69 protein-coding genes and 2 pseudogenes are annotated in these 99,247 nt (G+C 58.1%); 38 read left to right on the top strand and 33 right to left on the bottom strand.

All coding sequences use genetic code 11. The features are described 5' to 3' along the window. The coding region (locus OS189_RS17155; RefSeq protein WP_267168567.1) for a hypothetical protein at nt 1–217 on the top strand (217 nt) is incomplete at its 5' end. Between the two features lie 29 nt (nt 218–246). On the opposite strand, the gene OS189_RS17150 is transcribed toward OS189_RS17155, so the two are convergent. Next, nucleotides 247–951 (bottom strand): hypothetical protein, encoded by a 705-nt coding sequence (locus OS189_RS17150; protein ID WP_267168566.1) that lies wholly within the window; start codon nt 949–951, stop codon nt 247–249. Between the two features lie 511 nt (nt 952–1,462). Between OS189_RS17150 and OS189_RS17145 the strand changes: the two genes are divergently transcribed. The 4 genes from OS189_RS17145 (at nt 1,463) to OS189_RS17130 (ending at nt 3,814) form a co-directional block, all read left to right on the top strand. Beyond that, nucleotides 1,463–1,849, top strand: coding sequence for a hypothetical protein (locus OS189_RS17145; protein WP_267168565.1), 387 nt, complete (start codon nt 1,463–1,465; stop codon nt 1,847–1,849). 487 nt (nt 1,850–2,336) lie between these two features. Next, nucleotides 2,337–2,750 carry a hypothetical protein gene (locus OS189_RS17140; RefSeq protein WP_267168564.1) on the top strand — a complete coding sequence of 138 codons (414 nt, stop codon included), beginning with the start codon at nt 2,337–2,339 and terminating at the stop codon, nt 2,748–2,750. Nucleotides 2,751–2,968: 218 nt separating this feature from the next. Then, the gene (locus tag OS189_RS17135) at nt 2,969–3,292 is read left to right on the top strand and encodes a metallophosphoesterase (RefSeq protein WP_267168563.1); all 324 of its coding nucleotides are present in this window, start codon (nt 2,969–2,971) and stop codon (nt 3,290–3,292) included. A 15-nt stretch (nt 3,293–3,307) separates the two neighbouring features. Then, nucleotides 3,308–3,814, top strand: a complete 507-nt coding sequence (locus OS189_RS17130; RefSeq protein ID WP_267168562.1) for a metallophosphoesterase family protein — start codon at nt 3,308–3,310, stop codon at nt 3,812–3,814. A gap of 144 nt (nt 3,815–3,958) precedes the next feature. Here the strand turns inward: OS189_RS17130 and OS189_RS17125 are convergent, their stop codons facing one another. The 6 genes from OS189_RS17125 to OS189_RS17095 form a co-directional block, all read right to left on the bottom strand. Then, entirely contained in the window at nt 3,959–5,326 is a 1,368-nt protein-coding gene (locus OS189_RS17125) for a DNA methyltransferase (RefSeq protein WP_267168561.1), read from the bottom strand. Nucleotides 5,327–6,122: 796 nt separating this feature from the next. Continuing rightward, nucleotides 6,123–6,770: a hypothetical protein gene (locus tag OS189_RS17120; protein ID WP_267168560.1), complete on the bottom strand. Its 648-nt coding sequence runs from the start codon at nt 6,768–6,770 to the stop codon at nt 6,123–6,125. Between the two features lie 17 nt (nt 6,771–6,787). Continuing rightward, nucleotides 6,788–8,902 (bottom strand): AAA family ATPase, encoded by a 2,115-nt coding sequence (locus OS189_RS17115; RefSeq protein ID WP_267168559.1) that lies wholly within the window; start codon nt 8,900–8,902, stop codon nt 6,788–6,790. An 80-nt stretch (nt 8,903–8,982) separates the two neighbouring features. Continuing rightward, nucleotides 8,983–9,933, bottom strand: coding sequence for a GIY-YIG nuclease family protein (locus OS189_RS17110; protein WP_267168558.1), 951 nt, complete (start codon nt 9,931–9,933; stop codon nt 8,983–8,985). Nucleotides 9,934–10,061: 128 nt separating this feature from the next. Then, nucleotides 10,062–10,577 (bottom strand): hypothetical protein, encoded by a 516-nt coding sequence (locus OS189_RS17105; protein WP_267168557.1) that lies wholly within the window; start codon nt 10,575–10,577, stop codon nt 10,062–10,064. A gap of 293 nt (nt 10,578–10,870) precedes the next feature. Then, on the bottom strand, nt 10,871–11,311 hold the full coding sequence (locus tag OS189_RS17095) for a helix-turn-helix domain-containing protein (RefSeq protein WP_267168555.1): 441 nt from the start codon (nt 11,309–11,311) through the stop codon (nt 10,871–10,873). 315 nt (nt 11,312–11,626) lie between these two features. Here OS189_RS17095 and OS189_RS17090 point away from each other — a divergent pair, with 315 nt between their 5' ends. The 3 genes from OS189_RS17090 to OS189_RS17080 all read left to right on the top strand — a co-directional run bounded on the left by OS189_RS17090 (nt 11,627) and on the right by OS189_RS17080 (nt 14,128). Next, nucleotides 11,627–11,968, top strand: a complete 342-nt coding sequence (locus tag OS189_RS17090; protein WP_267168554.1) for a hypothetical protein — start codon at nt 11,627–11,629, stop codon at nt 11,966–11,968. Nucleotides 11,969–12,101: 133 nt separating this feature from the next. Beyond that, complete coding sequence (locus tag OS189_RS17085; protein WP_267168553.1) at nt 12,102–12,695, top strand: hypothetical protein; 594 nt, start codon at nt 12,102–12,104, stop codon at nt 12,693–12,695. 218 nt (nt 12,696–12,913) lie between these two features. Next, the gene (locus tag OS189_RS17080) at nt 12,914–14,128 is read left to right on the top strand and encodes a hypothetical protein (RefSeq protein ID WP_267168552.1); all 1,215 of its coding nucleotides are present in this window, start codon (nt 12,914–12,916) and stop codon (nt 14,126–14,128) included. An 85-nt stretch (nt 14,129–14,213) separates the two neighbouring features. Here OS189_RS17080 and OS189_RS17075 read toward each other — a convergent pair whose 3' ends face one another. From OS189_RS17075 to OS189_RS17065, 3 genes are read right to left on the bottom strand one after another with little or no spacing between them, the layout of a single operon-like run. Beyond that, a complete protein-coding gene (locus OS189_RS17075; RefSeq protein WP_267168551.1) occupies nt 14,214–15,032 on the bottom strand; it encodes a hypothetical protein in 819 nt (272 codons plus the stop codon). After that, nucleotides 15,025–15,861, bottom strand: a complete 837-nt coding sequence (locus tag OS189_RS17070; RefSeq protein ID WP_267168550.1) for a nucleotide-binding protein — start codon at nt 15,859–15,861, stop codon at nt 15,025–15,027. Before OS189_RS17070 ends, OS189_RS17075 begins: the two co-directional genes overlap by 8 nt. An 18-nt stretch (nt 15,862–15,879) precedes the next feature. Continuing rightward, nucleotides 15,880–16,335 carry a hypothetical protein gene (locus tag OS189_RS17065; RefSeq protein ID WP_267168549.1) on the bottom strand — a complete coding sequence of 152 codons (456 nt, stop codon included), beginning with the start codon at nt 16,333–16,335 and terminating at the stop codon, nt 15,880–15,882. 303 nt (nt 16,336–16,638) lie between these two features. Between OS189_RS17065 and OS189_RS17060 the strand changes: the two genes are divergently transcribed. The 3 genes from OS189_RS17060 (at nt 16,639) to OS189_RS17050 (ending at nt 18,801) form a co-directional block, all read left to right on the top strand. Next, complete coding sequence (locus tag OS189_RS17060; RefSeq protein ID WP_267168548.1) at nt 16,639–17,031, top strand: plasmid mobilization protein; 393 nt, start codon at nt 16,639–16,641, stop codon at nt 17,029–17,031. A gap of 1,110 nt (nt 17,032–18,141) precedes the next feature. Further along, nucleotides 18,142–18,363, top strand: coding sequence for a hypothetical protein (locus OS189_RS17055; RefSeq protein ID WP_267168547.1), 222 nt, complete (start codon nt 18,142–18,144; stop codon nt 18,361–18,363). Nucleotides 18,364–18,468: 105 nt separating this feature from the next. Next, a complete protein-coding gene (locus OS189_RS17050) occupies nt 18,469–18,801 on the top strand; it encodes a hypothetical protein (protein ID WP_267168546.1) in 333 nt (110 codons plus the stop codon). Nucleotides 18,802–19,374: 573 nt separating this feature from the next. Here the strand turns inward: OS189_RS17050 and OS189_RS17045 are convergent. The 5 genes and pseudogenes from OS189_RS17045 to OS189_RS17025 form a co-directional block, all read right to left on the bottom strand. Beyond that, a pseudogene (locus tag OS189_RS17045) lies at nt 19,375–20,321 on the bottom strand (IS30 family transposase). A 187-nt stretch (nt 20,322–20,508) separates the two neighbouring features. Continuing rightward, complete coding sequence (locus tag OS189_RS17040; protein ID WP_267168545.1) at nt 20,509–21,993, bottom strand: phosphomannomutase/phosphoglucomutase; 1,485 nt, start codon at nt 21,991–21,993, stop codon at nt 20,509–20,511. Between the two features lie 76 nt (nt 21,994–22,069). Continuing rightward, on the bottom strand, nt 22,070–23,092 hold the full coding sequence (locus OS189_RS17035; RefSeq protein ID WP_267168544.1) for a hypothetical protein: 1,023 nt from the start codon (nt 23,090–23,092) through the stop codon (nt 22,070–22,072). Then, entirely contained in the window at nt 23,092–25,338 is a 2,247-nt protein-coding gene (locus tag OS189_RS17030; RefSeq protein ID WP_267168543.1) for a glycoside hydrolase family 99-like domain-containing protein, read from the bottom strand. Before OS189_RS17030 ends, OS189_RS17035 begins: the two co-directional genes overlap by 1 nt. A gap of 69 nt (nt 25,339–25,407) precedes the next feature. After that, complete coding sequence (locus OS189_RS17025; RefSeq protein ID WP_267168542.1) at nt 25,408–26,238, bottom strand: ABC transporter permease; 831 nt, start codon at nt 26,236–26,238, stop codon at nt 25,408–25,410. A 123-nt stretch (nt 26,239–26,361) separates the two neighbouring features. Between OS189_RS17025 and OS189_RS17020 the strand changes: the two genes are divergently transcribed. Together OS189_RS17020 and OS189_RS17015 are read left to right on the top strand one after the other, a co-directional pair. After that, a complete protein-coding gene (locus OS189_RS17020) occupies nt 26,362–27,609 on the top strand; it encodes a KpsE/RkpR family capsule polysaccharide export protein (protein WP_267168541.1) in 1,248 nt (415 codons plus the stop codon). A gap of 3 nt (nt 27,610–27,612) precedes the next feature. Further along, a complete protein-coding gene (locus OS189_RS17015; protein ID WP_267168540.1) occupies nt 27,613–28,290 on the top strand; it encodes an ABC transporter ATP-binding protein in 678 nt (225 codons plus the stop codon). A 6-nt stretch (nt 28,291–28,296) separates the two neighbouring features. Here OS189_RS17015 and OS189_RS17010 read toward each other — a convergent pair whose 3' ends face one another. Both OS189_RS17010 and OS189_RS17005 read right to left on the bottom strand, forming a co-directional pair. Beyond that, complete coding sequence (locus OS189_RS17010) at nt 28,297–29,643, bottom strand: DUF6395 domain-containing protein (RefSeq protein ID WP_267168539.1); 1,347 nt, start codon at nt 29,641–29,643, stop codon at nt 28,297–28,299. A 136-nt stretch (nt 29,644–29,779) separates the two neighbouring features. After that, entirely contained in the window at nt 29,780–32,551 is a 2,772-nt protein-coding gene (locus tag OS189_RS17005; RefSeq protein ID WP_267168538.1) for a glycosyltransferase, read from the bottom strand. A 186-nt stretch (nt 32,552–32,737) separates the two neighbouring features. Between OS189_RS17005 and OS189_RS17000 the strand changes: the two genes are divergently transcribed. Further along, on the top strand, nt 32,738–33,214 hold the full coding sequence (locus tag OS189_RS17000) for a hypothetical protein (protein WP_267168537.1): 477 nt from the start codon (nt 32,738–32,740) through the stop codon (nt 33,212–33,214). Nucleotides 33,215–33,251: 37 nt separating this feature from the next. Here the strand turns inward: OS189_RS17000 and OS189_RS16995 are convergent, their stop codons facing one another. Further along, nucleotides 33,252–34,331 (bottom strand): DUF2793 domain-containing protein, encoded by a 1,080-nt coding sequence (locus OS189_RS16995; protein WP_267168536.1) that lies wholly within the window; start codon nt 34,329–34,331, stop codon nt 33,252–33,254. 117 nt (nt 34,332–34,448) lie between these two features. After that, nucleotides 34,449–36,557, bottom strand: a complete 2,109-nt coding sequence (locus tag OS189_RS16990; RefSeq protein ID WP_267168535.1) for a class I SAM-dependent methyltransferase — start codon at nt 36,555–36,557, stop codon at nt 34,449–34,451. 296 nt (nt 36,558–36,853) lie between these two features. Here OS189_RS16990 and OS189_RS16985 point away from each other — a divergent pair, with 296 nt between their 5' ends. From OS189_RS16985 to OS189_RS16950, 8 genes are all read left to right on the top strand, one after another. Then, complete coding sequence (locus OS189_RS16985; protein WP_267168534.1) at nt 36,854–39,214, top strand: glycosyltransferase; 2,361 nt, start codon at nt 36,854–36,856, stop codon at nt 39,212–39,214. Between the two features lie 130 nt (nt 39,215–39,344). Continuing rightward, on the top strand, nt 39,345–40,646 hold the full coding sequence (locus OS189_RS16980; RefSeq protein ID WP_267168533.1) for a nucleotide sugar dehydrogenase: 1,302 nt from the start codon (nt 39,345–39,347) through the stop codon (nt 40,644–40,646). Between the two features lie 3 nt (nt 40,647–40,649). Beyond that, entirely contained in the window at nt 40,650–42,713 is a 2,064-nt protein-coding gene (locus OS189_RS16975; protein ID WP_267168532.1) for a glycosyltransferase family 2 protein, read from the top strand. A gap of 40 nt (nt 42,714–42,753) precedes the next feature. Beyond that, nucleotides 42,754–43,062, top strand: coding sequence for a hypothetical protein (locus OS189_RS16970; protein ID WP_267168531.1), 309 nt, complete (start codon nt 42,754–42,756; stop codon nt 43,060–43,062). 125 nt (nt 43,063–43,187) lie between these two features. Then, nucleotides 43,188–44,201 carry an NAD-dependent epimerase/dehydratase family protein gene (locus tag OS189_RS16965; protein ID WP_267168530.1) on the top strand — a complete coding sequence of 338 codons (1,014 nt, stop codon included), beginning with the start codon at nt 43,188–43,190 and terminating at the stop codon, nt 44,199–44,201. 22 nt (nt 44,202–44,223) lie between these two features. Continuing rightward, the gene (locus OS189_RS16960) at nt 44,224–46,347 is read left to right on the top strand and encodes a sulfotransferase family protein (protein WP_267168529.1); all 2,124 of its coding nucleotides are present in this window, start codon (nt 44,224–44,226) and stop codon (nt 46,345–46,347) included. A gap of 81 nt (nt 46,348–46,428) precedes the next feature. Further along, complete coding sequence (locus OS189_RS16955) at nt 46,429–48,435, top strand: hypothetical protein (protein WP_267168528.1); 2,007 nt, start codon at nt 46,429–46,431, stop codon at nt 48,433–48,435. A 72-nt stretch (nt 48,436–48,507) separates the two neighbouring features. Then, on the top strand, nt 48,508–49,674 hold the full coding sequence (locus OS189_RS16950) for a nucleotide sugar dehydrogenase (RefSeq protein WP_267168527.1): 1,167 nt from the start codon (nt 48,508–48,510) through the stop codon (nt 49,672–49,674). 43 nt (nt 49,675–49,717) lie between these two features. Here OS189_RS16950 and OS189_RS16945 read toward each other — a convergent pair whose 3' ends face one another. Together OS189_RS16945 and OS189_RS16940 are read right to left on the bottom strand one after the other, a co-directional pair. Then, a complete protein-coding gene (locus tag OS189_RS16945) occupies nt 49,718–50,722 on the bottom strand; it encodes a ParB/RepB/Spo0J family partition protein (RefSeq protein WP_267168526.1) in 1,005 nt (334 codons plus the stop codon). Between the two features lie 116 nt (nt 50,723–50,838). Further along, complete coding sequence (locus OS189_RS16940; protein WP_267168525.1) at nt 50,839–52,215, bottom strand: AAA family ATPase; 1,377 nt, start codon at nt 52,213–52,215, stop codon at nt 50,839–50,841. Between the two features lie 454 nt (nt 52,216–52,669). Here OS189_RS16940 and OS189_RS16935 point away from each other — a divergent pair, with 454 nt between their 5' ends. The 3 genes from OS189_RS16935 to glmM all read left to right on the top strand — a co-directional run bounded on the left by OS189_RS16935 (nt 52,670) and on the right by glmM (nt 57,045). Next, a complete protein-coding gene (locus tag OS189_RS16935) occupies nt 52,670–53,659 on the top strand; it encodes a replication initiator protein A (protein WP_267168524.1) in 990 nt (329 codons plus the stop codon). 173 nt (nt 53,660–53,832) lie between these two features. After that, entirely contained in the window at nt 53,833–55,677 is a 1,845-nt protein-coding gene (gene glmS, locus OS189_RS16930) for a glutamine--fructose-6-phosphate transaminase (isomerizing) (RefSeq protein WP_267168523.1), read from the top strand. 21 nt (nt 55,678–55,698) lie between these two features. Continuing rightward, the gene (glmM, locus tag OS189_RS16925; protein ID WP_267168522.1) at nt 55,699–57,045 is read left to right on the top strand and encodes a phosphoglucosamine mutase; all 1,347 of its coding nucleotides are present in this window, start codon (nt 55,699–55,701) and stop codon (nt 57,043–57,045) included. On the opposite strand, the gene OS189_RS16920 is transcribed toward glmM, so the two are convergent. From OS189_RS16920 to OS189_RS16890, 7 genes are all read right to left on the bottom strand, one after another. Next, nucleotides 57,042–57,590 (bottom strand): hypothetical protein, encoded by a 549-nt coding sequence (locus tag OS189_RS16920; RefSeq protein ID WP_267168521.1) that lies wholly within the window; start codon nt 57,588–57,590, stop codon nt 57,042–57,044. The genes glmM and OS189_RS16920 overlap by 4 nt on opposite strands. Nucleotides 57,591–57,649: 59 nt before the next feature. Then, nucleotides 57,650–58,528 (bottom strand): glucose-1-phosphate thymidylyltransferase RfbA, encoded by an 879-nt coding sequence (gene rfbA, locus OS189_RS16915; protein WP_267168520.1) that lies wholly within the window; start codon nt 58,526–58,528, stop codon nt 57,650–57,652. Next, the gene (gene rfbD, locus OS189_RS16910; RefSeq protein WP_267168518.1) at nt 58,525–59,376 is read right to left on the bottom strand and encodes a dTDP-4-dehydrorhamnose reductase; all 852 of its coding nucleotides are present in this window, start codon (nt 59,374–59,376) and stop codon (nt 58,525–58,527) included. Before rfbD ends, rfbA begins: the two co-directional genes overlap by 4 nt. A 3-nt stretch (nt 59,377–59,379) precedes the next feature. Beyond that, nucleotides 59,380–60,462 carry a dTDP-glucose 4,6-dehydratase gene (gene rfbB / locus OS189_RS16905; RefSeq protein WP_267168517.1) on the bottom strand — a complete coding sequence of 361 codons (1,083 nt, stop codon included), beginning with the start codon at nt 60,460–60,462 and terminating at the stop codon, nt 59,380–59,382. Beyond that, nucleotides 60,459–61,031, bottom strand: coding sequence for a dTDP-4-dehydrorhamnose 3,5-epimerase (gene rfbC / locus OS189_RS16900; RefSeq protein ID WP_267168516.1), 573 nt, complete (start codon nt 61,029–61,031; stop codon nt 60,459–60,461). The genes rfbB and rfbC overlap by 4 nt, the downstream gene beginning before the upstream one ends. A 70-nt stretch (nt 61,032–61,101) precedes the next feature. Then, nucleotides 61,102–62,541 (bottom strand): mannose-1-phosphate guanylyltransferase/mannose-6-phosphate isomerase, encoded by a 1,440-nt coding sequence (locus OS189_RS16895; protein WP_267168515.1) that lies wholly within the window; start codon nt 62,539–62,541, stop codon nt 61,102–61,104. A gap of 92 nt (nt 62,542–62,633) precedes the next feature. Continuing rightward, nucleotides 62,634–63,554, bottom strand: a complete 921-nt coding sequence (locus OS189_RS16890) for a glycosyltransferase family 2 protein (protein WP_267168514.1) — start codon at nt 63,552–63,554, stop codon at nt 62,634–62,636. 89 nt (nt 63,555–63,643) lie between these two features. Here OS189_RS16890 and OS189_RS16885 point away from each other — a divergent pair, with 89 nt between their 5' ends. The 8 genes from OS189_RS16885 to OS189_RS16850 all read left to right on the top strand — a co-directional run bounded on the left by OS189_RS16885 (nt 63,644) and on the right by OS189_RS16850 (nt 79,390). After that, nucleotides 63,644–65,437: a nidogen-like domain-containing protein gene (locus OS189_RS16885; RefSeq protein ID WP_267168513.1), complete on the top strand. Its 1,794-nt coding sequence runs from the start codon at nt 63,644–63,646 to the stop codon at nt 65,435–65,437. Nucleotides 65,438–65,669: 232 nt separating this feature from the next. After that, nucleotides 65,670–68,630, top strand: coding sequence for an ELWxxDGT repeat protein (locus tag OS189_RS16880; protein ID WP_267168512.1), 2,961 nt, complete (start codon nt 65,670–65,672; stop codon nt 68,628–68,630). Between the two features lie 214 nt (nt 68,631–68,844). Further along, nucleotides 68,845–70,482: a calcium-binding protein gene (locus OS189_RS16875; protein WP_267168511.1), complete on the top strand. Its 1,638-nt coding sequence runs from the start codon at nt 68,845–68,847 to the stop codon at nt 70,480–70,482. 100 nt (nt 70,483–70,582) lie between these two features. Then, nucleotides 70,583–71,821: a hypothetical protein gene (locus tag OS189_RS16870; RefSeq protein ID WP_267168510.1), complete on the top strand. Its 1,239-nt coding sequence runs from the start codon at nt 70,583–70,585 to the stop codon at nt 71,819–71,821. Between the two features lie 101 nt (nt 71,822–71,922). Continuing rightward, complete coding sequence (locus OS189_RS16865) at nt 71,923–73,161, top strand: hypothetical protein (RefSeq protein ID WP_267168509.1); 1,239 nt, start codon at nt 71,923–71,925, stop codon at nt 73,159–73,161. 171 nt (nt 73,162–73,332) lie between these two features. Next, complete coding sequence (locus OS189_RS16860; protein ID WP_267168508.1) at nt 73,333–75,297, top strand: matrixin family metalloprotease; 1,965 nt, start codon at nt 73,333–73,335, stop codon at nt 75,295–75,297. A 136-nt stretch (nt 75,298–75,433) separates the two neighbouring features. Continuing rightward, a complete protein-coding gene (locus tag OS189_RS16855) occupies nt 75,434–77,797 on the top strand; it encodes a calcium-binding protein (RefSeq protein ID WP_267168507.1) in 2,364 nt (787 codons plus the stop codon). Between the two features lie 171 nt (nt 77,798–77,968). Next, nucleotides 77,969–79,390, top strand: a complete 1,422-nt coding sequence (locus OS189_RS16850; protein ID WP_267168506.1) for a nidogen-like domain-containing protein — start codon at nt 77,969–77,971, stop codon at nt 79,388–79,390. Between the two features lie 97 nt (nt 79,391–79,487). Here the strand turns inward: OS189_RS16850 and dctP are convergent, their stop codons facing one another. After that, complete coding sequence (gene dctP, locus OS189_RS16845) at nt 79,488–81,134, bottom strand: TRAP transporter substrate-binding protein DctP (RefSeq protein WP_267168505.1); 1,647 nt, start codon at nt 81,132–81,134, stop codon at nt 79,488–79,490. Nucleotides 81,135–81,264: 130 nt separating this feature from the next. Next, the gene (locus OS189_RS16840) at nt 81,265–82,755 is read right to left on the bottom strand and encodes a calcium-binding protein (RefSeq protein WP_267168504.1); all 1,491 of its coding nucleotides are present in this window, start codon (nt 82,753–82,755) and stop codon (nt 81,265–81,267) included. Nucleotides 82,756–83,130: 375 nt separating this feature from the next. Between OS189_RS16840 and OS189_RS16835 the strand changes: the two genes are divergently transcribed. The 4 genes from OS189_RS16835 to OS189_RS16820 all read left to right on the top strand — a co-directional run bounded on the left by OS189_RS16835 (nt 83,131) and on the right by OS189_RS16820 (nt 93,914). After that, nucleotides 83,131–88,227 carry a beta strand repeat-containing protein gene (locus OS189_RS16835; protein WP_267168503.1) on the top strand — a complete coding sequence of 1,699 codons (5,097 nt, stop codon included), beginning with the start codon at nt 83,131–83,133 and terminating at the stop codon, nt 88,225–88,227. 189 nt (nt 88,228–88,416) lie between these two features. Beyond that, nucleotides 88,417–90,990: a hypothetical protein gene (locus OS189_RS16830; protein ID WP_267168502.1), complete on the top strand. Its 2,574-nt coding sequence runs from the start codon at nt 88,417–88,419 to the stop codon at nt 90,988–90,990. Nucleotides 90,991–91,101: 111 nt separating this feature from the next. After that, nucleotides 91,102–93,006 carry a hypothetical protein gene (locus OS189_RS16825; protein WP_267168501.1) on the top strand — a complete coding sequence of 635 codons (1,905 nt, stop codon included), beginning with the start codon at nt 91,102–91,104 and terminating at the stop codon, nt 93,004–93,006. 83 nt (nt 93,007–93,089) lie between these two features. Continuing rightward, entirely contained in the window at nt 93,090–93,914 is an 825-nt protein-coding gene (locus OS189_RS16820; RefSeq protein WP_267168500.1) for a sulfotransferase family protein, read from the top strand. 12 nt (nt 93,915–93,926) lie between these two features. On the opposite strand, the gene galE is transcribed toward OS189_RS16820, so the two are convergent. Then, nucleotides 93,927–94,937, bottom strand: a complete 1,011-nt coding sequence (gene galE, locus OS189_RS16815; protein ID WP_267168499.1) for a UDP-glucose 4-epimerase GalE — start codon at nt 94,935–94,937, stop codon at nt 93,927–93,929. Nucleotides 94,938–95,268: 331 nt separating this feature from the next. Here galE and OS189_RS16810 point away from each other — a divergent pair. After that, nucleotides 95,269–95,442: pseudogene (locus tag OS189_RS16810) on the top strand (DDE-type integrase/transposase/recombinase); the annotation flags it as partial. 61 nt (nt 95,443–95,503) lie between these two features. On the opposite strand, the gene OS189_RS16805 reads toward OS189_RS16810, so the two are convergent. Continuing rightward, nucleotides 95,504–96,633 (bottom strand): IS3 family transposase gene (locus OS189_RS16805; protein ID WP_267168568.1). Its coding sequence is split into 2 segments (ribosomal slippage): nt 95,504–96,384 and nt 96,384–96,633, totalling 1,131 coding nucleotides; the frame shifts between segments, so codons are not numbered across the junction. 152 nt (nt 96,634–96,785) lie between these two features. Continuing rightward, nucleotides 96,786–98,867 carry a class I SAM-dependent methyltransferase gene (locus OS189_RS16800; RefSeq protein ID WP_267168498.1) on the bottom strand — a complete coding sequence of 694 codons (2,082 nt, stop codon included), beginning with the start codon at nt 98,865–98,867 and terminating at the stop codon, nt 96,786–96,788. Between the last annotated feature and the right edge of the window lie 380 nt (nt 98,868–99,247).

Raw genomic sequence — 99,247 nt, 5'->3', positions numbered from 1 at the left:
CATCGACATCTCCTCGCGGATTGCTTCAAGCGCAACCTTGGCTTTGAAATCAGGCGAATGGTTCTTTCGTTTCGTCATTTGGGATAACTTCTTTCACAAGTTGATCCACCTTAACTACCGGTACGAAACCTTGCGACCACCTCTGACGCCCGCCGAGGTGTTCCGTGACAAACTGATGGAGGAAATCGGCCGATCACCCTACCCTCAAAGGCAATAGGAGTCGCGGTTCAAGTATCGCTCACACCTTCATTCCCAAACAATATCGTCGAAATCTTCCGGTTCGAGGGTAGGGACGTCCGTGGGTGAATCGAGCGCATCAAGCGCTTCAGCACGCGGAACTTTGGGTGCTACTGTTTCTTTACCAGTTAGAGCCGTCACGAGCGCGCATTCAAGCGCGATACCAGCCTGTGTTAGGAAAGGTAGCCGAATGCGCTGGTCGTACTCGTTCGTGTGAAACCCGATCAAACCTGTCGAAGGGGATTTGGTAGCGCCAATTTCGAGGACCTTGAGGTGTTTTGGCAGGTTGGATAGCTCAAGTCCGCGCGAGATAATTTTGACCGGCTCCCCGAAGTAGGCGAATTTCTCCTGATGGGTGGCGATGAACAGGTACACACACAGCGACCCAAGGGTGAGCTTTGGGTAGCGTTCAAGCACTGCATCAAGTGCACTCAAAGTTCGTGACAGGATATCGGCGGCTGTGGCTTCGTTGTATGGACTTTGGTCCTGCTGAACAATAAATGGCTGGATATCTGACAGGCCCACGTCGGAACAGGTCACCACACGCGCTCTGGTATGGCGACCCTGCTGTCGCGAGAGCAGGCCAAGACCAGGACTCCGGTCCCGTCCATCCGAGAGAGCAGCTATCTGATGGGCCAGAGTGACATAGGGTTGCCCGACTAAATCGGCCAGCTCTTGATACGTCAGAGGGCCATCAGCTCGTGCAACGGTCAAGATCGTCCGTAGCGCACGTATGGTAAGCGACGGGTATGCTTTGCGCAGATCGTAACAAGCCAGGCAGAACCGGGTGAATTCCGGAGCCCCGAAAGATGGCGATACTGGAAAATTGAAGAAAAAAAAGAAAGCGGATCTCCTTTTAATAATGGGGAATTTCTAGCACCTGGATTGAATGACGTAAATAATCCCTTCGCTTAGCTTGTGAAAATATCCGCAAGTCTTTATAAAGATGTAGTTCGTTCATTTAGGGCTGATAAAAAACGTTGGAAAGGATAAAAATGAGACAGGAAGAGTCCGAAAGCGGCCGGGTTGAGGGCCCGCCCTGTGAAATTTCGAGGTTGTGGATCTCAACATTTCGAGGGGACCAAAATCATGGTTGATGACCGTAATTTTGCAAGGGTCAGCATCTACCTTGCTGCAAATTTGTCCACGCAAAGAACGGCAGTTTCCGGTGTTTGTGACCAAAGCGCGACTAGGAGCAGTCCTCTCGCCATAGTGGAGAAGCAAGATGACTGATTTGTCGACAGATGCACCGTGTAAGGATTTTCCGTTGATGACGCCGAAAGCGTGGTTGGCGGCCCTCTTTTTCGATAGATATCCTGAAGTGCCGCCGCATGATCGTTGTGCTGCGAATATTCTGGGGTCTGATACATTCAACTATGCACTCTCGACAATTTCTTCGGGCAAAACCTTTGCGGGTTTTGGATCAGCGGAAGTTGCGCGCATCCAGCAGCTGAGCAATGCGGAGAGATCCTGCGTAGCCTTGGTAGGAGATCGGTTTTGGACGGGCGGCAGAAATAAAGAGCCCGATTTGCTGCAGATCCTGTGTGACGTCTCAGGGCGCGCGCCGTGCTGTGTGTTTAGCCAAGACCAGATATTAGAACCCTCGAAGTAGCGAAGTTACAGGGTGCTCTTGTGGTGATGAAGCCATGAACACGCTACCCGTTTCGTTGATGCACGCGACTGTCCAGTGATCTGTCAGGATAGGTATAAAGTGCGTGGTTTTGCGCTTCTTCTCACTCAGACCTATGGAAGTCTGGCGAGACCATAAAGCACGCGCTTGTCTGATCCGGGAGAACTAGGTGACAGATAATATCAAAATGTCCGGATAGGCCGGACCCGTCATGGAATTTATCAAGCGCAATTTACCTGCCTCGGATCAGGATGGCGCGTCGATCCATGATCACATATCACATCGCGGCATACCAGATTGCTTGCGAAGCGCTGCGCGCGCTTGGCCAAGCTACAGTTGATATCGAGGAGCTCGACCGCTGGCCGATCCGCACTTACCGCAGATGATGTCCAGGCTGAATGATATCTGCGTCGCCGTTCTCGCCTTGGCAGACCAGCAGGGGCTTATAACTTACCTGCCGCCAGAGGGGGTGGCTGTTCCAGATTTTTCGGTTCGACGTATTCGCGAAGAGGTAGATACGCTGACGTCATTGGTCATAAAGCCAGGCTATGGTCTCGGTTCTGCCGGTGTGGACCAGGACGTTCTACCGGACTTGCAAAGCCTTGGTCTTGTCGAGAACGGTAGATGGAAGGCACTGGCTGAGACATTCCTGTGGTGCGAGCAACCGCGGGAATGGGCATTGGAGATAACAACCGATCCGCACTTCACAGCGGCGGGTGATCGGGCCTGCACGGTAATCCCAGAGGACGTACGTGCCGAGCTCACTAACCTCGCGACCATCACAGAGGAGAATGTGGCGTCACTCCTGAGGTTCAGGCTGTCCAGGCACGATATGCTTGAGGCCCATTCGGATGGGAAGCCTGTCAGGCCGCCAACCCGGTAGGTCATTCGGGAGGGCCTGATCCGCCAGCGGCGGCATGATCTGGATTGGTTGTTCTTCAACCGCTGGAGGCTCAGCGATGGTTGGCTGGCGGCGGATGAACGAGATCGCGCCTTGTCAATTTTTTATGACGCCCTGACCATCCAGATTCGGTGCGCAGTTGTTGCAAATTTACTTCCTCAGGAGCCTGCATTGGCACTGACAATCACTGGAAAGATACCGTGGAAATCCTCGTTCCGGCTGACCTCCATTTTGATGAGATTCTGGATAACGATGTCCTCAGCGGATCTGGCGAAGCGATCAAACAGGTTGGACAGGCAGCAGACACCCTGATCATCGCGGGCGATCTGAGCGAACATGCGGCCACGAAATGGCCACGTGCGATACGCTGGCTCGGCGCACTTTATCCCAAATCGAAGACGGTGATTTTCCCCGGAGACCACGATTACTACGGAGATAATCTGACTCTGCTGGATAAGGAACTCGATGTCGTTTGTTGTGAACTCGGATGCAGTTTCAGACAATGTCGACGTCTGGTGTTGTGAAATGTCAGGGTTCTGATGACCACGTTTTGGACCGATCTGCGTTTTTTTGAGTGGTACGGCGAAGCCGCTGTCGCGGACACGCTCTGGCATACCCGCGCGATGCCGGATTATGGCTACGGTGTAATCACTGTGGGCAATTCCGAAAAGTTAATCCGCCCGGAGGACACTGTTTCCAAGCGCGAGCAGCAGAAGGCCTGGCTGGTCAGGGAGCTTGCACGTCAGTGGGCGGGCAAAACCGTTGTTGTCACCCATCACGCACCCTCGTGTGCGGTCATAGGGGGCGTCAGTGAGCTCTCACCTTTTTTCGCGTCTAATCTGGAAGCTGAAATTGAAAGGTATAAACCGGATGTCTGGCTGTTCGGTCACACTCACAGAGCCGCTGAGCGGCGTATGCCAGGGGGTACTTTGCTTCGAAATGTATCAGTTGGGTATGAAGAGGAACTGCGTGGCGTTGACTTAGAGGAGCGCGTTCGGAGAGGGCTGATTGATCTTGGCCCGCATGAGTCTGGAAGCGCGGGTTGATTTCGGAAGCCTACAAACACTCAGTTTGCGCTGACGGGGTTGCGAAGAACCGGTTTTGCCCGCCGGAATATAAAGAGATGCTTCAGGATTGATATGGTTTCACCGGATGATGACATCCGGTGAAACCATGCTCATGCAACCCGCTCACAGGCGCTGCATGATGACAATCCTGTTGGTATTCGTGCCGCGCTGATTTTTGGTGACGTCGAAAATATGGGATGTTTTGGTGAATTCCGCATCATGGATTATGACGCCGAGACGGCGGCAGGGCAGGCCCTCGGCGGCCTCCCAAACGGCTCGCTCGAGCTTGACGGTCCCCTTCTTGATTTCACCTACTTCTAGGGCGATGTAGCCGCCGGGTTTTACGACGCGCATCATCTCCATCAGCATATTGCGGATCATTGCGGTCCAGGCTTTCAAAGACGCGATATGTGAAAAGGCGATGCTCTTGGGGTCAATCCCAAAGTATTTCAGCCGCAACCAGTGCTCAAAAGCGTAATCCACTTCCGTGCAGAAAGGGGGTGAGGTTACCACGAGGTTGACACTGGCATCCTCGATCCAGGGTGTGTCGGAAGCGTCACCGACCCCGATCCTGTGACGGCAATCATAGGGGATCGAGCCATCCCTGAGCAGGGAGCGCGTCTTGCGGATAATGTTGCGCTTCACGTCCCTCTCCGGCGGGTTCTCGCCCCGTTCTTCGTTGATCCGGCGCTGGCTGGCGCTGGTCGTCGCCTTGTTTGGCGGGAGGGTATAGCCGCTCATGAACCCGCTCGAATGCCCGGTCAGGCGTGACAACACGACCATGCGGATCCAACGGGCGACCGGATCGGCATCTGCGTCATTGAAGGGTGCCCTTCCTTGCGACCAGACCTGCAATGCCGACAATTTCTGCAGGGTCTTCGCGTTGAAAAACTCGCTCGGGAGCCCCAAGGAGTGGCGGTGTCCAGCGGACCAGTCAACCGTTTCAAGCGCATGAATGATCCCTTCCGGCGTGATCTCCGGACCGATACGGGGAGCAATGATTGCCTCGGCCATCGGGTTGATATCAGACCCGCATGCAATCCGGCCAAGACGAGCGGCCTCGATCAGGGTTGTTCCGCTGCCGGCAAACGGATCGTGAACAATGTCACCCGCCGATGACAGCCTTTCGATCAGGAACTCGGGCAGATGAGGATTGAACGATGCGCGGTATGAAAATTCATGCAGCGCGTGAAGCCGGGCCCCGCCACTTTTGAAGAATTTCCCGAGATAGTAGGGAATGTCGTTCTCGATGAAGGTCGTTGTGATCGTCCCGAGACCGCTGAATTCGCGGATGTCAGTCAGAAAATCCAGTGTGCAGATGTGCTTCGCAGGAACAGGCAGGGTCTTTTCTGCTGAAAAGAGCAAATTCGCCAGAGGCGGATATGTATCAGACGTTGAAGTCTGGGGGAAGGGCATGGCGGGTGCTGTCTTCTGTTTGTAGCCGGGAGGCTTATCCAGCGACAGCCGCTGGGGGTATGAATCGTCTTTCATCTTGGATTGCTTTCTAAGGAGGTTGGCAGCACGCCAACGGTCGTGACCCAGGATGGGAACACGCCTTAAATTTACGGGCTGCGCGTGATACCTATCAACGCAGCCAAAGGCTTTTCCTGTGGATAGTGGAAAATAAAAAATAGGTAAAAACAATAATATATAGCATATTTTGCCTTGCTTCCGAGTAGCTCTCTCGAGAGGGAAGCCATGTGCTTGTCAGCAGAAATATCCTTTGGGAAAAGGCAGAAAAGTTCTGCTGAGACCCTTGAACACTCGCTGTGTTTTGCGTCTCCCACAGGTGAAATTTCCCGCAAAAGCCAGGATAAATTTACGGAGTTTTTTGGCTGTTCGGTGCTCAATCAGACCCGTTTCAAGAAAAGGGGTTGATGTATGGACTGCCTGAACGACAAAAATCCGTATAATTTTGCAATCCGGCTGTGAGCGTGCGACCGGCGCGGAGAACGAGGGCAACCCAAAGTAGCCGTTTCAGGGTCATACGGATCGATGCCCGGGACAGGGATCGCCGAGAAACACGCGTATCCGAGGAGGCGCTTACGAAGGCTAGAGCGATCTATTTAAGCATCAAAAGAATAAAAAAGTCGCAAAATCGCTCAAAGCATAACAACGCTAAAACCTTAAAAACAGATCTCTGCCTGTCTTTTGGAAAACCCAAAAAACTCTTCCGCTTCAAAAATCTGAAACCAAAAGATCAAAAAACCTCTGAAACTGTAAAAATACCGGCAAGAAACCATCCCTGAACTCAACAACTCTGCCTGCCACTGCTCCCCTCTTAGCGCTATGTCGTGCTGTGCGTCATTCTCCAGGCAAACTGCCACCAAACCTCGCTGCTGACATACCCATCAGGCAGTTCGAAGGACGGATCATCAGTATCGTTCTGGGGCGGCGGGTCATCAAGATAATGGTCAAGGCGGTCTTTCGTCCGGCGCGATGTGATATCACTGGGGCGGACAACATATCTGCCCGGTTCCAGCGGTGTCTGCACCAATCCTGCGATTTTACTTTGGTCCGTCCGCAATACATGGCGCTCATATGCTTGATCGAACTTTTCGAGGTCAGTCAGAAGGTGACGCTGGAGCCTGTTGCATGCACAAGCAATTCTGTGCGTGACGGTTTTGTCGGCTTTAATCAATCGCCAACCAACGCCTCCGATCATCATCCAGCCCGCGGCTGTGATGCCGATCACCGGATGATGGGTACCGCTGATACGAGCTTCGGCTAAGGACGCATGGGGAAAGCGGGTAGCGGATGATGCAATGGAGTAGCGGTCAGGACTGGCGACCGGCGGCAGGTCGTATACAAACGATATAAGGTCATCGTATTGAGTGTCGGGGCAGTCATTCTTCATAAGCTGGCTTCCGTTCTTTGTGATTGATTGGCAATTTTTATCGATCCTGTCGCACCGTGCCGCCTTTCTCGGCGGCATGGTGCGACGTGTGAAAGTTAGACGGAGTGCTGATAATCGCGCTGGACCAGGTTCTCTGTGGCCTTTGGCGTCATAGAAGTGACGGATGCGGCAACGCTTTGCAGCGCATGCCGGATCTCTTTTGTCCGCATCGACCGCTTCTCGACCAGCGTGCGGGCCAGCGCTTCCAACGCGTCACGATGGTGTCCCAGCAGGATGCTGGCCTGCTGCTCCGCCCGTTGCAGGCGCTGGCGGACGCGGTCCCGGATCGCGGGGGTCTGACGATGAATAATGTCCAGATCGGCATGCCAGACCAGTCCCTCATGTCCCAGACCGTAGGTGGTCTCGATCTGGATCGCCATGTAGGTCGCTAACGCCAGATCGCTGGCCGCAGGGCCACCGGCGCCGGCCGAGACCTCGCCCAGCACCAGCCGCTCCGCAGCTCGACCGGCAAGAGCATATGAGATCTCGGCCTCGATATCCGACAGAAGGCTCTCGGTCGGCTTACTGCGGCGCTGAACATGTCCACCTTCGTTGGTGATGGCGATTGCCTCGATGGTGCCAAGACCGAGAGCGGCACCCAGAACGGCGTGCCCTGCCTCATGAATAGCAACACGCCTGAGAACTGCATCATCCGCGCCCGAGGTCTCGATCCCGAGCGTGTCGTGCAGCATCGCAAGGCTCAGGAGTTTGCGGGTGTGCCGCGCATCAGAGCGCGCGGCGCGGATGGCCGCGTCGATGTCCGCCGCACTGCGCCCGACGGCGCGGTGTGCCAGGGACTGCAGTTCGGCATCGGCAATGTCCTCACGCAGGTGATGGCGAAGAATGCCCAGAATTGCTTCGGCATCGGGTAACGGCACTTGGATCTTGAGATCCATACGCCCGGCGCGAAGCACAGCAGGATCCATCCTGCCCGGATGGTTGCAGGTGCCGATCACCGCCACGCCTTCTCTTTGCGCGATGGAATCCAGATGCCCCAAGAAACCGTTGATTACTTGAGTGCGATAGTTGTTGGCGTGGCGATCAGGATCGCTGCGTGACCCAACGGCGTCAATCTCGTCGATAATGATCAGGCAAGGTGCGCGGCGCCGCGCCTCCGAGAAGGTGTTATCCATCGCGCGCATCATATCGCCAAGATGACCATGCGCCTGCCACTCGGCAAAGCTGGCATTTATGGTGGTGAGACCGGCACTGTTTCCGATCGCGCGGGCGAGAAATGTTTTGCCGGTGCCAGGCGGACCGTACAGAAGAAGCGACCGGCTGATCTCGTGCCACCCCGCTTCGCCGTCTTTCCACAGCAAAAGGTCGTCGACCACGCGGCGCGCGGCAAGGAGAGCAGGGGTCTCGCCTTCGAAATTTTCGAGCCGGGGACCTGACGATCTGGCCTGCGTGTCGATCATGGTGTCCAGCCTTTGCAGCACCACACGCGGGGTCGGCGCGCGCAACGCGGCGCAGGCTTCCAGCGTCTCCAAGGCGGCGAGATCGACGTTTTGTGGAAGGGCATCGTGCAACGCCATCGGGTCCGGGATCTGATCATGCAGATTGCCGGCGAGCAGATGGGTCATCACGATATCGCGTGATACCGGTGCATACGGCAGGATTGCTGGTGCGATGGCCACGAGATGGCTGGGCAGGGAAACCCCATCGGCTTGCAGGATCAGCACCGGCTCGATGCGGTCAATCCGATCCGCGATGTTACTCTCGAACCGGCTTTGGGCCGTTTTGGACACTTGCCCGTCGATAATGTCGGGCGAGATCACTTGCCAGTCCGTATAAGGGAGGCCCAGCTTCAGCGTATCCTTGAGGGTGGTCATGTCCGCAGGTGCGATGTCGCTGATCACCGTCAGAGCGCCACAGAGCAGGCCAGCTTGATAGGCGTCAGGCCCGCCAAAAGTGGCGGCAAGGCGAATGGCTGTTAGCAACTGGCGAGCAGGGACGTAGCGTGACGGCAGACTCGTGGGCGCGTCAAAGATTTCGGCGGCTTTACCGTCTTCGAACCGGGCAAACAGTTCGTCCAGCTCCGATGGCGGTTCCATTTTGCGGTCAAAGCCATCGGGGCGGGAGCTTGCGACACCGTGATGGCGGCGCAAGTTGCCAATGACGGTGTAGGCGAAGCCCGACCAGACGGGCGTATGTGGGTTGGATGTGGACATAGCTGCGCCCTCCCTCTGAATGGGTGTATAAGGCCCCGGGCTTTCACCCGAGGATTGCAATGTTTGGCGGAGGCGAAAGTTTATGCGGGGATGCGCGCGATCTCCGCTTCGATCTCTTCAAGACGGGCAAGAACAATGGGGGTCAGCGCCCCATCATAGATCTCGGAGGCAACACGGATCTGTTTGCTGTAGACCGCAGGATCGATCACAGACGCAGGATGCGCATGCTTGAGGTCTGCGTGCAGACGCTTCTCGAGCCGGATCGCATCCTGACCGGTCGGCACCGCCACCATATGCAAGAGGGTGCAGGGCATGGACGGATCGCGTTTGAGCTGGTGATGCAGCCTGCTTTGCGGATCGCGTGAGAACCCGGCTTTGACAATCTCGCGGCCATTTTCCAGTGTAAAATGCATCGCATAAAGAAAGCTGGGCGCTGCGGGCCAATCGACACCGCATCCGCCGCACCCGAACCTACCGGACTGCATATTTGCACGCGCAATGCGCTGCACGTGGCCACAGTCGGTGTGGCGATATTTGCGGTAATTGAGATCACCTTGCGGGTCAGGACCAAGCAATTCCCAGCCCCGCGCATGCGCCTCCCTTGCCTCAGTTTTCGCATGGCATGTCTCGCAGCGCAGCCCGGTGGCGGCAAGTGCAACCCTTTTTATAAGTGCGAACTGCCGGCGGACCTCATGGCCACATGACATCTTGTAGATTCCGTAGTGGCGATGATCGGGATCACGCCCGATAAACTCCAATCCGGCCTGTGCCGCGTCAGTCCGCCATGCCTGTTCGATGCACTGCGGGCAGAGCGGTTGTGCGCTCATTAGTGTGAACAAACGCGTCACACTGAGATGGCCACACAGATGGCACTGCACTGCCAGATGCATCCGGTCGACGACACGTGCGACGAGGGTGAATCCCTTTTTCTGTGCTTCGTGGAGCCAACCAGGCTTGATGGCCCCGGTATGGATAGGCAGTCTGAAATTGTTGATGGTCATCGTGGCGGGAGTATTGGAATGCATGTTCATGAGATCGTCCTTCATTTGAAGAGTTGGATGCCCGCGTTGAGAGAACCGTTTGACAGGATCAGAAGGGTTCCGGCGGTAATGCGCATGGAGGGGATGTCCGGCATATAAAAAGCCGGACATGAAAACCGTCAGAGTTGCGGGATCTGGACCATCTCGGTCTGTTCCGTTTCGATGACGCCGTCATAGGTCAGCAAAGATGCCATGGTGTCGATATGCCGCCGCACTGCGCAGAGCATATTATCGCGGTGGCGCGCGGCAGGACCTTGGCCGTGACATTGAAAAAGATCCTCGAACTGAGGGAGGAGCCTGTAAAGATGCTCAAAGGTATCCGGGTCTTCAGAGCCGACCAATGCGTCTATAAGCATCGCCATGCGCACGAGCGGCTTGTCGTCTTCACAGACCACTTCAGCAGCCGTGATGTTGAAGAGATGCGTGGTGACGTCCGCGTAGGCGTGCTCGGCATCGGTCAGCCAGTCGCGGAACGCCAAATCCCAGATATCCACATCCTCGATCTCCCGCTCTGTCTCGATATGCCGCGCAAGGGCACAGGGCAATGCCGCAAACGCACGTGCAACGGGTGTCGGATATTGCGAAGGGTGCGCTTTAAGCGCCCCAACGGACATGTTATTGATCTTTTTAGCCATGATGATTTCCTACAATCTAAATGGTCAGGATGGAGGCATGGGTCCTACCCCTTGCCTTCGTCCGAGCAATATGCCATTAACGCATTATGATGTCAACATCAGAATGAGAGATTTAGTATGGCACCACCAAAAAAAAATACAGAGGCTCTGACGCTCCGCCTATCCCGCGACATGATCGATGCGCTTGATAACCGAAGACGGTTGGAAGCTGATTTACCAACGCGCCCGGAAATGATCAGGCGGCTTTTAGCGAGATGTCTGGAACAAGGTGACTAAATAGGCAGGTTGAAAAGCTATTTCGGGATCGGATCAGAGCTGTAGTCATCCAAAAGATCATGCATCAGGCACAATGCCACAGCATGGGTTTTGTTCTGAGCGCCCAAACGGGCGCAAGCTTTTCGGATGTAAAACTTCACAGTGCTTTCCGATAAGGCGAGCAATATAGAGGTTTCCCATGCGGATTTGCCGTGAGCAGCCCAAAAGAGAACATCTTTTTCTCGAGGGGCCAAACTGATCTTTTCAGGGGCACTGATCGCTGCTGGGAAACGGCGATGATCGCTTTTGTCTTTTTCGAACATATTCCGCTTGAACGGGATCATATGATTTACCGAAGTCATGGCGACTTCGAGTAAAAACCACGTTTCACAACGTTCAAATTGGCAAATCTCTAATGGAAGTTCTGCTACACAACCTGCTGAATTTTTGTGAACAACTGATCTAAATTGATTGAACATCGCGAAACCTCCATTTTATCAAGAGGCTGCCCGGCGAAAGCCGGGTGTTAGCAACTCTGCACACAGCACAGAGCGCCACCATTTTAGGCGAACCCTGGACATATGATGGCCACCCGGCCAAGAGATACCTTGACCGGCCTGTGTGCTTAGGAGTTGCTACGCCCCACGGGCAGATTTTGCTTCGCCGCACTTTATAACTGGCACGCGGCGTATCGTTCTTCAATGCCGATACCGCCTTTAGGTGGTATTTTCGTGGCTCCGGCGATGTGAAAAACTGAGTGAATATTCCTTGTTTTTCAGGTTGTAGATATCGTCATGGCGTCCAAGTATTTATTATATATCCCTGTTCTGAGTGTGCTGATCTTTTCAGCACCTCCCGCTCACGCCAAGCCTGCCAAGTGCCTGCTGGCGGTAGATGACATTGTACAGATCGATGGCACATGCACGTTCATCCCACTGTCCGGAACGGCGGGCAGCTTTAAGATCATGGCGGCGGACGGCCGTTATTTTGCATACTTGTATGTCGATCATCCGGATCAGGGCAGGGGCTTTTGGAATGAGGCGCCGGGGGCCGGTCATGCGCATACACCTCTGGAGGTTCTCGTTCGCAACGGTGCGTGTTGGCAGAACGACCACGCCAAGATTTGTGCATGGTGAACGGGACAAACCAATCACAACCTAACGCGGCACAAGCCGGATAATCCGCCCCCCAACACATAGGTCATCAAGACATACCCGCACAATCGGTGTGCATCTTTGGCCGGTCACCCTTTATTTTCAAGGAGCAATCATGACCAGAACAGCAGGTTTTCATCAGGGGTATAAGGTTGTGCAAGAGGGCGATCAGCGGATCATCCGCTTTCGTGGTGACGGATTGTCATGGGCTGCGTATTTCGTTTTCCCGATTGTTATTCCAATCCTCATGCTTTCCCTGAGTGCCATCCTTCCGCTCTCGTGGTGGCCCGTCCCGGTCATGTTGATCATGGGTTTTGCCTATTTGATCTACACAATGTTCCAAAGCCAGGAGTTTACGGTCACACCCACGGCATTGATCAAATCCGGCGTTGAATACGATCTGGAGCGCGTGTCCGAAGTCTTCATCGACAACCCCATGGATAAGGACGTCATGCTGACCGGTCAGCCAATGTTCGTGTTTGGTGGCACAGGAATTGCCGGTACTTCAACAGCCGCGATGGGTGCCATGGCCCATGCCACGACCTCCGCAATGGCCGGTGCCAGCCTTGCCATTGGACGCTCATCAGCCAAAATGCGGTACCGCGTGATGATCCGCTATGGCGCCAAGACGGTAAGGCTCGGCCGCAATTTGAAAAAAGACCGCGCAATCGCCCTTTTCAACATTCTGACGGACGACCGGCAAATCTGATCACCCCCACCGAACTCGGATGGCCCAGTGTCAGAGAGCACGGCCGCAATCGTGCGCCAAAACACATGTCTTTATCCAAAAAAGGAATATCTCCATGATCTCAAGAACCGCACTGACCCTTGGCCTCGTCTGCCTGTGCCGAGACGTTTTCCAATCCGGACTCTGCGTGGTGGGGACGGTTTTTCAAGGCCGTCGAAGGCACACAGCCTGATTATGAAATGATCGCCAAACAGGATCCGGCCTATCTTTCGGCAGATGAATTCGACCGCGAAGAGGTGATGGCACAGCTGGTTGACGTGTTGAAACAGCAGCAGGGCGACATCGATGTTGGTGATGCTGAAATCACCGTGACGATCCACGCAACGCTTGGCGATTACAGCACCGCAGATGAAGGGTTTCCGGTAAACCTGTTCGTGCCGAACATGCATTTTCCCATTGGGGTCAATAAGCTGTTTTTCCGGAACTTCGATGCATACCGCATATTCGCGGCAACTCGTGATGAGGGCAAAGCCCTGCGCGACCGCATTGGCACGCAACCGTTGGCGGCGGATGTGACCCTGACCAATATCGAGACCTCGACAACACGGCCCCGCACCTTTGAGGGATTTGTCTCGAGAGTCGTCTACACGGCGCGGGACGGTCTGGTGGTTGGTGAATTTACTGCAACCGAGGACGCACACCTGCCTGCCGCGGAGGCGGCGGACATGGTGGTGGATATCGCGCAGCACATTACTCAGGCTGCGGGCATTCCGGCACTGGGCACTTCGTGGGAAGAGGCAAAAGCGCTCCTGCAGGACAGCTATCCGTTCAGTGGTAGCGACGACTTTGCCTATCTGAGCAGCGGCAAGGTGATTGCCTATCAATATGACGCAAGTGCCCTGATCAGGGACGAGGCACATGATGCAACCCGGCCTTTCAATGTCTATCTTCAGCAGGTGGACGGCGCATGGCGCACAACGCGGGGCTTTAAGGTGGATCTGAATGGAGTTGATATGCTCAGCACCAAAGGAGCCGGCCCGGGACTTGCCTGTTATACGCCGCACGTGCTTGATCGATGTGCGGTGCTGCAGTTCTCACCTTCGGACAGCGGCCATGTCCTGAGCCGGGCGTACGGCGTCATCGAACTCGAGCGTTCCGGATCCCCGAAGAAGGTTTTTGAAGCCTTTGTGTCAAACAACACTGCCGCGTTTGACGGCTTTGCGACGAAGGTTGATTATGATGCGGAGTCCCTGAAACAGGGTGATACACCAAAATACATTGGTATCCGGGGCGTCTCCGCCTATGCGGCAGGGGCTGGGGAGGTGCGCGAAGGTACCCCGATATATGACCCGCTGGAGAATACGTCCGGCATCAACAGCATCAACCGCGAGATCGGCTTGTTTGCGGTGGACGGGGCCGCCGACCGCGTTCCGATGGTATTTGTGCTGCAGTAAGTATGGTGTTCAGCCATTAAAGCGGCCCCCGGTGTCATATGGATATCTTGTCGAACCGAGGGCAGATACGCGTTGGTTCTGTCTGTCACTCCTGATCCTTTCGCCTGACCCACCGGGTCACCTGCAAGAGTGTGACTCCGAGGCCCGCCCCGGCGCACAGGCTGGACAGCACCAAAACCCATGCGGTGATCTTGGAGGGCACCCAGACGAACAGGCTTTCCATGTAGGCGGCCGTGGTCCCGAGGGAAGGGGTCTCACCGGCATCTACGAACAACGGCACGGCGCAGGCTTCGCGGCCGCTGGCCTGAGGGAGACTTTTCGGTCCGTCATTATAGCAATGTTCCAGAAGGACAGCATCGACATTCCGATTGCTGGTGATGATCTTGAGCCAGGTTGTGGCATCCGGCCGTGTCGCCACCGCGGCACCATCAGCCGCGATAGTGCGGGTATCCACCCGCCCAGACACATAGCCAAAAAAACCTGCCAGCCCTGCGGTTAGCAGGATGACCAGCGCCAGATGCAGGGCGGCCCGCCGGAAGAACCGGATGTCGGCTTTTGCCACGGACTGCTGGATGGCGCGGTCTACGTCATCTCCGACCTGTGCCCGCAGCCCCTTGAGGAACCCGGCATTGCGGCGGTCAATATCCTTGGTGATCTTGTCGGAGACCTCTGCTGACAAGGTGCTTGTGGACCGTTCAATCTGTTTTGGAAATATGTTCAGCGCCCTGATAATAGAGACCAGCCTGTCTTCCAAGATGCTATCCTGAGCGATCAGAATGGCCAAGGGATCATCCGGACCGTATCCGGCCGCGTAAACACGTGCCCGGATTTTCTTTTTCTGCTCGTAGATCAGCCTATATGCGGCAAAGAAGTGATCGAGGCGATCGTAAGGTTTATCAGGCATATTGCACCCCCAAAATATCGCGCACTTCGGGGGTGAGCGCCTGTGCAAAGGCGTCGATAAACAGCTTGATCCGCTGGCGATCGGTGACCTTGAACTGGGTATCGTGAATGGCCTGTGAGAGGGGCAGGGTGCTGTTTTTGACAAGGGCGAGGGTGCGCTCATCCATGTGCGGCAAAATCATCTCAACGCCCCCATGTGCCAGCAAGCGGTCACGGGTTTTACCACCCGTCCTTTGCCCGTCTGCTTGCTCGAACCCATACCAGAACAGAAAGTCCGCCTGCTTCAGCAGGCCGCGGTGATTCAGAACAGCGATGTGGCTGGCATTGGCCGCAAGCCCGTCCAGCCGATCCATCATGTCGAGAACAAATGCCAGTGACTGGATCGTGGCGGTGTCAGGGGTGATGAGGTGAAAGAACACCGGGTGAATACCCAGATCTGCAAAGACGGTGAACAGGTTGTGAAGGCCATCTTCTTCATCATCAAAAATCCGCTGCAGATCTGCAAGGGAGCCGCCCGCGAGATCGTGCAGGATCAACCCCATGTGGCGCTCACCGGACTCGATCAGAATGGTGCGGCTGTCGTTGTGGACGTTGTAGGCGACCACGCCTTCAAGTGGATCCTGAGCATTGAGGAGAATTCCATCGTCATCGCGAGATGCGTGCATGGCCGAGAGGGTTCCGTTGGTCCCATCTGCGTCATAAGCGGCGGTCGGATGGTTCAGCGTACGCAACAAATCCAAGAGGGCACAGGCCAGAAAACTTTTGCCGGTGCCGCCTTTTTGCGATGTGGTCATCATCAGGGTGGAGCGGCATGTCGGGATGTTGGTCATTGTATAGGCTTTCCGTTTTTAGAGGTCATGGTTCGACCGGATTGTGAGAAGGGTATGGGGGCGTGCGGGGGAGGGTGATGTATTGCCCTGTGGGTATGAAACCGGCGGCGTGCGTGAATACCCATGGACTGCCCGAGGGGCGTTCAGGCGAGCAGCTTTTGTGCGCTCCAGATCCCGGCAGATGCGCAGGAGGTCTGCATCATCCGGGGTCTCGATGCCGGCTTGGCGGGCTTGGTGCAGGGCGGCAATGATCCGGGGGATGTAGTTGCGCAGGGTGCCCTCGCCGATATGGATGCCTTCGCGCGCAAGCCATATGTTGATCTGGCGGGTCGAATGCCCGTTGCCGCGCAGCTCAAGGATGATGCTGTGCTCTGCGATGATCTTTTCGAGCATCGATTTTGCAGGTTCTTGCCTGGCCTCTGCGGCATGTCTGCGCAGGCGGTCTGCCAGGTCGGTGTCTATGGAGTCGGTCATGTCTTGCGTCCGTTATTGATGTTGGTCCTTGCCCTTAACATACGGTAAATAATTGAGATTTTTGACCCCCAGACTTGGGGCAAAAAGCTGTTTCCTGTGGATAGAGGCGCCCCAAATCCGGGGTGCAGGACCGATGCGGGGCCAGTGCAACCCAATGTGCGCCCCGTGCAAACCGGTGCGCAGGTGGTGTGGCGGGATGCGGTGTAAGTGCTTTAGAGGTGCTGAACCTTTGAATACGTAGACCAGCAAGGCTCCTCGCACCGCGGGGGTAAAACCTTATGATCCGCAGCACCGAGGTTTCCCATGGCACGTCCCCTCAAAGACCCGTCTACGCGCCGCAAGCGGTGGGACGCGCTCTATGTAACCGATGCGGAGCGCGCGGATGTGACCGCCGCGGCGTCCCATGCCGGCCTCTCGGCGAGCCAGTATCTGCTGTCCCTGCACGCTGGGGGGCGAATCGTGAACCGCAACGACTGGCGGCGCAACGTTCAACTCCTGAGCATGGTGACGCAGCAGCTAGAATATATTGCCAGATCGATGAGAGACGCGCGGGATGCGGAACATGATCCCTCACAGCCCCTCCAGATTGCGGCCTCGCTCGTGGAGCTTGAGCGGCTGGTCCGGGATCAGGTCATGCCTTGGCAGGCGGGCCAACAGGACGAGGCCTATGACGACGCGGAGGGTGGTCGATGTTGATCGGGTGGTCGCCGCATAGTGGCACGGCGGGGCAGGCGGATGGTCCGCGGGCCCTGAGCGATTATTTTGATGCGGCCGTTGTCATGAAGCGTTTGGCAAACGGTCGCATGGAACCTGTGCGCCGCCATCCTGCCCCTGAAATTTTGCGCGGGGATGCGGCACTGCTGCACATGGCGATCCGGTCCAGCACCTGTGTGCATCGCTATGCCTCCTGCGTGCTGTCGTTTGCGGCAGACGACATCGATGTGGCGGCCTTTAACGATGGTGATCCGGACGCCCGGTTTGGTGCGGATCAGGCGCTCGGGCTCTGGATCGATACGGCGCTGGCGGGTGTGCCGACAGAGGCGCGCGCACCAATCTATGCAACAACACATACGCACACGGGGACATTGGAGATCAACATCGCCGTGCCACGGTGGATCAGGGGGCCTGATGGACGCCAACGCGGGTTCAATCCGGCACCGCCCGGAAGAGTGAGCCGGGAAACCTGGGACGCCGTCCGGGACCTGTTGAACCACAAATACGGCTGGGCCGATCCCGAGGATCCGGCAAACCGCCGCGCCGTGGTTTTGCCGGACTGGATGTTGAAGCTTGAGGCGGAGAGCCGCCGCGCGGGAGTGGCCCCGCCCACGGATGCGCGCCGCAAGCTCATCGATGAGATTGTCGCAGCGGTTGATGCGGGGGGCATCCGCGATCGGGCGGGCGTGTTGGGGTGGCTGGACAGGCACTCCGGGCACTCCGGCTTTGTTGTCCATGGGGTCACATCCAAGTCGGTTACCATCGGACCGGTGGGCGCAACACTGCGGGACCGGATGCGGCTGACGGGCGCCGTCTTTGAAGAAAGCTTTGGGCAATACCAAGGGGCAGAGGCCGCAGAAGAACTTGAGGCTGCGCGCAGGGGACGGGCACGCGTTCTGACCTCCGCCGGGGATCGGCTGCAGATCCTGTGGAACCGCCGTGCTGCGTTTAACCGCAGCCGGTATGGTCTGAAGCAATGGCCGGAGCAGGCGTGGTCGGCGACACAGTATCAATACGCGCGGCCGGATAATGCGCCGCTGACCATTCCGTCAAAGCATCATCTTTACCTTTTATCAAAAGGACCCCACCCCCATGAAACCAAAGCTGACCACGATGGAGCGCGCCTTGCTCGATACATTGGACCAGATGCACGCCGAAGCGCGGGCGCGCGACACGGCGATGAGCGCGAAAATCGACGATTTGACACGGCAATTGCAGCAGCACGAAGCATCCGTCGCAGATTTGCACAGCTTGCTGCGCCCGTTCTTGCCGAAAATCTCGTTGGCCATCTCGGCGCCCGGATCAAAGGCCTGACCGCTACCTTAAGGGCGCGCCTGATTCTGAAACGAATCGGCGCCGCCCTTCCGGACACGCTTTTACACACACTGGCAGACACGTGTACTGCCCTGAAGGACTATAATGGAACAGACACAATCGACATCACCTACGCTGATCGAACTGAGGCTGACGGAGTTGATCCAACTGATCACGCCATTGCACGCCCTGCTGGAGGGCAGTTACGACGAGACGGCGGGCCGGCTCGGGGATGTGATCGAAGCATTGGCGCAGATCGCGTACGAGCTGCAGAAAACGGTGAAAGCGCTGAACGTGGAAAAGGGGAAGCTGTCACCAGCATTGGAGGCCAAGCTGAACATCCTCACGACAAAACAGGAGGTGCAGATGCAGATGCTTGCCGAGCTCCACGAGTGGTTGGGCGCACCCCAGCGCCAGATACCCGCGCAAGACTCCTGAGGTTTTTGCGAACCGCAGTGGCTGAGGTGGATCCAGGCGCGCGGGTGGGGCTGCGGTTTACAAACGGACAAGGCGGATGGCCGCCACGGCTGGAGATCAATATGGGGGCGCCGATTGATCAGCGAGCTGGTCAGGCTGTGAGGTCGAAAGCCGTGGTCACGCTGACGTGCGCGCCCTTGTTGATCGTGAAGGTCACACCAATGTTGAAGCGGGCCGTAGGAGAAAAGTGGATCGATGGGGTTGAGTTTGACCCGGCATATTTAGAAGGCCTTTCCACAGACAAGATACAGATGCTCAGGCCGCTGGGGTCAAATGCCACATCCCGTCTGTCAGGACCAACACCCCGGACAACAACCATGAATTTAGATGATGCGTCCACGGAAGGGCATGGTTGTAACGTGGATGAATATCCTACGCCGGGATAGGGCTCATTGAATAATGAGGTGTTCCAAGCTTCTTAGACGTTGGTCCCGTTCAATTCCCATTCTTTCCAGCAAGACAGGGGAAATTACGCAACCCAGTTGGAATGTGTGAGAACTCACGGCGAAGCCTAATTTCTGTAGCTGGAGGGTATCAGGATGATGATGCTCCTTCTACAAGCATTGTGCGTAACACCTGCGCTGGCGTTTGATAGCCTAGATATTCGCGGGGCGTTGCGTTGAGTCGTTCACAAATCGACTTCAAATATCGATTTGTGAACGCCGTAGGATCAGACTTACGGGGAAGGTAGCGGCGCAACCGGTTGTTGGTGTTCTCCACGGTTCTTTTTTGCCAAGGCGCAGACGGATCACAGAACCACGGGTCAGCGCCAAGACCGTCGTTCATATGCTACCAAGCACTGAGCTCTGTGCCGTAATTAAATATGATAGATTGACGCGCGTGGGCAGGGAAAGATGAAAGGCCGTCAATCAGACCTTCCATGACGGGTTTGGACTGCTTGTCAGGGTTCTTGAGGACCATGGCAAAGCGCGTGACACGCTCGACCAAATAAGTGACGTTGGCTTTGCCAAACTTTGTGGAACATGACTAAATCACACTCCCAGTGACCGAACTACGAGCGATCAACAATGACCTTGGGTCGATGTTTTATGGCCAACTCATAAAGAAATTTCCGACCATGCTGCTTGGCCATGCCACTTGACCTGCGGTTGGGTCGGTGTCGCTAAAACTTCTCGGCGCGCCCATCCTTGGAATACGCATATCGGTAAATCGTCTCATGGCTCACCCGCATCGGATGACGCTCCAATCGCATGCGCCCAGCGTTCTGTTCAGGCGCCCATCCGGTATCAAAACCGCTGCGCACGGCGGTCTTCATATCTGTCTTGAGCGCAGAGCGCACAGTAGCGATTCAGCTCCGGTTAAACGTTAAAGCGCACCGAATTGCGTTTGCTCTCGCGAAAGATCGTCGATTTGTGCCGCTTCAGAACCCGAGCCATCTCGGCAACGGCGAACTTTGTAAGCTACCAGTCTTTAATTCTGCGGTGTTCTTGAAGTGAAAGTTGCGAATAAACGGCTCCCATGCGATATTCCACCTGTTAGATACCTTATTGTTTTCTAACAGGATTCGTACTTCAAAGTAGCGCGCACCCAGCCATGAAAATCTATTTATAAGGTAAATTATGTTAAATATTTGCGATTTTCGTCCCCGGCAAAACCGCAGCACCTACAACATCCTGTAACCGCTGCGGCATTTCACCGGCGTTGGCTCTAAAACGTCTGGTCGTACTCACCTACATCAGGCTCTGTGCGGATCACATCGTCGATCTCTTTGAAGATCGCGCGCAGTTCCGCCTCCGATTCAGAGCTTTCGCAGACCACCACCAGATTGGGGGTATTGGACGAAGCCCGCACCAGACCCCAACTGCCGTTATCCAGGATGACCCGCGCGCCGTTGACGGTGACCACCTGAGCCACCTTGCGCCCTGCCATTTCGCGCACCCCTTCCAGCTTTTTCACCAGCCGCGCGAGGATATCGTATTTATCCTCGTCTGCGGCATAGGGTGACATGGTAGGCGTTGCGTAGGTAACGGGCAGCGCGCGGCGCAGGTCCGACATTTTCATGTCGGGGTTACGATCCATCAGCTTGCAGATCTCGACGGCCACCCGCATGCCGCAGTCATAGCCGCGCCCGATCGGCTCTGCCAGAAAGTAGTGGCCGGATTTCTCGAAACCCGCCAGCGCACCCAGCGCCTTCACCCGCCGCTTCATGTGGCTGTGTCCGGTTTTCCAGTAATCGGCCTTGGCGCCGTTGGCCTGCAACACCGGATCGGAGGCAAACAATCCGGTAGATTTCACATCGGCCACAAAGGTGGAACCGGGATAAATGCCCGACAGATCGCGCGCCATGATCACGCCCATCTTGTCGGCAAAAATTTCTTCGCCTTCATCGTCGACCACGCCGCAGCGATCACCGTCACCGTCAAACCCCAGCGCAAAATCAGCGCCCGACGCGCGCACGCTTGCACTCATGTCGTGCAGCATTTCCATGGCTTCGGGGTTGGGGTTGTAGTGGGGGAAAGTGTAATCAAGGGTGTTGTGGCTTTCCACCACTTCCACACCCAGACGTTTGAACAGCTCGGGCGCAAAGGCCGCTGCCGTGCCATTGCCCGTGGCGCACACCACCTTGAGCTTGCGGGTCATTTTAAAATCACCGACCAGATCGTCAAGATAGGCCTCGCGCACACCTTCCACAAATTCGTATGATCCACCGGCGTGGGCCTCTGCCTCGCCGTTCAGCACGATATCGCGCAGCTCGTCCATCTCGTCGGGGCCATGGGTCAGCGGGCGTTCAAACCCCATTTTCACACCGGTCCAGCCGTTGGGGTTGTGGCTTGCCGTGACCATCGCAACCGCAGGCGCGTCCAGATGGAACTGCGCAAAATAGGCCATCGGTGACAGAGCCGGCCCGATATCACGCACATGAATGCCAGCCTGCATCAGCCCCAGCATCAGCGCGTTTTTAATGCTCAGCGAATAATCGCGGTAATCGTTCCCCACAGCTATCACAGGCGCGATCCCGCGGCGGCGCATCTGTGTGCCCAGCCCCATGCCCAATGCCGTAATCCCCGGCAGGTTGATCGCTTCGGGGTACTGCCAGCGGGCATCATATTCACGAAACCCTGTCGGAGCTATCATCGGATCACGTAGGAATTCCCATGTATTGGGGCTTACTTCGGGCAGTGGTTTTTTCATGTGGAAAATCCAGTGAGGGTCAAAACAATCAAATGTGAGCTTAGCCGCAATCAGGCCATCTGGGAATAAACTGGTGTCAATTCTGCTTTTTTTCGTTCTTTTCAGCGCGGATACGGTCCATCACCAACAAGCGAATAACCCTGTTAGAGACTGTAATCGGCACCTGATGGCGGAATAGCGTAATTTCCTTGCTCACGGGTTGCGTGATAGCAAAATCAGGCTGTAGTGCTTTGCGCCGCTCTCGTAGGCGGTCATTGAGGGGCCTGAAATGGGTTGCTAGCGTATTGAATTCCGCACCCGAAAACAGGCAGGGACGAAACGGCTTGGGACAGATTTCCTCAAAGGCTTTGGTCGCGTGATTGACCAACCACTGCGGCGGGCGCACCGGTTCGGTCATGATATTGCTCAACCATGTGGCAAGCGGCTGCGGCGAAACGTTGGATTTGCCATTGTTCACAGCCTCCAGATCGGCCAGCCCCAAAGGCACATCCAGATGGCGCAGCATCGCACCGACAATACCGTCCTGTGATGCGCACAGCGTGTCGAAATCCAGCAGCGTGATTTCTTCGGGAGCAAAAAACTGTTCGAGCCGGTCAAGAATGATATTGTAATCCATTGCCAGCCCCAGCGACATGCCCTTCTCGATGGCATTTGCCACAATCTTGGGGGGGCGCACCGGATTTTGGTTGCGGCTCAGCTCCAGATAAACCGATTGCAGGAACCGCCACTGCGTGCGCAAGACACACACCACTTCGATTTCGTCAAAGGCGGACAGCCTTTCACGCACGGCGGCAAAATCAACCGCCACATCCGGATCGACGCGCGAAAACTCTTCCGAGCTTAGAAAAACTGTAACGTCCTTTTTGTGGGCATGTTCGCGCGCGATCCATGTCAGCGCATCCAGGCTGCTGACCTCCAGCTGGAATACCGGCGGCAACCGCCCCCAGTCATAGACCAGCCCGTGATGCCCCGTGACCCGCCCGATGCGCGGATAGACAACACCGTGCTGTTCCAGCAGTCCGGCGTTTTTGTGAAACATGTCCTGTATGGTGGTGGTGGCGGTTTTATGTGTGCCGATGTGTAGAACAACCTTGGACATCAGGAGGTTTCCTTTCCCAGCTTGCTGCCCAGCGTGCGCAGGGCCACATCCCCGTAAACCGCGTTAGGCTCCATCACTGCTTTTTCGGCCCATTCGTTCCACGCGTTTACAAACATCTCATTCCGGTAAGAACCGGCAACACGGTGGCGCATCATCTGGTCCAGCCAGACGCCGAACCGCGCCGGATTGGCGCCGTAAGCCATATGCGCCGAAAACCCGCGCCGCGCCGTGTTGTCCCAACTGGGCATGACACCGCAGATCGTATTGTCGGGCAGACCTTTGACATAGCTTTGCGATACCGAATTATCGATCACCTTGTTGTAGTCGTAAACCAGCCCCTTGAAGCCGCCATGCACCTCACGGTCCAGCTTGTTGCCTTCGGGCCCGCCGAACAGATAATCATCGGAAGTCACGATGCCATGGGGCGGCATTTCAACCCAGAAATCGAACAGATCATCCGCCACGGGTGTTTCGCCGCCAATGTGGAAACAGACCGCCCCCAGTTCGACCTCGCCAATGCCGGCGGCCTTCCACGCATCGCGCATCCGCGCCACGCTGCCCACCGGATCGGGCATGTCTTCGGGGCGATAGATCACAAAGCGCGGGCGTGTGCCGTCAGGGCGCATATAGCGCGGATCACGCATATATTTCAGACTGTCTTCTACCAGCGCCTGCTCGAACCCGTCCTGATAGGTCTGCCCCATCAACACCACACCCGACAACCCGTCCCAGTTGCGCCGCCAGCTTTCGTTGGCCCAGCACAGATAGAAGGGAAAATCGATCTCGGGGCGCTCCAGCAGCTTGTCCAGCGGCGTTTCCATCAGACGTTTGCCATCGAACCAGTAGTGATAGACACAAAACGCATCGATCCCGTGCGCCTGCGCCAGTGCTGCCTGCTCGCCCATAACCTCGGTGGCGCGCAGATCATAAAACCCCAGATCCGTAGGCAGCAGCGGCTGGGTATGGCCTGCAAACATCGGCAATGCCGTCACCGTGCCGCGCCATTCGGTAAAGCCCTTGCCCCACCACGCATCGTTTTCTGGAAAAGGGTGAAACTGCGGCAGATAAAATGTGCTGACAAACGCAGGACGGGTCATTTTGCCCGTATCAGAGCCTGTTTTCAGCTGCCCGTCGCGAATTTGGGCCACCTGCGTAGTCTGGCGTATTTCCAGCTCGGCCACATCCGACAAAAAGCCCATCGTGCGTTCCAGCGCATGGGCCAGCGTGCCGTCAACCTGCGCCATTTCGGGATCGAACTGTTCTGCATTCAGCCGCATTGCGCGCAGCAGATCAATGATCACCGGTTTCATCCAGTAGATCGAGCCCGCCGGAAACGACAACCGCTTGCCGGTGATTTCCACCTCGATCCGGCGCAACAGGCTGCGGGTGATCTCAAGGTTGCTGCCCCACCATTTCGTGTCATCAAAATGCTGCCCGTCCGCAACCCAGAAGGACGCTTTTTCATCGGCGATAAACGTCTCCAACAGGCCTTTCAGACCCTCATCCGGCAACACACCGTCAATCAGGTGGCGGCGCCATTTTTCACCATCCTCGCGGTGGGGCGATTTTTTGGTGTGGATTTTGCACACCGCCTTGTAGCGGCTCAGCATACCGGCGTTCACCAGCGCCAGAAACGGCAGGATGTCACGGCCACGGTTTTCCAGCGGCACTACGGTTGCATCGGGAAACTCTTCGCGGATCTGCGCGGCCAGTTCTTCTGTTTCGTCACCACGATAGGTCAGCGTGACAAAAAGATCGTGTTCGATGTCCAGCCGCCCGATCTTGGCTCTGAATTCGGGCCACAGGTCGGGGTAGTAGATGTGCATGACCACAGCCACATCCGAGCGGACACGCGAGGAATCAAAGCGTAGCTTGGGCGACAGCACCTCCGGCAGTTCCTCGACCTTGGGCAGTTCTTTGGTGATCCGCTGCTCTTTGTGGCCCGACGTTGCATAATGCAAAAACGGCGAAGTGCCCTGCGTGGCAACATCGGGGTTATAGCGCAGATAGGCCGATGGTGAAAAATCGGGGTTCGGGCGGTATCCCATGCTCTCGCCGTACACGATATAATGGCGCAGCAAAAACGGGCGGAACAGCGGGTGCACCTGCGGATAGGCCCCGCGATAATAAACCGGATCGAACAGGCCGCTGTTGCGCCCGGCTTTCAATGCGGCCCGCTCATTCGGTCCCAGAAAAAAGATGCGTAAAAACCGCAGCGCGCGCCGCAGCGCCGAATTTGAAGCCATGCCGGTAATCCTAAAATTTTGTTTGCCATATCAACTCGGGCATGGCTGCGCAATTCGCTGACGTTCCGGTCATATTTCAAGAATATCTTTGTGGTAGCGATGCAGCAGCAACATGCCCAGTGCAGCGGGTATAATTGCACAGGTAAAGACATAGGCCGGCGATGCATAGGGCGCGTCATATGTTGCGTAGAACCCCGACCGCATGGTCGAGATAATGTGAACAAGCGGATTGTATAAAAGAATATCGCGGAATTTTTCGGGCAGCGGCTCGACCAGAAAGAAAATACCCGAGATCAGGAATAAAGGCCGGTTCAGCACCGCCCACAGCGTTGTCCAGATCGGGAACATACTGTTGAGAAAGCTGTTGGTCAGGCCGATCCCCACCCCGAGGGCAACAATCATCAGACAGGCCAGCCCGATGGCCCCGAAATCAAGGCTCACGGCTTCTTGGGTCCATGTCAGGATGAAGGTAAAGATAAGCAGCCCTACAATCAGCTGGGTCATCGTTTCAAGAACCAGCCGCGCCACCAGCGCATCGATATAGGTGACAGAAGGATAGGCCAGCAGCGGTTTGGAAAACTGGATCGCCGCCGCGATCTTGTTGGAAATCGCGCTATAGGCCAGAAACGGCAACATGCCCGTGGCGTAAAACACCAGAAAACTGCTTCCCAAAGGCGGGCTGCGCAACAGAAACGAAAAGACAAAGGACAACACCAGCACACCGCCGACCGGTTCGATGATTGTCCAGATATACCCCCCCGGAGAGCGGCCGTAAGATGTTGACATTTCACGCAGGATCAACGCCAGAACCGCGCGCACGGAGGCGGCCTTGCGGCGCGCAGGCAACCGCACCCCGCCATAGGGTACACCTGCATCCAACGATGGTTTAGGCTCTGCCATATCCGCTCTGCACTCTTTTGGTATCACCGTCTGGTCTTGTGTGGTAAGAGATTTTTCCTTGCATAGCGAGGCGTAAAATCCGATGCATCGCTAAAGAGCTTGTTATCGCCCGTTGACAGGGCTGTGGCCAAAAGGATTGTTCCGATTACACAACAAACACCCCCTGCGCCCGCTGCAAAACAGGCCCCCGCCGCTGCCAAGGCCGGCGCGCAAAAACCCCAAGGCAAACCAAACCGCGTTCCGCCAAGTGCGGGTGCGGCACGTCCGCGCAAACGCCATGCATGGATGCTGGCGAGCTTTATTCTGGTGGTGCTTGCACCTCTTGCCGTGACTATTTTCTATCTTTTTACCATCGCATCCGATCAATATATCTCCAAGGCAGGCTTTGCCGTGCGCGCCGAGGAGCTAAGCTCGGCTGCCGATCTGCTGGGCAGCCTGTCAAGCGTGTCGGGCACATCTTCATCAGACACCGACATCCTGAACGAATTCATTCACAGTCAGGACATGGTCGAACGGGTGCTGGAGAAAATCGATCTGGTCGAGGCCTATACCGTGCCCGCCTTCGATCCGGTTTTTGCCTACCGCCCCACCGGCCAGATCGAGGATCTGGTGGATTACTGGCGGCGTATGGTCGAGTTGCATTATGATCAGGGCACCGCATTGATCGAGTTGCGTGTGCATGCTTTCCGCCCCGAAGACGCCAAGCAGATTGCCGAACAGATCGTTGAGGAAAGCTCGCTGTTGATCAACAGGCTGTCGGCCATCGCGCGCGACAACAACACCCGCTATGCGCGGGTTGATCTGGAAACCGCGCAGGCACGGCTGCGCACGGCGCGCGAGGCGCTGACAAAGTTCCGCTCCGAAAACCGCACCATCAATCTGGAGGCGGCAGTGCAGGGGCAGATCGGGATTCTCAACTCGCTCGAACAGCAGCTTGCCAAGGCACGGATTGATCTCAACCTGCTGCTGCTGGAAGGGATGAGCGACACCGACCGGCGCATGGTCACCGAACAGCGCCGCATTACGGTAATCGAAAACCTTATCGATATCGAGCGCGCGCAATTCGGCAAAACCTCCGAAAGCCGTGAAGGCGGGATCAACTTTTCCAACCTTGCAGGCGAATTCGAGCGGCTGACAGTCGATCTGGAGTATGCCCAGCAAACCTACCTCAAGGCGCTTGCCGCACTGGACAGCGCCATCGCGGAAGCCGAGCGGCAAAACCGCTATCTGGCCCCCTACACACATCCCAGCATGCCGCAATCGGCACGCTATCCCGACAGGTTTATTTTCAGCGCCATCACCGCGTTTTTCCTGCTGCTGATCTGGAGCATCGGCGTGCTGGTCTATTACTCTGTCCGCGACCGGCGCTAGCCCATGATCGAACTGCGCGGCCTGCATAAGTCGTATCGCTTGAACGGTCACATCAAAGTGGTGGCGCGCGATATCAACTTCACCTTCCCGAAGGGTGAAACCATCGGGCTGATCGGATCGAACGGGGCGGGAAAATCCACCATGCTCAAGATGATCGCGGGGTCGGTTTCCCCCGACAGCGGAGAGATCATTCCGCACGGGTCGGTGTCATGGCCGGTGGGTTTTGCCGGGTCGTTTCACGGCGATCTGACAGGCGCGCAGAATGTGAAATTTGTCGCCCGTATCTACGGCATCGATACTGACGATATGTGCGCTTTCGCGCGCGAGTTTTCGGAACTGGGCGCGCATTTCGAACAGCCCGTGCGCACCTATTCCTCGGGGATGCGCTCGCGGCTTGCGTTTGCGATGTCCATGGCGGTCAAGTTCGATACCTACCTGATTGACGAAATCACCGCCGTTGGCGACGGCTCGTTCAAGGCCAAAAGCGAGGCCATCCTGCATGAACGCCTCAGCACCTCGGGTGCAATCATTGTCTCCCACTCCATGGCCCAGCTGGAGCGCATGTGCACTTCAGGTGTGGTGTTACAAAACGGGCGGTTTTTCTATTACGCAAAAGTCGCCCGTGCGATCGAACATTACGATCACATCATGAAAGGCGCACTGCCGCCGTGGATGCGCTGACGCGCGCTAGCCCACCTGTTCCAGCATTGTATCGAGCTGTTGTGCCCCCGTTATATAAGACGGGTCGGTCACAAATCCTTTGGCGTTCCATGCCTCGAAATGATCCGCCTCTTGCGGGGTCATGGGATCACAGAACCGTGCAATGTTTGCCTCCACCTCCTCGCGCATCGGCGCAACCGTATAGGCCATACCTGCGGGATAGTATTTTCCGACAAAATTCAGCGAGTCCCCGTAGGCGGTAACAACCTCCAGTTTCCGGCGCAGACCGTCGGTCAACGCATCTTGCGCAAGGTGTCTGTTTTTCATCGCCCATGACAGCACAATCTCGTGATGAATAGGGACTTCGGCCAGTTTACCCATAATTTCACGGCTACGCTGTGCGTTCTCGATCAGGACAGGCGGCGGGGCCGTCTCGCGCAGTGCAGCCTCCACCAAACCTTTGCGAAAGCACTTGAAGCAGTTGTGACACGGTTCACCCGGTCTGCCCCTGACACAGGACTGCGGCAGGAAATCATACTCGGAGACTCCGCATATCTTTGATGTCAGCACCTCGCTCAGCGATGCGGTGGGAAATGACATGGGGATGTTGCAATATTCGAATATCGGCGCCCATTTGGCATAGACCGCCCGTTTGCGCATATCCGAAAACCGCGACCCGCCGGTCGAGAAAACAGATTCTGCAATTGAGCCGAAGGAGATCGAGCTCAGCCCGAGTGCATCCGCATTAAGGATCGCCGGCGCCGAATTCGACCAGTCCACCGGATTGCCAACAGGGCGGCGGATAAACTCCAGCGTGGTTTCGATCTGGCGCATGTCAAATCCGTATCGGCGCACCCGCTCGCAACTGATCAGCGCGGCACTTTCATCGTAATTTCCCGCCGCCCCGTGTTCGGGAACGCGACGGCGCAAAAAGACCGGCACGGTGTTTTTTGGCATCACCGACAGGGCTGCACAGGAATCAACCCCGCCACTGAACGCAAGACCGGGGCGCGCATCGGGTCCCACCTTGCGCCGCTGTAGTGCAGGATCAATCGGCGCATCCAGCCGGATAAGATTATCGCGCACAACTTTGACAAATCCGTTACTCACCGGAAAATCCAGCTCGACGCAGCGGCGCGAGAACGGCGCCACAATCAGCAACGTCACTAACCCCAGAAGATCGGGGTGTATAGCATCCAGACGTGCCCCGTTGACCAGATCCACATCTACAGTTGTCATGTTCAGGCCGCCGCGCTTATTCGCCTCGCGCAGCTTCCTTCGATGGTGGATGTCATGGTGATCCGGCGTGCCCTCGAACTGGACCCTGATCGGGTGATGGCGGGAAGTGTACACTTCCGATACGGCGATCTTCATAGTTGTCTCCATACAGCGCTGCGAAATGTCCACACATCCGCAGGGATGCAGGCAGGCACAATTTTTCCTCTATTACGACTTATCAGGGCGGTAGGGCAACCTGCCCCGGCCGCAGCAAAGCGCAGGCCGGACAGGACTAACCGTCCTGTTTGGCCAGTGCTTGCAACGCCTGCGCGCGCACCCTTGCGGCGCGGCTCATCTGCATCAGCTGTCCGCGTGCGGCGTCCAGTGTCATCAGCGCTTCCAGCACCTGTTGCGGATCATCGGCCGGCACCACAAACCCTGTCTCGCCGCTGCGCACAATCGACGGGGGCGCACCGCGGTCATAGCACACCACAGGGCGGCCTGCGGCCATCGCCTCCAGCACGGTGCGGCCAAAGGATTCAGCAAAGCGCGACAGGCTGACCACCACATCGGTCTGTGCAATGGCGTGTTGCGCGGTACGGGCATAGCCGCGGAATTCCACGTTGGACGCGAAGGGCTGCAAGACGTGCAGATCCTGTGTCGGCGGCCCGATCAGGGCAAACCGCATGGTGCTGCCTGCCGCCAGCGCCAGTTCCGCCACTTTCAGGAAATCACCGATGCCCTTTTTGGCAACATTGCTGCTGATCAGCCCCACCGTCAGCGGCCCATCGGGGCGGAAGGGCAGATCAAACAGATCATCGTTCACCGAATTGGGCCGGATCACCGTGCGCTCGGGGCAGGCCAGCCAGTCGGCGACAACAGCGGAATTGGCCACAAACCGGTCGGCCTGTTCCAGCAATTGTTTGTGCAGGGTTTCGGGGTCTGTTCCCAGAATACGGCACAGGCCCGCATCCTGTGCAGGCAGTTCGCGCACATGCACCACGGTTTCGCACCCCGCCGCCCGCGCCGCAACCAGCGGCGCATCCAGCACCAGTGTATTCACATGCACGGTGTCGGGTTTGTATTTTTCAATCAGGCGCGCGGCCACCATCAACGTATCGGGGTGCGGCGCGCGGCTGCCAAAGCGCCACAGCTGCGGCATCACCTCAACGGCAGCGGTGATCGGCAACAAACGTTCCAGATATTCGGGGTTGCGCAGCGTGGGCAGCACCACAACAGGGGCCAGCCCGCGTTCGGCCATCCGCCCCACCACATCCAGCAGGCTGCGCTCGGCGCCAAAAAACGTCTTGCCCGCACTATGGGCAAACACCAGTACCGATACCTTGCCCGTGATCTCGCCCTGAAAAACCGGCAAAGGGCCGCCGCCGCCCGCACGGCCCTGCGTTTCCCAGTGGATCAAGGGGTTTTCATCTTCGTCCAGCTTTTGCGCCAGACGGTAGGCGCCGCTGCTGAACCCCGGCCCTGTATCGCGGTTTTCGCGCGCGCCCCCGTCCAGATAGTGGCGCACAGGGTCCATATCGGCAAACAGCACATCCAGATTGGCCAGTTGATACCATTGCGGATCAAACAGCGGCGAGCCGCGCAGGATGTCGACATCTGTCGGGGGCGGCTGGCGGTCCTGCGACGCTATCGCCGCGGGCACCCGAAACGGGCGCACATCGGGGTTTTGGGGCATATACAGGCTGCCTGCATCCTGTGCGCGTCTGTGCCACCGCTGGGCCGCCTCGATATAATCACGGCGCAGGCCGACAAACTGGCTGCGCAGATGGGTGCCGCTCTGCTGGGTCAGCGATTGCGCCGTGGTGCGCGCAAACGACAGCGGCACACCCTCCAGAATTTCGCGGATCGCCTGCGCCCCGTCAGCGGCCTGTATGCGGTAATAGTATTCTGTATCCGCACTGACCCGCGCGCGGTCCCAGTATCCCAGCCGCTCGCGCAGCGATATCCGCATCATCAGCGAGGAGACGTTGCGATAGACCCAGCCGTCCTCCAGCCGCCAGCGCGTCATGTCCAGATCCTCGCTGACGCGCACCATATGGGTCACCGTAGCGCTCAGGGTGGTATCCTCTATCAGGGCGTTGACCTGCATCTTTATCTTGTCGGGATGGGACCAGTCATCGGCGTCATGTACGGTAAAGAAATCACCCGTCGCCGCCGCCAGCCCGATGTTGCGCGCCTGATAGGCACCGCCATTGCGCGCCTGCGCCAGCACACGGATACGCGGATCACGCGAAGCGTACCGCTGTGCAACCTCTACGCTGTCATCATCCGAGGCATCATCGACAATCAGGATTTCAAGGTTCTGCCAGCTTTGCGCCAGCAGCCCTTCCACCGCATGGCCCAGCACATCCGCCGCGTTAAAGACGGGCATGATCACGCTGACCACCGGCCCTTCGCCCACGCGGGCCTGCGCCGTTGCGCACAGCCTGTCAAACCGCGCACCCGATCCTTTGCCCAGACAGACAGGCACCAGATCATGGCGCTCATAAATGGCCCCCAGACGGGTGTTAAGCTGCGCATCCGTGCCGCCACGGTATTTGTCACACAGCATGCCGGCCAGATCCAGATCGGCGTGGCTGTCAAAATGCGCGCGCGCTGTCGCCAGAATACTTTCCGCGCGGTCCGGATCATCGCAAGCCAGCAGCACCTGCACCCCCAACAACCACGGGCCGGGGTTGCGGGGAATTTGCACGCTGCAGCTTTGGGCAAAGAACACTTCGATCATGTCGCGCGCGCGCGCCATCTCGCCACGGTCGTAATACCAGCGCGCCAGCGCCCACCCCGCCGCCGCACGCTCCCGGGCGGTGTCCGCGCGCGTCAGATCGTGCAGCATCGGCAGCACCATCCCATCGAATCCGCGCCACAGCATGAAATCAAGGTCCAGCGCCTGCACCGGCACCCCCAGCCGCCCCTCGGCGGCCCCCATCGTATCATAGTGGTGCCACGGATCGATGTTGGCCTGTCGCACATCATCGTAGGTTCGCAGATACCAGACAGGGTCAAACCTGTCGCGCTCGACCTTCACTGGGTTATCGTTGTCCACTCAATGCTCCGCTTACCAATACACATATGTTTCAACGATACAGATGCTGCTTTTGTTCTTGTTCAATCCGGGATGAAGGGCAAGGGCTCTGCGCCAAACACGCGGTATCAGGCCCAATATGACAGGTGCAATATATCTTTTACGGTGATAAAGAGCCTTCACATCAGAAATGACAGGTACACACGCATGAGCACAGGCCCCGATCCTCTTGAAATCCAGCAGATGCTGCGCGCGGAAATTTTGCGCCTACGCACTGAACGCGCCGAGCGTACAGACGCAACCTATCGTCAAGAGACGGAACACCGCCACGCCACCGAACTGGTGCTGGCGCGGATCGGACAGACGGTCTGGTTCAACGGCCCCGTCCAAGGCACACCAAAAATGGAAGAACAGCTCGACATCCTGCAAAAGAGCGACCTGTTCGAGGCAAAATGGTATCTGGCAAGAGATCCCGATCTGGCCGGTCTGGGAATATCGGCCGCAGAACACTATCTGCGCGCAGGAGCCTTCGAGGGCCGCGATCCCGGGCCGCAGTTTTCCTCCATGGAATATTATCTGGCCAATCCCGATGTCGCACGCGCGGGCTGGCCTGCACTGCTGCATTATATCCAGCACGGTCAGGCCGAAAAGCGGCCGCTAGTCTGGGCCACTGCCAAAGGCTGAACCCCGCCCGCCTGAACACCGCCCCCGCCCCGCCGTTTCAGAACAGGTCGTGCCAGACACTGCCATCATGGCAGCACAGCTTTGATGTGGCGCTGTCAAAATACAAATCACCCGCAGCCGGGTTGGCCGGGGCCGCACCCGGTTGCAGGCGCATCGCATCCTTCAGGTGCAACTGGCGCGCTGGCGATGTCAGCCCGAGGCCCAGCTTCCCGTCTGCCGTCAGCCGCATTGTCTCCGGCCCGTTGGCGCGAAACCGCAAATCCCCCGTCCCGGTATCGACGGTCATGTCATTGAGCTGAATATCGTAATAAATCCGCCCCACACGGCCAGAGCCGCTCATGTATGAAATGCTGGGCCAGCGGTCATTGGGGTACAGCAGGATGTTACCGTTGTTTACCCCGCCAGCCCAGCGGCCCACCCGAAAATCCCCGTTGCTGCGCATCCGCAAGGCATTTGTCGCAGCTCCCTCCTCGATCACCACAGCACCATCCGCCAGATGCACATCCCCCGATCCCGCCTCCAGCAACACCGGCGTGCGCCATGTGGTGCCATCCGCACTCACTTTGACAGAAAAATCGTTACTCCCCGCCAGCCCCATCTCGGCGCGCCCCGAAAACCCGTCCTGAAACAGCAGGCTTGCGGTATCGGCAGGGGTGGCCTTGTTGACTTTCACGCGGTGGTTGCTGCCGGCATGGCTCAGCAATGTGGCAGGTGCCGAAACCGCAAGGCGGTTGAACGCATCCGCATCCGCCGAAATGCCCAGGCTTGGCAGGTTCGACAGCCCGGCCTCCCAACTGCCTGCACGCCAGACCCGCGGTTGCGGCTCGGTGCTGCCCTGCGCCTGCCAGCCCTCCTGCGGGGTGATGAAGATCCACGCGTTTGACGTAAAGGCCGCCAGCTTTCCGGCCTGCCCGCTCCACCCTCCGGTGGGGGCATCGCCGATGGCATAGACATCCCCCGCCTGCGGCGCAGCGGGCGGCGTAACGACATCAAACGCCTTTACCGTCAGCTGCACCAGAATATCCAGCAGCTGCAATGCTTCGTTATGGGTTACGTGTTTCTGGGCCTGGGACGGCTGCAAATACGGCAGCGCAAGGCGGGCGGACAGGTCTGACATGGCGAACTCCGGTAATAATCCATACCGGCGCCACTATGGTTAACGCACCTTGCCAGAACCCGACCAGAGCCACCGCACCGGTAAGACAAATTAAACCTGTTTCAAAGAAACGCCCGCTCAGCCCTGCGCCGCATGCAGCACGGGGTTGATTCCCTGCGCTAGCGCCTCGGGGTACTGTGCGTAATAGGCCAGCGTTTGCATATCAGGTCCCGGATCGCGCCCCTCATAGACACCGCTGGTGATGAAATGGCGCGCAGGGTCCAGCCCCGCCTCGCGCACATCGGGATAGGTTTCCAGATACCATTTCGCATCAAACAACGGTGCTGCATTCAGCGCTGCAATCTGCGCCTTCAGGCCAGCACCGCCGCGCGCGCGCAACCCCTGCGTTGCCCCCAGACGCGATACCTGCTGTTCGCGCAGGGTCAGCTTGATCGCAAGCAGCGTCTCGGACGCGGTTCTTTCCTGCTCCAGCCTGTGCCGTTCCTGTTGCGCTGCCGCCTGAACAGCCTCGATCTCCGCCTGCTTTCGTGCCAGTAGCGCGCCCTGATCGGCACTGTTCTTTTGCGCCACCTCAAGCTTCTGGCGGCAGGCGCGCGCCGATGCTTCATGTGTTTCGCCCGTTTCGCGCGCCCTGGACAGCTCTGCCGCCAGTGCCGCCAGTTCACGGCCGCTGCGCTCTGCCAGTGCGTCATGCTGCGCCGTTAACGTCTCACATGTCCGCTCTGCCTCGGCGGCGGCTGCCTGCGCCGCTTCCAGCTTTTCTTCCGCTTCCAGCTCTACCGCTTCCAACCCCGTTGTCAGCAGGCCGATCTCCTCGAACCGCGCTTCCGCTTCGCTTTTCGCGCGTGCCTCCAGCGCTTGATAGGCGTCATCCATTTGCGCTTTCAACTCGCTGAGCGCTTTGTGATGGGCCGTGCGCTGCGCAGCATCATGCGTGCGCGCTTCGTTGCGCATAACATCCATCTGCGCCGCCTGTGTCTCGACCTGACTGCCCAGCGTTTCAATCTGTGCCTGCGCCTGTGTCAATGCGCTGGCAAGATCGGCCTTTTCGGCCTCCAGCGCCTCAAGCTGCGCCCGCGTTTCCCTGTTTTGCGAAGTACTGCTGTCAATCTGCGTCTTCGCCTGCGCCACAGCCGCTTCAAGGGCCGCTTTCTCGGCACTATGTGCTTTTGCTGCGGCTTGCAGTTTTTCGATTTGCGTATCCTTTTGGCGCATATCCTGGGTCAGCGTCTCTAGCTGCGCGCGGACATCTTCCAGCTCGGTCTCGCGTTGTGTCAGGCCGCTTGTCTGGGCCTTTTGCATCTCTGCCAGACGCACCTGATGTTCATTCAACTGCTCGGCGCGTTCGGCGCTGAGAAATTTCAGATTGTCGATCTGCTCTTGCAGCGCGGCTGTGGTTTTCTCCGCCTCGGTCTGGGCAGCGACTGCCACTTTCAGCTTGCGGCGCAATTCCTTGAGCTGCTCTTCGGCCTGTGTGGCCGACCATTCATGCACATGCCCCCTGCCAAGCCTGCGGAACACCAGATGCACATTGTTATATTCCGGCGAGCCGAATTTCAGCGCCGCCAGTTGTTTCAGACGCATGTCCGCAGACGCGCCCTTCACCACAATGGCCAGCCCGCTGCCCTCGTCGAAAACCACCTGGTCACTTGCGCCCGACTGCTGCTCCAGCAGCTTGCGCAGCGTCTCTTCACGTTCGGGCGCATCCGCCACCTGAAAATTGTGAAACAGCACGACCCCCCGCTGGGACAGCTTGCGATCCCACTGGTCGCACAGTGCCATCACATCAGCGCCAGGCAGCGACATGTCCACAGACAGAATATCAATACCACCGTCGGGGAAATGCCGCAGCGTATCCGCCGCAGGCTTCACCCCGATCCGCGAAAATTCCTCATAATGTCTGCTGTTATAGGTCTTCAGTTCCTGCACTGCCGCCGCATCCGGCCCTTGCGGATCGATATAGGCGTAAAAGCTGGCCGACAGGTTCAGCCGGTCCGCCGCCTGACACAGTGTAAAATAGCTCTGCCCCGATGTTGTACCGATTTCGACAATCGTGGAGGGTCTGCACACATCCATCAGCCAGAAGGTCAGCGGCATATGCGGCAAAAACCCCGCATCCGCCATGTAACGCGCCTGCCAGAACAGGGCCCTGCTCGACTGTGCGCTGGCGACTTCGAAACTCTTTTCGATGTGTTCAGAACCGGCGTCGGTGATGCTATTTACCATGTAGAACAGACTTTCACTGTAGGGATGCCAACGCCGTATAGTCGGTTAACACAGAGTTATCATCCCGTCCTGTTTCTTGCATTGAAGCCGCATATTGAATTTAATTCCGGTTATTTGCCCGCACGACCCTCCAGCAATAGAAAGCCGCAAGTTTGCTTACTGCGTTACCTTACAGAAACATCTCATTTTATTTTGATTCCGGCGACCAGATACTCCCATCCTCCAGCCATCTCAAAAAAATACAATCGGCATTGCAAGAAGGCGCGTTTGTGCAGGCAAGGCAGATGGTGCGCGCCATGGATATGTCCGACACCGGTGCGATCAAACCCGCACTGGCCACACAGGCGCAGACTCTTGCGCGGATCAGCGCCGTGTGCTGCACCGATGCACAGGCGGGGCTGACCGCCGAAGATGTTCCTGCAGCAGAACGTATTCTGGCCCAGCTGGACAAGGCAACGCTGCTGCTCAGCGCGGGCGGGCTGGAACTGTTGCGCGCGGCGGCGCACGCAGATGCCCCCTCCGAAGCGCTGGAAAAACTGCTCGCCAGAGCCTACCGGCAGATGCAACAGAACGGATCCCAGGAGCGGTTGCAGCATTTTGTATGCAGCCTGCCCCAAACCACGACGTGCCGCGCGCAATTTGGCGCCGCCCTGCGCAAATCGGGTTTGCAGGAGTTTGACCCCGACACCCCGTTCGACATTCTGGACTGGTGCAGATCCTTTTCCGGCCACCCCGAACTCGACACATTCGAGCGGCTGGCCATGGCCTGCGCCTCGGGGTACGGGGGCGATCTGCTGGCGCAGGATTGCGATGCGGTCGAAGTGGTGGTCAACCGTTCCAACCTGACCTCACGGGCCAACAGTCCGGGCTATCACAGGCTGCTGGCCGCAGGCGGTGAGGCCTTTCCTGACAGTGCCAAGATCAAGCGCCAGTTGCTGCGCATCAAACGCACCCAGAAAGACATACGTGGCGGTCTGAAAATGGCGCGCGAGCTTACCCGCCACCCCGATGCCAATCTCAATGATTTCTTCTTCCGCTTCTCGCTGCTCAACCAGCTGGACCGCACACAGGTTTCGGCGCGCTATGTCCGTATGATCCGCCGCGCCGCAGACCGCGGCACCGCCCCGCGGGATGTGGTGGCCGGTCGGCTCTGGGCCGCGTCCCGCCCCGCACACGCGCTTGAGGTGCTCGGCCCGATCAGGGACTGGGCCAAGGATCCGCAATCGGCCACTGTCGGGTTGCGCTCGTTTATCGGCCTGCGCCGCTTTCGCGAGGCATGGCAACTGCTGGAACTGGCCGATACCTCGAAACTCTCGGCCGGTCTGGTAGGACAGGCGCGGCGCGCGATGATCTACCTCAACCGCCACGCCATTCCCACCAAAGCAGGCGAAGACGCCGCCCTGCCTGTTCTACGCTTCTGGCTGTCGCAGATCCGCACGCTGGGCAAACCCACCTACGAAGCAGTGCCGCGCCGCGTTCTGCTCAGCACCTATTCGATGGGCATCGGCGGTGCCGAACGGCAGGTTGCCGCCCTCGCCGCCTCGCTGTGTTCCGACCCCGAACTTGAATCGCTTGATCTGCTGATGCACACACAAAGCCAGTCCAGCTACGAGATGGACGAACACGGCGGCAAGGCGCGCGGCCACTTCATCCACCAGTTGCTGGAGGATCACCCCGAAGACAGTTTGCGCAAAATCCCGCTTTATGATGATATCTCGAAGCATTGCGGCCTGTTCGGTCTGGGCCATCTCTACCGCGCCATCCGTGCCATCCACATCCTGCGCCCCGAAGTGATGCACGTGCGCGGCGGCTTGCAGGCCGAAATGGCCGCCGCCTCCCTGCTCAGCCGCTGCCCTGCCACGCTGGTGCAATTCGGCAGCATGACACGCGGCTACCAGTCCTCGGGCACCGATCTGGACAGTTTGCGCGAAAATCTGGTGGAAAAAGCCATGTCGCTGATGGCGCGCGATTCAGATATCACCATCGCCGCCAACAGCCGCGAGGCCGCAGACGACTGGGCGCGCGCGATGGATGTGCGCGCCGAACGGGTGGATGTGCTGTATAATGCCATCGACGAAACCCGCCTCGGCTTTGATGAGGTGACATTCCGTGCCCCCGATGCCAGCCGCGCGCCGGTGATGGGCAGCGTGTTCCGCTTTGCCCCCGTGAAAGACCCGCTGCTGTGGGTCGAGGTGGCCGCCCGTGTGGCACAGGCCATTCCCGATGTGCGGTTTTTGCTGGTAGGCGATGGCCCGATCCGCGCCGCACTGGAAAAACGCATTGCCGCACTGGGCCTGACAGACCGCTTTGAACTGCCCGGCCTGATCACCGAAGGCGTGCCCGAATGGCTGGCCAAAATGGACATCTTCGTAATGACCACCCGCACCGAAAGCCTGCCCAATTCGGTGATCGAGGCACAGCTTGCCGGTCTGCCCGTGGTGGCACCGCGCGTCGGCGGCATCCCCGAGGCCGTTGCAGGCCCCGATACCGCCCACCTCACCGAGCGCTCCCTTGATGCATTGTCAGAGGCGGTCATCACCGCGCTCAAGGATATCGAATGGCGCAAGAATGTGTACCGCACTGCCCCCCCGCTGATCCGCGACCGCTTTTCACCAACACGCCAACTACAGGTGACACGCGCAGCCTACGGGTGGTAAACATCACATAATCAACGCCTTGAGCCGCACAAAGTTTGGGTTGTAAAAACCGCTGTCTGGCCATACTAACTGGGCAAACAATCGCTTACAGATACATTTATTCGACACCTCATTTCATGAAGGCTCTCACATGACATCTCCTGCTTCTCTTCCCGCACTTGACGATCTTCACATCGGGATCATCGGCCTTGGCTATGTCGGCCTTCCTCTGGCGGTAGAGTTCGGGAAAAAGCGGCCCACGCTTGGCTTTGACATCAACGAACCCCGCGTGGGCGAACTGCGCACAGGCATTGATGTCACCGGCGAGGTCGACAGCGAGAACCTCAAATCGGCAACTCATCTGGAATTCTCCAGCGATCTGGATGCGCTGGCCAAATGCAATGTCTATATCATCGCCGTCCCCACCCCGATCGACAGCCACCGCCAGCCCAACCTGCGCCCGCTGATTGCCGCCTCCGAAACGGTCGGCAAGGTGCTCAAACGCGGCGATATCGTGATCTATGAATCCACCGTCTATCCCGGCGCCACCGAGGAAGACTGCCTGCCCGCCGTCGAGCGTGTCTCCGGCCTGACCTTCAACGAGGATTTCTACGCAGGCTACAGCCCCGAGCGGATCAATCCCGGCGACAAGGAACGCCCGCTGCCCAAGATCGTCAAGGTCACCTCAGGCTCTACTCCCGAAGTGGCCGATCTGGTGGATGCGCTTTATGGCACCATCATCACCGCAGGCACCTTCAAGGCCGCCAGCATCAAGGTCGCCGAGGCGTCCAAAGTGATCGAAAACACCCAGCGCGATGTCAACATCGCCCTGATCAACGAACTTTCGATCATCTTTTCACACCTCGACATCGATACCTCTTCGGTGCTGGACGCCGCCGCCACCAAATGGAACTTCATGAAGCTCAGCCCCGGTCTGGTGGGCGGACACTGCATCGGTGTTGATCCCTACTATCTGGTGCATAAATCCATGGCTGTGGGCCATATCCCCGACATCATCCGCCACAGCCGCGAGATCAACGATGGCATGGCGCGCAACGCCACCACCCGTCTGGTCAAAAAGATGATCGCCAAGGGCCAGCAGATCAAGAATGCAAAAGTTCTGATGCTGGGCTTTACCTTCAAGGAAAACTGCCCCGACATCCGCAACACCAAAATGATCGATCTGGTCGAGAACCTCGAAGGCTACGGCATGACTGTCGACATCTGCGACAGCTGGGCCGACATCAAGGAAGTCGAGCACGAATACAACCGCAGCATCAGCAATGAAATGCCCGCCCCGCAGGGCGGTTATGACGCCGTGATCCTTGGTGTGGCCCATAAGGAATTTGTGGCCGGCGGCGTTGCGCCGCTGCGCGCGCAGATGAAAAAGGATGCGGTTTTGTTTGATATGAAATCGGTATTCGCCCAGGAAGACACGGATCTGAGGCTTTAAGCCGTGCTGCCGACAACCGATCAGATCCGCAAGGATGCAGAACGGATAAGGGCCAGCCCCCTTTTTGATGCAAAATGGTATCTGGCCACCTATCCCGATGTCGCCCAAAGCACCCTGCCACCGGCGGAGCATTTTGCCATGTTCGGCGCGCTTTTGCTGCGGGATCCGGGGCCGGATTTCAACAGCGCCGAATACCTCAAGAAACACCAGACGGTGATGGCCGCTGGGCAAAACCCGCTGCTGCACCATCTTGACACCACATCGGGGCAGACCGGCACTGCGACACCTGCCGTCGCAGCCCCCAAACGCCCCTTTGTGCCGCGCAGCCCGTCCGAGCGGAAGGGCAAGGACCACCCGCTTGGCACCGATTTCGCCGCAATGACACTGGCACGCTACGGCGGCCCCGTCGCACCGGTGGCGGGCACCATTCTGCCGCGCGTTTCTGTGGTGATGACCTGCTATAACGCCGCCGATACCATCGGTGGCGCCGTGCGCTCGCTGCTCAATCAGGACTATCCCGATCTGGAAGTTGTGATTTGCGACGACAACAGCACCGATGACAGCTGGCAGGTTCTGTGCGAGCTGCGCGATCTGGCCCCCAAGGCCGTGAAAATCTTCCGCGTGAACACCAATGGCGGCACCTATCTGGCTAAAAACATCTGCATCTCGCAGGCCAGCGGCGAGATCATCATGTTTCAGGACTCGGATGATTATTCCCACCCCGCACGGGTGATGACACAGGTTCTGCCGCTGCTCTCGGATGAAAACCTTATCGCCACCCGCAGCAAATACCTGCGCTTCAACCCCGACACGGGGCGGATTGTGCCGGTGGCCGATCTCTATGCCAAATACGGGCTGATCACGCTGGCGGTCCGGCGCAAGGCATTCGAGGAAACCGGCTATTTCGATCCGGTGCGCAAAGCCGGTGACGATGAATGGTTCCAGCGTCTGCGCCATCTCTACGGCCGTCTGCGGATCAAGGAAATCGATGTCTCGCTCTACATGGCAGAACTGCGCGAAAACTCCCTGATTGCCGATATGCTGACCTTCCGCGAAGACGGCTCGGTGGATCAGGCCAGTTCGCAGTTGCGGCGCAACTACGTCAAGATTTTCCAGAAGCGGTTCGAGGACAAGGCCAAACGGCGCGCATGGTATCGCGCCAACTTCCCGCCCTATCCGTTGCGCCCCTTGCGCACCTACCCCGATACAATCGCCGCCATAGAGGCCCCCCCTGCCCCCATCGTCGCCACTGTCTGCTGTATCCCTGCACGTATTGACGGGTTTTCAAAGGTCATCGCACAGCTGTTGCCGCAGGTGGACGAGCTGCATGTGTTCCTCGACAAGTTCGACACGGTGCCCGAATTCTTGCAAAACATCCCCAAGGTGCATGTGGTGCTCAGCAAGGATTTGCCCGGCGATCCGCGCGACAACGCAAAATTTGTCCCCTTCAACGATGCCAAGAAACGGCTGGGCAAATTCTATTTCATCACCTGCGACGATGATATCTTTTATCCGCACGACTATGTGCGCACCCATGTAAACCGCCTGCAAGCTTATGATAATTCGGTTATTTCAGGGTTTCACGGCGTATTGTGCGAAGAAAAGCCGAAAAAATACTTCCGCCGCCGCTTTATCTATCACTTCCAGCACCACGCGCTGCGCGCGCCGCAACTGGTCAGCAATCTGGGCACCGGCACGGTGGCTTTCCACTCCGATTGTTTTGATCAACTGACCCCGTCCGACTGGGCGCATGGTGGCATGGTGGATATCTATTTTTCCAATGAATGCCGCCGCCGCAACATTGCGATGCTGTGTATGGACCGCCACACAGGCTGGATGCGCGATATCGAGGAAACCGTCGGCACGCCCACCCTGTTCGGTGAATTCGGCGACAAGGAACACCTGATCCTGAATGAACTGGGCCGCCAGCCCTACTGGGGCTACCGCGCCATCGAAGAAACCATCAACGCACAGGACGCTGCCCTGCGCGACAAGCTGCGCGCCCTGCTGCCGCTGTTCGGCGCCGACCTCAAGGTCAGCAGCTTTTACCAGCGTTACCGCGGATAGGTGGCCGCACATACGTTCCGCCAGATGAAAGAGACACCAGATGCCCACACCTGATCCAAAATCTGCCGACAGCACTGGCGCGGATGCACTGCACGCATTGGAACAGCTTTTGCAATCTGCGCATTTTGATCCGCACTGGTACAGCACCACCTACGCGGATGTCACCAAAAGCGCGCTAAGCCCCGCGATGCACTTCCTCAAATACGGGGCGTTTCTGGCCCGTGCCGCCGCGCCTGATTTTTCGCCCCACACTCACGCCGATATTTACGAGCAGGCCCGCGCCAGCGGTGAAAACCCTGTCCTGCTCTATCACCGGCTGCAGGCAGAGGCACCGGAACCTGCCCCGTAATCCGCACACCGCCCCCGCGCCCTCTCGACACGGGGCGCTTCGGCCCCGTAAAGTCATTACTGATTATAAAAGATATCGACACGACACATGCAGCCCGACATCAGGCCGCCAAAAAAGGAAGTATTATGCGTAAAGTCTTCATTACCGGCACCGCCGGATTTATCGGGTTCCATCTGGCCCGTCACCTTCTGGACGAGGGCTTTCAGGTCCACGGCTATGACGGAATGACAGACTATTACGATGTTAATCTCAAAAAACGCCGTCAGGCGATGCTGCTGCAAAACGCCTCTTTCGCCACCACCGAAGGCATGCTGGAAGATCAGGAACTGCTGGACAAAACCATTGATGATTTTGCCCCTGACGTGATTGTCCACCTCGCCGCACAGGCCGGTGTGCGCTACAGCCTTGAAAACCCCCGCGCCTATCTGGATTCAAACGTCATCGGCACCTTCAACGTGATGGAGGCCGCGCGCCGCAACAAGGTCGAACACCTGATGATGGCCTCCACCTCCTCGGTTTACGGCGCCAATACCGAAATGCCCTTTGACGAGATGGAAAAGGCCGACACCCAGCTGACCATCTATGCCGCCACCAAAAAGGCGGGCGAAAGCATGGGCCACTCCTATGCCCACCTCTATGATCTGCCCACAACGATGTTCCGCTTTTTCACCGTTTACGGCACATGGGGGCGCCCCGATCTGGCGCTTTATAAATTTGTCGATGCCATGCTCGATGACCGTCCTATCGATATCTACAACAACGGCGACATGTACCGCGACTTTACCTATGTCGACGATCTGGTGCACGGCATCCGCCTGCTGATCGATACGCCCCCCGTACGCCCCGCCACCCCCGACGACATCGAGGAAGGCGACAACCTCAGCCCGGTTGCCCCGTTCCGTGTGGTCAACATCGGCAACTCCGAAAAGGTCAAACTGCTGGATTTCATCGACGCGATCGAAGACAATCTGGGCCAGAAAGCCAAGCGCAACTATATGGGCATGCAAACCGGCGATGTACCGGCCACATGGGCCAATGCCGATCTGCTGCACAAGCTGACAGGCTACAAGCCGAAAACAGATTTCCACGATGGGATCGCGAAATTCGTTGCATGGTTCCGTGAATACTACAACAAATAGTCCCACACCCCACGGGGCCGCGATGACAACGTCAGGCGGCCCCGTGGTGCTGTACCTCGGGCAGGACCCCACCCGATATCTGCACAGCGGACAGACCGCAGGCATGGTGTTTTTCGCGCCCGTCACAGGGCCGGACAGCCGCAGTGATCCGCTGCGGCTGATGCACCGTGACGCCGCGGTTGTGTATCTGCCCCACCCCCCTGCCGCCACATCCGCGCAGGCCTCACAGGCCCTGCATACCCTATGGGACACGCCGCATATGGGGCATCCCGATGTTGTGGTGATCTCGGGCTGGTATCGTCTCGAAGCGCTTGAAATGGTGTTGCAAAAGGCCACCGCCCCCCTCACCCTGCTGGTAGAGGATTACAACGCACTGCTGCCCGAACCCCGCTGCCCGATCTCGCTGCACACCAAAACCTATCACGATTCCTTTGCGGTAATTTCGATCGATCCGGCGGCTATTGGCGCAAAAAACATCACCCGCGCCATTGATACCGTGCAAAAAGAGGCGGCCACATATACACAGGCGGCCCTTGCGCGCTGCGACGCGCTGGCGGAACTTACGCAAACGGATCACTCAGCAGAACTGGCCCGCGCCCTGACGCATCTGGTGCTGGACGAGCATCACGAGCCTGCTTGGCTTGCCCATATCAAACAACTTGCCGCACGCCCCGACTTTGACGGGGCGCAGGAATTCTTTGCCGCACAGGGCGCGCGCGCCTCGAACGCCGTCGCGGCAACCACCGCGCTGGATCTGATCGCCCGCCTGCAAAAACGCGAGGACCGGGGCGATAGAGGGTTTGCCGCAGCCCTGACATATCTGCGCCTCTCCCCCGGCCCCGGCCCGTGCCGCCGCATCGTGCGCGCAGAGCTTCAGGCCCGCATCAACAGCCATATCGACACCGCCCAAACAGACGCGCTGGAACAGGCGCTGGTCCTCACCGCCGGGCTGACCCCCTCGATCCGTGACAGCGAGGGCTGCACCTCCTTCGGATCGCTTCTCTACAAAGGGCTGAAGGCTCTGCTGGACGCGGACCACAGCCAGCAGGTGGCCGATATCTGCGCAACCGTCCCCGACCGCTTTACCGCCGTCAAACGCATGGCCGTCCTTGCCGCGCTGAACCTGCAACAGCCCGACACCGCCATGCAGCACTGGCGCACCCTGCTGGAGCGTGACCCCGCCGCCGCGCGGACCCTGCAACAAAACATACCCTCCATGGCCCGTCTGCGCGATGACAGGCGGCGCCTGACAAACGAACGTCATGCGGCCCTGCGCGACCCGCCCCTCCCCCACAGACACATCGCTATTGCAGGCGTTTCCTATTGCGGCAGCACGTTTCTGGGCGCTGTATTGGGCAGCATTCCGGGTGTAGCCCATATCGGTGAATCTATCTGGCTGGCACATCGCAAAACCACCGGACAGCCGTTAATTGACAGGTTCACTGTCCCGCAAGAGTATACGCTGTATTGCACACAATGCGGTCCTGATTGTCAGGTGCTGACACCTTCGCTACGCCGATCCCTTATCAAAAAACAAACCAACTGGTACGGGCGCATTGCACAGGCACTGGACACCCCTATTCTGGTATCATCGGACAAGAACCTGTCCAAAATCCGCCAGCTTGATCCGATGCTGCGAATGGACGCAATTGTGCTCTACAAAAGCCCCATACAAGCGTGGTGGTCAAACTATCGCAAAATCGGCAGCAGCGGCTTTGCGCCTGTTGAAAACCTCGACCATTATCTTGATGTCTGGTCTGCTGCGTACGAAATTTTTCTGGATCACTTTGCCATTACCGGACGCACAGTAGTGATGAGTCAGGACGCGTTTACAACCACACCTGATGCTGTCTTTTCGCGTTTGTGTGCCCTTCTGGACCTGCCATGGTCCAACCCTGAAATGCCGCTCATTACCCGTGACCAGCACTTCATCGGTGGCAATGCCATCGTGCAGGACAACCTGCGCTCGGATGGTCCTCCGCCTGCAGTGCGCCCTCTTCCACAGGTCGAACTCCCTGATGCCCATTTTGACATAATCGCCAACCATAATCGCGCCCAAAACGTCATCCAACGGCTGGATGCATCCTTTGCCAAAAAGTTTGATCTGCCCGTCCCTCTGCGCCGCCCCCCGCTACAGCAAAAATAAAGTGCATACCGCGCGCAGAGCCGCTAGTCACACAGCCGCGCCCATGCCGACATCCCGATCAGAAACCACAACGGAAATTTAATGTATACGCCCTATATCATCACCCGGATCGACAGCCCTGATGCGCAGGTATTCGACGTAAACATCCCCGACCGTGTGCGCATTGTGCGCGACTGCGGCAATTTCCGCTTTTACTTCTTTCCCCCCGATCATCCCAAAATGCTGGCCGATCTGGAAAACCGCCTGCACATTCACGGCGAAAACCTGTGGTTCGAAGAAGGCTTCATGCTGCGCTACCCCGATCCCTATCAGCCCGATGTCAGCGCCAAGCTCGATCACTTCGACCTGCCCAGCATCGCGCTGGACGGCGCCTACTCCCGCATCACCGTGCGCGACGGTGTGCTCAAAATCGACGGTTCGGCCACCTATCTGCAAATGATGTGTTCCTACACAGAAAACGGGCAGTTCTTTTATTCCAACAACCAGCCCGCACTGGAGGACATTCTGGCCCTCGCCGGTCACAAGCTGACCCTGAACGAGCGGTTTCTGGCCTCGCATCTGGCGCAGATGCCCCTGGCGTTTTTCATCTTTGCAGGCACCCAGCGGAATGAAATCGCCTTTCACGATTCCGTCGATACCATCACCTATGACGGCGCCCTGCATAGCGAAATCCATCACAAACTCACCGATCCCGCAATCGAGGCACTGTCGCGCGCCGACCGTCTCGATATGCTGCACGCACGGGTCCAGCATACCATTGACCAGTATTGCATCTGGACCGGCACCGAAAATTTCACCCACCACCTGACGGCGGGGCGCGATTCACGCATGTCGCTTGCGCTGTTCAAGGAAACCCAGAAAGATCGTCTGCTGCTGCTGCTGACCGGCGGCTACCCCCACACCACCGACAAGGTGGTCGCAAACTATGTTGCCAAAGAATACGGCATCACTCAGGCCCTACCAAAGAAATCCTATTCAACCAACGGGTTTGATTACCAAGCGGTGCAAAACACTGTACACCCATACCGCTATCAGGTCGCGATGTTTCGCAGGCAGGATTACAAAACAGATTTTGACCCCGAAGTGGCAATGGCAAACGGGTATCTTGGCAACCTGATGACCTATACAGGCGCCAAGAAAAAGCAGATGCTGCCACAGGAAAAAGGCACTCTCACCCCAGAGGCTTACGCCGATATTGATGCGATCTACGATCGCCACATAGAAGAGCTTTCGGCGGCTTACGGCCCTGAAAATGCCTTTCGCATGTTCAACCTGAAGTTCAACACCACCAACAAGGTTTCCTCGGTCATCGGGCGGTTGCGCAAATACTTCTTCTGCGTTTTTGAATCCGATCTGCTGTTTCTGGCCTATATGCTGGAAACCCCCGAGGACATGCACAACAACTCCATCCACTACGAGTTGATCCGCCGCTCCGATGCGGCCTTGCTTAATACCATCCCCTTCGAGCCGGGAAAATCATTCCCCGAACAGGGCATCACCTCGGAAATATCCGAATCCAAAGGCATCAAACGCATTGCCGAACATCGTAAATTCATTCAGCTAAACTATGATCTGATATGTGCGCATATCCGTGACCATGCCCATCATCTACCCCAGTTCAGAGCCACATATATGGACGAGATCACAGATGTGCAGCGTGACAATATCCCCGTTGTTATCGTCAAAAATATGTTTGCCCTACTCGGTGCGCTGGAACTCAAGGGTTATCCGCTGAAAGGTTTTGCGCAGGTCGCAGGCCAGAACAATACCGCCGAAGATGTCTATACCATGGATTTCTTCCAGCAGATGTATTTTGACGGTGCCCTGCACACCAGCGGCCTGCCCGGGATGGTGTACACCCGAAAAGGGGTTTACCGCTCTTTCGCAAAAATCCCCGAAGGAGAGCGACTGCTGGTCAGTATTGTCTCTATTCCGGTTGAAAAGCCGCAAAAGGTGACAATCACCCAACAGGATGACGGGCACACCATTCACTTTGAGGTAGAGCGGGACTCGCGCTATCGCGTGGTGCATAATTCCTACAGTCCAGAAACCAAACGCCGACCGAACTTTACCGCACTGTCTTCGTGAGCCTTTCTCCGGAAGACGGAACCGAAACCGGAAACGCGGGTTAATCCGCACACACCACAGACAGGATCGTTTATGAAAATTGCCGTTGCAGGTCTGGGCTATGTCGGGCTGTCCAATGCGGTTTTGCTGGCACAGCATAACCGCGTGGTCGCGACCGACATCTCGCAGGCGCGGGTTGATATGATCAATGCGGGCAAAAGTCCCATAGCAGACCCTGATATCTCCGATTTTCTCACGCTTCCCGATCTAAACCTGACCGCCACAACCGATGCTGCGGCTGCTTTCACGGATGCTGATTTTATCGTCGTGGCCACGCCCACCAACTATGACACCCACACCAACTACTTCGATACCTCCAGCGTAGAGACTGTTATCAGCGAGGTGACCCGCCTCAACCCGGATGCAACCATTGTGATCAAGTCCACCATTCCCGTGGGGTTCACCGACCGTTTGCGCAGCGAAACCGGCAACGACAATATCCTGTTCTCGCCCGAATTCCTGCGCGAGGGGCGCGCGCTTTATGACAACCTCTATCCCAGCCGCATCATTGTCGGCGCCAGAACCAAAGCCGCACATCAATTTGCAGAGCTGCTGACCGGCGGTGCGCGGGCCACGGATATTCCCGTCAAATTCACCGACGCCGCCGAGGCCGAGGCGATCAAGCTGTTTGCCAATACCTATCTCGCCATGCGCGTGGCGTTTTTCAACGAACTCGACAGCTATGCGATGTCGCGTAATGTGGACAGCCGCCAGATCATCGAAGGCATCAGCCTCGATCCGCGCATCGGAGACCATTACAACAACCCCTCCTTCGGCTATGGCGGCTATTGCCTGCCCAAAGATACCAAACAGCTGCTGGCCAACTATTCAGAAGTACCGCAAAACCTGATCCGCGCGGTTGTGGATGCCAACCGCACCCGCAAGGATTTCCTCTCGGAACAAATTCTCGCCGCCAATCCCAAAATCGTCGGTGTGCACCGTCTGGTGATGAAGGCAAACAGCGATAATTTCCGGCAGTCCTCCATTCAGGGAATTATGAAACGCATCAAGGCCAAAGGGGTCGAAGTTATCGTTTTTGAACCCGCCCTGAAAGAGGACGAGTTTTTCAATTCCCGCGTGATCCGCGATCTGGAAAGCTTTAAGGCGCAGTCCGATATCATCGTGGCAAACCGGATGAATGACGATCTGCTGGATGTAAAAGACAAGGTGTTCACCCGCGATCTGTTTGGCGAGGACTGAAGCCGAAACAGGCTCTATATCGACATTCCAGAGCCTAAAAAACTCAGGAATGCTTGCGCAGGAACGCTTCAAGCCGCGCCACAAACGCCGCATCCACACCTGTTCCCTGCACCACAACACGTCCCTCCCGCGCCAGCAGTTCCAGCCCCTCGCCCAGTTTGCGCTGCAGGGGCAGCGTTACACCCGCCGCGGCGTTGGGCGCTGGTGTCGGACGATCATTCTTCTCGGGCTTGCTCTCCGCAGGGGCTTCGTCACTTACGGCCGCTTCCAGCACCTCACGCTCCGCCCGGCCTGTGGCATGGGCTTCCCGCAGATGCGCACGCAAACGGGCAGCGGCACCGCCGTCCTCGGCCAGCCGCTTTGACAGGGCAAGCCCCAACCGCTCGGGGATCAGTTGCGGCGCGTGCAACACCTCGTCCAGCGCCTCAACCACAGGCATGAATGATTTGATCTTGGACCGCTTGGAGAAGCTAACCGAGGCAAACAGGCTTTGTAGCGCCTCTTTCTCCGTTTCAAACACCCCTGCCCTCAGGGTCTGCACCGCCACCCGCGCCCGTTCGTAGAACGACAGGTTCGCGCGGATCTCGTTTTCCTCAACCATCGCCACATAGGCATCCGCCTGCGCCGCAGGCTGGCGCACCAGCGCCTGCACCGTGGCAAACCGCTCTTCTCCCGTGTCGGCGTAAAGTGCGCGCAGTGCCTGCAAGCGCCGCCAGCCGGATATCAGGCCAAATCCGTCTTCAACCATCACCACTTCGATCGGGGCCTGCTGCCCACGGCTGCGTATGCTGTGATACAGAGCTTCTACATCTTCCTCTGCAGTGTGCTGACGATCCCTGATAAGGTAGGCCTCATGCACCTGTTCCAGCGGAATAGCGCGGATGATCCGCCCCTCACGGGTGGCACCTTCCAACTCGGCGCGCAGGGCCTCGAAGGCGGCTGTGCTGGCCACATCCCCCGCGATCTGCGCAATCGGCGCACGGGCCGCCGGCGCAGCCGCCGGCGCATCGTTCAGCAGGGCTGGGGTCAGTCGTTTGCGCTTGGCCATCTCGTCTCTCCTCACGGCTTTCAGGGGCAGCCTTGACCCTTTGCCCTAACAATCCCCTAACAGGGCGGGCCTTGTAAAACCTTTCGCGTGCGAAAGGTTGTCTGTTAGAGCCTAATCTATTTCTTAGACACTTCATCTCGGCGCCAGATGCCCAGCAACAGCTTTTTGAATGCCGCATAGGTCTGATCAAACGTGGCCCGTCCACGGGCATATGTCTCGCGGTTAAAGTCGCGATAGTCAGCCTCGTAGATGCCACTGGCCTGCTCTCCCGCCTGCCCGATCAGCGCGGTAAAATCCTGCCGGTGCGGCGACAGGGTATCGCCCAGATAGGCCTGCATCAGCGCCCCCATCTCCGACTGCTGCGCCGCATCAAAGCGGGTGATGACCGCGCGCACCGCATCCCATTCAAACTGTAGCTCGGGCCGCCCCAATGCACGGGCCGCCATGTTCTCTCCGGTTTCGATCGAGGAAAACGTGGCGTGCAGCATATCAAAAAACCGCCCCGTTGAATCAAACTCCAGAAACGACGCCCCCAGCGGCACCAGCAGGATATCTGCCGCCGCCAGCCCGTTGATGGTCAGATAGCCAAGGGCAGGGGGCGTATCCACAAAGACCAGATCATAGTCATCCAGCACCCCGTCAGCCTCCAGCGTATCGGTCAGCGCATCCCAAAGCTTCCAACTGCGCCCCTGCATCCGCCAGACAGGAATCTGGAACTCCGCCCAATATAAATTCAACTGTGCGCCGATCAGATCAATGTTGGGCCAGTGGGTCGTCTGGATCAGGTTCTTCGCCCCGATCTCCAACGCCTCTGTCAACGTGTCATCCAACAGGACCGGGTCCAGCCCCTGCGCCAGGCGCAACTGGTTGTCCGCTTTCAGATGGGTGGCATAGTGGCGCGCAATCAACGGAAACACGGTCTGCCATTCATCCTCGACCTTGCCACCGAAGATCGAGGTCATCGATCCTTGGGAATCAAGATCAACCACCAGTACGCGATAGCCGTCCAGTGCCGCCGACATCGCCAGATGGGCTGCCGTCGATGTCTTGCCGACACCGCCTTTGAAATTCGCGACAGCGACAATTTTGGCTTTTGCCCCCTCAGGGCGATAGGGTTTGTATTCTTTCGATTTTGACCCCAGTTGCGCGAAATGCGCCCGCAGCAAAAGAACCTCTTCGAAGCTGAACCATTTTGCCCCGCCCACGGTTTCCGATGTGCCCTGCGGCAGATGCGGGTTTTGCTTCAACACACGGCGGAAATGGCCTTGGGCCACGGGGATCAGATAGCGGGTGATTTCCCATGTTGAAAACGGACGCAGGCTTTTGCGCCCCGTCTCATCCAGACCCCGCCCCGCCAGATCGGCCCGTCCGCGCGCGCAGTTCTGGGCGATGGCGGCAAAACCTTCGGCATTTACCGGCGCATCCAGATCGGCAAGGGCCTGATCTGGATCTATGTTAAAATAGGGGGGAAGCTCTGGTGTTTCCGATGTCATGTGATTTGCTCAATGTGGTCTGTTTTGCGTCATATACCACGAAAGGGCGTACATACTATAATTAAAACAACATCTCTTTTGACTTGCCTTGTATTCCCTAGCAAATCCAAGGGTTTTTTCGGTCGGAGACGCTCATTTCGAGGCAAATGCACGAATTATCAAGTTAATATCAGGTTATATAATAGTTACAGGAATTCCAGCAGCTTCTTTTTTTATGCTTTTCAGTTACTTGTTGTCCATTTTCAAGCAAGCCCTGACTCTGAAACCACGATAAAGTGACTCTGAACCCCCGAAGAGCCGACTCTGAAACCACGCTGTGCGCAGATGCTGGCATAGACGCAGCCTGTGGATAACTCTAAACTTGGTGTAACTAAAACCACGAAGCAGATTCGCGCCGCAAGATCCGTGAGAACACGGACAACAAGAGCGCATAGGCAGTGAGCAGGACAGGCATATGAACACCCCGGCACTGGGGCGTGGAGAGGGCGCGTTTTTTTCGTGCGACATCTTCAACGCAGCCCCGAAAGACGACATCGGCTCGATGGAGCATCCGATGTTCTCGCTCTCGACCAGACCGGACAGGCGTATCCTCAGCTATACCCATAACGATACGGATATCACCGTGACTCCTTCGGTGCGCGGGTTGGCAACCCTGCATGACAAGGACATCCTGATCTACTGCATCAGCCAGTTGATGGCGGCGCAAAACGCAGGCCGCGAGATCACCCGCACCCTCACCCTCAAGGCGCACGACTTGCTGGTGGCGACATCGCGTGAAACCTCCGGGGATGGCTATAAACGTCTGCGCGATGCTTTCGAGCGTTTGGCCGGCACCCGCATCACCACCAATATGATGACCGGGGGTCAGGAGGTGACCACGGGTTTCGGCCTGATCGAAAACTGGCAGATTGTGCGGCAGGGCAAGGGGGGGCGGATGCTCTGGGTGGCGGTCACCTTGAGCGAGTGGCTTTACCGCGCGGTGCTGGACAAGGCGGTGCTGACGTTGAACCGCGCCTACTTCAGCTTGCGCAAACCGCTGGAGCGGCGTGTTTACGAATTGGCGCGCAAGCATTGCGGGCGGCAGGCGGGGTGGACTGTTTCGGTCGATACGCTGTTGAAGAAATCCGGATCCGCCTCGCCGCGCCGTGTGTTTCGCAAGATGCTGCGCGATATGATCGTGGCCGATACATTGCCCGACTACACCATGTCCGAAGCTCCGGGTGATCTGATGCGCTTCGAGCGGCGTGGCGCAGTGGTCGAACCCGGACGGATGCCGGTGATAAGTGCCGCTGCACTGGATCGCGCGCGCGATCTGGTTCCGGGTGCGGATGTGTACGGGCTGCAAGCCGACTGGCACGCGACATGGGAGGCCCGCGGCCGCCGTACATTGCGCGACCCCGATGCGGCATTTCTGGGATGGGTGGCAAAGCAGGCGGGCGGGTAGCACCTTTCGCGTACGAAAGGTTTCAGGCTGTAACCGGACAGGCGTGGAATGGCCGAAAAGACCGCGTTGCGCTTGCTTGGCAAGGATGGGAAATTCGGATAGATCGGCAGCATATTCAGCCTGCAGTTTTATGAAACTTCCGGTCTATAATTTAAAGAAAAGGCAAAAACATTATGTGTGGTATTGTAGGCGTGATCGGCAAACATCAGGCAGCGCCGATCCTTGTGGACGGATTGCGGCGGCTGGAGTATCGCGGATATGACAGCGCAGGTATTGCAACGGTTGATGATGGCGCGAACGCAGGCCGGCTGGACCGCCGCCGCTCGCTGGGGAAGCTGGTCAATCTTGCCGACCTTCTGGTGCATGAACCGCTGACAGGAACGTCAGGCATCGGCCACACCCGCTGGGCCACACATGGCGCGGCCACAACTGTAAATGCACACCCGCATGCGCGGGGCCGCGTGGCGGTGGTGCATAACGGGATCATCGAAAACTACCGCAAGCTGCGCGAGGAACTGGCGACACATCAGGTTGTGCCGGAAACCCAGACCGACACGGAAACCGTTGCGATGCTGTGCAACTGGTTCCTTGATCAGGGCCACACCCCTGAAGACGCAGCCAAGGCAACGATTGCCAAACTGGAAGGGGCCTATGCGCTGGCATTCCTGTTTGAGGGTGAAACCGATCTGATGATCGCCGCGCGCAAGGGATCACCGCTGGCCATCGGCTGGGGCGAGGGCGAGATGTTCATCGGCTCTGACGCACTGGCGCTGGCTTCTATGACTGCTGATGTGACCTATCTGGAAGAAGGCGACATCGCGGTGCTGACCCGTGCGGGCGCCACGTTCTATGACGAAAGCGGTGACACTGTTGCGCGCGAACGCACAACAATCGAGATCGACGTGCACAGCGTCGACAAAGGCGGTTACAAACATTTCATGGCCAAAGAGATCGCCGAGCAACCGCGCGTTCTGGCGGCGGCTGCCGATTACTATCTGGGCGGGCGTGAAGACGACGACCGCGCTGGTCGCGCCTTGTTAGAGAGTATCGATTTCACCAATGTCGACCGTCTGGTGATGGTGGCCTGCGGCACCGCCTCGCTGGCCTGTCACACCGCCAAATACTGGTTCGAGCAGATTGCACGCCTGCCGGTCGAAATCGATATCGCTTCCGAATACCGCTACCGCGAACCGCCCCTGTCGGACCGCACGATTGCATTGTTTGTCAGCCAGTCCGGCGAAACGGCAGACACGCTGGCGGCGCTGCGCTATTGTGCGGGCAAGGCGCAGAGCATTGTATCGGTGGTCAATGTGGCCACGTCCTCCATTGCGCGCGAAAGCAATGTGGCGCTGCCCATTCTGGCGGGTGCCGAAATCGGCGTGGCCTCGACCAAGGCATTTACCTGCCAGCTGACAGTGCTGGCGGCGATGGCAATTACGGCAGCACGCCAGCGCGGCCATCTGGACGAGGCGGGCGAAACCGCGTTGCAGGAGCACCTGATGGCGGTGCCGCGTCTGGTGGGGCAGGCGCTGCATTGTGAAAACAGCATAAAAGAGATCGCCACCCATCTGGGCCATGTGGATGATGCGCTGTTTCTGGGGCGCGGGGCGATGTTCCCGCTGGCGCTTGAGGGCGCGCTCAAGCTCAAGGAAATTTCCTATATCCACGCGGAAGGCTATGCCAGCGGCGAGCTGAAGCACGGCCCGATTGCGCTGGTCGATGACAAATTGCCGGTGGTGGTGCTGGCACCGTCTGACGCGATGTTCGATAAATCAATCTCTAACATGCAGGAAGTCATGGCGCGCGGCGGCAAGATCATCATGATCAGCGATGCCGCAGGCCTGGCCGAGGGCGGGGGCGATGCATGGCATACAATTGAGATGCCCGACATCGACGGGCCGTTTGCGCCCATCGTCTATGCGGTGCCGGTTCAGCTGCTGGCCTATCATACGGCTGTTGAAAAAGGCACCGATGTGGACCAGCCGCGCAATCTCGCCAAATCGGTCACGGTTGAATAAGCCCCTGAAAGGAGTGCTGCGATGAGCAAGACATATTTCGGAACAGACGGCATCCGGGGCCGTGCGGGCCATCATCCGATGACATCGGTATTTGCCGTGCGCCTTGCGATGGCGGTGGGCAAGTATTTTGGCGCAGGCAACGGCCAGCACCGTGTGGTGATCGGCAAGGACACGCGCCGCTCGGGCTATATGCTGGAGACGGCGTTGATGTCGGGGTTCACGGCTGCGGGAATGGATGTGTTTATACTGGGGCCGATGCCGACCCCTGCGGTGGGGCGGCTGACCCATTCGATGCGCGCCGATCTGGGGGTGATGATTTCGGCCAGCCACAACCCTGCCGAAGACAACGGGATCAAGTTTTTCGGGCCGGACGGTTTCAAACTGTCTGACGGGGCCGAAGCCGAGATCGAGGCAATTCTGGAAAGTGATGCGCTGGACGAGCCGAGCCAGAAGATCGGCCGTGTGACGCGCCTGAACGGCAGCGCCGGACGCTATGTGGAATATTCCAAAACCACGCTGCCCGACTGGGTGCGCCTTGACGGGCTGAAGATCGTCATCGATTGCGCCAACGGGGCCGCCTATAAAACCGCGCCCGAAGTGCTGTGGGAACTGGGCGCGCAGATCATTCCCATCGGCGTGTCGCCCAACGGCTACAACATCAATGACGGCTGCGGATCCACCCACCCCGAGCGCGCGGCGCAGGCGGTGCGCGATCACGAGGCCGATCTGGGCATTTGTCTGGATGGCGACGCCGACCGGATTATCCTGCTGGATGAAAAGGGCAATGTGGTGGACGGGGACCAGTTGATGGCGTTGCTGGCAACCCATTGGTCCCGCGCGGGGCGGTTGAACAAAAACACGCTGGTGGCCACGGTGATGTCCAACCTCGGGATGGAACGGTATCTTGAGGAGCAGGGGATCACCCTGCGCCGGACCAATGTCGGCGACCGCTATGTGGTGGAAGAAATGCGCGCAGGCGGTTTCAACATGGGCGGCGAACAGTCGGGCCATATCGTGATGACCGATTATGCCACCACCGGAGACGGGTTGGTGGCGGGGCTGCAATTTCTGAGCGTGCTAAAGGCCAGCGGCCTGCCTGCCAGTGTGCTGACCAACACCTTCGAGCCGGTGCCGCAACTGTTGGAAAATGTCCGCTACGCCCCCGAAATGGCCCCGCTGCAAGCCCAGCAGGTGAAAGACGCCATCGCAAAGGGCGAGGAAAAGTTGAAAGGCACAGGCCGTCTGCTGATCCGCAAATCCGGCACCGAGGCATTGATCCGTGTGATGGGAGAATGCGAAGACCCCGCCTTGCTGAGCAGTGTGGTGTCGAGCATCGCCGAGCAGATCCGCAAGCAGGGAAACCCCTAGGCCGGTGACCATTGCAGGGCGCGGTTTTCATCGCGCCCGTAGGCCTCGTAATGGGCCAGCGCAGGCCAGCCTGCGGCGGCCACATCGGGGTTGGCAAGGTAATAGCCCATCGTGTCGAACCCCGGTCCGGGATCGCGCCCTTCATAGGCACCGGCGCGCAGGTAATGTTCAGCCGGTGACATGTCGGAGGCGCGCAGGCCCGCATCACGCGACAGATACCACTGTGCGTCAAACAGGGTGCTTTTTTCCAGCAAGGTGATCATGTCGCTGACGGGATGGACCCCGTCGGGGTGCCCTGCGTACCAGACGATCTGGCGCATATGGGCCAGTGTCAGTTCAACCCCGTGACGGTGCTGGAGCCGGGCAAGCGCCGCGCCGCCATCGCCGGTCTGCCCCTGATCGACCTGTGCGCGCAGAGCGTCGTTTTCGGCGCGCAACGTCGCGATCTCGGCGCGCAGAACCCGCTGGATTTCAGCGGCGCTGTCGGCGGCAGTCATTGCGGGCGGCTGTTTGAGCAGGTCGGTGGACTTGTCGGCGGGGGGCATATGCGGGTTTCCTCTGTGCCGTCCGGTTTATGTAGATATAGGGCTGCGGTCGGGCGCGGCTATTTTTTCTCGTTGATCAGCCCGGTCAGATAGGTGCCATAGTCGTTCTTGGCATAACGCTGCGCGCGGGTGGTCAGCTCTTCGTCGCTGATCCAGCCCTGGGCATAAGCGATCTCGTCGGGGCTGCCGGTTTGCAGACCCTGGCGGCGTTCCAGCGTGCGCACAAAGTTACCCGCATCCAGCAGCGAGCCGTGGGTGCCGGTATCAAGCCATGCATAGCCCCGCCCCATACGTTCTACCGAGAGCAGCCCGTCGTGCAGATACATCTCCAGCAGGGTGGTGATTTCCAGTTCGCCGCGCGGCGAGGGTTTGACCTGTGCGGCGCGTTCAGGCGCATCGCCGTCAAGGAAGTAGAGCCCCGTAACGGCAAAGTTCGAGGGGGGCACTTCGGGCTTTTCGATGATCGAAATGGCGCGGCCTCCGTCGTCGAAATCCACTACGCCATAGCGTTCGGGGTCTGCCACGCGGTAGCCGAAGACGGTGCCGCCTGTGGTTTTTGCATCCGCCTGGGCAAGGATTTCGGGCAGGCCATGACCAAAGAAGATATTGTCGCCCAGCACCAGCGCGGAAGGCGCGCCGTCGAGGAAGTCTTTTGCAAGGATAAACGCCTGCGCCAGACCATCGGGGCTGGGTTGGATGATATAGGTGAACTGCATCCCCCACTGGCTGCCGTCGCCCAGCAGGCGCTGGAACTGGCTTTGATCTTCGGGCGTGGTGATGATGGCCACCTCGCGGATGCTGCCCAGCATCAGCACCGACAGGGGGTAATAGATCATCGGTTTGTCATAGATTGGCAGCAGCTGTTTGGAGATGCCCAGTGTGATCGGATAAAGCCGTGTGCCGGAGCCGCCGGCGAGGATGATGCCCTTGCGTTTCATATTGTATCTTTCAATGTCTTGAGGACATCGCACAGGCCCGCTTTCCAGTCGGGCTGTGCGATGTTGAAATCGGTTTGTAAGGTGGTTCCGTCCATCCGTGAATTCAGCGGACGGCTGGCAGGGGTGGGGTAATCGGCGGTGGGGATGCCTGTTACAGTCACGCTGCGGTCTGATAGGGCAAAAATCTTGCGCGCGAAATCGGCCCATGAAACGGCAGGTGTGCCGCCATAGTGATAGGTTCCGCCCTTGTTAGGGTCTGTTTTCATCTGATGTGCCATGTCCAGCACGGTGGCGGCAATGGCGGCCGCGGGGGTGGGGCCGCCGATCTGGTCGGCCACAACGCTCAGCGCATCGCGGGTATCCGACAGGCGCAGCATGGTTTTGACAAAATTGTTGCCATGCGCGGAAAACACCCATGAGGTGCGCAGGATTGCATGTTGCCCACCAGCGGCGCGCACGCCTTCCTCGCCCGCCAGTTTGGTGCGGCCATAGGCGTTTTGCGGTGAAACAGGGTCTGATACGCGCCACGGATCGGTGCCTGATCCCTCGAACACATAATCGGTCGAGATATGGATAAACGGGATGGCGTGCTGCGCACAGGCCTGTGCCATGGCAGCAGGAGCATCGCCGTTGATGACCTGCGCCAGCGCCTCTTCTTCCTCGGCTTTGTCTACGGCGGTGTAGGCGGCGGCATTGATCACCGCGTCCCAAGAGCCTGCATCGATTGCGGCGGCGCAGGCGGCGGGATCGGACAGATCGGCCGCGTCACGGCCAAGGGCGGTGACATCACCCTGCAATTGCAGCTCGGTTGCGACCTGACCGGTTTTGCCAAAGACGAGAATACGCATCATTTATCCCTTGTTAGTGCCTGTTCCCAGACGTGTGCCGACACCGTCACGGTTTTGCAGCGCGCGCCACCAGTCTTCGTTGTCCAGATACCATTGCACGGTTTTGCGCAAACCCTCTTCCACAGTGACGGAAGGGTGCCAGCCGAGTTCCTCGTTCATGCGGGTGGGGTCAATGGCATAGCGCGCGTCATGGCCCGGGCGGTCGGCCACATAGGTGATCAGATTTTTATACGAATTTGTTTTATGCTCTGCCGCTTCGCCCGAAGGCGCGGGAGCAGGGCGCAGATCATCCAGAATTTCGCACAGGGTTGTGACCAGTTCCAGATTGGTACGCTCGTTCTCGCCGCCGATGTTATAGCTGCGACCTACAGCGCCGATCGCCAGCACCTTGAGCAGGGCATCGGCGTGATCCTCGACATAGAGCCAGTCACGTACGTTATCGCCTTTGCCATAGATCGGCAGCGGTTTGCCCGCCAGCGCGTTTAGGATGACAACCGGCACCAGCTTTTCGGGAAAGTGATAGGGGCCGTAGTTGTTGGAGCAATTGGTGAGCACCACAGGCAGGCCGTAAGTCTCGTGCCATGCGCGCACCAGATGGTCCGACGAAGCCTTCGAGGCAGAGTAGGGCGAGCGCGGATCATAGGGGGTGTCTTCGGTAAACTGGCCGGTGGGGCCGAGACTGCCGAAGACTTCATCTGTGGAGATATGGTGAAAACGGAAGCTGTCAGGCTTGCCGCGCGCTTCCCAATACGCGCGCGCGGCCTGTAGCAGGGTGAAGGTGCCGATCACGTTGGTTTGAATAAACGCCCCCGGCCCGTCGATCGAACGGTCGACGTGGGATTCGGCGGCCAGATGCATGATGGCATCGGGCTGGTGGGTTTCAAATGCCGCGGCCATGGCATCCGCGTCGCAGATATCAGCCTCTATAAAGGTGTAATTGGCGCTTTTTGCGGCCTCTGCCACGTTATCGAGGCAGGCGGCATAGGTGAGTTTGTCAATGTTGATCACCTCGTGGCCGCGCGCGATAGCAAGGCGCACCACGGCCGATCCGATGAACCCCGCGCCGCCGGTAACGATCAGTCTCATGCTGTGGCCTCATAGGTGAAAGGCGATTTGAAATCCTTGAGCAATGGCGCGGCTTCGTCCTTGGGCGACAGTATGGCGCCCCCTGCGGGCAGGCCCCAGTTGATGCCGATGTCGGGATCGTCAAAGCGCACGGCCCCGTCACATTCGGGGGCGTAATGATCGGTGCATTTGTAGATGATTTCGGTGTCGGGTTCGCGGGTGACAAATCCGTGTAAAAAGCCTGCGGGAATCCACAGCTGGCGCCCGTTTTCAAAGCTCAGCTCTTCGCCGACCCACTGGCCGTAGGTGGGCGAGCCGACACGGATATCAACCGCCACATCATAGAGTGTGCCGCGTCCGCAGCGCACCAGTTTGCCCTGCGCGTGCGGGGGCGACTGGAAATGCAGGCCGCGCACGGTGCCGGCAGCGGCGGAAAACGAGTGGTTGTCCTGCACAAAGTCGATTTCCAGACCGGCCTTGCGCATGGCCTGCACATTCCAGCTTTCGGAGAAGAAGCCGCGGTGATCGCCGTGGCGGGCGGGGGTGATGATCATCACACCGGGCAGTTTGGTGGGCTGGACGTCAAGCATGGCGGCTCCTGAAGTAATATCTTTGCGGGTTTGTCATAGTGGCTTGCGCCTGCAATGAAAACCTTATCCCTTACGAGCGGGCATAGACATCTTCATAACGGATGATGTCGTCTTCACCCAGATAGCTGCCGGTCTGGACCTCGATCAGCACCATCGGCAGTTTTCCGGGGTTTTCCATGCGGTGCGTGGCCCCCAGCGGAATATAGACAGACTGGTTTTCGCTGATCAGCTTTACCTCTTTGTCCACGGTGACGCGCGCGGTGCCTTCCACCACAATCCAGTGTTCAGAGCGGTGGTGGTGGCTTTGCAAGCTCAGCGCTGCGCCGGGATTGACCACGATGCGTTTGACCTGAAACCGCCCCCCCACAGCGAGGCTTTCGAACCAGCCCCACGGGCGGTGGTCGCGGGGAAACTGGGTGGCTTGTTTTGCGTCTTTGGATTTCAGCAGGGCGACAGCCTCTTTCACCCGCTGGCTGTCGGATTTGCGCGCCACCAACACGGCGTCTGCCATGGCAACGGCGACGATGTCGTCCAGACCGATGCCGACCAGTTGCAACCCCTCCGTATCCGAGCGCAGCAGCGTATCGGTGCAATCAATGGCATGGGCCGCGCCGGTGCAGACGGTGCCGGTGGCATCGGGCCCTTCCTCGGCCCAGACCGCCTCCCAACCGCCCAGATCGGACCAGCCGGCGGCGTAGGGCATTACCGCAAGGTTGGCTGCCTTTTCCATAATCGCGTAATCCACCGAGATATCGGGCAGGGTGGCCCATGGGCCGGCGGCCAGACGGGTGAAGCCCAGATCGGCCTGCGCCCCTGCAAGGGCTGCGCGCACGGGCTCCACCAGATCGGGGGCGTGTTGATCATAGGCGGCAAGGATGGCACGGGCGGAAAACAGGAATATCCCCGCATTCCACAGGAAATTTCCCGCCGCCAGCATTTCGGCGGCGCGGGTGGCGCAGGGTTTTTCAACAAAGCGCGCCAGTGGTTGCGGGGTTTGCGCGGCCGGGTTGGCATCGCGCGCCAGTTCAAGATATCCGTACCCTGTTTCGGGTTTGTCCGGCGTGATGCCGAATGTGACCAGATCACCGGCCTGCGCGCGTGGGTGGGCGGCCTCCAATGCCGCCAGAAACGCGCCCCCGTCGGGGATTACATGATCGGACGGGGCCACCAGCATCAGCGCATCCGCGTCATCTTGCGCCAGCATCAAGGCTGCGGTCAGCACGGCAGGGGCGGTATTGCGCCCCTCGGGTTCGATCACGATGGCTTGGGGGGATTGATGGATCGCGGCCAGTTGCTCGGTCACGATAAAGCGGAAATCCTCGCCCGTCAGCACCAGGGGGGGCGCAAAACCCGCCCCTGCAAAGCGGCGCGCAGAGGCCTGGAACAGGCTTTCCTCACCCATTAGCTTCGAGAACTGTTTGGGGTAGGATTTGCGCGACAGCGGCCACAGCCGTGTGCCCGAACCGCCCGCCAGAAGAACAGGATGGATCGGCGGTATGGTCTCGGACATGGGGTGTGCTCCGCTTGGGGGTCTTGGGTATCATCGACAAGTTAGCGCAGATTTATAGCAAAATCATGGCAAAGCGAATGGCAGCCCGGCGTTTACAGCCGCCCCAGCATCGCGGCCAGCCACAAAGAAGCCTGCCCCAGCCTGCCCTGACGGTAAAACCCCGTTTTGCGCAGCATTGCGATGCGCGCGCGCGGTCCTTGTGTACGGGCGCGGGCGAAATGGCGCAGCAGGGCGCGGTTTTCCTCTGTCAGATGTGCCGCCGATACCTCAAGCGCTGCGATGTTGATATCGTTCCAGCGCCGGAACGTGCCGGTAAACAGATGGCGCAAGCGGCGCAGGGTGGCGAGCATACCTCGGTTGGCGCCAATCAGGTTTCCCGCGTGCTGGCGGTACAAAAGCACGGCTTCGGGATCGAAGATCACCCGCGCGCCGGCCCCTGTCATCAATTGGTAAACCCACCAGTCATGCACGGCCACTTCGCCTGTGCGCGCGGCTGCCGTGCGCGCCAGATCAAGGGCGGCACGGTTGAGCATGATGGTATTGCCCGCCGCGATATTTTGCACCAGCGCGTTGCGAAACCCTGCCGGTTTGGGCGGCAGCCGTGAAATCCGGCGATTGGAGAGATCGTCATCACATTCCCATGTGCGCGCGCAATAAAGCTGCGGGTCTGTGTTGCCCAGCTGTGCCACGGCGCGCGCGATCTTGTTTTCCAGCCAGACATCGTCCTGATCGGAGAAACACGCCATGTCAATATCCTCGGGGCAGCGCGCCAGCAGGCTGAGGAAATTGGCCGCCGATCCCTGCTGCGGCCCCTCCAGCACCTGCAGGGGAAGGGCGGGGTGCGCAGTGGCAAAGCGGGCCAGAATATCGCGGGTGGCATCGGTCGAGCCGTCATCGCTGACAAGGACCAGCGCGGGCGGATGGGTTTGCGCGGCAAAGCTGTCCAGCTGTTCGGCCAGATTTCGGGCACCGTTGTAGGTGGCAAGCAGGATGGCAACAGCAGGAGCGGTCATGGCGGGCCTTCGCGGACGGGTGCCAATCTTTTGGCAATGGTTTTGACCTATGACAAGCGCAGACAAGACGCAACGCAGGGGAGACGCATATGCCGGTCACGGGGGATGGAACTGTTGTCACAGGGCTGGGCGGTGCACGCGGTTTTGGCGAACAGGCGATCGCGCGCAGCGATGATGCCACCACGCGGCTGGATCTGCGCGCGGTGTTCGAAGACGGGCTGAACTATTTCGGGCGCGCCTATGATGGAGACAATATTTACCTCAACACCAACGGTACGGTCACGCTGGGGGGGCGGTTTCTGTCCTATCCTGTGGCGGGCAATGCCAATACCGCGCGCGATATGATTGCGCCGTTCTGGGCGGATATTGACACGCGGCTGGACGGTGAGGGGTTCGAGAGCGGCGGCATCTGGGTGGATGTGGACGCGGCGCGCGATGTGGTGACAATCACATGGGATGCGGTGGGGGTGTACCGGCGCCGCGCGGATGCGCCCAACACCTTCCAGTTACAAATGTTTGACCGTGGCGGCGGCAATTTCGACATCGTCTACCGCTATGACACAATCGGCTGGACCATCGGCACGGGCGAGGGGGATGTGGGCGCGCGCGCGGGTCTTTTTGTGCGCGAGGGCGCACCGCTGCTGATCGAGACACGCGATGGCTATGACGTGCTGGGCGATCTGGACGAGCGGTTGGGCCCTGACGGGCGGCCGGGCCTGTGGATTTACGAGATGCGCGGCGGCGCTGTGGTGAATCTGGAACCTGTCGGCCAGGACATCACCGGCGGCGCGCGCGGTGATGTTCTGGAGGGCGGCCCTGCGGATGATGTGATGGACGGCGGCGGCGGCAATGATGTGTTGAACGGCGGCGGTGGCGCGGATGTGATCGAGGGGGGCGCGGGGGGCGATACCCTGAACGGTGGCGCAGGCAGCGACACGCTGGAGGGGGGTGCCGGAGAAGACAGACTGGACGGGGGAAGCGGCAATGACGTGCTGTTGGGCGGCTTTGGCAACGACCGCGCAAGTGGCGGCGCGGGCAACGACCGCCTGGGCGGTGGGGGTGGCAATGACAGGCTGGATGGCGGGACAGGCAATGACACGCTGGAGGGGGGTGCGGGCAACGACTATCTGACCGGCGGCGACGATGACACCGGCGCGGATGTGCTGGAGGGGGGCAGCGGCGATGACACCCTGGAAGGCGGCGCGGGCAATGACCGCCTGAATGGTGGTGCAGGCAATGATATCCTGCGCGGCGGTGCGGGAAACGACACGCTGCGGGGGGGTGACGGGGCGGATACGCTTGATGGCGGGGCCGGGGATGATCTGATCTTTGGCGGCCTCACGGATGCGGATCTGCGCGATGTGATTTTCGGCGGCGATGGCAATGACACCATCGAGGGCGGCCATGGCAATGACGCGCTGCGCGGGGATGCAGGCCACGACCGCATTGCAGGGGGCTTTGGCGCCGATACGGTCATTGGCGGGGGCGGCAATGACACTCTGACAGGCTCGGCCTTTGGCGATCTGATGTTCGGCTCTGACGGGAATGATTTCATCAACGGCGGTTTCGGCTCCGACCTGATCAATGGCGGGCAGGGGGGGGATGCGTTTTTCCATCTGGGCATTGCCGGTCACGGCAGTGACTGGATTCAGGATTTCAGCCACCGGCAGGGTGATTATCTGGCCTACGGGGGCGGGGCCGCATCGGCGAACCAGTTCCAGATCAATTATGCCTCCAAGGCGGGGGCAGGGGCGGCGAATATTGCCGAAGCCTTTGTTATCTACAAACCTACAGGCCAGATTCTATGGGCGCTGGTGGACGGCGCAGGGGCGCGCAGCATCAATTTGCAGATCGGCGGAGATGTCTTTGATCTAACGACCTAGGCAGACTGTTTGTATTTTGTGTTTTGCCGAGAAAACCAACCCTGCCCTATAGTTAAGTAAGTTAAGTTGCAAAAACAGGCCGTTTTTTGAAATTTTCTTTGTGCTGGGGCATTTCTGCCGTACAGTATGGCTAAATATTTTATTTTTTTTATGAGTTCTGTGACGCCTTGCCGGTGCCACAACCGGTTTTTCAAACAACGTTTTAACCACAATCTTTTTGGGGGATTTTGCAATGAGTTCTGTACTTCTTTTTAAAGCAAATGATGGCGGCACTGGCAGCGAGACATGGCTGACCAATGCAGATGGCACATCGGCCTCGCTGATTGAGCTGTTTCCCGGCACAGGCGGGTCGGGACCGACGCTTCACACACAAACACTGGACGGCGATCTTTACTTCGGAGCAAGAGATCCGGACAGCGGATACGAGCTGTTCAAATCTGATGGCACAATTTCGGGCACCGGATTGTTTGCCGACATCGAGTTCGGGCCGGATGATTCGTCTCCTTTAACTGCCTCGCTTACAGCCTCGAAGGTGATCGGGGAGACGATGTATTTCACTGCTTATGATGGTTCCGCCGGAAGTACATACACGGGTCGCGAGCTGTATAAGACAACCTCTGATGGTCCGCCTGAAATGGTGCGCGATGTGTACAACGGCTCAACCAGTTCCATTCCGAGTTATTTTGTAGATCTCGGTGGCAAATTGCTTTTCTCGGCGCGTGACGGGATATCCGGTCGCGAATTGTATACCTCGGACGGGACCGAAGCAGGCACCCAGAGAGTTATTGATATCGAAAGCGGTGCAGGCGACTCCAGCCCGTTTATGTACCAAAGCAATATTCTGAACGGCAACTTGTTTTTCTCGGCGTATGACAGCACCGACGGCAGAGAGTTGTGGAAGACCGATGGCACTGCCGCGGGCACGGTGCAGGTGCGCGATATCAATCCTTTCGGGGCAGGTGACAGCAATCCCTCACGCATGATGGAACTGAACGGCACGCTATATTTCGCGGCCGATGACGGCACCAACGGGAGCGAGCTGTGGCGCACGGACGGGACCGAAGCGGGCACAAACATTGTCACCAACATCAATACAACTGCCGGGGATGGTTCAAACATCTCCCGATTGGCCAAGCTGGATGATGCACTGCTGTTTTTTGCCGATAACGGCTCCAACGGGCAGGAGTTGTGGACCTCTGACGGGACAGCATCGGGCACCACGCTGGTGCGCAATATCAATCCCGCCGGCAATGGCTTTGTCGGTGCGGTAAACCCCGATGGGGATCATATCATCAATTTCAAAGGCAAAGGGTATTTCATTGCCGATGACAACTCTAACGGGCAAGAGCTGTGGGTCACAGACGGCACCGCTGCCGGCACCAGAATGTTTATGGATATCGATCCCGTTGGCGGCAGCGCTCCCAGAAATCTGATGGTTGCAGATGATCTGATGTACTTTTCTGCCGATGACGGCACCACGGGCCGTGAGCTGTGGGTGACGGATGGCACAGAGGCAGGCACACATCAGGTGCAGGACGTTCGTGTCGGGCCCAATGGCAGCGGTGCCACAGCGCTTGGTGTGATCGACATCAACGTAGCGCCCGAGGCGGCAACGCTGAGCAGCGATACCACACCTGAAAACGGTGCGGTTGGCACAACGGTCGGCACATTGGCGGCTGTGGATGCGGATGGCGATGCGCTGACCTATACGCTGACCAATGATGCGGGCGGGCGGTTTGCCATCAATGGCGATCTGCTGGTGACGGCACAGGCGCTTGATTTCGAGACAGCGCAAAGCCACTCTGTAACAGTGCAGGCGGCAGATCCTTCCGGCGCCACCTCCAGCCAGACCTTTACGGTGAATGTGAGCAATGTTGTCGAAGCACCTTCCGCCCCGGCATTGAGCGGGAATATGGTAACCGAGAACAGTGCAACAGGCACCACGGTGGGCACGGTTTCCGCGGCAAACCCCGAAGGCGGAGCGGTTACGTTCTCGCTGGTGAATAATGCAAACGGGCTGTTCACGCTGAACGGCGCCCAGTTGCAGACCGCAGGCAACATCGACTTCGAAGCGGGTGCGACACAGTCTGTGACCGTGCGTGCCACAGGGGCCAACAACACCTTTACGGACAGCACCTTTACGGTGTCGGTGATGGATGTGAACGAAGCGCCCGGCGCGCCGGTTCTGTCGGGCAATACGGTTGCTGAAAATGCCGCCGGTGCCACAGTTGGTACGCTGTCGGCCATGGATCCTGACGGGGATGCCGTGACCTTCATGTTGAGCGATAATGCAAACGGTGCCTTTACGCTGAACGGCAATACCTTGCAGACCACCACGGGCCTCGATTTCGAGCAAAGTGCAACGCAGTCGGTGACCGTACAGGCGCGCGATGCAGGCGGTCTGACCTCCAGCCAGACGTTTACCATCAATGTGACGGATGTGGATGAAGTCGTATCGACTGTTGGTGTCACTTTGATCGGCACCAATGCCGCTGAAAACCTTACTGGTACGGCCCGCGATGATCTGCTGGCAGGGGGTGGCGGCAACGACACCCTGATCGGTCTGGAAGGCAATGACACACTGCGCGGCGATGATGGCACCGACAATCTTGTCGGCGGTGCCGGTGACGACCTGCTGGTGGGCGGCGAAAGCGAGAACGACCGCCGCGATAACCTGTTCGGGGGTGCCGGTAACGACACAATCCGCGGCGGCTATGGCAACGACGAGGTGCGCGGTGACGCGGGCGACGATGTTGTCTCGGGCGGCTTTGGCGGCGATACGGTGATCGGTGGTACGGGCAACGACAGCATCACCGGCTCTGCGTTGGGGGATTTGCTGTTCGGCTCGGACGGCGATGATTTCATCAACGGCGGTTTCGGCTTTGACCAGATCAATGGTGGCAACGGGGCGGATGAATTCTTCCATCTTGGTGTTGCCGATCACGGCACCGATTTCATTCAGGACTATGACGCGGCTGAAGGCGATGTTCTGGTGGTGGGGATTGCAGGGGCCACGGCCAGCGATTTCCAGGTCAACTTTGCCGCACGCCCGGCATCGGGTCTGGCCAGTGTCGAGGAGGCATTTGTGATCTACAAGCCCACCGAGCAGATCCTGTTTGCATTGATCGACGGCGGCGGACAGAGCGAGATCAACATCCAGCTTCAGGGCAACGTGTTCGATCTGCTGGCCTGACCACCACAGCCCGACCCCGCAAAAACACAGACACCGAAAAAACACTGGCCCCGCAGGAGACATCCTGCGGGGCTTTTTGCCGGGGGTGAAGATTTTGCCGCACCGGCAAGAGGATGAAAAAGCGTATTATTTTATAGACGCGGGAATGTAAGTATGGGAATTCTACGCTTGCACATCCGATACATACTCATGCACCTGCAAAAGGATACCCAAAATGGCCCGCATCGACATCACCCCAGCGTTCATCAACTTTATGAACAAGGCAACCCTCAACCCGCTGGATGTTCTGAACCAGCTGGACCTGACCGGTTTCGACGAGTTGGATTCGGTTGATATCGATCAGCCCGAGACAGTGACGGTAAGCAGCAACGCAATTACCTCCACCCAGGGCAATGTCGAGCTTGAGTTCCGCGGTTACGGGTTTGCCCCTGTTTCTTCCTACGAAGCTTTCGAGGCAGCCGTGATGAACAACACGGCACAGGGCACGATCACCAATCTTGAGGTGCGTCAGGACGGATCGCCTGTTCTCAGCGCCGCCCTGACCGCAAACAGCCTGACCGTAAGCGGGTCCGGACGCGAGCTTGTGATCGAGGGCAGCTTTCCCACCGGCTTCAGGGAAGTGACGGACCTGATCTATGCGGTCGAAGAGTTCATGGACGGATTTATATATGTCGACGCCGCCGAGCAGGCCGATCTGGAAGCACGTATCGCGCGCTATGATCTTACTTCTGCAGCGCTGCGCAAGGATGGCGAGACGCTGGCCGAGATCGATCTGGGTGCACGCAGTGTCGAAATCGAACTGACGCAGGATGTGGACATCACCTTTAACGGTACCTTCGCAGGGGGGCTGGACGGCGGGCTGACCAGCTTGGGGCTGGTGGCATCCATTCTGGGTAATGGAGAGTATTACACCGAAGACGGCATCACGCTGCGCAATATGGTGATCAGCGGCGAGAACGATGCGCCGTTCTTTACCGTCTCGGGCCCCGTTGTCGAGGGTGACTTTTTCGAACAGGCGCGGCTGTTCGTGGACGGGCGTGAAATGTCTTATTTCACCATGGGCATGGATGTCCCGTCGGATGCTGCACATGTGGAAACGGCTGAATCCAACAGCAACGGTCTTGGTGTTCTGATGGCGGGTTTTGGCGGTAATGACACGCTGACAGGTGCGGAGAACCCCGACATTCTGGTGGGTGGTCCGGGCAATGACAGCCTGTCGGGCATGGCGGCCAGCGACACGATCTATGGTGGTGACGGCGGCGATGTGATCATCGGCGGTGCCGGTAACGACATGCTGGTGGGCGGTGCCACGGATCAGGACCGCCGCGATGTGATTTACGGCGGCGAAGGCAATGACACCATTGACGGCGGCTATGGCAATGACGAATTGCGCGGCGATGCGGGCAACGATGTGATTGCCGGTGGTTTCGGCGGCGATACGGTGATTGGCGGCACAGGGAACGACACGATCACGGGATCGGCGCTGGGGGATATGCTGTTCGGCTCGGACGGGAATGACTTCATCAACGGCGGTTTCGGCTATGATCAGGTCAACGGCGGGGCGGGGGCGGATGCGTTCTATCACCTTGGCATTGCCGATCACGGCTCCGACTGGATTCAGGACTATGCCGCGATGGACGGTGACACGCTGGTGTTTGGTAACACAAACGCCACACGCGCGCAGTTCCAGATCAACGAAGCGTTCAAGGAGAATGCAGGCGCGGACGATGTGGCCGAGGCCTTTGTCATCTACCGCCCCACGGGCCAGATCATGTGGGCGCTGATTGATGGCATGGGGCAGGACGAGATCAACCTGCGTATCGGCGGCGAAACATTTGACCTGATGGCGTAAGCCTGACGGTTTTTGCCATCGTTAGATATCTGGTCTAGACTATGGGGGAGTGGCCTTTTCGGGCCGTCCCCCTTTTTGCTTTCCCCACAGGAGAACGGCCATGAACGTCGATATCTACGCCCCGACTGCTCAAGACGATCTGAGTTTGAAAGAGCTTCAACTGTATCATCTGATCATGGACTACCGTGCGGAAAACAATCTGCCGGCCCTGCCTTTGTCAGCCGATCTGACGCTGGTGGGCGGGCGGCACACGCTGGACACGGTTCACAACATCTGGGAGGCGGGGGTGGTCCTGCCGGAAGGGACCAACCTGCACAGCTGGTCGGATGCTTATTACTACAGCGATCACCGCAGCCCCGAAGTGATCTGGGAAGCGCCCGAACGTTTGGGTACCGATTATCCGGGATACGGGTTTGAAATTGCGGCGGGAGGTTATCTGACGATCGAAGATACGCTGGCGGCATGGAAAGCGTCACCCTCGCACAATGATACCATCCTCAATCAGGGGATTTTTTCGGATACGGTCTGGAACGTCATCGGCATCGGTGTCGAGGGGAGTGAGGACACGCGCGGCGGCTTTGGTAATTTTGGCAACCGTTTTTACAGTGTCTGGTTCGGGCGCGAAGCAGACGGCACCGCCCCCAGAACCCACGGCACAAACGACAGCGAAATGATCAAGGGCACCGGTTTCACCGACCGTATTCTGGCAGGCGGCGGCGATGATACGGTGGTGGCCGGTGACGGGGCCGACACAATCAACGGCGGCGCGGGGGATGATGTGATCTATGGCGGTGAAACATCCGCCGATCTGCGCGATTTCATTCTGGGCGGCGCGGGTAACGACAGTATTGCAGGTGGCTATGGCAATGACGAATTGCGCGGCGATGCGGGCAACGACACCATCGCCGGCGGCTTTGGCAGTGACACGGTGATCGGCGGTACCGGCGATGACCAGATCACCGGCTCGGCATTCGGTGACCAGCTGTTTGGCGGTGACGGGAATGATTTTATCAACGGCGGCTTTGGCTCTGATCTGGTGAATGGTGGCGCGGGGGCGGATGAATTTTTCCATCTCGGCATTGCCGATCACGGCAGCGACTGGATACAGGATTATTCCGCCGCACAGGGGGATGTGCTGGTCTTCGGGATCGAAAGCGCCACTGCCGCGCAGTTCCAGATCAACTCCGCCTTCACGCAAACCGCAGGTGCGGATGATGTGGCCGAGGCCTTTGTCATCTATCGCCCTACAGGCCAGATTATGTGGGCGCTGGTGGATGGCATGGGAGAGGACGGGATCAACATCCGCATTGACGGGCAGACCTACGATTTGATGGCCTGAAAATCATGCCGTAATTTTTGCGATATATAAACCAATAGAGTCGATGAAGGGGCAGGCCGCAGGGTCTGCCCTTTTCGCGTTATCCGCCACAGGAGAATGGCATGACAGTCGACATCTACGCCCGCACCTTTCAGGATGATCTAAGCCTGAAAGAGCTGCAATTGTACCGCTTGATCATGGACTACCGCATTGAAAACGATCTTCCGGTATTGCCGCTGTCGGCTGATCTGACGCTGGTGGCGGGGCGGCATACGCTGGATACCATCCACAACATCTGGGAGGCAGGGGTGACACTGCCCGAAGGGGCCAACCTGCACAGCTGGTCGGATGCCTATTACTATCGCGACCACCGCGCACCCGAAGTCATCTGGGAGGCGCCCGAACGGCTGGGCACCGATTATCCGGGCTACGGGTTTGAAATTGCGGCGGGGGGGTTCACCAGTATTGAAGGCGCGCTGGAGGGGTGGAAGGGGTCACCCTCGCACAACGATGTGATCCTTAATGAGGGCGGTTTTGCCAATACGGTCTGGAACGCCATCGGCATCGGAGTCGAGGCTGATCCGGATGCGCGCGGGGGTTTTGGTGATTATGGCAATCGTGTTTACCACGTCTGGTTCGGGCGCGAGGAAGACAACGAGGCGCCCAGAACCCTTGGTACAAGTGCAGGCGAGATGATCGAGGGCACGGGGTTTAGCGACCGTATTCTGGCAGGGCGCGGCGATGATACGGTGCTGGCCGGTGACGGGGCCGACACAATCAACGGCGGCGCGGGGGATGATGTGATCTATGGCGGTGAAACATCCGCCGATCTGCGCGATTTCGTTCTGGGCGGCGCCGGTAACGACAGTATTGCAGGTGGCTATGGCAATGACGAATTGCGCGGCGATGCGGGCAACGACACCATCGCTGGCGGCTTTGGCTGCGACACGGTGATCGGTGGCGCGGGCGATGACCACATCACAGGCTCGGCATTCGGCGACCAACTGTTTGGCGGTGACGGGAATGATTTTATCAACGGCGGCTTTGGCTCTGATCTGGTGAATGGTGGCGCGGGGACGGATGAATTTTTCCATCTCGGCATTGCGGATCACGGCAGCGACTGGATACAGGATTATTCCGCCGCGCAGGGGGATGTGCTGGTCTTTGGCGATACCGGTGCCACTGCCGCGCAGTTCCAGATCAATGCAGGCACCACGGATCAGACAGGGGCCGCGGATGTGGCCGAGGCATTTGTGATCTATCGCCCCACGGGCCAGATCATGTGGGCGCTGGTGGATGGCATGGAACAGGAGCAGATCAATCTACAGATTGACGGGCAAACATTTGATTTGATGGCCTGACGCGGCTCTGTGCGGCTTATTCCCTTAACGCGGCTCTGAAACGGCGCGTTGGTCTTTGTGCTGCGCGCTATTTTGATCTGCATCGGTTGACGCAAGCGCGCGGGTGCGGGAAAGTTGCGGCAGTTTCAACGCCCCCCCCCCGTCAGGGACAGCCCTAAAGAGAGACCGCAGATGGATTTTTTCCCCCGCAATGGCACGCTGAATGCCAGCAACGATGTTTTGTCTTTGACAGGAACCGCGGCGGAAGATCGATGGAATTTTGACGCCAGCATCGGCACACCTGTGGTGATCAGCTATTCCTTCCCCACACAGGTAGCCGCCTATGACAGCTATTCCGGCGCACAAAACGGGTTTGACGGGTTCACGCCTGCGCATCAGGTCCATGCACGCACGGCGCTCGACAGTTGGGAGGTCACTTCGGGTGTCACTTTTGTGGAAGTCCCCGCAGAGGTGGGCGGCGATATCACCTTCGGCTTTATCGATATGGAGGGGCGCACCAATGCCACGGGCAATCCGCTCAGCGGGTTCGCGTATTACCCCGGCACCTACACCAGAGAGGGCACGGAAGCGTCGGAATATGTCGTGCGTCACAACGGCATTGGCGGTGATATCTTCATGAACCGCGATTACTATCTGGAGAATGCAGGTACCATGGCGCCAGGCATCCGCGGCTACATGATCTTGCAGCACGAGGTAGGCCATGCCTTGGGGTTCAAACACCCGTTTTCGGGTGATCCGGTCATTCAAGCGAGCCATGACAACGGCGCCTATACCATCATGTCCTATGACCGCTCTTCTCGCGAAACGCAGCTTGGTACCGTTGACAAGGAGGCGATGGCGCTGGTGTACGGCGCGCCCGCGCTGTCGCTGGAGGCGGCGTGGGATAATGCAACCGCAACCATGCAGATCAGCGGAACAGAGCGCGCCGATACGCTGCTGGGGAGCCATCTGGATGATGTGATAACGGGCGGCGCGGGGGATGATGTGATCTCGGCGGACGGGGGCGACAACGCCCTGTCGGGCGGCGCGGGCAACGACCGCTTTGTCGCGCGGGCGGGCAATCACACGATTGATGGTGGCACGGGAACCGATCGCGTGTTGATGGACGAATACTTCAATCTCTCGAACCTGTCGGGCGCACAGGGGCGGCTGGTCTATGAGGGGTATGAATTGCACGTCGAGATGGAGAATATCGCCGAAATCTGGTTTGATACCCGCAGCTCCGGTGGCACGCTTGATATCCGCGACACGCTGGATCTGTTCGGCACCCCCGCCCCCGTCCGTGAGGGCAGCGCGGAAGATGATGCGCTGAGCGGCACCGATGCGCGCGACCACCTGAACGGAATGGGCGGTGACGATACCCTGAGCGGCGGGCTGAGCAATGACACCCTGAGCGGCGGCGCGGGCAATGACAGATTGCAGGGCGGTGACGGCAATGACCATCTGGATGGCGGGCAGGGTGATGACCTGCTGGACGGCGGCTATAACGATGACCGGCTTGCGGGCGGCGACGGGGCCGACACGCTGACGGGTGGTGATGGCGCCGATACGCTGGCGGGCGGCGCGGGCAATGACAGCATCACCGGCGGCACGCTGGCCAGCGACAAACGCGATGTGATTTACGGCGGTGCGGGCAACGACACCCTTCAGGGCGGATACGGCAACGACGAATTGCGCGGTGACGGTGGTGATGACGTGATTGCGGGCGGCTTTGGCGGCGATACGGTGATTGGCGGTGCAGGCAACGACACGGTGACCGGATCGGCGCTGGGGGATATGCTGTTCGGTTCTGACGGGGATGATTTCATCAACGGCGGTTTCGGGTTCGACCGCATCAACGGCGGCGCGGGGGCGGATGCGTTTTTCCACCTTGGAATTTCGGACCACGGCAGCGACTGGGTGCAGGATTACACCAGTGCGCAGGGCGATACGCTGGTGTTTGGCAACACGAATGCCACGGCGGCGCAGTTCCAGATCAACACCGCCACTACCACAGGCGCAGGTGCCGCGGGGGTGGATGAAATCTTTGTCATCTACAAACCCACAGGCCAGATCATGTGGGCGCTGGTAGACGGTGCAGGGCAGGACGAAATCAATCTCCAGATTGACGGCAGCGTGTTCGATTTGATGGCTTAACACCCTGATTTGTTTGAAATGGTAGAAAACGACGCTAGGGAACTCTTGGTGGTTGTCGCACTATGCCTGCCTATGTATTAAATCGGGAAACCCCGTTTCGTTTCTGATAGGGGTATGCTTTTTTAAGGGGTCAATAATGGCAATTATCACTGAAACATCTGATGCAGTTTCCGATACCAGCACTGTTTATACAATTGCGGGGGGTGACCAGTTTCGCGGGACGCTGGACACGACAGCCAGCACCGACTGGGTGCGCACAAATGTTGCGGATAACAAAAGCTATTACTGGACCCTGACGGGAGATGGCAGCGCAAACAGCCTGACCAGACCGTATCTCTATCTGTATGATAACAACGGCACCCAGTTGAAGAGCGCAACTGGTGGCGGTCTGGCGTATACGCCGACCACACAAACGGATCTGTATATGCAGGTCGGTACGTCATCCACTTACAGGGACACGGACGGGAATTACCGTTTGAACCTGGTTGAGGAAGTTGCAGATAACATCAACACCACCGAAACCCTGCTTGCAGGACAGGCCGTTGCGGGGCGGTCCGAGTACCGCAGCGACCGTGACTGGTACGAGGTCACGTTGAACAGCGACAAAAGCTATTACTGGACCATGACAGGGGATGGCAGCAGCGATGCGGTGACCCGTTTCAATATGGTCTTGTTTGATGCCAACGGCACCGAAGTCGACACTGGCGGGTCCGGCATGGCGTTCACACCAACCACTGCCGGCACTTATTACGTGCAAACCGGTGACGGCAGTTCAAGAAGCGGGCAGGACGGCAATTATCAGCTGGCCATGACCGCAGAACTGCCCGCCAACGATCAGACCCGCGCCACCATCACGGCGGGTGAAACTGTTGAAGGGCGCTCTGAATACAACTCCGACAGTGACTGGTACAAGGTCACGCTGAGCAGTGATGAAAGCTATTTCTGGACCATGACAGGGGATGGTAGCAGCGATGCGGTCAGCAGTTTCAACCTGACCCTGTTTGATGCCAACGGCACCGAAGTTGAAGATGGCAACAGCGGCATGGCGTTTACGCCTGCAACCGATGGCACCTACTATGTACAGACCGGCAACAGCTATTCTACTTCGGGGCAGGCAGGGGTGTATACCCTTGGCATGACAGCCGAACTGACTGCCAATGCCGATACCAAAGGCAGCATTGCCGCAGGCCAGACCCGCACTGGTACGTCTGAATACCAGATCGACCGTGACTGGTTCAAGACAACGCTGGATACCGGTTACAGCTATTACTGGAACCTTGCAGGTGATGGCAGCCAGGACGCGCTGGAGCGCTTCCGTCTGGTTTTGTTCAATGCCAATGGCACCGAGCAGAAGACATCCACCAACCTGCTGACCTTCACCCCGTCAGACGCGGGAACCTATTTCATCCAGACCGGTACTAACTCGATCTATGGGGGCGATCACACAGGCAACTATGAGCTGGACATGGTGCGCGAAACCTCTAACGGGTTTGGCACACTGGCGCGTATCGGCACCAACGAGACAGTCAATGACACGCTGGATTACCGTGTGGACAAGGACATGTACCGCACCACACTGGAAGCCGGGCGCACCTACGAGATCACAATGCGTGGTGATGGCGGGCTGGAAAGCCTGGACCGTGCCGGCGTGGGCATCTACTCGGCCAATGGCGGCGAACTGAAAGTCCAGCGCGGTACCGACAGCGATGTCACAGTCGAGTTTTCCGCCACCACCACCGGCACCTATTTTATTCAGGCAGGTGAGTTGGGCAGTTATGTGGGTGAGCGCAACCACGGCAAAGGCACATACGAGTTGGAAATCAGCAAGGGCACCCTGAGCGGTACCGCAGGTGACGACCGTCTGGTCAGCACCGATGACGGTGAAATCCTGCGCGGGCTGGATGGCAACGACACGTTGATCGGCAACGGCGGGGATGACGTGCTGTATGGTGGTGAAACCGATCAGGACCGCCGCGATGTAATCTTTGGCGGGGATGGCGACGATACAATCGACGGCGGCCACGGCAACGACCAGTTGCGTGGCGATGCGGGTGACGATGTGATCTCGGGCGGCTTTGGCGGTGATACTGTCATTGGCGGTGACGGGAACGATACCGTCACAGGCGGCGCGCTTGGCGATATGCTGTTCGGCTCTGACGGGAATGATTTCATCAATGGCGGTTTCGGCTATGACCAGATCAATGGCGGGGCGGGTGCGGATGAATTCTTCCACCTTGGCATCTTTGATCACGGCTCTGACTGGATACAGGATTATAACGCAGCGCAGGGCGACGAGTTGGTGTTCGGCCGCGCCACGGCCACTGCAAACCAGTTCCAGATCAACTATGCCTCCAAGGCAAATGCAGGGGACGCGGATGTTGCCGAAGCCTTTGTTATCTATAAACCTACAGGCCAGATCATGTGGGCCTTGATTGACGGTGCGGGACAGGATGAAATCAACCTGCGCATCGGCGGCGATGTATTTGATCTGACCGCTTGAGACTAATTGTACTGCCCCTTTAAAATAGGGGGGCAGTACATCGGACGCAGGCCGCGACAGTGGCGTCATTTGCAGCTGTGACAGCGGATAGATTATCCTGTGATAATGAGTGAACTATTTTGACAGATACTTTGGTTGAATATAATTTTTTATAACAAGGAGACATTCCATATGAGCTTTACCACAGTAACCGACAACAGCTTCAGACCTACCGGCACGGATGTTCTGGCGCGCAACGACGATCAATTCCAGTCGATCGATATTACGTCGATCTTCGAGGACGGGATCACCATTGCCGGAGTCAACTATACCTCGATGTTCGTGAACAATAACGGCAACGTTACATTTGATGCAGGCCTTTATTCATACACGCCCGAACAGATCGGTGGCGGCACATTGAACACCATCATCGCCCCCTACTGGGGGGATGTGGACACCCGCACGGATGACGGCGGCTTTGTCTATTACACCTATGATACGGTGCGTGATTCCATTGTCGTGACATGGGAAGACGTGGGGTATTACGACCAGCACTCGGACAGAACCAACTCCTTCCAGCTGGAATTGATCGACCGCTCGGGTGGCGATATCGAAATTATTTTCCGTTATGAAGATATCGACTGGACCACAGGTGATGCCAGCAATGGTGTTGACGGTCTGGGCGGCTTTGTCTCACGTGCGGGGTTCTCGCTGGGGGATATCCTGTTTGAACTGCCCACATCTGGAAACCAGTCCGCGATGCGCGGGCTTGAGGATTTCCCTGGCAACCTCGGGGTGCGCGGTGTCTGGCAGTTCCTGCTGGAAGACGGCGAAATTCAGGGCGTCGGCACGGACGGAGATGATACATTTACAGGCACGGACGGCGAAGATGTCTATCTGGGCGATCTGGGTAATGATGTCATCAACGGCGGCGGCGGCGACGACTTTTTGCTTGGCGGAGCGGGAGACGACATCCTGCGCGGTGGTGATGGCAACGACCAGCTTTCGGGTGGTGACGGTGCCGATACGGTCAATGGCGACGCAGGCAATGATACCCTGCGCGGCGGCGATACAGACAGCGATCTGCGTGATGTCTTTTACGGCGGTGACGGCGATGATTTGATTGATGCGGGTTTCGGCAATGATCAGGTTTATGGTGGCAACGGCGATGACACCATCACTGGCGGTTACGGCGTAGATACGCTTGAGGGTCAGGCCGGTAACGATGTGATCAACGGCAATGTTTTCTCCGATCTGATCTTTGGCGGTGCCGGTGATGATTACATCAATGGCGGCTTCGGGGCCGACCGTGTAAATGGCGGCACGGGGGCGGATGTCTTCTTCCACCTCGGGATTGCCGATCACGGCAGCGACTGGATTCAGGACTTCAGCGCCGCCGCGCAGGATGTGTTGCGCGTGGGGCTTGCCAATGCCACCCGCGACCAGTTCCAGATCAACTCGGCCTTTACCGAAGGAGCGGGGGATGCGGATGTGGCGGATGCATTTATCATCTACCGTCCCACAGGCCAGATCATGTGGGCCTTGGTCGACGGTATGGGCGAAAGCGAGATCAACCTGCAGATTGCAGGTGAAACCTATGATCTGATGCTCTGATCATTCGGGAAAATGCGCCTGTTTAGAGACGCATATCAAGACACCCCGAGGCAGCCGGCCCCCTATGACAGGGGGCCGGCATTTTTATTGGTGCAACCTATAGCATCAGATCGAACGTATCGCTGCCGATTTGCAGATTGATTGAATCCTGTCCGGCACCGTCAATCAGCGCCCACATGATCTGGCCTGTAGGACGATAGATCACAAAGGCCTCTTCCACGCTGTCATCACCTGCGTTGTCCTTGCTGGCATAGTTGATCTGGAACTGGTTTGCAGTGGCGTTCCGGTCGCCAAAGACCAGCGTATCCCCGTCGGCGGCAGAATAGTCCTGCACCCAGTCGCTGCCGTGATCGGCAATGCCGAGGTGGAAGAACATATCCGCCCCCGCGCCGCCGTTGATCTGGTCATAGCCGAAACCGCCGTTGATGAAATCATCACCGTCCGAGCCGAACAGCATATCCCCCAGCGCCGATCCGGTCAGGCTGTCATTGCCGGTGCCGCCGATCACCGTATCGCCGCCAAAGCCGCCTGCGATCACGTCATCGCCCGCGTCGCCGCGCAGCATATCATTGCCATAACCGCCATCAATGGTGTCGTTGCCCGCGCCGCCAAAGATGTTGTCGCGCCGGTCCTGATCTGTGGCACCGCCGTTGATCACATCATCGCCACCGCCGCCAATCAGGTTGTCGGAACCATCCAGACCGTTGATGGTGTCATCGCCATCGCCACCGCTCAGCGTATCATCGCCGGATGTGCCGGTCAGGGTCAGGTTTTCGATAACCGGCTCTTGAGGTGTCTCCCCTCCCGAGGCGGTGACAAAGGCGTTCAGCCATGCTTCCCCGCGCGAGGTATCTCCATCGGTGCTGTTTGCAATGATTTGCGCCACCTCGGTATCAGTCAACATCCGCCACGCGTCCAGATCAGCGCCTTCGGGATACTCCAGCCGGCCGAACCGGGTTGAAATGATGATACCGCGCTGATGCGAATCCAAGGCAGCAGCGCCCAGATCGGCGGCCAGCGTGGCGCCTGTGGTCTGCTCCAGCAGGGTGCGCAGATCCTGCGGCAGCGCATCAAAACTGCCATCATTGATCACCAGCGCACGGTAGAGGTTTTGCAGGCCGGTATTGTCGGGCAACAACAGATGATGCCGCATCAAATTATCAATATCCAGTTTTTCCGCCTCATGGGCATTCAGCATCGCACCGTCAATCACGCCGGTCTGAAGGGCTGTGTATAATTCGGCGGCAGGCAGGTTGATCACAGCTGCACCCGCCTCGCTTGCCAGTGTGGATGCAATGCTGCCCGTCATGAACAGCTTGCGTCCGTCAAGATCATCGGGCGTGCTGGCGGCAAAGCTGGTATAAAGCCCGCGCGGTGCATCAAACGCCGCCGCCAGTGCCGACATCCCGAAAAGTTCCAGATCCGCATCAGGCGCACCCGTGGCAAGCGCGCGGGTTAGCGCAAGCGCGCTTTCTGTACCGGCTTCGGCGCGAAACGCCGTGCCCAGTATTTCCATTCCGGGCAGCTTGCTGCTGTAATAAACAGGTGACAGGAAAGCCATATCCACCTGAGCTGTGCTCACGGCATCAAAGCTTTCGAAGGCCGGCACCAACTCTCCGGGGTTATAGACGGTCACGCTATGCGCGCCTGCCGACAAAGTAGCAATAGAGGCGGCCCAAGCCTCCAGCACCGTCCCCATAGGTGAGGCTGTGGTATAGTCTGTGACAAGGGTTAAAGTGGTCATCTTAAAATCCTTATGCCTTTTAAAATATGACACCACTCTATCAACTTTATTGTCTTGCTCCTATTCCGAAGGTTGATTTCTTTACAGCGCGCTGTCGTCGGGCATCACATGGATGCGCGTACTGCCCCCTTTAGAAGATGAAATCGCTCTGGCTGAACATGTCGGGGTCGATGGCTTCACCGTCCATGGTTTTGATCCGTATTTCCTCGCTCTGGTAGCGGATGCGCGCGCCGTCGTTGCGCGACGAGATCGACAGCGCCGAGATGTCATAGAGCATCCCCCATTGCGACAGATCGATCCGGTCGATGCCAATTTGGAAATCGTCAATCCGGTCTGCGGTTCCGTCAGCGGTAAAGACAAACACATCCGCGCCGGTCCCGCCTTCCAGACGGTCCTTGCCGGTGCCTGCATCGATGACGTCATCGCCCGCACCGCCGCGCAGCCGGTCGTTGCCCGCGCCGCCGCGGATCATGTCATGCCCTGCGGTGCCGGTGTGCGTATCCGCCCCGCCTGTGCCCGTCCAGCGGGTGCCTATGTCAGCCAGGGGCAGGCTCAGTTCTGCCAGACCGCCATCGCCGGCCCCTGCTACAAACACCTTCAGGGTGTCGCCGCTGACATGGGCGGTGATTTCGGTGATGGTGCCGATGTTCCACGCGTTTGATTGCACCGCGTTCATATGGTGGAAAAACACCCCCTCGGGCAGCAGTTCGAACATTGAAATGCCGCCATCGGTGCCGCCGACCAGTACAAAATCACGGCCCTGCGCGGTGAATGTCTCGACCGCCTGCACCCCTGCAAAGCGGCTGTTGCGGTCATCCATCTCGATGTCGGCCACAAAAAACACACCGGCGGGGTTGATGCGCACAGCCGCCAGTGTGCCGCTTTGGGTGCCGACACCGATCACATAGGTTTCACCGCCTGTTTCAATCACCGTCAGGTCCGACAGGCCGGTTGACCACAGCCCGTCACGGGTGCCGATACTGTCCACAAACGTCAGGCTGCCGTCACTGCCGGTGCGATAGCTGCTCATGCCGTTTTCGTGGGCCGAGGCGGTGACAATGTAGCGGGCCCCGCCCACCTGTACGCTTACCGTATCCGAGACATGGGCGGCATGCGTTTTTGGCGTGTCCTGCACGCTTGCCGTGCGCGTGGCGGTCCAGTCCGCCCCGAGACGGTAGAGGCTGATGCCGTCACGGTCACCATCCACCCCGACCAGCCATGTCCGCCCGCCCATCTGGAAATGGTTCAGATGGGCAGCCTCAAGGGCGGTGCCGCCCGTAAGGCGCATCACGGCTGCCGGGGCCAACTCTCCGGTGCTGTTTATTTCATTTACGATGACCTGTGCGGTCATGCGGTCAAAGCTGACCAGCCCGTCCCGCCCGCCGGTTTGCACACAAACCCCGCCCGACAGCGGCACAGCCGCCCCGTCCTGCGCGGTCCAGCCTTTTGCGCTTACGCTAAAGTTGCCGCTGAGCGCGATCCGGTTCACCACCCCGCTGGCGGCCGAGCCGGCCAGCAGATATGTCTCGCCGTTGCCTGCAAACATCTCCAGAAGCGAAAGCCCCGTAAGGCTGTAATCATCGGGCGCGGCAAGCAGCCCCGTCAGTCGAAATCCGTCCATGTCGCATCCCCCAAAGATACGCCCCCGTTGATAAAAATGGACAGGCGGAGCGGCGGAGGAAGGCGCGTAAATGCGGCGCTTTGGCGGCGCTTTCTTTCAATACGGTTTAGCTTTGGTTCAAATTCTCGCTTTCGGAACGAGCCACATGCCACGGGTTTACCGAAGGGGTCGGCGGTGGTTTCAACACATCCGCGCACCCCGTCCTAAGGTCTAAAGTGCTAGGTGATTTTTCATGTTTTTGATATATGCCAAAAAAGCAACATAAATGCGTCCAGAAACCAGTCATTTTACTGGTCCAGACACTGGTCCGAACGGTTCACATATTTTGATATCGCGGAATAATTTTTTGCGGGTTCATATTTACAGGGAAAAATCATGGTTACGAAAAATGGCAGCGCGGCAAATGATTCACTGGTCGGTGGCAATAACACCAGCGATATTCTGAACGGCTTCGGGGGCAATGACACGTTAACCGGACTGGGGCGCACAGATGAGCTGAATGGCGGCGCGGGCAACGATGTGCTGATTGGCGGCGCGGGCAACGATACGCTGGACGGCGGCGCGGGAACGGACCAGATTTTATACACCAGTGACGGGGGCAGCGGCGGTGTCACGGTCAATTTGCAGGCCGGTACCGCAACCGACAGTTTTGGCAACTCCGATGTGATCCGCGGGGTCGAACAGATTTACGGCACCAATCGCAATGATGCGATTACGGGGCGCAACGGGGCGGGGGATCTGTTGTTCGGGCGCGCGGGTAATGATGCGATTTCCGGGGGCAGCGGCAATGACACGCTGGTGGGTGGTGCCGGTAAGGACACCCTGAATGGTGGCGATGGTGCAAACGATCAGGTTGCCTACTTCCTCGAAACAGGCACACGCGGTGTGTCTGTCGATCTGGCGGCGGGCTCGGCGATTGATACGTTCGGCAATGCGGATGTGCTGACCGGGGTCGAGCAGGTTTACGGCTCGAATGCCGATGATGTGTTTCTGGGTGATGACGCTGCCAACCTTTTGTTCGGGCGCAGCGGTGCAGACAATCTGAACGGTCTGGGCGGTGCGGATACGCTGGTGGGCGGTGCCGGTGCCGACACGCTGAACGGCGGTGACGGTCTGGATCAGGTCGCCTATTTTCTTGAGACAGGCACCCGCGGTATTTCAATCAACCTTGATACCGGCGTTGCCTTTGACACCTTTGGCAACCGCGACACACTAGTGAACGTCGAATATGTTTTTGCAACTGATCTTGATGATACGATCATCGGATCGAACCGGATCAAACATGACCGCCTGTTCGGCCGTGACGGCAATGATTACATCGACGGCAAAGACGGCGACAACCTGATCTTTACCGGCGCAGGCAATGATACGGTGCGGGTTGGCACCACGGTAGAGGATGCGCGCGATACCATCGTGATTGACGGGCGCGGCACCAAGGAAATCACCGGCACCGGATCGGAGGGCACACGCTATGGCCACCATATCGTGTTCCGCACCGACAGCGCGGTTACCGTAAACCTTGCCACCGGCATTGCCACCTCGGCGGGGATGCGCACTGACTTCAGCGGCGCGTTGCACTTCCTTGAAGTGAACGGATCAGCCTATGACGACATCCTGACAGGGGGCAACCTGCGCCATCAGGAGCTGGAGTGGTATGTCGGGTTTCAGGGCAACGACACAATCAACGGCGGCACCGGCACCGGTGACACGGTTGTTTACGATGACGAAGTCCTGATCGGGCAGCTGAACTACCAGACCGGCCAGATCGAGCGGGGCACACAAGGGGCCATTGTAAACCTGTCAACCGGCGTGGCGACAGACACTTTTGGCGATACCGATACGCTGATCAATATCGATCAGGTGCGCGGCACCTCCTTTGTCGACCGGATCACCGGCAGCAACGAGGATAACGATTTCTGGGGCCTGAAAGGGGCCGATGTATTCAACGGCGGCGGCGGCGAGGACCATGTCCACTACGGCGAGGATTATCTGGGCGGCGGCACCCGTGGCATCGTCGCGGATCTGGCCGCCGGTGAAGTTGTCGACGGCTTTGGCACCCGTGACCAGCTGACCAGCATCGAAGGGGTGCACGGCACGGATTACGCCGATGTGATCCGCGGGGACGGGGCCGAAAACCGGCTTGTCGGTATCGATGGCAATGACACCATCAGCGGTGCCGGCGGTGACGATATTATCCTTGCCGGAGATGGCAATGATTCCGTCAGCGGGGGCAGCGGCGACGATGAAATCTGGGGCGGCAAGGGTAACGACACAATCGACGGAGAGGGCGGTCGTGATGTGGCGCGCTATCTGAAGGCCTCCGGCGCGGTGAATGCCAACCTGACCACAGGGGTGGTGCAGGACGGCTATGGCAGCACGGACACGTTAAGCAACATCGAGGATCTGCACGCCTCGGCCAACAGTGACAATGTGATCGGTTCGGCCAATGACAACCGCCTGTTCGGCTTTGGCGGTGATGATACCATTCTGGGTCAGGGCGGCGAAGACGTCATTCTGGGCGGCGAGGGCGATGACAACCTCAGCGGCGGCAACGGTGATGATGAAATTTGGGGCGAGGCGGGGACTGATACCATCGACGGGGGCGGCGGGGCCGATCTGGTGCGCTACCGCGATGATGCGCGCGGCGTCACCGTAGATCTGGCGGCGGGCACTGCCGCAGACGGATCGGGCGCGCGTGACGTGTTGATCAGCATCGAAAACGTTCACGGCTCGAACCATGTGGATATGATCACCGGCAACAGTGATGCCAACCGCCTGTTCGGCTTTTCCGGCAATGACACGATGTCGGGGGGCGATGGTGCGGATATCCTGCTGGGCGGCGACGGTGCGGACAGTCTTTCGGGCGGTGATGGCAATGACCAGCTGTGGGGCGAGGTCGGGACAGACACGCTCGACGGGGGGGCAGGTACGGGCGATATCGCACGCTATCTCAGCTCCACCGCGGGGGTGCAGGTGGATCTGCTGGCGGGGACCGCATCGGACGGGCTGGGCTATACCGACACGCTGCTGAACATCGAATACGTACACGGGTCGAACTTTGGCGATGTGCTGTATGGTGACACGCAAGCCAACAACCTGTTCGGCTATGATGGCAATGATACGCTGGTGGGCGGCGAAGGCGATGGCGATCTGCTGTCCGGCGGCAAGGGCGGTGATACCTACATCTACAGCGCCGGAGACGGGCGCGACACCTTCACCGATCTGGGCAGCGCATCGGGCGGGGCCGACAGGGTCGTCATTCAGGGCTACACTGTGGCAAACGCCCAGATACGGCAGCAGGGCACGGATGCGCTGTTGATTGATTTCGGTACAACCGAAGATTCTCTGGCGCTGACGCACAGCTATTCGGGCAGTGATGCAGGCGCCATCGAAGAGGTGGAATTTGCCGATGGTCAGGTATTTACCATTGCACAGCTGAAAGCCAAAATCGGCACGCCGCTGGTTCAGGCAACCAACACCCCCACCACGGGGGCTGACGCGCTGAGCGTGACGGCAGCAAACACCACCGTTGACGGGCTGGCAGGCAATGACACCATCAGCGGGCGCAACACCGATGACATGCTGATCGGCAACGCCGGCAATGATGTCCTGCGCGGCGGCGCGGGCGATGACACGATGAGTGGCGGCGCCGGCAATGACACGATGACCGGCGGCGAAGGGGCGGACCGCTATGTGCTCAGCGCACGCATGGGCAGCGATACGGTCACCGATTTCGATTTCGGAACCGATGCTGTCGATGCCTCCGGCCTCACCGCGTCAGAACGCGCAGGGATCACCGATACCGCCATGGCGGGCGGGATGGAAATCCGTATGCTGGATGGCAGCACCTTGTTCTTGCAGGGCAGTGTCAGCGCAGGCGCTGACAAGCTGGTTGTCACAGGGGCCGCCACCGAGGATTCGACACTGTCGGTAGAGCTTGACGGCGCGACGGACCTGTTCGGTGCGACCCCGTCAACCATAACCTACCAGTGGCAGCGTGACGGGCAGGCCATCACCGGTGCCACCGCGCAAAGCTATACGCTGACACAGGCCGATACCGGATCACAGATCACAGTACGCGTGGCCTATGACGGCAATGCGCTGACTAGTCAGCCCACAGCAACCGTTGCCAACCTCAATGATGCACCTCTGGGTGAACTGGTGGTCAGCGGCACACCCAAAGAAGATGGAACACTTACCGTCGACACGGCAGGCATCTCTGACGAAGACGGGCTTGGCACGTTGAGCTATCACTGGATACGCGGCGGCCTGCCCATCGAAAGCGCGGTCGGCTCCGAATACACCCTGACACAGGAAGACGTGGGCAACTTTGTCACTGTCGAAGTGACCTATACCGACGGGCAGGGCACGGTCGAAAAGCTTGTCTCGCCACAATCCGGCCCGATCGCCAATGTCAACGATCCCGCCTCAGGCAGCCTGATCCTTACGGGGGATCTGCTACTGGGTGAAACCCTGACGCTGGAAGCGGCGATTGCCGATGATGACGGTGTGGGGGCGATATCATACCAGTGGTATCGCGACGGTGTTGCCATAAACGGGCAGACAGGCACCAGCTATGTGCTGGACACGGCCGATATTGAAAAAGAACTGTCTGTACGCGGCACCTTCACAGATGGCTACCGCAATGTAGAGGAAGTCTCCTCGGCCACGGTAGAGCTGTTGCGCACTGCAACCGCTGTCGAACCGGTGGAGCCTGTCGAACCCGTGGAACCGGTAGAACCTGCCGGACTGGTGCTGAACGGTGACGCGGGCGACAACACCCTGCGCGGCGGCGAAGGCGATGACCGTCTTAGCGGCGCGGGGGGCAACGACCGTTTGCTGGGCAATGGCGGGGATGACACCCTGCTGGGCGGCGACGGCGGCGATACCCTGAACGGCGGCGACGGCAATGACAGCATCACCGGCGGGGCCTCGGCCAACGACCGCCGTGATCTGATCTTTGGCGGCAACGGGGATGACTGGGTCGATGCGGGATACGGCAACGACAATGTCTCGGGCGGCAACGGCAATGACACCATTGCAGGCGGCTTCGGGTCCGACACGCTGGAGGGGCAGGGCGGCAATGACGTGCTGACCGGTTCTGCCTTTGGCGATGTCATTTCGGGCAACGCCGGCAACGACTTTATCAACGGCGGCTTCGGCTATGACCGTGTGAACGGCGGCGCGGGCGCGGACCAGTTCTTCCACCTTGGCATTGCCGATCACGGCTCTGACTGGATTCAGGACTATTCGGCGGCGCAGGGGGATGTTCTGTATTACGGCGGTCAGGCCATCGCACAGCAGTTCCTTGTGCAGCGGACCAATACGCCAAACGCAGGCTCTGCCAGCATTGAGGAAGTATTTGTTACCCACATCCCCAGCGGCAATCTGCTCTGGGCGCTGGTGGATGGCGACGCCGAGGCCGAGCTGAACATCCGCATCGGCACCGATGTGTTTGATTTGCTGGCCTAAAACACAAAAGGGCCAGAATTAACCTGATTCTGGTCCTTAATTTACCCCGTTTCAGAGGTTGACTGAACCTCTGCGAAGACCCGCACGGCAGCGCTGTGTCCGGTCAAACGGGTGTCCCGGCACATGCTGGACAGGGGCATTTGCGCACCCATTGTCTGTTTGTCAGCATGTGTAGGGAACCCCGGCTGTATGAGTTTCAGCATCGTCTTTGATTACCGGTTCGACCCTTCGGGGTTTTATGACGATCCTGAGGTGCGCGCTGTGATGGAGCGCGCAGCCGAGATATGGTCGGACATCATCAAAGACGAATTTGACGATGTCCGCGCAGGCACAACATTCAGCATTTCCAACCCCTCTCTGGTTAACCAGCGTGAAACGGTTGTTCTGACCGAAGACATCGACGATCTGCTGATCTTTGCCGGCGCGCGTGATCTGGCATCGCTGGGGCGGGGCGGATTTGCAGGCACCGACGCGCAGGGTGATATTTTTCGCGCGCGGGTCAGCAATGATTTCCGCGATACTGGCCCGGTAAGCGATTTCGAGCCCTGGGCGGGGCTCATCACCCTTGATCTGCGCGATGACTGGAGCACTGATCTGGACGGCCCGGTTGCGGGCAAGAACGATATGCTGACAACCGTCCTGCACGAGATCGGCCATATTCTGGGCATTGGCACCGCACCGGCCTTTCATGCGCTGGTTGACGGGCATGAATTTACCGGCACCAACACGCTGGCTGCCAATGGCGGCGCGGCGGTGCCGCTGGCGCATGGTGACAGCCATGTGGAAGACGGCTTTGACGATGGTGAGGTGTTGCTTGATCCTGTCACCCTCACAGGGACCCGCAAGATGCCCGGCGCAATTGATCGCGCGATGCTGGCCGATATCGGATACGAAATTGACGGCTACACCACACAAGGTAGCACACCGCCCCTTGCAACACAGGCATCGGAAAAACTGTACGGCACCATGCTGGATGATCATATCGAAAGCCTGTCTGGCGATGATCAGGTTCAGGGCGGTGCGGGCAATGACACGATACTGGCCGGATCCGGCGATGATCTGGTGTTTGGTCAGGACGGGAACGATGTGATTGACGGCGGGGCGGGCGCCGACCAGTTGCAGGGCAACGCAGGCGACGACACCGTAAACGGCGGGCTGGGCAGTGACACGCTGTTCGGTCAGGACGGCGATGATCTGTTATTTGGCGGCAGCGGAGCTGACTTTCTGCTGGGCGGCAGCGGCAATGACACCCTGCGCGGGGGCGCGGGAGATGATTCAATCCGCACCGGAAGCGGCACAGACCGCATCATGCTCGAAGAGGCCATGGGCATTGATACCGTCTATGATTTTGAATTCGGGCGCGATGTGATTGATACATCGCTGCTGGCGCACGGCACCGGTGTCACGGTAAGCGGCAGCGGAACACAGCGCGTTCTCACGCTGGACGATGGCGGTAAAATCTATCTTCAGGGCAGTATTGCGGATGTCACCGCAGGTGTCACACTTACCGGGCAGGCCGTGCAAAACGCCACCCTCACCGCCTCCCTGACAGGGATCAGCGATCTTTTCGGGACCCCCGCAGAGGCAAGCCGCTATAGCTGGCTGCGCGACGGGGTTGTCATCGAGGGCGCTACCGGCAGCAGTTATGTACTGGTGCAGGATGATGTGGGCGCAGCGATCAGTGTGCACGCAGAATATACCAGCGGCAGCGGCCTGTCGCAGGTCACCGGCGCGCCGACCGCAGCAGTTGCCAATATCAACGATCTGCCCACCGGCGGCATCACCCTTGAAGGCACGCCCGTTTCGGGGGCCACGCTGGAAATTGATATCACCGCGCTGGACGATCCCGACGGGCTGGGCCGCCCGGGTTATCAGTGGCTGCGTGACGGCACCCCCATTGAGGGCGCAACCGCTGCGCAGTATATGCTGGGCGCAGCCGACACCGGCACCGGCATCACTGCCGTTGTGCACTACACAGACGGGCACGGCACTTTGGAAACCGTAACCAGCGCACCGCTCATCCCCCAGCCCGATCCGTCCTCCGGACGTTCGCTGGCCGAGGAGATTACCGGACCCGAAGTTGTTGTTGTGGCGCTACTGCGCGGCGATGCAGGCAACAACCTGCTGCAAGCCGGCGACACCGGCGGCGCGATATACGGCGGCGGCGGCACAGATACGCTGATCGGCGGCGCAGGCAATGACCTGCTTGTCGGGGGGGAGGATGCAGCCGATTTGCGCGATGTGATCTACGGCGGTGCGGGTGATGACACGATCAACGGCGGCTATGGCAATGACGAATTGCGCGGCGACGCAGGCAATGACGTGATTTCAGGCGGGTTCGGCGCTGATCTGGTGATCGGTGGTACGGGCGATGACACGCTGACAGGCTCGGCGCTGGGGGATATGCTGTTTGGCGGCGATGGCGATGATTTCATCAACGGCGGCTTTGGCTATGATCTGGTCAATGGCGGGGCGGGTGCAGACCGTTTCTTTCACCTTGGCATTGCCGATCACGGCAGCGACTGGATACAGGATTATACCAGCGCACAGGGCGACACGCTGGTGTTTGGCAACACAGACGCCACGGCCGAGCAGTTCCAGATCAACAGCGCCTTTACCGCAGGGGCAGGGGATGCCGACACCGCCGATGCCTTTGTGATCTACAAACCCGAAGGCCGGATCATCTGGGCACTGATCGACGGTATGGCGCAGGATGAAATCAACCTCACCATTGACGGGCAAACCTTTGATCTGCTGATCTGACAGGGTACGGAAAACACACCCTATATTTCATACAGCCCATCCCGCGGGGGAGACTTTACAAACTCCTGCCGCGGTAGTCCTGTGTCCCTGAAATCCGCAGGAGATTCCGCAATGGCTACGTCTGCCACCCATGATAACTCCACTGCCAGTGGCATTCTGGCCGTCACCGAGGGGGACAGCAAATGGTCCGGTCGTGTGACCTACAATATTGTGCAACTGGACAATGCGGACGAGTTTTACGAGTTTGATTCACAATACAGCGATTATCCGGCGATGGCGCGTGATCTGGCCCCGGTCTGGACCAGCGAAATTACCACGGCACTGGTGCTGATATCGGATGTGGCCGATGTATCACTTGCCCTGACAGACACCCTCGATGCCACCTATCTGGTGGGCGAGGACACCAGCGGCCAGAGCCTCGGGGTGGCCGATCTGCCCTTTGATCCGTTCTACGGGTTCCGCCCCACCATCGCCTTCAACCTGACCCTGCCCGAACATACTACAGACGCCGAAACCGGCGGCGGTTCAGAGCGGTTCCAGACGATTGTGCACGAGGTGTTGCATACATTGGGCTTGAACCACCCCCATGACAGCGGCGGCAACAGCGCCATTGTGGCCGGTTCTGACCCCAGCGGCGAAGGTCTGTCGGCCCCCTATCAGTGGCATCACTCTGCGCTGGCCTACACGCAAGCGCCCAATGCGCCGCTGGCCGGTGAGGCGGGGGCATTCACCTATGGCCGCTCGATCGCGCCGATGGCTGTTGATATCGCTGTTTTGCAACGCATGTACGGGGCCAATGAAACCACCCGCAGCGGCGACAGCACCTACCTGCTAACGGATGCGCGCACCACCGCGCTGGACCTCAGCGGCGAAAGCATCAGCATCGGGCGCGCCTATTTCGGCATCTGGGACACCGGCGGCACCGATACCATCAGCTATGAGGGCAACGCCCGTGTGCTGATCAACCTGATGGAAGCCACCCTGACCCCCCAAGGGCTGGACCATACACGGGCCATGGCGGACGAATTGCGCGCAGCACCTCTGTTTGGCGCGCTTGATGCCTTCACCCGGACAGAAATTCTGGACACGACCGCATCGGCGGGCGGTTTCTTTTCCTCGGTGATGGATGCCAATGGTGTGCGTGAGGCGGGTGGTTTTTCAGTGGCGCGCGGTGCGGTGATTGAAAACGCCAACGGGGCGCAGGGCGATGATGTGATCATCGGCAACACCCACAACAACATCCTGCTGGGCGAGGGCGGCAATGACGCGCTGTTTGGCGGCGATGGTGCGGACACGCTGAAAGGCGGGGCCGGGGCGGATGCGCTTTATGGCAGCGCGGGCAGCGATACGTTGTTTGGCGATAACGGCGATGACACGCTGGCGGGGGGCGATGGCGGTGACGCGCTTTATGGCGGGGATGGCACAGATAACATCTCGGGCGGGGCGGGCGATGATCTGATCATCGGCGGGGCCACCGGCGCAGACCGGCGCGACAATATATTCGGCGGCGCGGGCAATGACACGATCAAGGGCGGCTACGGCAATGACATGCTACGTGGTGACGCCGGCAATGATGTGATCGCGGGCGGCTTTGGCGGCGATACGGTGATCGGCGGCACCGGCAATGACAGCATCACAGGTGCGGCCCTGGGCGATGTGCTGTTTGGCGCGGGCGGTGATGATTTCATCAACGGCGGCTTTGGCTATGACCGTGTGAACGGCGGGGCGGGGGCGGATATGTTCTTTCACCTCGGAATTTTCGATCACGGCTCGGATTTCATTCAGGATTATACAGCAGCAGACGGTGATGTTCTGGTGTTCGGGCGCAACGCCACAACGGCAGACCAGTTCCAGATCAACTATGCCACGAAAGCAAACGCAGGAGACAGCGATGTGGCCGAAGCCTTTGTCATCTACAAACCCACAGACCAGATCATCTGGGCGCTGATTGACGGCGCGGGTCAGGATGAAATCAACCTGAGCATCGGCGGCCAGATTTTCGACCTGACGGCCTGATCCGAAAACGCGGTGCAAAAAACAAGTGACGCCTTGCCGAAACCGTTTATAAAGACCCAATTCTCCAGATAAAAAAGCTTTTGATGAACCCGTTCAACACCACCCCCGTGCCGCTGATGTTCAGCGATCATAATATCGTTCTGTCGTTCTCCCCGAAATCGGCATGCAGCCATGTTGTGTTATGGTTTTACCGCCACGAAGGGTTGATGGAGGCGGCAGGCTATTACAGCGCATGGCCGCATAATTTTCGCAACGAGGTCTATTACAAGGCCGCCACCTACAAACGCCGCCGCCGCGCCGCCGTAGAGGCGCAGGGCAAAGGCTATACGCTGATCCGTGTTACCCGCGATCCGACGAAGCGCTTTGTATCGTGTTTTCGCCATGCGGTGCGCTGGCCGCTGGTCGACCCGCTGGTCAAACGCAAGGTCGGCACCACCCCCGCCCGTGACGGCATGTCCCTGAATGATTACGCCCAAGCGCTGCAAGGCGAGGATCTGCAAACACCCTCGCCTGTTGATGTGCATTCACGGGTGCAGAACCATCCGCTCTGGCAGGTCGGGTTTGACCGCATCATCACGCTGAATGTGGACGAGACACATGTGAACGCAGGGCTGAACGCCATCGAGGCGGAACTGGGCCTGAGCAAGACCGATTTTGCCAGCCACCCGCAGTTTGCGGCCCTGCGCGAAGTGCATTACGCCACCGACACTCCCTATGAGGGGGACACTCCGCTGGAACAACTGCGCATTCCCCGCGAAGGCAGTGTGCAGTTCCCCAAAAAGCAGCTTGAAACGCTGCCGCAGACCAAAGCAATTGCGCAAAAACTACATGGTGTGGATTTCGGGCGTGTCAGTTCGGGCGACAGTGCCAAGGTGCTGTTCCAGCAGGGCTGCGCGCTGGCGCGATAGGCCCCGTGCGGATCATTCGCCGTTATATCCTTGCGGGTTGGCACGTTGCCAGTGCCATGTGCTGGCACACATCTGCGCCAGCCCCAGTTCGGCGCGCCAGCCCAGCAGATCGGCGGCACGGCTGGCATCGGCCTGCATGGCGGCAATATCACCGGCGCGCCGCCCGGTGATCCGGTAGGGAATGGAACAGCCTGCCGCTTTTTCAAACGCGCCGATCATATCCAGCACGGAATAGCCCGTGCCGGTGCCGATGTTGAACACCTCTGTACCCGTCTGCGCCGCGCCAAGGGCGGCCACATGGGCGCGCGCCAGATCGCTCACATGGATATAGTCACGCACGCCGGTTCCGTCAGGGGTGTCGTAATCATCACCGAACACCATCAGCCTGTCACGCCGCCCCACGGCCACTTGCGCGATAAACGGCATCAGGTTGTTAGGGATGCCCTGCGGGTCTTCGCCGATGCGCGCCGATCCATGCGCGCCCACCGGATTGAAATAGCGCAGCACCGTCACAGCCGTTTGCGGGTTGGCGCACTGCCAGTCGGTCAGGATATTTTCGGCCATATGTTTGGTTTTGGCATAAACCGACGCAGGCGCGCAGGGATGGGCCTCGTCATAGGGCAGGTATTGCGGCACCCCGTACACAGTGGCCGAAGATGAAAACACAATCCGTTTGCAGGCGGTCCCCTCCAGCGCGGCCAGCAGGTTCAGCGTGCCGCTTACGTTGACATCGTAATAGTCGCGCGGGCGCTCTTCGCTTTCACCCACCGCCTTGAGGCCGGCAAAATGGATCACTGCTTCGGGGTTGAAATCGGCACAGATGGCGCGCAGTGCGGCGCGCTCACGCACGTCACATTCGGCAAAGGGGATCGTGCGCTGCACCAGTTCACCCGTCCGCACCAGCGCTTCGGGCACCGAATTTGCAAAGCTGTCCACCACAAGCGGTTCGTGCCCCGCCGCGATCAACTCAATCAGGGTGTGGGTGCCGATATAGCCTGCACCGCCTGTTACCAATACCCGCATAAACACCGTTTCCCGTCTGGAGTTCCGCCGCGCGGAAAAGCTGCCGCATCTGTCACAAACACCGCCTTGCCTGACAGCGTGATCGATCTGCGTCTATCCCAAAAACGCACCTGTTTCCAGACACCCGCCATCAGCAATTGCACCCGTTTAACAGCTGTGAAAAAGGGTTTATAATTTACATTATGTCAAGTATTTGCGATTGTCTTCCCCGGCAAAACCGCAGCGCCTACAACATCCTGTAACCGCTGCGGCATTTCACCGGCGTTGGCTCTAAAACGTCTGGTCGTACTCACCTACATCAGGCTCTGTGCGGATCACATCATCGATCTCTTTGAAGATCGCGCGCCCGAACCGCGTTTGGTGTAGCGATATTACCTACATTCCAGTGCGCCGTAGGTTCTTGTATTTGGTTGCGATCATGGATTGGGCGACTCGCAAGGTGCTGGCATGGCGCATCTCGAACACGTTGGAGGCTGGCTTTTGCGTTGATGCGCTGAATGAGGCGTGAAGTGGTCCTGCTTTTCTGGACAGGTTTATGGCTTAGCTAAGATGCATCTGATTTGTGTTCATGCCGCTTTTCGTATCACCACTTGGGTGAAGTATGCTGTGTCGGGCGTGCGCTTATCAAGGGCGGTGTGAGGGCGCTCGGAGTTGTAGAACCTGATCCAGTTATCGATGATCCGTTTTGCGTGGAAGCCGTCAGTGATTTCATGGAGATAGACGGCCTCCTGTTTCAGCGACCGCCACAACCGTTCAATGAAGATGTTGTCAAGATATCGGCCCCGACCATCCATTGAGATTTTGATGTCGGCCTTGGTCAAAGTGGTGATCCAACCCGCCCCTGTGTATTGGCTGCCTTGATCCGTATTCATTATTTCCGGCTTTCCATATTTGGCGATAGCCTCCTCCAGCGCCTCAACACAGAAGCTGGCATCCAGCGTATTTGAGAGCCGCCAGGACAGCACCTTGCGCGTTGCCCAATCCATAATTGCTACCAGATACAAAAAGCCGCGCTTGACCGGGATGTAGGTGATGTCGCTACACCAAACCTGATTGGGTCGTGTGATTGCCAGCTTTCTCAGCAGGTATGGGTAAATGCGGTGCTGTGGATGCTTCTTGCTGGTGTTTGGCCCCTTGTATACAGCCTGCAATCCCATAATGCCCATCAGACGACGCACACGATGCCGCCCAGCCGAGAACCCAGATTGGGGAAGGTAAGCTGCAATCTGGCGGCTGCCAAAGAACGGGTATTTCGTGAAGACCCGATCGATCTCATTCATCAGCTTTAGCGTTTCAGCGCTCATACCAACTGGCGTGTAATACAACGATGACCGGCTGATCTTCAGCAACTTGCATTGGCGCGTCAGGCTGAGCTTCGTATTCTTCTTGCGGATCATATCGCGACGTTCAGACGGGCTCATCGCTTCAGCCCTTGTGACAAAAAATCATTCTCCACCGCAAGCTGGCCGATCTTGGCGTGCAGATCTTTGATCTCGCCGTCTTTGTTCTCAGCCTTTTTGATCTTATCTGAGAAAACCCCAGCCATGCCTTCAATCGCCTGCCGTTTCCACGTGCTCACCTGCGTTGGGTGAAGTTGGCGCTTGGCTGCAATCTCCTGGACTGTCTTGTCGCCACGCAGCGCTTCAAGCGCCACAGCAGCCTTAAACTTGTCTGAAAAGCTCCGTCGCTTCGTCATTCTCGCATCCATTCATTCGGGTTGGATACATCTTAGCACGCTGTCCAGTTTTGCCGGACCATTTCAGGCCGAGATGGGTCGATGAACCTGCTCTCTCAACGCCAATAAGAGTCGTGGCTCAGGTATCGTTCACATTCTTTTTCCCTTTGCTATCAGATAGTGCTTTCCGGCACTTCTGGCAGAGACATAAATTCTTCCTCCAACCGCTCAGGGCGGGCAATATAATGTTCGATAGTGTTGAATGCAGGACTAGGATTTCTACCTTCATAAATCCCGACCGTCGCAAAATGCAGAGCTGCATCTACGCCTGCCCTGCGTACATCAGGATATTGTTCCAGATACCATTCTTGATCAAAAAGAGGATGTTGCCGGACAGTTTCTATAACCTGCTTTGTGCGGGCCGGAACACTGCGAGATTTAAAAGCAGATAATCTACCACGTGACTTTTCTAATTGTTGCATTTGAATTTCACGCAATCGTATTTTCACAAAGTACGCGCAGTCTTTATATGCAGCCTCTTTGCTCTTGTTTTGCAAGGATTTTTCGTACGAGGCGCACAACGCATTTGCATGGGAAATCTCTTGTTCGATTTTTCGTATACGTTGCTCATACTCTTTAGTGCGGGCATCATACTGGTCTAGCTCATCAAGCTGAGAAGTAATCTGTACATCACGATCCGATAGCTTGCTATTGAGCGCTGACAACTCATCATTATGCGCTTTAGCTAATACTTCGTACTCAGCCTCTCGCACTTTTGCTTGCTGTTTGAGCGAGGTAATCTCATGATGGTGCTGTTTCACAAGCGTATCATGCTCGGCTTCCAATGCTGCAACGCGCACAAGGCTTTCAGCTTGTTCGGCTTCCCGTACCTCCATCTCTTGTGTGAGCAGGACGACCTCATCCTGATGTCGTTTCACAAGCGTTTCGTGCTCGGCCTCCAATGCTGCGACGCGCGCAAGGCTCTTAACCTGTCGGGCTTCCAACGCGTCAATTGTCGCAAGCCTTTCTCCAATCTTTACATCACGCTCTGCCAACATTTCTTTCTGGATTTGTACAACCTTATCCTGTGCAGCTTGCTCGTCTTCTATGCTCTTAATCTTTGAGATGAGCGTCTCATTATCTTTTGCTACTTTATCCGAGACAACTTTTAGCGCCTGATATTTTTCGCGCCAGTCAGCCTCTTTCTGGGTCATAGCCTTGAGGTCAATCTGAGCGGTTTCCAAAATCACCTTTTTCTTGGCATATTTTGTTTTAAGCTTTTTCTGTGTTCTGACTGCCCGCTGCTGAAGACTTAGCACCTCGGTAATTTTTACCCTTAAATCATAGCTTTCTGCTTGCGCTGTCGCTATGGCATCAGACCGCGCATTGTAAGCTTGGGTCAGCGCCTCAAGCTCAGCTTTGGTCTGCATATGTTCCTCTTGAGCCGCTTTTAGTTTCCGAAAGGAATTTTTGCTTTTTTCTTCGTAAATTGCGCTTTTCCATTCATCTGAACGGGCCTTCCCCAAGCTGCTGAAAACTGTATGGATATTATTATAGTCAGCACTTCCAGCCTTTAGACTGGCAAAATGACTCAAACGATTATCAGGATTTCCCCCGATTAGTATCGCTGCGATACCCGTGCCATTTTCCAACAGGATGGTTTCGTGTGTGTCAATAAAACTTTGGGCAATCATGTAGTGTTGATTTTCAACAAACTTATTTGGAAAACCCTTCAGAAGCAAAACTGCGCGGTCCGACATCTTGTGTTTGCAAATATTTAGGACCTGCTCCAATTCCTGTGAATCCAGAGTCGCATCAAGAACCAGAAGATCAATCGAATTGTCAGCACATCGGGTAAGTGCACCGACAGCTTTCGCTCGGGACAGCTTCGAGAATTCTGCGTAATTTTCGTCGTTATAATGCTTAATATTTGCGATCTGATCCTGTTTCGTTTTTTCATCAGATTTCGGAGATTCGGGTACAATGATGCCAGTGCATTGCGCGGGCAGGTTCAAACGGTCAACAGCCTGACATAGTCCGAAATAGCTTTGCCCATCTGTAATGCCTATTTCCATAATCGAAGTCGGTCTCTGTATTTCGACGAGCCAGAACAAAAACGGCAAATGAGCATGGAAATTCGATTCTACCCGATAACGCGCGCGCCAAAACAACCCTCTACTGGACAGCGGGTTGGTCATTTGCAGATTCACCTTTGTTATTTCTTGCGAATTATTCCTCTCTATTTCATGCGTCATGATACTTCCGTTTGTCCCTTTGTCTGTTAATATCGCTCGTGGAGCAAAAAACTTTCAATGTCATAGCGCAATACCCACGTCCGCTTGGTTCATAACCTGTAAAGAGCCAGTATGGATTTTGGGTATTCTGTCACATTGAAGTCTTTTATGTCAGATACATCTTTTGTTCTATCCCTACCATTTACCCAGCCTCCTCTATCTCAAACTCAAAAACACGTGGCCCATAATGAAGCGCAGAGAGGTGGTCCTAGAATTTCGACCCGTTTGCAGCCTTGTTAAGATGGATCAGGGTTAAGTTTATGCTGCTACTCTCATTGGTTCTGTTTTGCTGACATAGGCCTCATCAGGGGTCAAGGTGCCGTGGGTCGAGTGCGGTCGCG

The sequence above is a fragment of the Sulfitobacter sp. F26169L genome, from assembly GCF_026410285.1.
GTDB lineage: Bacteria > Pseudomonadota > Alphaproteobacteria > Rhodobacterales > Rhodobacteraceae > Sulfitobacter.
This window is presented reverse-complemented; position numbering and strand designations above follow the sequence as displayed.

Coding starts and splice junctions, on each gene's coding strand:
- OS189_RS17035 (WP_267168544.1), bottom strand. CDS start 23,092: ATGTCCAAGGTTGTTCTACACATCGGCACACATAAAACCGCCACCACC.
- OS189_RS16945 (WP_267168526.1), bottom strand. CDS start 50,722: ATGGCCAAGCGCAAACGACTGACCCCAGCCCTGCTGAACGATGCGCCG.
- OS189_RS16865 (WP_267168509.1), top strand. CDS start 71,923: ATGACAGTCGACATCTACGCCCGCACCTTTCAGGATGATCTAAGCCTG.
- OS189_RS17015 (WP_267168540.1), top strand. CDS start 27,613: ATGATCGAACTGCGCGGCCTGCATAAGTCGTATCGCTTGAACGGTCAC.
- OS189_RS17120 (WP_267168560.1), bottom strand. CDS start 6,770: ATGCCGCCGAGAAAGGCGGCACGGTGCGACAGGATCGATAAAAATTGC.
- galE (WP_267168499.1), bottom strand. CDS start 94,937: ATGCGGGTATTGGTAACAGGCGGTGCAGGCTATATCGGCACCCACACC.
- OS189_RS17030 (WP_267168543.1), bottom strand. CDS start 25,338: ATGGCTTCAAATTCGGCGCTGCGGCGCGCGCTGCGGTTTTTACGCATC.
- OS189_RS17070 (WP_267168550.1), bottom strand. CDS start 15,861: ATGACCAACATCCCGACATGCCGCTCCACCCTGATGATGACCACATCG.
- OS189_RS17075 (WP_267168551.1), bottom strand. CDS start 15,032: ATGCCTGATAAACCTTACGATCGCCTCGATCACTTCTTTGCCGCATAT.
- OS189_RS16875 (WP_267168511.1), top strand. CDS start 68,845: ATGGCCCGCATCGACATCACCCCAGCGTTCATCAACTTTATGAACAAG.
- OS189_RS17105 (WP_267168557.1), bottom strand. CDS start 10,577: ATGGCTAAAAAGATCAATAACATGTCCGTTGGGGCGCTTAAAGCGCAC.
- OS189_RS16840 (WP_267168504.1), bottom strand. CDS start 82,755: ATGGACGGATTTCGACTGACGGGGCTGCTTGCCGCGCCCGATGATTAC.
- rfbC (WP_267168516.1), bottom strand. CDS start 61,031: ATGCTTGACGTCCAGCCCACCAAACTGCCCGGTGTGATGATCATCACC.
- glmS (WP_267168523.1), top strand. CDS start 53,833: ATGTGTGGTATTGTAGGCGTGATCGGCAAACATCAGGCAGCGCCGATC.
- OS189_RS16850 (WP_267168506.1), top strand. CDS start 77,969: ATGAGCTTTACCACAGTAACCGACAACAGCTTCAGACCTACCGGCACG.
- OS189_RS17025 (WP_267168542.1), bottom strand. CDS start 26,238: ATGGCAGAGCCTAAACCATCGTTGGATGCAGGTGTACCCTATGGCGGG.
- OS189_RS17085 (WP_267168553.1), top strand. CDS start 12,102: ATGACCAGAACAGCAGGTTTTCATCAGGGGTATAAGGTTGTGCAAGAG.
- OS189_RS17080 (WP_267168552.1), top strand. CDS start 12,914: ATGATCGCCAAACAGGATCCGGCCTATCTTTCGGCAGATGAATTCGAC.
- OS189_RS16890 (WP_267168514.1), bottom strand. CDS start 63,554: ATGACCGCTCCTGCTGTTGCCATCCTGCTTGCCACCTACAACGGTGCC.
- OS189_RS17065 (WP_267168549.1), bottom strand. CDS start 16,335: ATGACCGACTCCATAGACACCGACCTGGCAGACCGCCTGCGCAGACAT.
- OS189_RS16935 (WP_267168524.1), top strand. CDS start 52,670: ATGAACACCCCGGCACTGGGGCGTGGAGAGGGCGCGTTTTTTTCGTGC.
- OS189_RS17000 (WP_267168537.1), top strand. CDS start 32,738: ATGAGCACAGGCCCCGATCCTCTTGAAATCCAGCAGATGCTGCGCGCG.
- OS189_RS16830 (WP_267168502.1), top strand. CDS start 88,417: ATGAGTTTCAGCATCGTCTTTGATTACCGGTTCGACCCTTCGGGGTTT.
- OS189_RS16955 (WP_267168528.1), top strand. CDS start 46,429: ATGTATACGCCCTATATCATCACCCGGATCGACAGCCCTGATGCGCAG.
- OS189_RS16880 (WP_267168512.1), top strand. CDS start 65,670: ATGAGTTCTGTACTTCTTTTTAAAGCAAATGATGGCGGCACTGGCAGC.
- OS189_RS16860 (WP_267168508.1), top strand. CDS start 73,333: ATGGATTTTTTCCCCCGCAATGGCACGCTGAATGCCAGCAACGATGTT.
- OS189_RS17130 (WP_267168562.1), top strand. CDS start 3,308: ATGACCACGTTTTGGACCGATCTGCGTTTTTTTGAGTGGTACGGCGAA.
- rfbD (WP_267168518.1), bottom strand. CDS start 59,376: ATGCGTATTCTCGTCTTTGGCAAAACCGGTCAGGTCGCAACCGAGCTG.
- dctP (WP_267168505.1), bottom strand. CDS start 81,134: ATGACCACTTTAACCCTTGTCACAGACTATACCACAGCCTCACCTATG.
- glmM (WP_267168522.1), top strand. CDS start 55,699: ATGAGCAAGACATATTTCGGAACAGACGGCATCCGGGGCCGTGCGGGC.
- OS189_RS17125 (WP_267168561.1), bottom strand. CDS start 5,326: ATGAAAGACGATTCATACCCCCAGCGGCTGTCGCTGGATAAGCCTCCC.
- OS189_RS16960 (WP_267168529.1), top strand. CDS start 44,224: ATGACAACGTCAGGCGGCCCCGTGGTGCTGTACCTCGGGCAGGACCCC.
- OS189_RS16970 (WP_267168531.1), top strand. CDS start 42,754: ATGCCCACACCTGATCCAAAATCTGCCGACAGCACTGGCGCGGATGCA.
- OS189_RS16835 (WP_267168503.1), top strand. CDS start 83,131: ATGGTTACGAAAAATGGCAGCGCGGCAAATGATTCACTGGTCGGTGGC.
- OS189_RS17110 (WP_267168558.1), bottom strand. CDS start 9,933: ATGAACATGCATTCCAATACTCCCGCCACGATGACCATCAACAATTTC.
- OS189_RS16895 (WP_267168515.1), bottom strand. CDS start 62,541: ATGTCCGAGACCATACCGCCGATCCATCCTGTTCTTCTGGCGGGCGGT.
- OS189_RS16965 (WP_267168530.1), top strand. CDS start 43,188: ATGCGTAAAGTCTTCATTACCGGCACCGCCGGATTTATCGGGTTCCAT.
- rfbB (WP_267168517.1), bottom strand. CDS start 60,462: ATGAGACTGATCGTTACCGGCGGCGCGGGGTTCATCGGATCGGCCGTG.
- OS189_RS17055 (WP_267168547.1), top strand. CDS start 18,142: ATGAAACCAAAGCTGACCACGATGGAGCGCGCCTTGCTCGATACATTG.
- OS189_RS16855 (WP_267168507.1), top strand. CDS start 75,434: ATGGCAATTATCACTGAAACATCTGATGCAGTTTCCGATACCAGCACT.
- OS189_RS16800 (WP_267168498.1), bottom strand. CDS start 98,867: ATGACGCATGAAATAGAGAGGAATAATTCGCAAGAAATAACAAAGGTG.
- OS189_RS16995 (WP_267168536.1), bottom strand. CDS start 34,331: ATGTCAGACCTGTCCGCCCGCCTTGCGCTGCCGTATTTGCAGCCGTCC.
- OS189_RS17050 (WP_267168546.1), top strand. CDS start 18,469: ATGGAACAGACACAATCGACATCACCTACGCTGATCGAACTGAGGCTG.
- OS189_RS17095 (WP_267168555.1), bottom strand. CDS start 11,311: ATGTTCAATCAATTTAGATCAGTTGTTCACAAAAATTCAGCAGGTTGT.
- OS189_RS17115 (WP_267168559.1), bottom strand. CDS start 8,902: ATGTCCACATCCAACCCACATACGCCCGTCTGGTCGGGCTTCGCCTAC.
- OS189_RS17040 (WP_267168545.1), bottom strand. CDS start 21,993: ATGAAAAAACCACTGCCCGAAGTAAGCCCCAATACATGGGAATTCCTA.
- OS189_RS16990 (WP_267168535.1), bottom strand. CDS start 36,557: ATGGTAAATAGCATCACCGACGCCGGTTCTGAACACATCGAAAAGAGT.
- OS189_RS16825 (WP_267168501.1), top strand. CDS start 91,102: ATGGCTACGTCTGCCACCCATGATAACTCCACTGCCAGTGGCATTCTG.
- OS189_RS16950 (WP_267168527.1), top strand. CDS start 48,508: ATGAAAATTGCCGTTGCAGGTCTGGGCTATGTCGGGCTGTCCAATGCG.
- OS189_RS16940 (WP_267168525.1), bottom strand. CDS start 52,215: ATGACATCGGAAACACCAGAGCTTCCCCCCTATTTTAACATAGATCCA.
- OS189_RS16870 (WP_267168510.1), top strand. CDS start 70,583: ATGAACGTCGATATCTACGCCCCGACTGCTCAAGACGATCTGAGTTTG.
- OS189_RS16985 (WP_267168534.1), top strand. CDS start 36,854: ATGGATATGTCCGACACCGGTGCGATCAAACCCGCACTGGCCACACAG.
- OS189_RS16980 (WP_267168533.1), top strand. CDS start 39,345: ATGACATCTCCTGCTTCTCTTCCCGCACTTGACGATCTTCACATCGGG.
- OS189_RS17145 (WP_267168565.1), top strand. CDS start 1,463: ATGACTGATTTGTCGACAGATGCACCGTGTAAGGATTTTCCGTTGATG.
- OS189_RS16885 (WP_267168513.1), top strand. CDS start 63,644: ATGCCGGTCACGGGGGATGGAACTGTTGTCACAGGGCTGGGCGGTGCA.
- OS189_RS17010 (WP_267168539.1), bottom strand. CDS start 29,643: ATGAAGATCGCCGTATCGGAAGTGTACACTTCCCGCCATCACCCGATC.
- OS189_RS17060 (WP_267168548.1), top strand. CDS start 16,639: ATGGCACGTCCCCTCAAAGACCCGTCTACGCGCCGCAAGCGGTGGGAC.
- OS189_RS16920 (WP_267168521.1), bottom strand. CDS start 57,590: ATGCCCCCCGCCGACAAGTCCACCGACCTGCTCAAACAGCCGCCCGCA.
- rfbA (WP_267168520.1), bottom strand. CDS start 58,528: ATGAAACGCAAGGGCATCATCCTCGCCGGCGGCTCCGGCACACGGCTT.
- OS189_RS17090 (WP_267168554.1), top strand. CDS start 11,627: ATGGCGTCCAAGTATTTATTATATATCCCTGTTCTGAGTGTGCTGATC.
- OS189_RS16820 (WP_267168500.1), top strand. CDS start 93,090: ATGAACCCGTTCAACACCACCCCCGTGCCGCTGATGTTCAGCGATCAT.